Raw genomic sequence first — 113,625 nt, 5'->3', positions numbered from 1 at the left:
GCAAACTCGCGAAGGACACAGCACTCGCATGACCGCCACTCAAGAACGCACCCCTGAAGAGATAACGCAGCACCACGTGGAGAACACCGGCCGGGTCGGCGCGGGGATCTTCAGCCCGCGCCAGCTGCTGACCTCGCTCCCGGAGGCGCTGCGCAAGCTCAACCCCAAGCATCAGCTCGGGAACCCGGTCATGTTCGTGGTGTGGATCGGCTCGGCGCTGACCACGGTCTTCGCGATCACCGACCCGAGCGTGTTCACCATCCTCATCACGATCTGGCTGTGGTTCACCGTCCTGTTCGCGAACCTCGCCGAGGCCGTCGCGGAGGGCCGGGGCAAGGCGCAGGCGGAAACCCTGCGGCGCAGCAAGAAGGAGACCGTCGCGCGCCGTCTCACCGAGGACGGCGACGAGGAGACCGTGCCGGGCGCCGACCTGCGCGTCGGCGACCTCGTGGTCGTCGAGGCCGGACAGGTCATCCCGGGTGACGGCGACGTCGTCGAGGGCATCGCGACCGTCGACGAATCGGCCATCACCGGCGAGTCGGCCCCGGTCATCCGCGAATCGGGCGGCGACCGGTGCGCGGTCACCGGCGGCACCACGGTGCTCTCGGACCGCGTCGTCGTGAAGATCACCACCAAACCCGGTGAGTCCTTTGTGGACCGCATGATCGCTTTGGTGGAAGGCGCTTCCAGGCAGAAGACGCCGAACGAGATCGCGCTGACGATCCTGCTCTCGACGCTCACGATCATCTTCCTGCTCGCCGTGGTGGCCTTGCAGCCGATGGCGGGCTACTCCGGCAGTCAGCAGTCCGTGATCGTGCTGACCGCGTTGCTGGTCTGCCTGATCCCGACGACGATCGGCGCGCTGCTGTCCGCGATCGGCATCGCGGGGATGGACCGGCTGGTGCAGCGCAACGTGCTCGCCACGAGCGGTCGCGCGGTGGAGGCCGCCGGTGACGTCTCGACGCTGTTGCTGGACAAGACCGGCACGATCACCTTCGGCAACCGCAAGGCCACCGAGCTGATCCCGGTCGGTACCTCCACCGTGGGCGACATCGCCAAGGCGGCCAGGTTGTCCAGCCTCGCCGACGGCACGCCGGAAGGCCGCAGCATCGTCGAACTCGTCGCCAGGGAACACGGGCTCGCGGAAACGGCGTCCGACGACGAGAAGCTCGCGGACTTCGTCGAGTTCACCGCGCAGACCCGGATGAGCGGCATCGACATCGGCGAACGCCAGGTCCGCAAGGGCGCCACCGCGGCGGTGCGGGAGTGGGTCCGCGAACGCGGCGGCGAAATGCCGGACGAGACCGAACGCGTCGTCGACGAGATCAGCCAGCAGGGCGGGACCCCGCTGGTGGTCGCCGAGTACGACGGCGCGCAAGCGTTCGTGCGCGGCGTGATCCGGCTGTCCGATGTGGTCAAACCCGGGATGAAGGAGCGGTTCGTCCAGCTCCGCGCCATGGGCATCAAGACCGTCATGATCACCGGGGACAACCCGCTCACCGCGAAGGCCATCGCGCAGGACGCGGGCGTCGACGACTACCTCGCCGAAGCCAAGCCCGAAGACAAGATGGCGCTGATCAAGAAGGAACAGGAGGGCGGGCGGCTGGTCGCGATGACCGGCGACGGTACGAACGACGCCCCGGCGCTCGCGCAGTCCGACGTCGGCGTCGCGATGAACACCGGGACCTCCGCCGCCAAGGAGGCGGGGAACATGGTGGACCTCGACTCCGACCCGACGAAGCTGATCGAGATCGTGGAGATCGGCAAGCAGCTGCTGATCACCCGCGGCGCGCTGACCACCTTCAGCGTCGCCAACGACCTCGCGAAGTACTTCGCCATCCTGCCCGCGATGTTCACCGGTATCTTCGCCCAGCTCGGCGCGCTCAACGTCATGCAGCTGGCGACGCCGAAGTCGGCGATCCTCTCGGCGGTCATCTTCAACGCCCTGATCATCGTCGGGCTGATCCCGCTCGCCCTGCGCGGCGTCCGGTACAAGCCGTCGTCGGCCTCGGCGCTGCTGCGCCGGAACCTGCTGGTCTACGGCCTCGGCGGGATCGTCAGCCCGTTCCTCGGGATCTGGCTGATCGACCTGCTCGTCCGTCTCATCCCTGGAATCGGGTGACTCATGAACGCACTGCTGAAACAGACCCTCGCCGGGCTGCGTGTCCTGCTCGTCTTCACGGTCCTGCTGGGCGTGGTCTACCCGCTGGGTGTCTGGGCGATCTCCCGGATCCCCGGCCTCGAAGGCAACGCGGAAGGCTCGATCATCACCCAGGACGGGCAGGCCGTCGGCTCGGCCCTGATCGGCGTCGACCCGGTCGCCGCCGACCCGGCCAAGGACCCGTGGTTCCACAACCGCCCGTCCGCGGGCTCGAAGGACGTCCTCGGTCCCGGTGACCCGTCGTCGTCCGGCGCGTCGAACAAGGGCCCGTACAACGAGGACCTGGTCTCCGCGATCGGTGAGCGCAAGAAGCTCATCGCCGCCCGCGAGGGTGTCCAGGAGTCGCGGGTGCCCGCCGACGCGGTGACCGCGTCGAGTTCCGGGATGGACCCGGCGATCAGCGTCGCCTACGCCGACCTCCAGATCCCGCGAGTGGCCAGGAACACGGGCCTGTCCGAGGAGAAGGTCCGGCAGCTCGTGGCGGAGAACACGAGCGGCGCCGGGATCGGTGTGCCGGGCGTCAATGTGCTGAAGGTCAACTTGGCCGTGCGCGACGCGGCCGGAGGAGCACACTGACAGACGTGGACGAGAACACGACCAAGCCGCGCCGGGGTGAGCTGAGGATCTACCTCGGCGCGGCCCCGGGCGTCGGCAAGACCTACGCGATGCTCGGCGAGGCGCGGCGACGCCTCGATCGGGGCACCGACGTGGTCATCGGCCTGGTCGAGACGCACGGGCGGAAGAAGACCGCGGAACTCGTCGAAGGGCTGGAGACGGTGCCGCGCCGCCGGTCGGCGCACCGGGAGCACGAGTTCGAGGAGATGGACCTCGACGCGCTGCTCGCCCGCGCGCCCGAGGTCGCCGTGGTCGACGAACTCGCGCACACCAACGTGCCGGGTTCGCGCAACGAGAAGCGCTGGCAGGACATCGACGAACTCCTCGCCGCCGGGATCGACGTCCTCTCCACGGTGAACGTGCAGCATCTGCAGAGCCTCAACGACGTCGTCGAGCGGATCACCGGCGTCACCCAGCAGGAGACGGTGCCCGACGAGGTCGTGCGGCGGGCCGAACAGCTGGAGCTGGTGGACATCACGCCCGAAGCGCTGCGGCGGCGCCTGGCGCACGGCAACGTCTATCCGGCCGAGCGGATCGACGCCGCGCTGGGCAACTACTTCCGTCCCGGCAACCTCACCGCGCTGCGGGAACTCGCGCTGCTGTGGGTCGCCGACCAGGTGGACGTCGCGCTCCAGCGGTACCGGGCCGAGCAGAAGATCACCGACACGTGGGAAGCACGCGAACGGGTGGTCGTGTCCATCACCGGCGGACCGGAGAGCGAGACGCTCATCCGCCGCGCGAGCCGCATCGCGAACCGCGCGGGCGCCGAACTGCAGGTACTGCACATCCTGCGGGGTGACGGGCTCGCCGGGATGGGGCCGACGGCGGTCGGCAAGTACCGGAAGCTGGCCGAAGAGGTCGGCGCGACCTTCCACACCGTCGTCGGCGACGACGTGCCGACGGCGCTGCTCGACTTCGCGCGCGGGGTGAACGCGACCCAGCTGGTGGTCGGGACCTCGCGACGGTCACGCGTGGCGAGGCTGTTCGACGAGGGCATCGGCGCGGCCGTGGTCCAGCGGTCCGGCCCGATCGACGTCCACATGGTCACGCACGACGAAGCGGGCGGACGGCTGCGCGCCCGCTTCAACCGGAGCCCGCTTCCTTCCTCGCGGCGGCTGGCGGGCTGGGCGCTCGCCGTCGTCCTGCCCGTCTTGGCGACGTTGCTCGGCGTCATGCTGGAGGAGCAACTCGATTTTTCGACCGACGTGGTCGTCTACATGCTGGCGACGGTACTGGTCGCGCTCGCGGGCGGGCTCGGGCCCGCGCTGCTCGCGGCGGTGTTCTCGGCCGGTCTGCTGAACTTCTTCTTCACCCGGCCGCTGTACACCCTGACCGTCCACGAACCGCGGAACGTGATCACGCTGGTCGCGATGGTGCTGGTGGCGGTCCTCGTCGCGGCGGTCGTCGACACGGCCGCCCGGCGCGCGACACTGGCGGCGCGGGCGCGGACCGAGGCGGCGCTGCTCGCTTCCTATGCGCGGACGGTGCTCACGCACACCAACCCGATCGAGCGGCTGCTGGAGAAGGTCCGAGAGAACTTCGGCCTGACTTCGGTGACCCTGCTGGAAAAGCGGGACGGGAAGTGGAAACGGGTGGCGAACGCCGGCACGGACCCGTGCACCGACCCGGATCAGGCCGACGTCGACATCGCGGTCACCGCCGACGTCCACCTGACGCTGCGGGGCCGCGCGCTGCCCGCGTCGGACCGGGGAGTGCTGGAAGCCGTCGCCGGGCAGGCACTGCTCGCCCTGCGGCAGCAGCGGACGGCGAAGGCGGCCATCCGGGCCGAGCGCAAGGCCGAGGCGACCGAGCTCCGCACGGCCCTGCTGTCGGCCGTCGGACACGACCTCCGGACCCCGCTGACGTCCATCAAGGCGGCCAGCGGAAGCCTGCGAGCGACCGACATCTCACTGTCCGAAGAGGACACCGACGAGCTACTCGAAGCGATCGAGGAATCGGCGGACCGGCTGGCCGGGCTGATCGACAACCTGCTCGACTCATCCCGGCTGGCGACCGGCGCGGTGCGCCCGCACCTGCGCCCGGTCGGTTACGACGAGGTCGTCTCGCACGCCCTGTCCAATGTGGACAACTCGGCGTCGGTCGTCGTCGCGATCGACTCGCGGCTGCCGTCGGTCTGCGCCGATCCAGGCCTGCTGGAACGCGTGGTGGCGAACGTGATCGACAACGCGCTGCGGCACGGTGCTTCGGGCGAGCCGGTGTCGGCCCGCGCCAGCACGCATTCGAATCACGTCGAACTGCGCATCGTCGACCACGGGCGCGGGCTCAAGAAGGGCACCGCGGACTCGGCGTTCGCGCCGTTCCAGCGGCTCGGGGGAGACCGGGACAGCGTGCCCGGCGTGGGACTGGGGCTGTCGGTCGCCAAGGGGTTCACCGAGGCGATGGGCGGGCGGATCCGGGCGGAGGACACGCCAGGAGGCGGGCTCACCGTCGTCATCTCGCTGCCCGCATATGTTGGTCAGGATCCGGAAAAGAGCCTCCTCGCTTTCGACGACGAGGGCCTCGAGAACGAAGAGGAGGAGCGAGTGCGATGAGCGCAGACACCGCGTCGGCGACCGTGCTGGTCGTCGACGACGAACCGCAGATCGTGCGAGCCCTGCGGATCAACCTGTCCGCCCGCGGCTACAAGGTGATCACCGCGCACGACGGGACGGCCGCGCTGAAAGCCGTCGCCGAGACCAAACCCGACGTCGTCGTGCTCGACCTCGGCCTGCCCGATCTCGACGGCACCGAGGTGATCGCCGGGCTGCGCGGCTGGACGACCGTGCCGATCATCGTGCTGTCCGCGCGTGGCGACTCGGCCGACAAGGTGCAGGCCCTCGACGCCGGCGCCGACGACTACGTCACCAAACCCTTCGGCATGGACGAACTGCTGGCGCGGCTGCGGGCCGCCGTGCGCCGCTCGGCGTCGTCCGGTGTGGACGGTGCGGACGCGGTGGTGGACACGGGATCGTTCCGGATCGACCTCGCGGCGAAGAAGGTGCGCCGGGACGGCAAGGAAGTGCACCTCACCAAAACCGAATGGGGAGTGCTGGAGCTGCTGGTGCGCAACCGCGGCCGTCTGGTGGCGCAGAAGCAGCTGCTGCACGAGGTGTGGGGCCCGACCTACGAGACCGAGTCGCACTACCTGCGGGTGTATCTGGCGCAACTGCGGCGGAAACTGGAACCGGAACCCTCGCGGCCGCGGCACCTGCTGACGGAGCCGGGAATGGGGTACCGCTTCGAAGTGTGATCCCGTTCGAATGGCGGCTGACGCGTTGCGAACCCTGCCGCAAAGTAGTGAAGGCCTCCTTCCCTACCCTCAAGGTAGGCAAGGAGGCCTTCACGACCCAAGGCTTACCGGGCGCTGCTCGTGGACGTGTCGGTGCCCGACGTGCTGGACCGGCCCGGCGTCGACTCGCTGGGGGCGCCGCTGGTGCTGGATCCGCCACCCGGCGGGGCCGACGAGGTCTCCGGCGGGGTCGTCGTGGTCGGGGTCGTCTTCGGCGTCGTGGTCGTGGTGGTGGTCTTCGGCGGGGTCGTCGTGGTCGTGGTCGGCGGCAGGACCGTGGTGCCCGGGCCGGGACCAGGGCCGGGGCCCGGGTTCGGCGGGGGCGGGGTGACGACGCTCGTCGTCTCCTTGCCGTCCGCGCCGACCGAGGTCACCGTGGTCGGCGGCGCCGTCGAGCTGGAGGGCGCGCCCGGCGTCGGCGAGCCGCTGACGGTCATCGGGCCGCCGGGGACGGCGTTGCCCGGGACCAGCTGGACGCCGGCGGGGGCGATGCCCTGTCCGCCGCCGGGGACGCCGGTGCCGCCCGCGGTGGCGGAGACACCGGGGCCCGCGAGTTCGGCGATCGCGGCGAAGGCCGTCGCCACCACGAGGCCGCTGACGCCGAGTACGGCGTAGCCTGCGCGGTTGAGCTTGCCGGTGGCGCCGCGCGGCGGTGCCACGGACACGCGTGCGCTCGGATCAGACCCGTCGGGACGGGGCATGTGCTGGCTCCTCGGATGGGGGGCTTCGGGGAGTTCGGCTACCCGGGCGAGGTAGCCCGAAGTGGGGACCCGGCGCGGAGATTATCACCGCCGCTTCACCGTCTGCGAACTACAGCGAACGTTGTGTTCACCCTCCGCGTTCATCCGCATGGTGCACGATAGGGGACGTGAGTGAAGAAGTAACGCACACCAGGCTGACCGCGTGGGCGCACGGCCGGGTGCAGGGTGTCGGTTTCCGCTGGTGGACCCGCAGTAGGGCGCTTGAGCTGGGGTTGGTCGGCAGTGCGGCCAATCTGGCGGACGGGCGTGTCGAGGTGATAGCGGAGGGTGATCGTGAACACTGTGAGCGGCTTTTGGCCGCCTTGCGATCCGGGGAATCACCCGGAAGTGTGGATCACGTCGTCGAGCGGTGGTCGCCCGCGAAAGGCGGGCTTCGCGGGTTCGTGGAGCGCTGAAGCCCCGCGTCCCACGATCACCGTGAGCACACAGGTAGCCTGGGTCGATTGAAAGACCGGTTCCCGCAGCCAGAGGGGTCAGCACGACGTGCACCTGAAGAGCCTGACGCTCAAGGGCTTCAAGTCCTTCGCCTCGGCGACGACGTTGCGTTTCGAGCCGGGCATCACCTGTGTGGTCGGGCCGAACGGCTCCGGCAAGTCGAACGTCCTCGACGCGCTCCGCTGGGTCATGGGCACCCAGGGCGCGAAGGACCTGCGCGGCGGCAAGATGGAGGACGTCATCTTCGCCGGGACCGCCGGCCGTGCCCCGCTCGGGCGCGCCGAGGTCACCCTCACCATCGACAACGCCGACGGCGCGCTGCCCATCGAGTACTCCGAGGTCTCGATCACCCGCCGGATGTTCCGTGACGGCGCGAGCGAGTACGAAATCAATGGCGACCGCTGCCGCCTGATGGACGTGCAGGAACTGCTGTCGGACTCCGGTATCGGCCGCGAGATGCACGTCATCGTCGGGCAGGGGCAGCTTTCGGCGATCCTCGAATCGAAGCCCGAGGAGCGCCGCGCCTTCATCGAAGAGGCCGCCGGCGTCCTCAAGCACCGCAAGCGCAAGGAACAGACCCTGCGCAAGCTCGCGAACATGCAGGGCAACCTCGACCGCCTCGGCGACCTCACCACCGAGCTCCGCCGTCAGCTCAAACCACTGGGCAAGCAGGCCGAGATCGCCCGCAAGGCGCAGTGGGTGCAGTCCGAACTGCGCGACGCGCGGCTGCGGCTGTTCGCCCACGACCTGGTCACCCAGCGCGAAGGCATCGCCAAGGAAGAGGCGGACGAACGTGTCGCGCGTCAGCGGCGCTCCGAGGTCGAGCAGGCGCTGGAGATCGTCGCCGCCGAGGAGGCCGAGCTCGAAGCGTCGCTGGCCGAGGACGCGCCGAAGCTGGCCGCCGCACAGGAGACTTGGTACAAGCTTTCCGCCTTGACCGAGCGGTTGCGGGGCACCGTGCGGCTCGCGCTGGAGCGTCAGCGGCACCTGTCGTCCGACGTGCAGCAGGCGAGCACCGGCCGCGACCCCGACGAGCTGCTCGCCGAGGCCGAGCAGGTCGCCGAACGAGAGCAGGAGCTGAACGAGGCCGTCGCCGAGGCCCGGATGGTGCTTTCGGAGACCGTCCAGCGGCGCGAGCAGCTCGAACATCTCGTCCAGGCCGCCGAGCGCGCGCATATGGCCGCCGTCCGCGCGATCGCCGACCGCCGGGAAGGTCTCGCGAAGCTGTCCGGTCAGGTCGAGGCGCTGCGCAGCAAGAACGGCGCCACGTCCGACGAGATCGACCGGCTCACCGTGTCGCTCGAAGAGGCGGCCGAGCGGGCGGAGATCGCCGTCGAGGAGCTCGAAGAGGCCAAGGCCGCCGGTGGCGTCGAGGAATCCGACGACTCCGACCTGCAGGCCCATCACGACCGCGCCGTGGAGGCCAACAACGCCGCCAAGGCGCGGGTCGAGGAGCTGGTCAAGGCCGAGCGGGCCGCCGAACGTGAGATCGCGTCGGAGAAGGCCCGCGTAGAGGCGTTGTCGATGGGCCTGCGGCGCAAGGACGGTGCCGGGGCGCTGCTCGGCGCGCAGCACGAACTGCCGGGCCTGCTCGGTTCGGTCGCCGCGCTGCTCACCGTCGAAGCCGGCCACGAGGTCGCGCTGGCCGCGGCACTCGGCCCGGTCGCCGACGCGGTCGCGGTCAACGGTGGCGAAGACGCACTCGCCGCGCTGAAGTTCTTGAAGGACCACGACTCCGGGCGCGCGGGGATCCTGCTCGGCGGCCTGGAGTCCACTGTGGACACGAGCGGCTGGCCTTCGCTTCCCGAAGGCGCGCGCTGGGCGCGTGAAGTGGTCACCGCGCCGCCCGCGTTGCGGTCCGCCGTCGAGCACGCGCTCGATCGGGTGGCCATTGTGGACGGTCTGGAGTCGGCGCGCCGTCTCGTCGAGGTGTATCCCGAAGTCAGCACGGTCACGCCCGAAGGCGACGTCTTCGGCGCGCGCTGGGCGGTCGGTGGTTCCGCCCGCAGCGAGAGCGTCATCGAGGTGCAGGCCGCGGTCGACGAGGCGGGCGATCGGCTGAGCGCCGCCGAGCGCGCGCTGGAACGCACCGCCGCGGAACTCGAAGGCGCCCGCGCCGGACAGGCTGCCCGGCGCGAAGAGGTCGGCAGGGCCAAGGAAGCGCTCGGGGACGCGAAGGTCCGCAAGGCGCGCTCGTCCGAGCGGCTGAACCGGATGCAGCAGGCCGCGCGTGCCGCGCAGGCCGAAATGGACCGGCTGAGCAACCAGCGCGCCAAGGTCGAGCAGAGCCGCGAAGAGGCGCTGCGGCAGCTCGCCGAACTCGAAGAGCGGCTGGCCGCAGTCGCCGACCAGGAAGTCGACGAGGATCCGGACACCGCCGAGCGCGACCAGGCCGCCGAAGACCTCGGCACGGTCCGCCAGGAGGAGATGGAATCCCGGCTCGCGCTGCGTACCGCCGAGGAGCGCGCGCGGAGCATCCAGGGCAAGGCCGAATCGCTCCGCCGGGCCGCGCACGCCGAGCGGCAGGCACGCGAACGCGCCGAAAAGTCCAGGGCCGCGCGGAAACGCGGCGCCGAGATCGCCAACGCGGTGGTCAACGGCGGCGAGATCGCGCTGGAGCGCATCGAGGTCTCCGTGCAGCGCGCCGCCCACGAACGGGACGAGGCGCAGGCGCAGCGGCAGTCGCGGGAGACCGCGCTGACCCAGGTCCGCAGCAAGGTCCGCGAGCTGACCGGTGAACTCGAGAAGCTCACCGACGCCGTCCACCGCGACGAGGTGCTGCGCGCCGAGCAGCGGCTGCGGCTGGAACAGCTCGAAACCAAGATCGCCGAAGACTTCGGCATCGGCCTCGAGGACCTCGTCACCGAGTACGGCCCGGACGTTCCCGTGCCGCCGAGCGCGGGGGAGATGGCCGAGTACGAGGCCGCCAAGGAACGCGGCGAGGACGTCACCCCGCCGCCGCCCATGCCGTTCGACCGCGACACCCAGGCCCGCCGGGCGAAGCGCGCGGAGAAGGACCTGAGCCTGCTGGGCAAGGTCAACCCGCTGGCGCTGGAGGAGTTCGCGGCGCTGGAAGAGCGCTACAAGTTCCTCTCGACCCAGCTCGAAGACCTCAAGGACACCCGCAAGGACCTCGAAGCCGTCATCAAGCAGGTCGACGAAAAGATCCTCGAGGTCTTCGCGTCGGCGTACGAGGATGTCGCGCGCGAATTCGAGACCGTGTTCGGCGTGCTGTTCCCGGGTGGCGAGGGGCGCATGGTGCTCACGCAGCCCAACGACCTGCTTTCCACCGGTGTCGACGTCGAAGCGCGCCCGCCGGGCAAGAAGGTCAAGCGGCTCTCGCTGCTCTCCGGTGGCGAGAAGTCGCTCGTCGCCGTCGGCATGCTGGTGGCGATCTTCCGCGCCCGGCCTTCGCCCTTCTACGTCATGGACGAGGTAGAGGCCGCGCTCGACGACACCAACATGCGGCGGCTGATCGGGCTGCTGGAGCAGCTGCGGGACTCGTCGCAGCTGATCATCATCACCCACCAGAAGCCGACCATGGAGATCGCCGACGCGCTGTACGGCGTTTCGATGCAGGGCGACGGCATCACGAAGGTGATCTCGCAGCGGCTGCGTACCTCCGAAGAGGACCCGGTTCCCGCTTAGCGCGTGCTATGAAAGGCCCCTTCATCGCAAAATTTGCAATGAAGGGGCCTTTCATGTCGTCCGGGACCGGCTAAACCGGCGTGGACTCCTTCACGTCCGGCTCGGCCAGCGGGTCCACGCTCCCGTGCCGCAGCGACAGCAACCCGCCCACCACGAGCGTGATCACCACACCGCACAGCGTGTACCACGGCCACGCCAGCGCCACGGTGTTCCCGGACGCCTTGCTGAAGTCGACGCCGATCAGGCTGCCGTCCGGTTTGTTGAACTTGACACCCAGGATGAGGAAGGCCATCACGATCACCGTCGACACGAACGCCACGATCGCGTCCGCCTGCCTCGCCCGCTTGATCAGCAGGCCCAAGAGGAACGCGCCGAGCAGCGCGCCGTAGGTGTAGCCGGTGATGCCGAGCGCCTGCACCACGATCGGGTCGGCCGAGGTCTTGTTGGAGGAGGCGAAGAAACCCGCGCACAGGATCAGCGCGCCCGCCCAGACGATCGTCCAGATCCGGCCGTGCTTCAGCCGGTCGGCTTCCGGGAGCTCCCGGCCGATCACCCGTTCGTAGACGTCGGTCACCGTGGACGAGGCCAGCGCGCCGAGCGACGAACTCAGTGCGGCGGCGAGGATCCCCGCGATGACGAACCCGGACAGACCGCTCGGCAGGTCGTTCACGATGAAGTTCGCGAACAGTTCGTCCTTGTTGGCCAGCCCCAGTCCTTCCGGCTTCGGCTTCGTCGGGGCGAGACCGTTGTACAGCGCCCACAGCAGCACACCGATGAACAGGAACAGCGCGAACTGCAGGAACACCACGAAACCGCTGGCGACCAAGGCCTTCCGCGCGGCGCGCAGATCGTTGGTGGCCTGGAGGCGCTGCACGATCAGCTGGTCCGAACCGTGCGACGCCATCGAGAGCACCGCGCCACCGATCAACGCGGTGAAGAACGCGTACTGGCCGGTGAGCATGTTCGAGGAGAAGTCGAAGATCTGGAACTTGTTCGCGTCGACGGCCTTGCCGAACCAGCCGTCGGGCAGCCTGCCGGAGATCGCCCAGATCACCACGACCGCGCCGAGGACGTACCAGAGCATCTGGATCGCGTCGACCCAGACGACCGCGCGGACCCCGCCGAAGAAGCTGTAGAGCACCATCGCGATACCGAGTCCCACGACGATGGTCCAGTACGAGACGTTCAGGCCGTAGGCCGCCATCACCACCTTGATCGGGATCGCGGTGGCGAACAGCCGGATGCCGTCGGCCAGCGTGCGGGTGAGCAGGAAGGTCACCGACGCGGTGCCCTGCAGCCCGCTGCCGAAGCGCTTGCCGAGGAAGGCGTAGGCGGTGACCAGATTGCCCGCCACGTATCGCGGCAACAGCACCATCGACACCACGATCCGGCCCGCGATGTACCCGATCGCCAGTGCCAGGTACGTCATCCCGCCGTCGCCGGGGGTGGCGATGTAGGCCACCGTCGGCACGGAGAGCACGGTGAGGGTGGACGTCTCCGCGGAGACCACCGAGAGGCAGGCCACCCACCAGGAGATCTTGCCTTCGCCGACGAAGTAGTCGGAGCCGGATTTCTGTTTGCCGCCGATCCAGACGCCCAGCAAGGGCATGCCGACCAGAAAAAGCCCGATGATCGCGAGGTCAAGTGCGCGCATCCGTATCTCCTATCGCTCGCCGGTCTTCGCCGCTACCCGTAACCGGGTCACGGTTGAGCTGTGCGGCGCGGGAAGCCGCAGGGGACCCGCGCCCGGGGTGATGCTGCCGAGCAGCCGGTCGCCGCGGGCGCCGGTCGCCGACGGGAGATTCCCCGGGACGCCGGACCAGGTCAGCCAGCCGAGGAGAATGGTCAGGTATGCCTCTTTGCCCGCGCGGGGCAGCCCGTGGTCGTCGCTGGTCTTCAGCGCCGTATCCGGCAGGTTCCTGGCGAGCGCGGCCATCAGCGCCGGGTTGTCGGCGCCGCCGCCGGAGACGATCACCGTGGCGATGGAGTGGCGACGGCATTCCGCGGCGATGGTCACGGCGGTCAGTTCGGTCAGTGTCGCGAGGAGGTCTTCCGCGCCGATCGGCGGGAGCCCGTCGAGCGCCTTGTCGAGATACGTGGCGTGGAACAGTTCCTTGCCGGTGGACTTCGGCGGCGCGGCCGCGTAGTAGGGCTCGAGCAGGAGTTTCGCCAGCAGGTCGGGCCGCACCGTTCCGCGCAGGGCGAGCGCACCGTCGATGTCGGCGCGCAGCCCGGTGACGCGGTGCGCGGCGATGTCCATCAACGCGTTGCCCGGGCCGGTGTCGTAGGCGAGGACGGCGCCGGCAGTGCCGTTTTCGGGGACCACCGTGATGTTCGCGATCCCGCCGATGTTCAGCGCCGCGACCGGGCCGGAAGCGGCCATTTCCCGTAACCACAACGCGTCCAGCGTGCTGGCGAGCGGCGCGCCGTGCCCGCCGGCGGCGACGTCCCGGACGCGCAGGTCGGCCACCACCGGCAGTCCGGTGCGTTCGGCGATCCACGCGGGGTTCCCCAGTTGCAGCGTGCCGCGCGCGATGCCGTCTTCGACCCAGTGGAACACCGTCTGGCCCAGCGAGGCGACGACGTCCGCCGCGCCACCGGCCAGCTCCTCGACCCCGCGCACGGCGGCCTCGGCGAAGGCCTGGCCTACCAGGGTGTCGAGTTTCGTGAGCTGCCCGGCGTCGCAGGGATTCGGCGGCAGGGCGGCGAGCAAGGCCTCGCGGAGCTCTTCGGGATAAGGGACTTCCAGTCGGCCGAGCGGGGAGAGCACCACGGTGCCCCCGTCGGCGTGCAGTTCGGCGGCCGCCACGTCGATCCCGTCGATCGACGTGCCGGAGATGAGCCCGATCACCCGGACCCCAGTGCCGGAAGAAACCGTCATTCGGAGTGGTCTAGCCGTCGTTCCGGAGATCGCGCAAGCCGGACCGTTTCTTCTTGTCCGAAATGAGTCCTATCCAGTGGATGCTTGACAAGATCGGCTTCCTTCCCATGGGGCGTCTGAGCGCGATGGGGTGCGGATGCGAGGATGGCGCCGTGTCGAGTACCCCCTGGTTCTGGATCGTTGTCGTTGCCGTCGTGGTCCTGGTCGCCGTTCTGGTGGCCGGGCTGTTCATCGCGCGCCGCCGCCGGATCAGCCTGGACGAGTCCAAGGCTGCCGACGTCGTCGAGAAGCCGAAGGGCGGCGGTTATACCGCGACCGGCGGGATCGCTCTCGCCCCCGGCGGCGAGAAGACCGAGGAACCGGAGCACCCGGTCGAGGATCGTCCGGAGACCGACGGGCAGCCCGCCGTCGGGGACGACGCGGCGGTGCCGAGGGATTCCGCGCAGCGCACGGTGCGCGACGTCGAACTTCCCGAACCGGCCGAGGATGTGGCGCCCGCGCCGGCTCCCGCCCCCGCCGAGGAGATCGCCCCGGCGACCGGCCGCCTCGAGCGGCTGCGCGGCAGGCTGGGCAAGTCCCGTTCGGTATTCGGGCAGAGCCTGCTCGGCCTGCTGGGCGCCGGTGACCTGGACGAGGATTCCTGGCAGGACGTCGAAGACACGCTGCTCATGGCGGACCTGGGTGCCGCGACGACCACTGAGATCGTCGAGCGCCTTCGTGACGAGCTGAAGCGCCGCGCGGTGCGGACCTCCGAGGACGCGCGCGCGGTGCTGCAGGAGGTGCTGACCTCCGCCCTGTCGACCGACGCGGTCCGGGCCGTCCGCGCGCTGCCGCACACCGTCGACGGAGTGAAGCAGCCCGCCGTGGTGCTGGTCGCCGGGGTCAATGGCACCGGCAAGACCACCACCACCGGCAAACTCGCCCGGGTGCTCGTCGCGCAGGGGAGCACCGTGGTGCTCGGCGCGGCCGACACCTTCCGCGCCGCCGCGGCGGACCAGCTCCAGACGTGGGCCGAGCGGGTCGGCGCGGAGGTCGTACGCGGCAAGGAAGGCGCGGACCCGGCGGCGGTCGCCTTCGACGCCGTCAAACGCGGCACCGAGGCGGGCGTGGACGCGGTCCTGGTCGACACGGCAGGCCGTCTGCACACCAAGACCGGCTTGATGGACGAGCTGGGCAAGGTCAAGCGAGTCGTCGAGAAGCAGGCGAAGGTCGACGAGGTGCTGCTGGTGCTCGACGCCACCACCGGGCAGAACGGGCTGATGCAGGCTCGCGTGTTCTCGGAGGTCATCGACGTCACCGGCATCGTCCTGACCAAACTGGACGGCACCGCGAAGGGCGGCATCGTCTTCCAGGTGCAGCGCGAACTCGGGGTGCCGGTCAAGCTGGTCGGCCTCGGTGAAGGACCGGACGATCTGGCGCCGTTCGAGCCGGGCGCGTTCGTCGAGGCCCTGCTCAGCAGCTAGTCCAAATGCTATGAAAGGTCCTTTCCTTGCAAAATTTGCAAGGAAAGGACCTTTCATAGCGCGTGTCAGGCCGTGACTGGGACGTTCTCGCTGGCCGGAACCGGTGCGGTCTTCTTGTCCCGCATCACCAGGAACGCGACCACCGCCGCGGCCAGCACGCCCACCGCGCTCACCAGGAACGTGGTCGACATCGCCGAGGTGAACGACTCGCGGGCCGCGGTGATGAGGCCGCCGTCACCGATCGCGAAGGCGTCACCGATCGAAAGCCGTGCCTGCGCCGGGGCGGACTCGGGCATGTTCGCGGTGAACAGGCCCGACACGACGCTGCCCAGGATCGCGATGCCGAGCGCGGCGCCCAGCTGCTGGATGGTGTCGTTGAGCGCGGAGCCCACACCGGCCTGCTCCTCCGGGACCTCGCCCATCAGCGCCGCGATCGCCGCCGGCATCGCCAGCCCGCCGCCGGCGCCGAGCAGGAACAGCGCGATCGCGGGCAGCAGGAAACCTTCGCTCGCCGACATCGTCGCGAGCAGGCCGAAGCCGCCGGCCATCACGGTCATCCCGACGGTGGCCAGTGTGCGGTTGCCGATTTTCTGGCCCAGTGTGGCGCCGAGGGTGTTGAACAGCAGCGACGCGACGGCCATCGGGATGAACGCGAGACCCGCCTCGGTCGGGGTGTAGCCGAGCACGAACTGCAGGTACTGGGTCAGAAGCAGCAGCAGCCCGCCGTTGCCGATCTGCACCAGCGTGAGCGACAGGCTGCCGCCACTGAAGTTACGCTTGCGGAACAGCTTGAGCGGGACCATCGGCGACGGCGTGTGCCGCTCCCAGAACACGAAACCGGTCAGGCACACCACTGCGACCGCCAGCGGGATCACGGTCCCGGCTTCGGCGAGGCCGTGCTTGGGCAGTTCGATGATCGTCCAGACCAGCGCGACCATGCCGGCCGCGGACAGGATCGCGCCGAGCGGGTCGGGCTTCTGCCACGGGCCCTTGGACTCCGGCATCAGGGTGAGCGCGGCGAGCACGGCGATGACGACGATCGGCACGTTGATCAGGAACACCGCGCCCCACCAGAACCACGCGATCAGCACGCCGCCCAGTACCGGGCCGCCGATCAGGCCGATCATCGCGACCGCGCTCCAGGCCGCCATCGCCTTGCGGCGTTCTTCGTCGTCGAAGACGGTGATCAGGATCGACAGGGTGCTCGGCATGATCAGCGCGCCGCCGACGCCCATCACCGCGCGGGACACGATCAGTTCGAGCGGATTCGCGGCGAACGCCGCGACGAGTGAGGCCACTCCGAACAGGAGGAGGCCGATGAGCATCACCTTCCGGCGCCCGAACCGGTCTCCGAGGCTTCCCGACGTGAGCAGCAGGCCGGCGAACACGAGGATGTAGGAGTCCAGGATCCACTGCGTGTCCTGGGCGCTGGCCCCGAGATCTTCGGCCAGCGGCGGGATGGCGACCGTCAGCACCATGTTGTCGACGACCAGTACGAGCGTGCTCAGGCACAGCACGATCAGGATCCACCAGCGGCGTGGATCGCGGACGGGTTCGTTCATCGGGATACCCCCAGAGGTGTTTGCGTACGTTGTTCGACTGACGCGCACACTGTACGCAAAAAGAAACGGCGTACGCAAGGGGGTACCTCGTGCGCTAAGGTGGGGGCATGTCGATCGAGGAGCAGCCGATCCAGTCGGTATGGACCCGTCCTCGCCGGAAGCGGGACCAACCCGCGTTGAGCCAGGCGCAGATCGTGGCCGAGGCCGTCCGGCTCCTGGACGTCGAAGGTGTCGACGCGCTGAGCATGCGCAGGCTGGGCACCGCGCTGAACGCGGGCGCGACGTCGCTCTACCGGCACGTGGCGAACCGAGACGAGCTGATCGAACTCGTCGTCGACGAGGTCTACGGCGAGATCACCGTGCCGGACGGCGACGGCTCGGCAGGGTGGCGCGAAGCGGCCGTAGTGGGAGCGGAAAGCGTTCGCGCGATGATCCTGCGGCACCCGTGGGTCGCTTCACTGCTCGGCTCGGTCGGCCTGTCGTACCTGGGGCCGAACGTCATGCGGCTCAACGAGCGGCTGCTGGGTGTCTTCGCGGGCGCGGGCTTCCCCGGTGACGAGGCCGATCAGGCGATCAGCGCGGTCATCTCCTACGTCATCGGCATGGGGACGACCGAGGCGGCCTGGCTCACGACGGTCGCCAAGAGCGGCCGGAGCGAAAGCGACTGGGCGGAGCGCCTGCGGCCCGCCGTCGAGGAGGCGGTGCGAGGACATCCGCATCAGCGGGAAGCGCTCACCAGGGCCGCCGCCGGAACCGATCCGGTCCGGCTCCGTGACGAGAAGTTCCGCTATGGGCTGGACAGGATGCTCGACGGCTTGGAGGCCAGGCTCAAACGGTGACCCCGTCCTGCGAAAGGGTCGAACCGAGCGAGTTCGCGATCCGCTGGACGACGGGCGCGATCCGCTCGACGGCTTCCATCGTGAGCCGTCCCGAAGGCCCGGACACCGAGACGGCCGCCGGCACCGGCGCGCCCGGCACCGCGACGGCGACACAACGGACGCCCAGTTCCTGCTCCGCTTCGTCGAGCGCGTAACCCTGCTGGGCGATTTTCGCCAGCTCGCGCAGGAGCGCGTCCTGGTCGGTGAAGGTGTGCTCGGTGTAGGAGGGCATGCCCGTCCTGGCGAGCAGCGCCGTGACGTCGTCGGACGGCAGATGCGCCAGCATCGCCTTACCCACGCCGGTGCCGTGCGGCAGGAGACGCCGCCCGACCTCGGTGAACATCCGCATCGAGTGCTTCGAGGGCACCTGGGCGACGTATACGACCTCGTCGCGCTCCAGGACGGCGAGGTTCGCGGTCTCGCCGACCTCGTCGACCAGTTCCGCGAGCAGCGGCCGCGCCCACGAGCCGAACTGCATGCTGGCGTTCTCGCCCAGCCGGATGAGGCGGGCGCCCAGCGCGTACCGGCGGTTGGTGTTCTGCCGGACGTAACCCAGGTCCACCAGTGTCCTGATCAGCCGGTGGATGGTCGGCATCGGCAACCCGGACAGGGTCGCCAGCTCCGAAAGACTGGCCTCCCCGCCGGTGTCCGCGAGATGCTCGAGGAGCTCGAAGGCCCGCTGAAGGGACTGGACGCCGCCGTCGCGCCCGTTCTTCTCCGCTGCCACCGTGGTACTCCTTACGTCGGCGTTGATGTTCCGCTATGCAGAAACTATAGTCCGTCATGTAAAACCGTAGGGACGTTATCTTTCCGAACTCGGGGTGTTACTCATGTCTGAAGCTCAGGTGCTCGGCGATCCGGTCGAGCGCGGGGACGAAATCCTCACGCCGGAGGCCCTCGTCTTCCTCGCCGGCCTGCACGAGGCCTTCGCCGCCCGCCGCGACGAGCTGCTGCAGGCCAGGAGCAAGCGCCGCGAGGAGGCCAGGACCACCGGCAAACTCGACTTCCTGCCCGAGACCAAGGAGATCCGCGAGGGCGACTGGAAGGTCGCCGAGGCCCCGCCCGCGCTGCGCGACCGCCGCGTCGAGATCACCGGCCCTACCGACCGCAAGATGACCATCAACGCGCTGAACTCCGGCGCCAAGGTCTGGCTCGCCGACCTCGAGGACGCCAACACGCCGCACTGGGCGAACGTCGTCTCGGGCCAGGTCAACCTGTACGACGCGGTCCGCGAGACCATCACGCTGGAAAGCGGCGGCAAGAGCTACGCCCTGCGTGACGACGTCGAGCACGCGACCATCGTCGTCCGCCCGCGCGGCTGGCACCTCGACGAGCGTGGCCTGTCCTTCGGCGGGCGCCAGGCCGTCGGCGCGCTGGTCGACTTCGGCCTGCACTTCTTCCACAACGCGCAGGAACTGCTCAACCGCGGCAAGGGACCGTACTTCTACCTGCCGAAAATGGAGAGCCACCTCGAAGCCCGGCTCTGGAACGACGTCTTCACCCACGCGGAGAAGGCGCTCGGCATCGAGCACGGCACCGTCCGCGCGACCGTGCTGATCGAGACCATCCCGGCCGCGTTCGAGATGGAGGAGATCCTCTACGAACTGCGCGAGCACGCCTCCGGCCTCAACGCCGGCCGCTGGGACTACCTGTTCAGCGTCATCAAGTACTTCCGCGACGCGGGCGAGAAGTTCGTCCTGCCGGACCGCAACTCGGTCACCATGACCGCGCCGTTCATGCGCGCGTACACCGAGCTGCTGGTGCGCACCTGCCACAAGCGCGGCGCGTTCGCGATCGGCGGTATGGCCGCGTTCATCCCGAACCGCAAGGACCCGGAGGTCACCGCCGCGGCGCTCGACAAGGTCCGTGCCGACAAGAGCCGTGAGGCCGGCGACGGCTTCGACGGCTCCTGGGTCGCGCACCCCGGCATGGTGGACATCTGCCGCGAAGAGTTCGACAAGGTCCTCGGCGACAAGCCGAACCAGCTCGACCGCACCCGCGACGAGGTGTCCGTCACCGCCGACCAGCTGCTCGACGCGGCTTCGACGCCGGGCAGTGCCACCGCGGCCGGGCTGCGTGCCGCCGTCGACGTCGGCATCCGCTACATCGCCTCCTGGCTGGGCGGCAACGGCGCGGCGGCCATCCACAACCTGATGGAGGACGCCGCCACCGCGGAGATCTCGCGTTCGCAGGTGTGGCAGTGGGTGCGCAACGGCACGCAGCTCGACACCGGCGACAAGGTCACCGAGGAGCTGGTGCGCGGCGTGCTGGCCGAGGTCCGCGGCGAACTCGCCGCCGAGATCAAGCCGGAGCTGCTGGAGCCCGCCGTCGAACTGTTCGAGCAGGTCGCGCTCGCCGACGAGTTCCCGGACTTCCTGACCCTGCCCGCCTACGAACGGATCAAGTAGACAGATGGGGAACGGGCGGCTCACCGAGGACGTTTACACCGCCGCTGACGCGCGTCTGGCAGAAGCCGACGCGCGCGTCGTGGCCAAGTACCCCGGCGAGCCGCCCGGCCGCCAGCCCGTGCACACCGTGTACGTGCCCGCGTCGCGGTACAAGACGCGGCTCGTGGCGGACTGGGGCAAGCAGGCGCTGCGGGTCTTCGGTGAGCACGCCGATCAGCTGGGCCTGGACGCGGACATCGCCGACCGGGTCCGGACCAAACTGCTGACCGAGCCGATCGAGGATCTGCGGATCGACTTCGAGGACGGCCTCGGCAGGCCGCGCGATGACGAAGAGGACGCCATCGCGCTCGCCGCCGGGCGGACCCTCGCCGTCACGGGCGGCACACCGTTCGTCGGCATCCGGTTCAAGAGCTTCGAGCAGGCGACCCGCCGTCGCGGCATCCGCACGCTCGATCTCTTCCTGGCCGGGTTGCTGGAAAGCGGTCCGCTGCCGGATGGTTTCGTCGTCACGCTGCCGAAGGTGACCGCCGTCGAGCAGGTCGAAGTGGCGGCGGACGTCTTGGAGCGCCTCGAATCCGCGTACGGGCTGCCCGAGGGCGCGCTGCGGTTCGAAGTCCAGATCGAGACCGCCCAGTCCATTGTGGACATGGACGGGACGGTGGCGGTCCCGCGGATCATCGAAGCCGCGCGCGGCCGGTGTTCGGGTCTGCACTACGGAACCTACGACTACAGCGCCGGGCTCGGGATCGGCGCCGAGTACCAGAGCATGGAACATCCGGCCGCCGATTTCGCCAAGCAACTCATGCAGGTTTCGGCCGCGGGCACCGGCGTCCGGCTTTCCGACGGCTCGACGAACAAGCTGCCCGTCGGCGACGCGATCCTCCCGGCCTGGCGCGAACATCTGCGGCTGGTGCGGCGATCCCTCGAACGCGGCTTCTACCAGGGCTGGGATCTGCACCCGCATCAGCTGCCGACCCGGTTCGCCGCGACGTACGCGTTCTTCCGCGAGGGTTTCCCGGCGGCGCTGGGCCGGTTGCGGGACTACGCGGACCAGACCGGGCGCGGGGTGCTGGACGAACCGGCGACCGCTCAGGCGTTGGCGAGTTTCCTGGTGCGAGGCTTGGATTGCGGAGCCGTCGACGTGGGGGAGCTTTCGTTCTCCCGGGCGGAGTTGGACCGCTACGCGCGACGGACGGTGTGAGGAGCGGCTGAGCGAGCGCCTTTCGTGGCAGGCGTTCGCTCAGCCGCTCCTCGCCCGGGCGGCGTCAGACGGATGGACCGCGGCCGGGCGTCTCCTTCGGGTGCGCGGACTTCGCGACGAGCACCAGCATGGCGAGCTGGGCTGCGATCGTTCCCGCCGTCGCCCACACCGGAAAGGCGGCCGGAACCACCTGCAACGTGAGCGCCGGGCCGAGTACGGCTCCGAGCACCAACAACGTGTTCAGGATCGTCGCGAGGAGCCGACGGGTTTCGGTGGCGGGCACCGTCGCTTCGGCCTTCAGCTCGGTCGTTTCGATCCTGATCCTGGCGAGCGGGGTCGGTGTCTCGTCCCAGCCCGGTACTGCTTCCACGGGCGCGGCCTCTCCCGGGCCCTCGATTTCGGCAGCCATGCGCATGCCCTTTCCGGCCCAGTCAGGCGAGCCGGGATTGGCGCGTCAAGCTGGGGACCACTTTCACCCGGAGGCGACTCCCCAGCTGCCTCCGTTTCCCCTCACATCTGCGGCTCGCGAGCTTCCTCCCAGCTCGCGCGCCGCGTTTCTCCTGTCAGGCCGACGAAGTGAGTGGTCGCACTTGCCGTCCGTCGCATGGGACGGATGTCGGTCTGGCCCGGCCCCGGGGGGCCGACACCCACTGTAGGACCGCCCTGAGGTGAGTCGCAACCCATCTCGCACATTTTTAGTGTGGAAAATGTGGTTAAAGCGCACCTTCTGTGTCAGCATGGGCCAGGCGGCCCTTACGGTCGCAGGGGAAGGGAGCAGGTATGCCATCGGTCGAGGAGACCGCGACCGGCCGCCCCGCGGTGGTCGATCGCGTCAATGTCGCGCTGATCGCCGAGGCGGTCGACGCGCTGGGCAAACTGCAAGAGCGCACCGGGTTGAAGAAGGTCGACCTGGTCAACCGCGCGCTGCTGGTCTACGAGTTCGTCGACGCGGAACTCCGCGCGGGCAAGCAGGTCGTGCTGCGAGACCCGGACGGCCAGGACCAGCTGGTCAAGATCTTTCTCTGAATCAGCCGTGATAGGTCGCGAGTACCTCGTCGAGTGAGCCGCGCGCCCGGATCCGTCCTTCGTCCATCCAAAGGGCGGTGGTGCACAGTTCGCGCAGTAGTTCGTCGGAGTGGGAGGCGAACACCAGTACTCCGGAGCGGCGGGCGAGGTCGACCAGGCGTTCGCGGGCCTTGATGAGGAACGCGGCGTCGATCGCGCCGAGCCCCTCGTCGAGGATGAGGATCTCCGGGTCGATGGTGGTGACCACGCCGAGCGCGAGCCGCACCCGCATGCCCGCGGAGTAGGTGCGCAAGGGCAGGTGAAGGTAGTCGCCCAGTTCGGTGAACTCCGCGATGTCGTCGACCCGTTTCGTCAGCTGCTTGCGGCTCATGCCGAGGAACAGGCCTCGGATCAGGATGTTCTCGTGGCCGGAGACCTCGGGATCCAGCCCCACGCCGAGGTCGAACACCGGCGCGATCCGGCCGACCACCCGTGCGCTGCCTCTGGTCGGCTCGTAGATGCCGGACAGTAACCGCAGGAGCGTGGACTTCCCGGCGCCGTTGTGCCCGACCAGGCCGACGCGATCGCCCTCGCTCAGGGAGAGGGAGATGTCCCGCAACGCCTCGATGACCGGGACCTTCGCGTCGGTGCCGATCTTGCCGCCGACCTTGCCGAGCACCTGTTTCTTCAATGACCGGGTTTTGGCGTCGAAGATCGGGAAATCGACGTAGGCGCCCTGCACCTCGATGCTCACCATGATGCCGCCCTTCGCGCTCCGTAATATGCGAACAGAAATTATCATTCGCATCTGGGTGCGGTAACGTGCGGCCGGTGAGTCGATCCGTCGAGCAGGGCTTCCGGCCGCCGCAGCAGGCCCGCAGCCGGGAGTCGTTGCAGAAGGTGCTGGCCGCGGCCGAGCACGTTCTGGCAGGCCAGGGCTTCGAGGAGTTCACCGTCGCCGCGGTCGCCGAGCAGGCGGGCATGTCGGTGGGCGCGATCTACCGCCGGTTCGACGGCAAGAACCAGCTGCTGTACGCCGTGAAAGACCAGCTGCTAGGACAGTTGGAGGTCGGCGTCAACGAAGCGCTTCGTTCCGCTGAGCCAGGATTGAGCGCGGTCGTCGGCGCCTTCACCCAGGCTTTGGCGTTGACCTTCGCCCGTCACGACCGGATCTTCTCCGAACTGCTCGACAGTCAGCGCGCCGAAGGGCGCGACCGCGGCCTCCGGGCGCTGGACACGATTCAGCGCGATTTCGTGGAGGCTGCCCGGCCTTGCTTCGGCGAGATCCGCCGGGCGGACGAGGAGCGGGCGATCCGGATGACGAGCCGGACCATCATCGGATCCTGTGTGCACCGGGCCGCCAGCGGCCGGTTCTGGTCCGACGGCCTCGGCTGGGACGCTTGGGCGAGTGAGACGACCGAAATGTCCTTGGCCTATCTGGGTTCGGCTCCTCGAGATCCCGCTCAGTGAGCGGTTGGGGAGATCGCACGTGGGGGCCGCCGCCACCGGCTGCAAGTTCGGGCTGTGGGTTCCAGTGGATGATGTGGCTCATCGGCGGCAGGTCCTGACGGCTCAGGTTTTGAACGCGTGTACGTTCCAGTGTCAGGCGTGGCCGACGTGGATGGTGTGCCCTGTTACTTTCAGAGCGCGTACTTCGCGGGCGAGGATGAAGCCGATTCGGGCGAGCTCCTGATCTGGCCTATCACCCGCTCCGCGCTCGAGGCGGAGATCGAGCATTATCCGATCTTCGCGGAGTGGCTGGGTAACGGCCAGGTCGGATCCCATCCTGGTAGTCCACCGAAGAATGTTCGCTACGGCGAACTCGAGGAGGTTTTGGCGCCGCTGCGCCGAGTTCCGCGGACACGCCGGAAGAGGACCGCGTACTGGGCCTCCTTCGATGAGCATCGTCACCGTCTCGACGGGCCTGGGTATCTGGTCCGGTGGAGCCAGAAATCACCTTGAGCGATTCGTTGTTCCCGGATTCCTGGCGAGCCAGTGGAGTGTCGCGGCCGGCTTGTCAGACTTCTTCGCGATTCCGCGCCACTGCTTGAGTTTCGGGAAACGCCGCCTGCCCGGGAGTCGGACGAACGCCACCGTGCGGCCACGCTCAGCACAGGTCAGGTGGGTCTTGGATGTCAGATCACCACGGGACCGGCCGAACCCTCGGCGAGGGACTGCATCCTTGGCGCGCCGCGCTCCCTGTGCCTATCGCTTGAAGTTTGTTGCAGTTCCCGAATCACTCCGGCAGGTCCCGCCATGTCGTCGCCTCAACCGCTGCTCGCCGATCGACCTACGGCCCTTCGTTGACGGGAGCAACGGCCCGATTTCCGGGATCGCATCCCGCGACATCACCGGGACTCGCCCACGATTCGCCGAAACACATTGAGCCACAAGGCCTAGCTCGGTCCTGTGGTTCCAGTGGGCATGCCGAGGGGCCCGTCGCCGGTGTGGCTGGCGGGCTCCTCGGGGCTCAGCGGTGATGCAGGGTGTTACGCCGAGGCTTTCGGAGCGGATCTCGGTATTGGGGTGGGATGAACTCCGGTAACCCATCAGTGGCCATCCGGACTTCCCAGTCACCGTGGTGAATCAGCCGGTGATGGAACCCGCACAGCAGCACGAGATTTCGGAGGTCGGTGGGGCCACCGTTTGCCCAGTGCACGATGTGGTGGGCGTGGCAGTTCTTCGGTTTCCGATGACATCCGGGGAAGGCGCAGCCGCTGTCGCGGATGTTCAACGCACGTCGCTGCCCTGGGGTGACGAACCGCCGCAGCCGCCCCACATCCAGGGGTTCGCCCGTGGCGCTCATTACGACCGGCAGCATGAGGCAGTCGCAGGCCGCGAGGCGGGCTTCGCGGGAGGTCATCGTCCCCACGAAATCCAGGCACGCGGTCCCGAGACCCGACTTCAACTCGTCAAGGCCGATGGTGACATTCACCAACGTCCGGTAGCCGCTGGTGCCGGGCTGATCGGGACACGCGATCGCCAGGTCGAGGATGTCGGCCCAGGCGTCTCCCAGGCGTTCGCATTTCATCCGCAGATCCGCCTGCCCGAACTCGTCCACCGGCCGCGGCTGGGCATACGCCTCCAACGCGGCCGCGGTGCGGGCACCGGTCTCGTCATCGAGCAGACCAGTCAGCTTCCAGAACCCGTCCTTCCGGCGCTCCAGGGTGATTTCCCGGCGCGGCTCCTTGGGTTCGGGATCCTTCGGCTCGTTGCCGTCCGGGTCCAGCAACGCCAGCAGATTCGCTTCAGCGTCCGCCAACTGGCGGGGACCGGCGTCGCGGGCGAGGGTGGCGAGAATCTTCTCCGCACTCGCCCGATCCTCCGCGGAGGTGTCGGCAGGGAGCCTCTTCAAGAACTCCAGGATCTGATCGATCCGCTCGTCCCCGACCAAGCCTTCGGCGGCGACAGCGGCAGTAGCCGGTGCCACGGCAGGAACCTCGGTGCCGTCCAACGCACGCGTGGGATTCAGCGCGATGGCCCGGTTCACCACCGAACGGGCTTCACCGACCGACAACCCCGCGATATCGGCGAACCAGTTGGCCGTACGGCCATACCCGTACAAGTCCTTGACGCCCGAGACTCGATCTCCGCCAAATACCGCCCCAAACCGGCGGTAGCCATCCGAATCATCCACAGAGACTGCTGCACGCCATGGGCAAGCTCCAGCTTGCCAGCGCGCCACAACTCCTGCGGCAACTCGGGAAGATAGGTCTCGGGCACCCCTCAAGAATACCGCAAAACAATCGAACACGTGTTCGTAATTTTAAGTCACCGTGAACGAGTGCATTTACCACTGAAGGGTGATCCTCTCGTTGTGGTCTGAACACGCTGAGGCAATGAAACCGGAGGCTCAATTCCCGGGCCTCCCAGCGTCAACGCGCCTGCGGTGCCCGTCAGGTTGATTACGTAAGGGTGCAAGGCACCCGAACCCACCGCAATTAGTCGCCTAATTGCGAAGGTTCAAGCAATCGTCTTCACATAACGTCGGCAAGGCACCGAAACCATCCCCTCCGGACCGGTGACCCGATTATCGAACTCGCCATCGTCAACCCACCCGCACCGCTCGTAAAACCGCCGCGCCCGCGCGTTCCCCGGCGCAACGGCGAGCCAAGCGCGTGCATGCCCGCCTGCGCTCACCAGCCGTTCGGCCTCCGAGAGCAGCACGCCGGCCACGCCGCTTCCGCGATGATCCGAAGAAACGTAGACCTGTTCGACCTCATCGCCGACGACCATCACGAAACCCGCCACCTCGCCGTCCAGTACGGCGACTGTCGTGTCGCCGACGCGCTCCGCGGCTCGCTCCCAGAACGACTCGCGGGTGCGGATACGGACGAGCGAGTCGGGCACGTTGCCGAGATGGCCGTCCTGCCAGCCGTGGTACCAGATTTTCGCGATGGCATCTGCGTCCGCGGACGTCGCCGCCCGGACCACTGTGGAGGTAGGCATGACGCCAGCTTAAGTGGCGAGAGCCGACTTCGTGGTGCGCCCGGAATCGGGCGGTATCGGCTTATGGGAATCACCCGTGGCCTCGACCCCTTGGACCCCGACGCGGCGGCGGGTCCACTGCTCTTCCTCGAAGTGGACCTCGGCCCGGTGCCTACGCTGGAGGACTATCAGCGGAACGTTACCGCGCTGCTGATCCTGGCGGGCCACGCCAGTTTGCTCCCGCCCGTCGAGTCGCGATGGCTCGATTCCTCGGCGCGGGTTCTGCCGAGGTCTCCTGGAATCGTTCGGACCACCATGGCCAGTCCTTGGGTGAGCGTGTTGTCGGGGCTCGCCGAGCGTTCGGCGCCGGTCGCCTATGGCGCGGCAGCCCTGTACGGGTTGCACCGGCTGCTGGAGATGGTGATGACCTGGCAGCGTCATCGGCTGGAGATCGAGGAGGGAGAGGTGCGCCTGGAGCTGCTTCGGGGGCAACTGCGGGACACTGGCGTTCAGTTGCGCCAGGAGTTCGATCCGCGACCGGTGGCGCCCGGCGAAGACCGGGGCGAGCCGGGTCGGCAGGACGAACTGGCGGAGCGGGCGGCGAACCCGCCCGCCGAGGTCGTGCGGGCGGCCGACCAGATCGGCACGATCATCGGCGCGGAAATGATCGATCCGGGCGATCCTCGCGCCGGATAGAACGCAGTTCAGGAAACCAGCGCGCCGATCCGCCGCTCCACCTCGTCCGCGCTCGCGTTTCCGGAGACCAGCGTGACGACCCGTTCCCCGTCGTCCGCGGGAAAGGCGGCGAGCAGGGTCGGGTATCCGGTGACACCCAATTCCCGTGCTCGCCGGAAGTCGTCCGCGGCGGAAACCCGGTCCAGCGCGGCCTCGACGGCGTCCCCGTCCAGGCCTGCCCGCTGCGCGACCACACGATAGGTCGAGACCTCGGACAGGCTCAGCCCGTCGAGGTAGAAAGCCTCCTGCAGCAGTGCCGCGAGCCGTACCGCGCGGTCCGGCCCGACCTCGCGCAACGCCGCCATCCCGCAGGCGGCGGCTTCGGAGTCCATGACGAACTCCCCGTCCGAGATGAGCCGTTCGTAGCTCTCCCCGAACGGCGCGCCGGTCCGGCGGGTGATCTCGGCGTTGGCTCCCTGGACGTAGCCGAACTGCCGGATCGGGACCCGGCGCCCGCCGAGGAACAGGCCGCCGGACACCACTTCGACCGGCAGGTCCGGATGCCGGTGCGCGACGTCGGCCATGGTGCGGGCGAACCCGTACGACCAGCCACAGTACGCGTCGAAGACATAGATGAGCTTCATGACGGACCCAACGATGTCTGACTGGTCAGATATTCCTACCGGAGTTTGGGGAGTGCGTCACGTGCCGAGTGGGTCAGTGTCCGGAGGTCCTGCGCGAACCGGTCACGGTGGTCGGCGGGCAGCGGGTCGAGGAAGAGCCGCTGGATGTTCTCGACGTGCACCCGCGCGGCCCGCACGGTCGTCTCCTCGCCTTGTGCGGTCAGCCGTACGAGTTGCACGCGACGGTCCTGGGGGTCGGACGAGCGGACGACGAGGCCGAGCGTGGTCATCCGGTCGACCAGCCTGGTCGCGCCGCCGGTGGTCAGCACCTGCTCCTGCGCGATCGCGCGCATGCTCATCCCGGCTTCACCCGACCTGCCGACGATGAGCAGGACCTCGAACATCAGGTGCGATATCCCGCATTCGGCCTCCAGCGCGCGGCCGAGCAGGTATTCGAGCCGGTTCGCGGCGCCCATCATCCGGCCGAAAGCGACCACGCGCGGGTCGTAGGCGGCTTCTTTCGCCGTGGTGATGCCCATTTCAGCTCCCTGCCGACAAGGCCAAATAGACGTCGAGCTGTTCGGTGAACTCGGTCAGGTCGGTGCCGAGCAGTTCGCTCGCGCGCCCGATCCGGTAGCGCAAGGTGTTGACGTGGACGTGCAGCGCCCGTGCGGCCCGCGTCGGCGAGCCGGAACATTCGAGGTAGACGCGCAGGGTGTGCACCAGATCGGTGCCCTGTTCGGCGTCGTAGCTCAGCAGCGGGCCCAGCACCCGCCGTCGCAACGCGGCTCGCAGGTCGTCGGGTGCGCCCGCCAGCAGTAGCCGGTGCATGCCGATCTCGCCGCCGGGGACGACCTCGATCGTGCCGGGCCGTTCCTCCGCCACGGCCAGCGCGTAGCGCGCGACCTCTTTGGCGCCCCGCAGCACGGAGACCGGGGAGCGATCGCTGACGCCGATCAGCACCCGGCGGCACGGCAGCAAGGATTCCATACCGGTCAGTGTGTCGGTCACCGTGGCGGGCCAGTCCTCCGGCCATTCGCGGTCGTCCTCGGCCAGCGCCCAGGTGGTTTCGCCGGCGGGGCCGACGAGTGCGCCCGGCGGCATGAGTTCGGTCAAGATGCCGCGCGCCGCTTCGGAGCCCTCGGTGCGCGCGACGACGACCCGGAGATCGCCGCGCAGCCCGGTCGCGGTCAGCGCCGCGTGCGGATCGCTTCCCTCGTCGAGCGCGGCGAGCAACGGTTCGAGCACCCTGTCGGTGACGGCGCGGACCTCGTCCGCCCGCGTGCGCGCGAGTCCGATCAGACCGGCGAGTTCCTCGGCGATCTCCGCCTGCGCGGCGGTCAGCCTGCCGCCGATCACGAGCAGCCACGGCAGCGCGTGCCTGCCGCCGACCGGCCGGACCGAGACGTCGTCGGCTTCCAGTGAACGCCCGCCCGCGGCGACGAACCGGCGCACGAGATCCGACGGCGTGCCGACGGGCACCACCGAGCAGGGCAGGCCGATCTCGCCGCGCGCTCGCTCCAGGAGGGCCTCGACCGACGAGTCTTCCGTGGCCGCTGAAAGCAAACGTTTGCGAGCGCCTTCCGCGGCCGCGGCCAGCGCCAGGACGACGCGTTCGGTGACGACCGAGAACGACAGGTCCGCCGGCACCTCGAGCAACGGGATCCCATGGCGCGTACAGGCTTCGACGAGGTCTTCGGGAATCCCGTCGGAGTCGGCTCCGGACGCCGCCAGAGCCGCCGCCCCGGCCTTCGCGAGCGCCGCGACGAACGCCTCCGAATCACCCGGCCCGCGCCACCACAGCAACCCGCTCAGGACGAGTTCGCCCGCAGACACGTACCGCCCGGGATCGGACAGTTCCGTGACGTAGATCCGGGACACCGGACGGTCGAGCAAAGCCGCCCCGGCACGTACGCGCAAGCGCAGCCCGGGCAGCGCGAGCAGAGTTTTCACGGTCGTCATCAGGTTTGTAGGAAAGCACAAAACGACCCGGTCGTGCAGGGGAGATTTCATGCTTCGGCACCGTTGCCGCCATACGGGCACAGGGCGTCTACTGAGTCAGCCGTCACACATCACCGCCGAACCGAGGAGCCCGAGAGTGGATTTCCTGCGCCCCAGCTCGCTGACCGAGGCGCTCGCAGTCAAGGCCGAGCGGCCCGACGCGGTGCCCATCGCGGGCGGCACGGACGTCATGGTGGAGCTCAACTTCGACCACCGCCGCCCCGGTGCGCTGCTCGATCTCAACCGGGTCACCGAACTCGCCGAATGGACCGAGACCGACGGCAGGATCCGGCTCGGCGCCTCGGTGCCCTACGTCCGGGTGATCGCTGAGCTGGGTGAAGTTCTGCCCGCGCTGGCCATCGCCTCGCGCACCGTCGGGTCGCCGCAGATCCGCAACCGGGGCACCGTCGGCGGCAACCTCGGCGCAGCCTCACCCGCCGGGGACACGCATCCCGTCCTGCTCGTGCTCGGCGCCGAGGTGGAAGCCGCGTCCGTCCGCGGCACCCGGTTGATCCCGGCCGAGGAGTTCTACCTCGGCGTCAAACGCAACGCCCTCGAACCCGACGAGCTGATCACCGCGGTGCACCTGCCGGCCGAGGTCGGCCCGCAGCAGTTCGCCAAGGTCGGGACGCGCAACGCGATGGTCATCGCGGTCTGCTCGTTCGCGCTGGCGCTGCACCTGGACACTCGCGAGATCCGCGCGGCCGTCGGTTCGGCGGCGCCGACCCCGCGCCGCGCGACCGCCGCCGAAGAGTTCCTCGGCGACGAGCTTCCCTGGTCCACCAAGGCTTCGATCACGGATTCCGTCAAACGCCGGTTCGGCGAGCTGGTGTCGGAGGCGGCGTCGCCGATCGACGACGTCCGCGGCAGCGCCGACTACCGCAGGCACGCGCTGTCCGTCCTGGCGCGGCGAACGCTGACCTGGGCGTGGAACGACTTCCAGAAGGGTGAACGCGAGTGCGCGTGAACGTGACGATCAACGGCGAGTCCCGCCAGGCCGACGACGTCTGGGAGGGTGAAAGCCTGCTTTACGTCCTCCGCGAGCGGCTCGGCCTCCCGGGCTCCAAAAACGCCTGTGAACAGGGCGAATGCGGCTCCTGCACGGTGTACCTCGACGACGTCCCGGTGTGTTCGTGCCTGGTCGCGGCCGGCCAGGTCGAAGGCCGCGAGGTCCGCACGGTCGAAGGACTCGCCGAGGGCGACAAGCTGGATCGCGTCCAGCGGTCCTTTGTGGACGCAGGTGCCGTCCAATGTGGCTTCTGCACCCCCGGCCTCGTGGTCGCGGCGCACGACCTGCTCAACCGCGTCGAAAACCCCGCCGACGAGGAGATTCGGGAGGCTTTGGCGGGGAACCTCTGCCGGTGTACCGGATACGAGAAGATCCTCGACGCCGTCCGGCTGGCCGCGACCAGGGGAGAGACCACGTGAAGACCGTCATCGAGAACGCCGCGATCGCCACCGTCGACGGGGCGGGCACCGAACACGCTTCGGGCCACGTCGTCATCGAGAACGACCGGATCGCGGCGGTCGGCGCGGGGAAGGCGCCCGACGGCGAGTACGACGACCGCGTCGACGGCTCCGGCTGCCTGGTCACGCCCGGTCTGATCAACACCCACCACCACCTCTACCAGTGGGCCACGCGCGGCCTCGCCGCCGACCACACGCTTTTCGAATGGCTGGTCGCGCTGTACCCGATCTGGGGCAGGCTCGACGCCGAGATCACGCACGCGGCGGCCACGGCCGGGCTCACCCGGCTAGCGACCACCGGCTGCACCACGGTCGCCGACCACCACTACGTCTTCCCGCGTGACGGCGGCGACCAGGTCGAAGCCCTGGCCGCCGCCCGGATCCGCGTCGGTGTGCGGCTGCACGTCGTACGCGGCTCGATGGACCGGGGCGAGTCACAGGGCGGGCTGCCGCCGGACAACCTCGTCGAGGAGACCGAGGCCGCGCTGCTGGGCACCGAGGCCGCGATCGACCGGTTCCACGACGCGTCCGCCGGCGCGCATCTGCAGATCGCGGCCGGTCCGTGCTCGCCGTTCTCGGTGAGCGAGCGGTTGATGACCGGCGCGGCGGAATTGGCGCGCCGCAAGGGGATCCGGCTCCACACGCACCTCGCCGAGACGATCGACGAGGAGAAGCAGTGCCTCGCCGAAGTCGGCTGCACCCCGGCCGAGTACGCCGACAAACTCGGCTGGCTCGCCGACGACGTCTGGCTCGCGCACTCGATCCATCTCGCCCCGGAGGCGATCCGGCGGATGGGTGCCACGGGTACCGGCGCGGCGCACTGCCCGACGTCGAACGGGCGCATCGGCGCAGGGATCGCTCCGGTCCGGCAGCTGCTCGACGCCGGGGTGCCGGTCGGGCTCGGCGCCGACGGCGCCGCGTCCAACGAATCCGGTGGCCTCGGCGAGGAACTGCACCAGTCGTTGCTCCAGGCCCGACAGCGCGGCGGACCCCGTGCGCTGACCACACGCGAGGCGCTGTGGATGGGCACGATGGGCGGCGCGCGCTGCCTCGGCCGTCAGAAGAACCTGGGTTCGATCGAGGTGGGCAAGCTCGCCGACCTCGCGGTCTGGAACCTGAACGGCCTGAACTACGCCGGGATCACCGACCCGGTCGCCGCCTTGGTGCTCGGCACGACCCCGCCGGTCGAGCGGCTGTACGTCGGCGGCGCGACCGTCGTCGACGGTGGAACGCTGCGCGAGGAATCCGAAGACGAGATCGCCCGTGAGCTGGCCGTGGCCAGTGCGCGGCTGAGGGAGACGGTATGACCACCACTGAAGTCTCCAAGCAGACCACCGGGAACGGGGTGGGGACGAGCCCGCAGCGGCCCGACGGCACGGTCAAGGTCCGCGGCGAATTCGCCTACTCCTCGGATCTGTGGCACGAGGACATGCTGTGGGGCGCGACGTTGCGCAGCCCGCATCCCTACGCGCGGATCACCGGTATCGACATCACCGAAGCCCTTGCGGTGCAAGGGGTGTACGCGGTGCTGACCCACGAAGACGTGCCGGGGGTGAACAAGTACGGTCTGGAGCACGCGGATCAGCCGGTGCTCGCCGTCGACGTCGTGCGCTACCAGGGCGAGCCCGTCGCGCTCGTCGCCGCGGACCACCCCGAGACCGCGCGCCGCGCGATGAAGGGGATCAAGGTCTCCTACGAGGTCCTCGAACCGGTGACGGATTCCGAGAAGGCCGCCGCCGGCGAGGGAGCCGAGCTGCACCCCGGCGGGAACGTCGTGCGGTACGCGAAGATCCGGCACGGCGACCAGTCGGTGAAGGCCGACGTCGTGGTGTCCGGGGTCTACGAGGTCGGCATGCAGGACCAGGCCTTCCTCGGGCCGGAGTCGGGTATGGCGATCCCGGACACCGAAGGCGGTGTCGACCTTTACGTGGCCACGCAGTGGCTTCACGTCGACCAGCAGCAGATCGTGGCCGCGCTGGGGCTGCCCAAGGAGAAGGTGCGGCTGACGCTGGGTGGCGTCGGCGGCGCGTTCGGCGGCCGCGAGGACCTCTCGATCCAGGTCCACGCGTGTTTGCTGGCGCTGTACACCGGCAAGCCGGTCAAGATGGTCTACAACCGCGAGGAATCCTTCTACGGTCACGTGCACCGCCACCCGGCGAAGATGTACTACGAGCACGGGGCCGACAAGGACGGCCGGCTCGTTTATGTGAAGGCGAAGCTGTACCTGGACGGCGGCGCGTACGCCTCGTCCACCGGCGCGGTGGTCGCGAACGCCGCCACCCTGGGCGTCGGACCGTACAATGTGGACAGTGCTTCGGTCGACTGCTGGGGCGTGTACACCAACAACCCGCCTTGTGGCGCGATGCGCGGCTTCGGCGCGGTGCAGGCGGGCTTCGCCTACGAGTCCCAAATGGACAAGCTCGCCGAAGCCTGCGGCCTCGACCCGGTCGACATCCGGATCCGCAACGCGATGGCCGAAGGCAGCGTCATGCCGACCGGTCAGATCGTCGACTCGGCCGCCCCGGTCGCCGAGCTGCTGGAACGCCTGCGCGCCAAGCCGTTGCCGGTCACGCACGAGGAACTCGACCTGCGCCGCATGCCCGGCGGCGTCTCCAACACCACGCATGGTGAGGGCGTCGTCCGCGGTGTCGGGTACGCGGTCGGCATCAAGAACATCTGCTTCTCCGAGGGTTTCGACGACTACTCGACGGCCCGCGTGCGGCTGCAACTCGTCGGCGGCGAACCCGCGGCGACCGTGCACACCGCCGCCTGCGAGGTCGGCCAGGGGCTGGTCACGATCATGCAGCAGATCGTGCGGACCGAACTCGGCATCGAGCAGGTGACGATCCTGCCGATGGACACCAATATCGGCAACGGCGGTTCGACGTCGGCCTCCCGGCAGAGTTACGTCACCGGCGGCGCCGTGCAGGCCGCGTGCGTCGCGGTGCGTTCCGGGCTGCACAAGCACCTGGCGGGCAAACTCGCCGCGGACGGGAAGCTGAACGTCGTCGCGAACAAGGTCGTTTCGGCCGACGGCAGTGTGCTCGCGGACCTCGCCGACGTCCTCGGCGACGAGGTCTTCGACGAGACCGTCGAATGGCGGCACCGTCCGACGGTGCCCATCGATCCCGAGACGGGGCAAGGGAACGCGCACGTCCAGTACGGTTTCGCGGCACACCGCGCGGTCGTGGACGTCGACACCGAACTCGGTCTGATCAAGGTCGTCGCGCTCGACTGCGCGCAGGACGTCGGCAAGGCGCTGAACCCGCAGGCGGTGCTCGGGCAGATCCAGGGCGGTTCCGCGCAGGGGCTCGGGCTCGCGGTGATGGAGGAGATCCAGACCGACGGCGGGAAGATTCGCAACCCGTCGTTCACCGACTACCTGATCCCGACGGTACTGGACATGCCGCCGATGGACATCGACGTCCTGGAACGGCCCGATCCCAACGCCCCGTATGGTCTGCGAGGGGTCGGGGAGCCGCCGACGATCTCGTCCACCCCGGCGATCGTCGCGGCCATCCGCGCGGCCACCGGGCTCGCGCTGTCCCGCGTCCCGGTGCGTCCCGAACACCTCACCGGCACCTGAGAATCCGTACTTTTTCGAGCTAGGAGCACATCCGTGGGTACCCGTCTGTCCATTTCGGAGTCCGACGAGCAGAAATGGCTCGCCGAAGCCGTCCAGCTGGCCACCGCGAACGTCGAAAACGGCGGCGGCCCGTTCGGCGCGATGATCGTCCGCGACGGTTCGGTGCTGGCCACCGGGACCAACCAGGTGACCCCGACGCTGGACCCGACGGCGCACGCCGAGGTGGTCGCGATCCGCGCGGCCTGCCAGGCGATCGGCGACTACAAACTCGACGGCTGCGTCCTCGTGACCTCCTGCGAGCCTTGCCCGCTCTGCCTTTCCGCGGCGCTCTGGGCGCGTGTCGGCAAGGTCGTCTACGCCGCGGACCGCCACGACGCGGCCGAGGCGGGCTTCGACGACCGCGAGTTCTACGACCTCTTTTCCCGCCCGCGCGAGACCTGGTCACTACCCGTCGGCCAACTGTCCCTTCCGGACTCTTTCGCGCCTTTCCAGGCCTGGCTGTCGAAACCCGACAAGAAGGCTTACTGATCTCTTCCCGCCCCACAACGTTGTGGAGTAGGCATGACCCAATTAGGTACCGAGCGTCCCCACCTGCCCTCGCCCGAGCCGGGGCGGCTGTCCGGGCTCGACCGCTGGTTCAAGATCTCCCACCGCGGCAGCACGATCGGCCGCGAGGTGCGCGGCGGGATCACCACGTTCGTCGCGATGTGTTACATCGTGCTGCTCAACCCGCTCATCCTCGGGGCGTCGGCCGACATCACCGGAGCCCGGCTGAGCACCGAGGCGATCACCACCGCGACCGCGCTGGCGGCGGGGGTCACCACGATCCTGATGGGACTGGTCGGCAACGCGCCGCTGGCGCTCGCGGCCGGTCTCGGCGTCAACGGTGTCGTCGCCTTCCAGATGGCTCCGGCCATGACGTGGGCGCAGGCCTTCGGGCTCGTCGTCCTCGAAGGTTTCTGCATCGTGTTGATGGCCGTTTCCGGCATCCGCGAGCGGATCATCAACGCGATCCCGATGGCGCTCAAGGTCGCGATCACCGTCGGCATCGGGCTCTACATCGCGCTGGTCGGCCTGGTCAGCGCCGGATTCGTGACCAGGACACCGGACTCCGCCCAGTCGACGGTGCCGGTGCGGATGGGGATCGCCGGTCATCTCGAAGGCTGGCCGATCGCGATCTTCTGCCTCGGGCTGTTGCTGATGATCGTGCTCGTGAGCCGCGGGGTGCCGGGTGCGGTGCTGATCAGCATCGCGGTCGCGACCGGGCTCGCGGTGCTGGTCAACAGTGTGTTCCACGTCGAGGGCTGGGGGCTGGTGGAACCCAAGGTGCCCGACCAGGTCGTGGCGCATCCCGATTTCAGCCTGCTGGGCGACATCGATCTCTTCGGCGGATTCGGGTCGGCGGGCGCGGTGACGGCGGCGGTCTTCCTGTTCACACTGGTGCTGTCCGGGTTCTTCGACGCGATGGGCACGATCACGTCCGTCTCGGAGGAGGCGGGGCTGGTCAAGAACGGCAAGGTCGAGGGGATGGGCCGCATCCTGCTGGTCGACGGCGCGGGCGCGCTGGCGGGCGGCGTCACCGGATCGGCGCCGAACACCGTGTTCCTCGAATCGGCCGCCGGCGTCGGTGAGGGCGCGCGGACGGGGCTGGCGAGCATCGTCACCGGCGGGTTGTTCACCGCGACGCTGTTCCTGACGCCGATCGCGGCCATCGTCCCGGCGCAGGCCGCGGCGCCCGCGCTGGTGGTCATCGGCGGGATGATGATGGCGCAGTGCCGCCGGATCCCTTGGCAGGACCTGGATTTCGCGATCCCGGTATTCCTGACCATCGCGCTGATCCCGTTCACCTACTCGATCACCAACGGGATCGGCGCCGGGCTGGTCGCCTACGTGCTGATCAAGATCTGCAAGGGCAAGATCCGCGAGATCGGCTGGATCCTCGGGATCCTGGCCGCGGTGTTCGGGGTGTACTTCGGGATCGAAGGGATCATGTCGTGGTTCTGATGTTCCTCAACGGCGGCGGGATGCGCGGCGGACCGCTGCACGAACAGTTGCAGGGCACGCCGTTGTGCTGCGTGGCCCGCTCCGCGCCCAAGTATCACTACTTCTCCGTGGGCGACCGGTTCCCGGCGATGCGCGAGGGCGGTTCCGCGTCCGTCGTGGGCGAGGTCTACGACCTGCCGCTCACGGTGCTGCGAGACCATCTCGTTCCCGCCGAACCGCCGGAACTGGAGCTGGGCGTCATCGAACTCGAGGACGGCGCGGCCTGCCTCGCCACCGTCCTGCGTTCGTCCTATGTGGACACCCCGGAGCTGACGGACATCTCCTCGATAGGCGACTGGCGGGCGTACCTCGCGTCCCGCTAGCGGTCCGTGAAGGACTCCTTCCCTACCCTGAGAGTAGGGAAGGAGTCCTTCACGGAACGTCAGAGCACGAAGACGAGGTCGCTCGCCGCCGCGTGGAACATCTCGGGCGCGCCCGCGTAGAAGGCCCGCCAGGCGCCGGGCTTGCGGTGTTCGGCCGAAGCCGCGAAGGCCCAGGTGGTGCCGTTCCAGGTCGCGGTGACCGTCGCCGCCGTGGTCCAGCGGTAGGTGCTGAACGAGAAGTACTGGAGCTCGACCGGGATCGGGTTCGCGGTGTACCGGCCGGGGAACTCGATCGTCCCGGTGGCGGTCACGGCCTTGGCCGCGTTCCGGCCCGCCGCGAACGACGTGATCTCCGCCGGGTGGAGCACGACGATCTTCGCGGTGTCGGCGCCCGAGTTCGCGATCGACGGGTCGGCCGAGAAGAAGTCGGCGCGGTAGTGGCCGGTGCGGATCGGGGTCAGTGTCGCGCTGTACGCGCCGGCGGCGTCGGTGACCGGCTTGGCCTGGGCCTCACCGCAGAAGCCGTTGAAGCAGAACGAGATACCCACCTCGGCGCCCGCGATCGGCGTGGCGTCGGCCTTGGCGAGCTTCCCGGAGATCGTGACGCTCTGCCCGGCGTCGATCCGGGTGCTGCTGGTGGTCGTGGTGAGGGTGGACTGCTGGACCTCGGCGGCGGTCGCTGGTACCGCGCCCGCGGTGAGCAGCGCGGCCGCGGCGATGGTGCCGATCACGAGCTTCCTGATGATCATGGGCTCCCCAAAAGGATTTCGGTGTTGGCGACCGCTAGGTCGGCCGGAAGCCGTTGTCCGTTGCGGAGAAATCCCGGTGTTCAGAAGCCTGCCGTCGGTGCTTCACGCAGCAGGGAGCAATGTGCGCGCGAAAGCCACCGACGAGGCCCCCGCGACCTCGAGTGCTTCGGTGTTACGCAGCGAACGGCTCAACACGAACGCTCCTTCGAGACTGTTCACCAAAGCGATCGTGAGGCGCCGCGCGGATTCGGGGGCGAGGCCGTACTTGCCCAGCTTCTCGGAGCCGGTCTCGATCCACGCCGTGAACACGTCGGCGGTCGCGATCCGCAGCTTCTCGTTGGTGCTGGCGACCTCCAGCGCGACCGTGGCGATGGGACACGCGTCGGCGTAGTCGGTCGCCTTCAGCGTCTCGGCGGCGCTGGCGAAGCACGCCTCGATACCGTGGAGCAGGTCCGGCTCGTCGGCGAAGAAGATCTCGAACAACGCGAGGTACATCATCCCCGAGGTGCGGATGACCTCCTCGCCGAGCTGTTCCTTGCCACCGGGGAAGAAGTGGTACAGCGAGCCGAACGGCGCGTTCGCCGCCTCGACGATCTGCTTCACCCCGGTGCCGGTGTACCCGTTGCGCCGGAGCAGCTCGGCGCCGGCGTTCACGATGCGTTCCCGCGTTCCAGTCACTCCTCCATGATAGAGCGTTCTATCAAACGCGTCCGTGGATCTAGCCGCCCCTTGAACCTTGGTTCACCCTCCGGCGCTACCTGCGGTCGATGTCCGCGTGGTGTGCCCGGCCCTAGCGTCGTGAGCCGTTGGGAATCCAAGGAAGAAGGGGGAAATACATGAAGCGGCTCTTGGCAGCCGGGATGCTCCCGGTGATCGTGGGCGGGCTCCTCGCCGGAGCCACACCGGCTTCGGCGGGCGTCCCGGCCCACTACGCCGAGCAGAAGCTGGCGTGGCATCCCTGCGCCGAATCCGACCTGATCTCGTTGCCGCCGGGCACCGACATCAGCGGGCTCGAATGCGCGACGTTCCGTACTCCCCGTGACTGGGATCGGGCGGGGGAGCGGCAGGATCTGACCATCGCGATCAGCAGGCTGAAGTCCACCGGGCCGTCGAGGGCGTCGCTGCTCACCAACCCGGGCGGGCCGGGCGGTGCCGGCCGCTGGCAGCCGACGATGTTCCGCGGGCAGGAGAAACTGCGCGAGCACCAGGACATCATCGGTATCGACGTGCGCGGGACCGGCAAGAGCACCAACGTCACCTGCCGGGGAGCGGTCGACGGCATCCGGAAGCTGGATCCGCGCGACCGGGATCCGCGCAATCTGGACCAGATCCTGGCGAACGCCGAGTACGCGGCCAAGTCCTGCCAGAGCGCCGGCGGCGAACTCGGGCCGCTGATCACCACCTACCAGACGATCAGGGACTTCGACCTGCTCCGGGCCCTCCTCGGCCGGGAGAAGATCAACTGGGTGGGGTACTCGGGCGGCACCTGGCTGGGAGCGCACTACGCCCAGCAGTTCCCGCAGCGGACCGGGCGGTTCGTGCTGGACTCCTCGACGGAGTTCACCACCGACTGGCAGAAGACGTTCGACCGGCAGCCGGTCGGTTTCGAACGGCGCTGGAGGCAGGACTTTTTGCCGTGGATGGCGCGGTACGACGCCAAGTACCACTTCGGCACCAGCGGTGAGGAGGTCCGGCAGACCTACGAGCGGGCCCGCTACGCCTTGTCCCGCAACCCGATGGACGGGACCGGGCCGATGGAACTCGACACCGCGATCATCTACATGCTCTACAAGAAGGCGACCTTCCCGGCGCTGGCCGATCTGCTGGTCAAGGTCCGGGACGCGATGGAGAACCAGCAGGCCAAGCCCGAGGCCAAGGCCGCCGTCGAGGCCGCGGGTGACCACTCCGACGCGGCGGACGCCACCTTCTGGAACACCGTCTGCGGCGAAGGGCGCTTCACCGGCACCCGCGAGTCGCTGATCCGCGCTTCACAGCGGAACCTCGACCGCGGTCTGCTCCTGGCGGGCGGCGGCACGTTGAACGCCTCGGTCTGCCTGTTCTGGGACAAGGAACCGCGCCCGCTGCCGAAGCTGGACGGCAAAGGGGTCCCGCCGGTGCTGATCGTCCACTCCGAGCACGACCCGGCTACGACGATCGAGGGCGCCCGGAAGGCGCACGCGGGGTTCGCCAACTCGCGCATGCTGACCGTGACCGGTGAGGGCGACCACGGGCTCTACGCGGACGGGAACCCCGCCGTGGACAAGATCGTGAACGCCTTCCTGGTCGACGGGGTCGTCCCCGCCGACCAGAGCGTCCCCGGTATGCCGCTGCCGGTGCCTTAGAAGGCGGCGAGGGTGTGCCAGGCGAGACCGGCGTCTTCGGCGTCGTCGCGGAGGACCACACCCTCGATCAGGCCGTACGGACGGTCGGCGGCGTAGAAGACCTCGTTGTCGTTCTTCAGTCCGAACGGTGACAGATCCACCAGGAAGTGGTGCTTGTTCGGCAGTGAGAGCCGGACTTCGGCGACCTCTTCGCGTTCGTTGAGCACAGCCTCTCCCATGGCGTACAGCGTCTGCTGCAGGGAGAGGCTGTGCTTGTCCGCGAAGGTCTCCAGCAGGATCCGCCGGATCTCGGCGTGGCTCGTGGCCCAGTCGATCCCGTCGCCCTGGTAGCGCCAGCGCGCGGTCACGGCGGTCGCGAGGATCCGGTCGTTCGTCTCGGCCAGTGTCGTGTACTTGTCGCGAGGGAAGCCGTGGAACTCCGAGCCGGTCGACTTGAGCACCACGAGATCGTCCAAACCGGACACCACCCAGGCCTGGTCGCCCTGCACGGTCACGGCGGTCGTCCGCTTCTCGCTGCCCGCCTGCGAGAACGCGTGGTCGTGGCCCGAGATGCGGTTCCAGCCGTGTTCGTCGATCAGGATCCGGGCGCCGGTGATGTGCTCGGACGAGCCGACGAAATGGCGCCCGAGCCGCAGCGCGAAGTCCTCGATCTCGCCGACCGGGGCTTCCTTGGCGAAGGCGTAGACGGTGTTCTTCTGGGTGTCGGTCGCGACGACGTCGGCGTTGTCACCGGTGAGGTGCGTCGCCGCGAGGTCGCCACGAAGCGACGTCGAAACGGTGAGGTCCTTGAGGTGATGGACGGTGCCTTCGCGCTGGACGGTGACGAGCCGGACTTCGGCCTTGCCGTACTGGTTGGGGCCCAGAGTGATGGCCACGGCGATCAGCTCCCTCGATAGGTGGAATAGGCGAACGGGCTCAGCAGCAACGGCACGTGGTGGTGCTCGGTCCCGTCGGCGATGCGGAAGGTCAAGGTGACTTCGGGGAAGAAGGAGTCGGTGCCGAGGTAGGTGCCGGTGTCGAAGACCAGCCGGTAGACCCCGGGTTCCAAGGTGTCCGGGCCGAGGTCGCGGATCCGGCCGTCGGTGTCGGTCCGCCCGTCGGCGACGGGTTCGCCCGCGCCGGTTTCGAGCCGGACCCCGACGCCGGCCGCCGGCCGTCCCGCGGCGGTGTCGAGGATGTGCGTGGTCACGAGGCTCATGCCGTCACCGCCTTCTCCAGCCGCAACGCGGCGATCCTGGCCAGCTCTTGACCGGCCACTTCGAGTTCCTTCTCGGGGTCGTTCGAGAGCCTTGAACGCAGGTTTTCCAGCAGTTCGGCGCCGCTCCGGCCGCTCGCGCAGACCAGGAAGACGTGCCCGAACGTCGCTTCGTACTCGGCGTTGGCCGCGGCGAACTCACGTGCCGCGTCACCGTCCACACCGGACTGTTCCGAGCGGGACCAGCCCGCTTCGGTGCTTTTCCCTTCCGCTTTCTCCCCGATCCGGGGATGGGCGGCCATGGCGCGCCGGATCTCTTCGGGACGCAACGGGGTGAGCGCCTCGGACGCGGCGAGCAGCGCGGCGAGATCGGCGTACGGGCGCCTGGCCAGCAGGGTCTCCACCCAGCGCGGGACGTCGAGACAGGCGGTCAGCGCCGGCCGGATGTCCTGCGCGGGGGCCTCGTTGAACTCTCGGATGGTGAGCGGCACGGGAACTGACGGTACGGCGACGATTCCGCCGTCGTCAACATTTTGTTGAAACAGCTCTTCAGTCTTGGTCGCGGTTGAGGTAGTTGTAGACCGTGAACCTCGTGACCCCCAGCGCCTCGGCGACGGTCGACACCGACTTGCGGAGGCCGAACGCGCCGCGTTCCTTGAGCAGCCGTACCGCGCGCTGCTTGGCGGCGCGGTCGAGGGTGTCGAGTTTGCCGCCGAGTTCGCGTTCGACGTCGCCGATGAGGCGGGCGAGGGCACTGTGCAGTTCGACGGCGGGTTCGCCCGCGTCGTCGCCGACCTGGCGGAGCTGGAGGGTCACGCGGGTGGCGCCGCCGTCCAGTGCCGCCCTGGCGATGGCGGGAAGCGCGTCGAGGAGAGTGTCGGCGTCGCCGCGGACGAGGGTGCCGAGCGGGCCGAAGTCGGCGGACAGGCCCGCGCCCTCCGCGGTGTCGCGGGCTTTGACGGCGTGTTCGGGTGGCGGACCTTCGCCGTGGAACGGTTCGCTGGTGAACTCGGCTTCTAACTGCACGAAGCGAAGGTAGCGCCGTCCGGGCTCGTTGACGAGCAGGGCGGCCGGAGTTAATGTCGGAGTGCGAAACCTCGATTCCACTCAGTGGAAGTTGGAGGCTTGTGGATGGACTTGGTGATCAAAGCCGCCCGGGCCGTGACGGCCGCCGGAGAGGTACCCGCGACCATCGGTGTCGACGGCGGCCGCATCGTCGCGGTGGAGCCCGCCGGAGCCGATCTGGGCGGCGATCGGCTGCTCGAACTCGGTGAGGACGTCGTCCTGCTGCCGGGCCTGGTGGACACGCACGTGCACGTCAACGACCCCGGTCGCACGGAGTGGGAGGGTTTCGCTTCGGCGACCCGCGCGGCCGCGGCAGGCGGGGTCACCACGATCGTGGACATGCCGCTGAACAGCCTCCCGCCGACGGTCGACGTCGCGTCGCTGGAGGTGAAACGCGAGACCGCCGAGGGACGGGTGCACGTCGACGTCGGCTTCTGGGGCGGGGCGATTCCCGGCAACCTCGCGGACCTGCGCGGCCTTCACGAGGCCGGAGTGTTCGGTTTCAAGTCGTTCCTGCTGCATTCCGGTGTCGACGAGTTCCCGCCGCTGGACGCGCGCGGGCTCGAAGAGGCGATGACCGAACTGCGGACCTTCGACGGCATGATCATCGTGCACGCGGAGGACTCCGACGCGATCGACCACGCGCCCGACCCGCACGGCGAGAAGTACGAAGACTTCCTGCACTCGCGGCCGCGCGGCGCGGAGAACGTGGCGATCGCGCAGGTCATCGAGCTGGCCAGGAAGACCGGCGTCCGCGCGCACATCCTGCATCTGTCCTCTTCGGACGCGTTGCCGATGGTCGAGAGCGCGCGGCGCGACGGCGTTCGGCTGACCGCCGAGACCTGCCCGCACTACCTGAGCTTCACCGCCGAGGAGATCGGCGACGGCGCCACGCAGTTCAAATGCTGCCCGCCGATCCGCGAGGCCGGGAACCGCGAGCTGCTGTGGAAAGGCCTCGCGGACGGGGTCATCGACTGTGTGGTGACCGATCATTCGCCGTGCACCCCCGAGCTGAAACGTTTCGACAGCGGCGATTTCGGGCTCGCGTGGGGTGGGATCGCCGGCCTGCAACTCGGCCTGCCCGCTGTCTGGACCCAGGCACGACAGCGCGGGTTCGCCCTCACCGACGTCGTCCGCTGGATGGCCGAACATCCGGCCGCGCAGGCGGGGATGCGGCGCAAGGGGCATCTCGCGCCGGGTTACGACGCCGACTTCAGCGTGTTCGCGCCCGACGAGGCCTTCGTCGTCGACGTCGCGAAATTGAAGCACCGCAACCCGGTCAGCGCCTACCACGGACGGCCGCTGGCCGGTGTCGTCCGGAGCACGTGGTTGCGGGGCGAGGAGATCACCGGTGAAGACCCGGCAGGCGTTCTGCTGACCCGGGGTGACTGCTGAGATGGAGGATGCCGTGAACGACCGTCCTGAGTGGACAGCCCTGCCCGATCTGGCCTCGCGCAAGTTCGGCGGGACCGTGATGTGGGCGACGGACGAGTTGTTCGCCGAGAAGGAGAACCTGGTCAACCCCTGGGTCCCCGCGCATCAGACGGAGACCTTCGGCCCCAAGGGCCAGGTCTACGACGGCTGGGAGACCCGGCGGCACCGCGAGCCCGGTGACGACCAGGCCGTCGTCCGGCTCGGCCTGGCCGGCGCGATCACCGGTGTCATCGTCGACACCGCGTTCTTCAAGGGGAACTACCCGCCGTTCGTCTCGGTCGAGGCGTGTGCCGCCGACGGCTATCCCAACGCCGCCGAACTGGCCGAAGCGGACTGGGACGTGCTGGTGAAACGCGGCGCGGCGGCGGGGCACACGGAGAACTCCTTCGAGGTCGGCGGGAGCAAGCGCTACACGCACGTCCGGCTGACCATGCACCCGGACGGCGGCGTGGCCCGGCTGCGGGTGCACGGCACGCCGATCCCCGATCCGCGGCTGCTCGACCTCGGCGCGCTCGATCTCGCCGCGCTGGAGAACGGCGCGGTGGTCACCGGCTGCAGCAACATGTTCTATTCCTCGCCCAACAACCTCTTCTCGCCAGGGCTCGCCGCGCATCAGGCCGAGGGCTGGGAGACCGCGCGGCGCCGGGACGGCGGGAACGACTGGGTCACGGTGCGCCTCGCCGGCGCGGGCGTCGTCCGGTTCGCCGAACTGGACAACAGCAACCTCAAGGGCAACGCGCCGGGCTGGGCGTCGCTGAGCGGCCGGGACGGCGACGGCGAATGGGTCGAACTGCTGCCGAAGACCCGCTTGCAGCCCGATACACGGCACCGCTTCGCCCTCGCCGAGGGGCCCGAGGTGACCGAGGTCCGTCTCGACATCTATCCCGACGGCGGGATGGCGCGCCTACGGCTCTTCGGGGCGCTTTCGGAGCGCGGCCGCGCGGATCTCGCTTCGCGTTTCGAGGCCGCTCAGGGCTGAGCGCCGGGCCGGTTCAGATACGCGGAGAACAACGAGAGGACGGTGCCGATCGAGAAGATCGCGGTGAGCCACCAAGCGCCGCCGATGGACAGGTTCCACACCAGGGCACCCACCATCAGCACCGCCATGACGATGTTCCTGATCTGCAGCGGCGTCGGTTTGGCCATGCCGCCACCCTCTCACGGGCGGCGGTCGCGCTGGTCAGGGGGCGGACTGGCGACGGGAGCTGATCACACCGGTGTCGAATCCGGCGAGGTGGAGCCCGCCCGCGAACCGGGCGTGCTCGATCTTGACGCAGCGGTTCATCACCACGTCCAGGCCGGCCTCCTTCGCGCGGTCGGCGACGGGCTCGTGCCACAGGCCCAATTGCAGCCAGAGCGTGCGCGCTCCTGCCTTGACGACCTCCTCGGCGACGCCGGGGAGGTCGTCGTGCTTGCGGAAGACGCTGACCAGGTCGACCTCGCCGGGCACATCGGCCAGTGACGGGTACACCGGGCGCCCGAGGAGCTCGTCCAGCCTCGGGTTCACGAAGTTGACTTCGTACTTGCTGGTAGCTCGGCCGCGCCGGGTTGTTCGAGGCGCCGACGATGCGGCGGCGTTCGACCGCGCCGACGTCGTAGGTCATCCCGCCACCGCCTTGCCGAGTGCCTGATCGAGATCCCACAGGATGTCGTCGACGTCCTCCAGCCCGACCGACAGGCGGATCAGATCCGCTCCCACCCCCGCCACGCGCAACTGGTCTTCGGAGAGCTGCTGGTGGGTGGTGGACGCCGGATGGATGACCAGGGTCCGCGCGTCCCCGACGTTCGCCAGATGCGACAGCAGCTCGACGGAGTTCACGAAGGTTTCCCCGGCCGCGCGCCCGCCGTCGACGCCGAAGGACAACACGGCGCCCGGCCCGGCGGGCAAGTACTTCTTCGCGCGGTCGGGCGTCCATCCGTTGCGGCAGGGTCTCGACCCCCTGCAGCAGGAGGAAGGCCGAATGCGGGGAGAGGACCGCGCCGATGTCGCGCAACTGCTCGGCGCGGAGCCGCGTGCAGAAGGCGTACTCGCCGAAGTTCTCCCAGTACCTCAGGCCGCCGTAGCTCTCGACGACCTCGGTCATCCGCGGGAACTTCCCGTTGCCCCAGTCGAACTTCCCGGACTCGACGACCACGCCGCCCAACGTGGTCCCGTGCCCGACACCAACACCAAGCCAAAACCAGCCACTACCAGCGACGACACCCAGATCACGAACTACAGCTGGAGTATTGGAACCCGAATCGCCACTCACGACCAACCCGACCGATCGCCAGGCCCGCTCGCCTTGTCGCGCAAGGAAACCGCGCACTAGCCGAGCGCGGCGCGCAGCCGCCGGTCCCGTTCCTCCGGGGTCTGCCGGGGGCAACTGGTGCACTTCGGGTTGCCCGCTTCGTAGATCAGGCAACAGGAAGCACGGCGCACCACGGTGTTCCGCCCGATCCGGGAGAATCGCGGCTCCGGCATCCCGAGCCCGATCGCGGCCACGAGCGGTGCCGCCAGCTCGATCGCTCGCGCGGTGGCGCCGGTCCACAGCAGGCGGTTGCCGATCGAATCCGTCGCGATCGCGCCCAGCGCGCGCGGATTCGCCCCCGTGACGGCCGAAATGGTGCCGATCGCCGTGCTCAGCGTCCCGGCGAACGCGGCGCCGAGTTCGGCCAGCCCACCGTCGAGGAGCCGTGCCGACCGGGCGCCGGTGAAACGGCCGTCCGGGACGAGGTCGATCGTGACGGCGTCGAGTGACGGGTCCAGCGGCTCACCACGTACGAGCGACTCGACAGAGGGCGCGACGAGGACGGAGGACAGCGAGTACCACCAGATCGTGCCGAGCACTTCGGGTCGCGAGCAGCCGTAGAGTTTCGCGGCCCCGCCGATGCGGGCGCTGACCCAGGTTGCGTCGGCGAGCAGCGTCGCGGATACGTCCATCAGGGCACCGGCCGGTACAGCGTGACGCTGAACGAGGTGGTGACGTCCACCGGCGCGGTGATCGCGTCGAGGCGTTCACGGCGGCCGTCGCGGTGCAGGTGGTGTGCGCTCGGCCCCATCTCGACCACCTGGCGGATCCGGGCGGGCCCCAGCGTCACTCGCTGGGTGACCTCGTGCCGGTCCACCCGGGTGAAGCGTTCGCCGAGGGTGTCCTCCAGCCGCGCGTCCTTGCCGCCGTCGACGGAGATCACCAGGTCGCCCAGTTCCCGGAGGTGTCCCGGGTTCGGTGTCGCGACGACCAGCAGCCCGTCCGCGGTCAAGACGCGGTGGAACTGCGGGGCGTTGCGGGGCGCGAAGACGTTGAGGATGAGTGACGCGCTCGAGTCGGCCACCGGCCAGGGTTCCCACAGATTCCACACGGCCGCGCCCGCGCGCGCGTGTGCGCGAGCGGCCCGGCGCAGGGCGACGGCGGAGACGTCGAGCGCCAGTCCGTACGCGGCGGGGACGGCGTCGAGCACGTGCGCGAGGTAGTACCCCGTGCCCGCGCCGGCGTCGATGACCATCCCGTCCTCGACGTGGTCCGCGGCCACCTTCGCGAGGGCGTCGGCGAGAGGCAGATAAGCACCGGAAGAAAGGAGGTCGACGCGGGCCGCGACCATCGGCGCGGTGTCCGCCGTGCCCGCCGGGATGCGCGCGTGCAGAAGATTGACGTAGCCCTGCTTCGCTACGTCGAACGAGTGGCCTCTCCCGCAACGCACCGTGCGATCGGTTACCCCGACCGGGTCACCGCAGACCGAACACCGCAGCGACCGGACGATCTCCGGTGGCAGTGGGTCATGGCCGGATACACGTGCGTTCATGGACCTATTCGACCATGAGGTTTCGCAACCGGACAGAACGCACCAGGTCTCCGGAAACCTGGCCGTAACAACGCCGCACCGACAGTTCACGCGGGTGAAACCTGAATCGCCGCCCGAGGAAACACCGCGGTCCAAAGATTCCTGCGCAGTACACCCCAGGCACGGGAGGAAGATTGTGCTGAACGCAGGAGACACCGCATGGGTGTTGATCAGCGCCGCGCTGGTCATGCTCATGACACCGGGATTGGCGTTCTTCTACGGCGGCATGGTCCGCGCGAAGAGCGTCCTGAACATGTTGATGATGAACTTCATCGCGCTCGCCGTAGTCGGTGTCCTCTGGACGCTGTACGGCTTCACGATGGCGTTCGGCAACGATATCGGCGGAGGATTGCTCGGTAACTTCGACTTCGCCGGTCTCTCGAACATCTCCGGCAAACTCGCCGGGTTCGCGACCGCCGCCACCGACACCGCGCCCGAGGTCGCCTGGCCCGGTGCGGACGCGCTGCCGTTGTTCGCCTTCGTGATGTTCCAGCTGATGTTCGCGATCATCACGCCCGCGCTGATCTCCGGTGCCATCGCCGACCGCGCCAAGTTCTGGGGCTGGACGCTGTTCGTCGCGGTGTGGGTGACCGTCGTGTACTTCCCGGTCGCGCACTGGGTGTTCTCGTTCAACGGCTTCATCAGCGCCGATTCGGTCGGCGGCTGGATCGCCAACCAGCTCAAGGCGCTCGACTTCGCGGGCGGTACCGCGGTCCACATCAACGCCGGTGCGGCGGGACTGGCGCTCGCGATCGTGCTCGGCAAGCGCAAGGGCTGGCCGAAGGGCACCGGACGTCCGCACAACGTCCCGTTCGTGCTGCTGGGTGCCGCGCTCCTGTGGTTCGGCTGGTACGGCTTCAACGCCGGTTCGTCGCTGGCCGCCAACGACCTCGCCGCCGTCGCGTTCACCAACACCACCGTCGCGACCGCCGCCGCCATCCTCGGCTGGCTGATCATCGAGCAGATCAAGGTCGGCAAGCCGACCACCCTCGGCGCCGCCTCCGGTGCCGTCGCGGGTCTCGTCGCGATCACCCCGGCGGCCGGTTTCGTCAGCCCGCTGGGTGCCATCGCCATCGGCCTCATCGCCGGTGCCCTGTGCGCGCTGGCGATCAGCCTCAAGTTCCGCTTCGGATTCGACGACTCCCTCGACGTCGTCGGTGTCCACCTCGTGGGTGGTCTCGTCGGCACGCTGCTCATCGGTTTCTTCGGCACCACCAGCGTCAACTCGCTCGGCGTCGACGGCCTGTTCTACGGCGGCGGCCTCGGCCAGCTGGGCAAGCAGGCGCTCGCGGCGGCCGTCGTCCTCGGCTACTCGTTCGTGCTCACCTTCGTCATCGGCTGGGTGATCAAGAAGCTCGGCGGGTTCCGCGTCAGCGCGGAGGACGAGGTCAGTGGTATCGATGAAGCCCAGCACGCGGAGAGCGCGTACGACTTCACCGGATCGGGCGGCGGCCTCGGCCAGCCGAGCTCCATCCCGGTCAAGTCGTCCACCGGAAACGCGGCCACGAAACTCGAGGAGAGCAAGGCATGAAGCTGATCACCGCGATCGTGAAGCCGTTCACGCTCGACGACGTCCGCTCCGCGCTGGAGCAGCTGGGCGTGCTCGGCATGACGGTCAGCGAGGTGCAGGGCTACGGCAGGCAGAAGGGCCACACCGAGGTCTACCGGGGTGCCGAGTACTCCGTGGACTTCGTGGCGAAGCTGCGGGTCGAGGTCGTCACCGACGATTCCAACGTCGAGAAGGTGCTCGACGCGATCACCACGGCCGCCCACACCGGCAAGATCGGTGACGGCAAGATCTGGGTGACGCCGGTGGAGACGGTCATCCGGGTACGCACCGGCGAGCGCGGCTCGGACGCCCTATAGGCGTCACGGATGGCCGACGGGGGTGAACTGGTCAAGGCCACCGAGCGGTTGCTCGAGGGCAGGCACGGGAGGCTGGGGGCGACCGCGTTGCGGGCGGCCCTGGTCGACCTCTACGAATTCTGGTTGGGCAAGGGCGCTGCGGCGGCCGGCGTCGACACCGCTGAACCCGGTGTCGCGCTGGCCGCCGTCGGCGGCCTGGGGCGCAGCGAGCTGGTGCCCTTCTCCGATCTCGATCTTTTGTTGCTGCACAACGGGAACTCGCGGGTCGGCGAGATCGCCGACGCGATCTGGTACCCGTTGTGGGACGCCAAGATCGGTCTCGATCACTCGGTGCGCACTCCGGGTGAGGCGCTGAAGGTGGCGTCCGAGGACCTGCGGACCGCGGTGGGGCTGCTCGACATCCGCCACATCTCCGGGGACGCCGAGATCACCGCCAGGCTGGCGGCCGCGGCACGGGACCAGTGGCGGCGGACCGCGAGGAAACGGATGGGCGAGCTGGCTGACGCGGTGCGTCAGCGCTGGGCCCGCAGTGGCGAGATCGCGCAGTCCGCCGAGCCGGATCTCAAGCACGGCAGGGGTGGGCTTCGCGACTTCGCCGTCTTGGAAGCGCTGGCGGCGGCACAGCTGACGGCGAGACCCGGCGAGGAACTACTGGCCGCGAAGAGCCTGCTGCTCGACGTCCGGACGGAACTGCGCCGGGAACTGCGCCGTGAGCGGGACATCCTCAGCGCGCCGGAGGCCGAGACGGTCGCGGGCGAGCTCGGGTTCGGCGACCGGTTCACCTTGGCGCGCAAGCTTTCCGGTGTCGGCAGGACGATCGCGTACGCGGTGGACGTCGCGCTCCGGTCCACTGTGGAACCGCCAAGGGCGCGGTTCGGGCGGCGGCCGGTGCGGACGCCGCTCGACGAGGGTGTCGTCCTGCACGGGAACGAAGTCGCGCTGGCGCGGGACGCGGTGCCCGCCAAGGATCCGGCCCTGCTGCTGCGGGTCGCCGCGGCGTCGGCCCGGATCCGGAAGCCCATCGCGCACGGGACCCTGCGGGCCCTCGCCGAAACCGCGCCGGAACTGCGCGCACCGTGGCCCGCCGACGCCCTCAAAGCGCTGGTGGAATTGCTCGGCGCGGGCGAGGGACTCGTCGACGCCGTGGAGGCGCTGGACCGCACCGGCCTGTGGGCGCGCCTGTTCCCCGAATGGGGGGCGGTGCGGGATCTCCCGCCGAGATCGCCGGTGCACTCCTGGACCGTCGACAGGCATCTCGTGCGTGCCGCGGTCGAGGCGTCGAAACTGACGACCACCGTTTCGCGGCCGGATCTGCTGCTGATCGGCGCGCTGCTGCACGACATCGGCAAGGGCCGCGACGCGGACCACTCCGAACTCGGCGCGAAGATCAGCGCCCAGGTCGCGGCCCGGCTCGGGCTGACGGACGCCGATTCGGCGCTGGTCGCGGCGATGGTCCGGCATCACCTGCTGCTGCCGCACACCGCGACGCGGCGGGACATCAGCGATCCCGCGACGATCCAGCGGGTGACGAAGACGCTCGACGAGAACCTCGTCCTGCTGGAACTGCTGCACGCCCTGACGACGGCCGATTCGCTGGCCACCGGGCCTGGCGTGTGGACCGACTGGAAGGCACGCCTGCTCGCCGAACTCGTCTCCGGTTGCGAAGAAGCCTTGCACGGAAAGGGTTTCGTGCCGCCGGAGCCGATGGGTGCCGAACAGCGGGAGCTCGTCGCCGAAGCCGTCGCGTCCGGCCGTGGCGAGGTGCGCATCACCGCCGCCGGCAAGGTCGTGACCGTGGTGCTGGCGGTCCCGGCCCGCGCGGAACTGCTGGCTCCCGCGGCCGGGGTGCTCGCGCTGAACTCGCTCGAAGTCCACGCGGCGGTGCTGCGCGGGCACGACGGGGGACGGGCCGGCGTGTTCACGGCGTCGCCGAAGTTCGGCTCGCTGCCCGACGTCACCCTGCTGCGTGAGCAGTTCGCGCGGGCGGTGGCCGGGACGCTGCCGCTCACCCAGCGGCTCGCGGCCAAGGAACGGGACTACGGCGGAGGGGAGACGCCGGCGGCAGAAGCGAAGGTGATCTGGTTCGACGACGAGACCAGCGGGCACGACACGGTCGTGGTCGAACTACGGGCCGCGAACCGGATCGGGCTGCTGTACCGGGTCGCGGGCGCGCTGCGCCGGTGCGAGGCCGAGGTGCGCTGGGCGAAGGTGGCCACGCTCGGTGGCGCCGTCGTCGACTCGTTCGCCGTCGCGCCGCGGGCGGGCCGCGTCGACCAGGAGTGGCGGTCGAAGATCGAAGCCGCGCTGCTGGCCGCCGCTTCCTGACCCCCGCTGATCGTTTGAACCCACGGCCGCCGGGTAGGCCAGTGGCATGCCGGACCCCACCTTGCTCGCCTTGGGGTCCGCGTTGTCCTACGGGGTGGTCGACTTCGCGGGCGGCCTGCTCGCGCGGAAGGCGGCCCCCGTCGCCGTCGCGTTCGCGGGGCAGGCGGCGGGTTTCGTCTTCATGCTCGGCGCGGCTTCCCTGCTGACGCCGGAAGCTCCGTCCCTCCCGGACCTCGGCTGGGGTGCGGCGTCCGGGGTGGGCACGGGCATCGGCATGGTCTTCCTGTTCCGGGCGATGGCCAGTGGCGCGTTGAGCATCGTGGTACCGCTCAGCGCGGTGGGGAGCGTGACACTGCCGGTGATCGCCGGTGTGGCGTTACTCGGCGAACGCCCCTCGGCGCCGGCCTGGTCCGGAACCGGACTGGCGATCTGCGCGCTGTGGGCGGTGTCGCGTTCCGGCCACGGCGAGGAGCCGGGGACGACGCCCGCCGCTCGCGTCGCGCTCATCGCGAGCGTGGGTTTCGCCGTCCAATACCTCGCCCTCGCGCAGGCGGCGCCGCAAGCCGGTCTCTGGCCGTTGGTGGCGAGCAGGCTCGCCGCGACGCTGACGGTCGTGCCCATGGCACTGCCCTCGGGGAGCGGCCTGTGCCTTCCTCCACGCCTGGCGGCACTTTCCGCGCTGAACGGGTGTTTCGCCGCGTTGTCGCTGATGCTCTACCTGTTCGCCACCCGGGAGGGACTGACCACGATCGCCGTCGTCCTCGCGTCGTTCTACCCGGTCGTTCCGGTGGTGCTCGGCGTCGTGGCGTTGCGTGAGCGGCCGTCACGGATCCAGGCGGCCGGTCTCGCCGGAGCGGCGGCCGCGGTGGTTCTGCTCGGCGTCGGCTGACCTCGATCGGGGTGTCGTGCGAATCGCGGAGGGTAGCGGTGGCAGGATGTGCGCGGTCGAGACCCGAAGGAGCCGGAGGGGCGGTGAGCACGTGCTCGACCACGAGCAGGACTCGCCCGGACCGCAGCGGATCACGCTTCCGCCGACGGTCGTGGCCTCCCATCTCCGTGCGTGCGCGGACGACCTCGCCGTCTCCCTCACCGCGTCCGGTACCGCCGCGACCGTGCCCGAACTGCTCAAAGTGGTCCGGCACCTCGTCGCGGGGCAGCAGGCCCTCGCCATCGCGCTCGAAGGCATGGCCGGCCGGGTCGAAGGGGGAGGGGAAGGCGCGTTGGCCACCGCCCCGATGATCGACGTCGAGGTCGTCGCCGAAGTGCTCCGTGCGGCGGCCACCGCTGTCGACTGTTCGGCCGAGGCACTCGCCGAATCCCGACCGTCCTTCGAATGTGTGAGCGAATCGGTCGCCCCTGACACCCGTTTGTAGCTGTCCCGCTCCTTCGGCGCGTGGATACGCTGACCAGCGGAGGTGGGCCATGCGTGCGGTGTGGAAAGGCACGATCGGATTCGGGACCTACGCCATCCAGGTGAAGGCGTACAGCGCGACCGAGGAGCACAACGTCCCCCTCCACCAGGTGCACGAGCCAGACGGTGGCCGGGTGCGGGTGAAGTGGGTCTGCGAGGTCGACGGCGCCGAGGTGCCCGCGGCCGAGATCGCCAAGGGATACCCCGTCCCCAACGGTGACGTCGTCCTGCTGACCGCCGGGGATTTCGCGTCGCTGCTCCCGCCGACCACCCAGTCGATGGATGTCGTCGCCTTCACCCCCGCCGAGCAGGTCGACCCGATGTACTTCGCGCGCAGCTATTACCTCGAACCGGAACCGGCCGGCACCAAGCCGTACGTGTTGTTGAGCGAGGCGCTGCAGCAGTCCGGGCGGATCGCGATCGTGAAGGTGACCCTGCGGCAGCGCGAAACACTGGGCGCGCTGCGCGTGCGGGACCAGGTGATCCTGCTCGAGACGATGCTGTGGCCCGACGAGATCCGGCGGCCCGACTTCCCGTTCCTGCACGAGGACGTCGACCTGCGGCGCGGTGAACTGCGGAACGCGGTCTCGCTGATCGAGGACCTCACGCGGGATTTCGATCCTGGCCGGTACACCGATCACTACCGCGAAGCGCTCGAAGCGCTCATCCAGGCCAAGCTGGACGGCGACGACGTCCTCCAGCCGACCGCCGCCGAACAGGCCGAAGGCGTGACGCGGCTGCTGGCGGCATTGCAGCAGGGCCCGGTCGAGAAAGCCAAGGAAGCGGCGGGCAAGGCACGCCAGGCGCGGACGCGGGCGAAGCGGGCTTCGTCGTCGGCCAAGACCAGTTGAGTAGATCTACTCAGGGGGAGTTGGGGGTCTTCACGCTGCCGTGACCCCAGGGTGACCGGGCAAGGTTATGCCATCGCGCGGAGAGAGCGCGGGCAGCGAATCGCCTGGTACTGGGGGTCCGGCGATACCGAGTCCCGCGAAGCTCGCCAAGTGTGCTTACGGTCGGCTCGCGGGGAGGCGAGCCTTCCGTAGGGGCTCCGGTACCGGTCTGCGAGGGGCGATCGGTCCCGGAGCCCTGTTTTGCGCTAGAAAGGCGAGTGTGGTGAATCCCTGGGGCGATTGTCAGATCGATGAGTGTGCTGCTGTCCGCTTCGGCGACTTCGATCGTTGCCTTGCTCATCTGGAACCAGGCGATCTGGATACAGCTCTGGCTGGACTCAAGCCTGGCGACGACGTCGATCTGCGCGCGACCGTGCTGTCGAAGGAACTGGTCGGTCGCTTGCTGCGCGCCGTGCGAAACGCAGATGCACGACCGAGCTTCGGCCGTGCCGATTTCACTCTCGCTCGCTTTCCCGATAAGCGCACGCATTTCAAGGACGCCGTCTTCGATTCGGTCACCTTCAATGACGTGATCTTCAGTGACCACGTCAGCTTCGAGGGAACCGACTTCGGACAGTTTTGTTCCTTCGTGGGAGCACGTTTCTCCGCGAACACGAGCTTTGCGCAGGCCCGGTTCGGCGAACTTCTCGTTCGCCATGCGAAGTTCGGCCCGGTTCAATTTCGAGATGTGGTTTTCGACGGCCCAGCTCTCTTCGCCGAGGAAACAGAATTCGCCGGCCCGGCCAATTTTGCGGGCGCCACTTTCGCCGGGCCGGTCGAGTTTCGGCGGACGAAGTTCGCCGGTGGCGCCTGGTTCGCCGAGGCGAGATTCCATATTGATCCGGGTTTCGACACCGTGCGTTTCGAGGGAGATTCCAGCTTTGCGGGGGCGGAGTTCGAGCGAACGGAACGAATCGGACCTCTGCTGGCTCGCGACTTGAGCTTCTCGCACGCCGTTTTCCAGAGGCGGGTGATTGTCGAAGTGGTGGCCACCACGTTGAACTGTGCCGAGGCCACTTTTCACGAAGGGAGCACCCTGGCGCTGCGCGGTGGCGAGATCGATCTCGAGCGGGCGGTGTTCGGCAAGCCTTCAACAGTCAGTGCCGCCGACCGGCCGTTCTTTGAGGATGAGCCGTCTGCGGCGATGCTCAAGCCGAGCCTGTTGTCGATCCGCGGCGTCGATGTCGCGGATCTCGTGCTCACCGACATCGACCTCGCGAGCTGTCTTTTCGCCGGCGCGCACCATCTGGACAAGCTCCGTATCGAAGGCGACTGCGAGTTCGGCACCTTTCGGCGGCGGCAGGCCCTCGCCGAGGAACGCGCCTGGTGGCGGAAGAGTCCCGAGGCCATCGGCCCGCGCCGCATCGCCGACCTCTACCGCCAGCTCCGCAAGGCACAGGAAGACGGCAAGAACGAACCCGGTGCCGCCGACTTCTACTACGGCGAGATGGAGATGCGCCGCCACAGCCGGGCGACCCCGTGGTCCGAGCGCGTCATCCTCCATCTCTACTGGCTCGTCTCCGGCTACGGCCTTCGCGCCCTCAGGGCCCTCGCCACCCTGGCCGTTCTCATAGCCGTCGTAAGCACGAGCATGTGGATAGGCGGTTTCAAGACCACGCCCGCTTTGGGCGACACCTTGATCTACGTCGCCCAAAGCACCGTTTCGCTGGAAACGAAACTGGCGTCGCTGCCGAAGGACCTGACGCCGCTCGGAGAGGTCTTGCGGCTGGTCACGCGCGTCCTCGGGCCGCTGCTGCTCGGCCTGGCCCTGCTGGCCGTGCGCAACCGCGTCAAACGCTGACCTCCGACACCGACTACCCTGGGAAGCCGCCGGTTGGTACCGGCGAGCCACAACGACCCAGCTGGAGCGTGCACACCCGTGTTCGACACCCTCTCCGATCGGCTCACGTCCGCCCTGCAGACGCTGTCTCGCAAGGGCAGGCTCTCCGACGCCGACATCGACGCCACCGCGCGCGAGATCCGTATCGCGCTGCTCGAGGCGGATGTCGCGCTGTCTGTGGTCAAGGACTTCATCGCCCGGATCAAGGAGCGCGCCAAGGGCGCCGAGGTGCACGGCGCGCTGAACCCGGCGCAGCAGGTCATCAAGATCGTCAACGAGGAACTCGTCACCATCCTCGGCGGCGAGACCAGGCGGCTCACGTTCGCGAAGAACCCGCCGACGGTCATCATGCTCGCGGGTCTGCAGGGTGCCGGTAAGACGACGCTCGCTGGCAAGCTCGCGATGTGGCTGAAGAAGCAGGGTCACGCGCCGATGCTGGTCGCGTGTGACCTCCAGCGTCCCAACGCGGTCACGCAGCTGCAGGTCGTCGGCGAGCGGGCCGGGGTCGCGGTCTTCGCGCCCGAGCCCGGGAACGGCGTCGGCGACCCGGTCGACGTCGCCCGCCGCGCCATCGACGAGGCCAAGCGCGCCCAGCACGACATCGTCCTGGTCGACACCGCCGGCCGTCTCGGCGTCGACGAAGAGCTGATGAAGCAGGCCGCGGACATCCGCGACGCCGTTTCGCCGGACGAGACGCTGTTCGTCGTCGACGCGATGATCGGTCAGGACGCGGTCACCACGGCCGAGGCGTTCCGCGACGGCGTCGGCTTCACCGGTGTCGTGCTCACCAAGCTCGACGGTGACGCCCGCGGTGGTGCCGCGCTGTCCGTCCGCCAGGTCACCGGCCAGCCGATCCTGTTCGCCTCCAACGGTGAGAAGCTCGAGGACTTCGACCTCTTCCACCCGGACCGGATGGCCAGCCGCATCCTCGGCATGGGCGACGTGCTCAGCCTCATCGAACAGGCCGAGCAGCACTTCGACCAGGAGAAGGCCGAGCAGACGGCGGCCAAACTCGGCAGCGGCCAGCTCACCCTCGAAGACTTCCTCGAGCAGATGCTCGCGGTCCGCAAGATGGGCCCGATCGGCAACCTGCTCGGCATGCTGCCCGGCGCCGGGCAGATGAAGGACCAGCTCGCGCAGGTCGACGACAAGCAGCTCGACAAGCTGCAGGCGATCATCCGCGGCATGACCCCCGCCGAGCGGGCCGACCCGAAGATCATCAACGCCTCGCGCCGCGTCCGGATCTCGAAGGGCTCCGGTGTCGCCGTCCGCGACGTCAACGACCTGGTCAACCGGTTCTTCGAAGCGCGCAAGATGATGGCGCAGATGGCGGGCCGGTTCGGCTTCGGCGGCGGAGGCGGCGGCAGCAAGAACCGCAAGGGCAAGAAGGGGAAGAAGGGCAAGGGGCGCGGCCCGACGCAGCCCAAGGTCCGTGGCGGCTTCCCCGGCGGCATGCCGATGCTCCCCCCGGGCGGCGGTATGCCCGGTGGAATGCCCGACCTCTCGCAGCTCGGCGGCATGAACGACGTACCAGGGTTCGACCCGAAGAAGTTCAAGCTGCCGAAGGACAAGTAGCCCCGTGAAAGCGCTGCACCTGGCCGGCGTCGTCCTGCCGGACGGCGAGCACCGCGAGCTGTGGGTCACCGGCGGCCGGATCACCACCGAACCGGTCGCCGGAGCGGAAACCGTGGTCCGGGAAGGCTTTCTGGTTCCCGGGCTGGTCGACGCGCATTGTCACCCCGGGATCGGCGTCGGCGGCGCGACCACGCTGGAAGAGGCCGCCGAACAGGCGATCACCGATCGCGACGCCGGGACGCTGCTGATCCGCGACTGCGGGCTGCCGATCGACGTCCGGCCGTTGCAGGAGCGGGCCGATCTGCCGCGGATCATCCGCGCCGGACGGCATCTCGCCCTGCGCAAGCTCTACATCCCCGGCCTGGGCATCGAACTCGAAGACCCTTCCGAACTGCCGAAGGCGGTCGCCGAACAAGCGCGTGACGGTGACGGCTGGGTCAAACTCGTCGGCGACTGGATCGACCGCGGTGTAGGCGATCTCGCGCCGCTCTGGCCCGACGACGTCCTCGCCGAGGCCATCGCCGCCGCGCACGCAGAGGGCGCCAAGGTGACGGCGCACGTGTTCGGCCAGGCCGCGTTGCCGGGCCTGATCGACGCGGGGATCGATTGCCTCGAACACGGCACTGAGCTTTCTACGGACCAGCTGGACGTCCTCGCCGAACGCGGGATCGCGCTCGTGCCGACTCTGATCAACATCGAGAATTTCCCGGGTATCGCGGACAAGGCAGGCAAATACCCGGTGTACGCCGACCACATGCGGGCACTGCACGCCGGCGTGGGGGAGATGGTCTCGACGGCGATCGAGGCGGGCGTCGCGGTGTACGCCGGAAGCGACGCGGGCGGCATGGTCGAGCACGGCAGGCTCGTCGACGAGATCGAGGCGCTGCACAAGGCGGGCATGTCCGCGGAGAAGGCGCTGGCTTCGGCTTCGTGGGCGGCCCGCGAATGGCTCGGCGTACCGGGAATCGTCGACGGCGCGCCGGCCGATCTGCTCGTCTACCCGTCCGATCCGCGCGAGGATCTCGCGGTGCTGCGGCATCCGAGCCACATCGTCCTGCGTGGCAAGATCTACGCCTGACCCGACTCCATCCGTGACCGGAGCGGCACTGGGCCGTGTCCTGTGAGTCTTGTCCGCGGTCTCCGTGCCGCCAGGAACCACCTGGATCACGAATCCCATCGAACAAGACTCACAGGACACGGCCTAGCGTGGAGGCGTGGTGGACGACGGGCAGGCTCGCGAGCGGTTGGTGCTCGGAGCGCACTGGGGCTTTGTAGCGTTCTTCGCGGGCATCGCCGGATACCACCTCGTCACGCTCGTCATGAGCTTCCTGATGTCAGGCCGCTTCGGCGGCTACGACCCGCTCGAACTCCGTGACGTCGGCCCGCTGCTGATCCTCGCGTTCCTGCCGACCCTCGTGCTCGGTCTCGGCCCGGCGGTCGGCTCACGCGTTTGGGGGCAGGGGCTCCGCACGGACTTCGGGCTCAAACCCACCTGGCGCGACGTCCGGATCGGGCTCGCTTGCGGGGCCGCCGCGCTCGCCGCCGGCTACCTCCTCAACCTGCTCCTGCTCGCCGTGTACGGGACCGACAGCGACGACAGGACCTTCTCCGACGTCTCGCCCGGCCCGATCACCGAGCTGTCGGGCACCACCGACGGCGACACGATCTGGCTGGTGCTGGCCGCGGTCATCGTCGTCCTCGCCGCTCCGGTCACCGAAGAACTGCTGTTCCGCGGCACGCTGTGGAACGCCATGGGCTTCCACCGCCTGCCCTCGTGGGTGATCCTGCTGGTCACCGCACTGGTGTTCGCCCAGTTGCACGGCGAGGCCGCGCGCACGATCGCGTTGTTCGGCCAGGGCATCGCCATCGGTCTCGCCCGCTACCTCTCCGGCAGGGTGAGCGCGTCCGTCATCGCGCACGCCGCCAACAACCTCCCACCGGCTGTATTGCTCTTCGCGGCGAGGTGATCGCCGGTCCAGGCGGTTAGAGTCTTTGAGTAACCGAACGATCACCGGAGGATCGGCGTGACCGTATCTCAGCCCAGGGAGCCGATCCCCGAGGCCGCGCCGCCGGATGAGCTCATTGCCGGAGGTGAGGTGGCCGCGCCCGACACGCCACCGCCGCATCGCTGGGGATTCGGGGCCTTCCTCCTGGTGGAAGCCGTCCTGCTGGCGTCGGCGGCGTTCATCAGCGTCCTGCTCGGCGACGTCCAGCCCGGTCAGCCCCTGCCGATGCGCATGGTGCTGCTGGGCACCATGCTGCCGACGATGATCGCCGCCGGGGTCGCGCTGCTGATCACCCGCCTGCGTGGCAATGGTCCATTCACCGACCTGCGGATCGGCTGGAGCTGGGCCGACGTCAAGGTCGGGCTCAAGCTCGGTGTGCTCGGGCTCGGGTTCACCTCGCTCGCCGCCTACATCTGGACGCAGGTCGTCGGCGACGAGAACGCGACCTCGGCGATCAGCGCGCTCGTGGAGGACCGGCGGATGTCGGTCTCGGCGGCCGTGGTCATGTTCATCTACCTGTGGCTGGTCGGGCCGATCTGCGAGGAGATCATCTACCGCGGCCTCTTGTGGGGCGCGGTGGAACGGTTGACGTGGCGCACCGAACGCTGGGGGAGGATCGCGGCGTTCCTGGTCTCCACGGCCGTTTTCGCGGCGAGCCACCTGGAACCGCTGCGCACTACGTTGCTGCTGGTGATCGCGATCCCGATCGGGCTGGCCAGGGTGTTCACCGGGCGGCTGCTCGGCAGCGTGGTCGCCCATCAGGTGAACAACTTCCTCCCGGCCGTGACGATCCTGCTGGCCTCGCTCGGGATAGCCGCGTTCTGACAGCCGATCAGCGTCTGGCAGAATGTACGCTTGCCTGCTTTGGCCGGACCCTCTCACCGCGCCCGAGCTCACCCTTCGGGTGTGCGCAGCCGTGTCCCCACTCGGCTGGCGTGCGCCTTCCACATGCATCAGAGAGAACTGAGGAGTACCCACACCCGTGGCCGTCAAGATCAAGCTGCAGCGTCTCGGCAAGATCCGTGCGCCGTACTACCGCATCATCGTCGCCGACGCGCGCACCCGCCGTGATGGCAAGGCCATCGAGACGATCGGCAAGTACCACCCCAAGGAAGAGCCGAGCTTCATCGAGGTCGACACCGAGCGGGCCCAGCACTGGCTGTCCGTCGGTGCCCAGCCGACCGAGCCGGTCCAGCGCATCCTCGAGATCACCGGTGACTGGCAGAAGTTCAAGGGCCTGCCGGGCGCCGAGGGCACCCTGAAGGTCGCCGAGCCGAAGCCGTCGAAGCAGGACCTGTTCAACGCCGCGCTCGCCGCCGCCGGTGACTCGGCCTCCGCCGAGGCCACCACGCCGAAGAAGAAGTCCGCTCCGAAGAAGGCCGAAGCCGACAAGGCCGAAGCCGCCGAGGGTGACAAGGCCGAGGCGTGAGCTTCCTCGCTGACTCCCTCGAGCACCTGGTGCGCGGGATCGTCGACAACCCGGACGAGGTCCGGGTCGAGCTGCTGACCACGCGTCGTGGCCGCACGCTCGAGGTGCACGTGCACCCCGACGATCTCGGCAAGGTGATCGGCCGGGGCGGTCGTACCGCGACCGCCCTGCGCACCGTCATGGGCGGCATCGGTGGCCGCGGCGTCCGCGTGGACGTCGTCGACACCGATCGCTGACCAAGGACACAACGGGATGGACGTCGTAGTCGGCCGGATCGCCAAGGCGCACGGAATCCGCGGGGAGCTCGCGGTGGACGTGCGCACGGACTCGCCGGAACAGCGGTTCGCGGTCGGTTCGGCCGTCACGACGAAGCTGCGTGACGGCAGCAGCAGGGACCTCACCATCGCAGCCGCCCGCGAGCACAGCGGGCGGCTGCTGGTGCGTTTCGAAGAGGTGCTGACCAGGGACGTCGCGGAGACCCTCCGCGGCGCGCTGCTGATCGCCGACACCTCGACGCTGCCGCCGACCGAAGACCCCGATGAGTTCTACGACCACGAACTCGAAGGCCTGCGGGCCGAACTCGCCGACGGCACGGTCGTCGGCAAGGTGCTCGAAATCGTGCACTCGCCCGCCGGTGAGCTGCTGTCGATCGAGCACGACGGACGCGAGGTGCTGGTGCCGTTCGTGAAGGCGATCGTCCCGGCGGTCGACGTCCCGGGCGGCCGCGTGGTCATCGACCCGCCGGAAGGCCTGCTGGACGCCTGATGCGCCTCGACGTGGTCACGATCTTCCCCGAATACCTCGATCCGCTCCGCGCCGCGCTGCTCGGGCGTGCGATCGACCGCGGCCTCATCGAGGTCGGCGTCCACGACCTGCGGGACTGGACGCACGACGTCCACCGCGCCGTCGACGACGCGCCGTACGGCGGCGGGCCCGGCATGGTGATGAAACCGCAGATCTGGGGCCCCGCCCTGGACGACGTCTGCGGCGAGAACACCCGCCTCGTGGTCCCGACCCCCGCCGGTCGGCCGTTCACCCAGGCCATGGCCCACCAGTACGCCGCCGAAGAGCACCTGGTGTTCGCGTGCGGCCGCTACGAGGGCATCGACCAGCGGGTGATCGACGACGCCGCGAGGCGGATGCCCGTCGACGAGGTCTCCATCGGCGACTACGTGCTGGTCGGCGGCGAGGCCGCGGTACTGGTGATGGTCGAGGCCGTCGTCCGGCTGCTGCCCGGAGTCCTCGGCAACGCCCGCTCCGCCGAGGAGGACTCGTTCTCCGACGGGCTGCTCGAAGGCCCCAGCTACACCCGGCCGGAGGTCTGGCGCGACCTGGCCGTACCGGACGTCCTGCGTTCGGGAAACCACGCGCTGATCGACCGCTGGCGCCGCGACCAGGCGCTGGAACGCACCGTGCGGCGCAGGCCCGAACTGATCGGGCAACTGCCGGAAGGTAGTCTCGACAAGCACGATCTCGCCGTCCTCGAGCGGTTGCACGAGGACGGCGGCCAGGCCGGGTCAAACGCCTGAGACCTGGTCTGCAATACTTGACAGGTTGGCGTGAGTGGACGCGCGGCTTCGCAGCCGGCGCCGTACACCGGAACGCCATCAGCCCCCGGGTAGGTCGCAGTGCCCGACACTGCGCGCCCAAGCTGCACGTAAGCCATACGAAGACGAGGACGGACCACCGATGAACACCCTGGACGCGCTGGACGCGCAGTCACTGCGTTCCGACATCCCGGACTTCCGACCGGGCGACACGCTCAAGGTTCACGTCCGCGTCATCGAGGGCAACCGCGAGCGCAACCAGATCTTCCAGGGCGTCGTGCTGCGTCGCCAGGGCGGCGGCATCCGCGAGACCTTCACGGTCCGCAAGGTGTCGTTCGGCATCGGCGTGGAGCGCACCTTCCCGGTGCACTCGCCGAACATCGCCGAGGTCGAGGTCTTCAAGCGCGGTGACGTCCGCCGGGCGAAGCTGTACTACCTCCGCGAGCTGCGCGGCAAGGCCGCCAAGATCAAGGAACGCCGCGAAAACCGCGAGACGACCTCCGCCAAGTAGGTAGCCGCACGGTTACAGGTAACCTGGCGTCGTGGTCGAACCCGTGTCCCAGAACACCTCCGAAGACGAGCCCGATCGCCCCGAAGAGGAGCGCCCCACCAGGGCCTCCCGGCGGGGCCGGTCCGGCTCCAAGAAATTCGGCAAGGTCAACAAGAAGCGGTCGTTCTGGAAGGAACTGCCGATCCTGATCGTCGTGGCACTCGTGCTGACGATCTTGATCCAGCAGTTCCTCGCCAAGGTCTACATGATCCCCTCGGGGTCGATGGAGACCACGCTGCACGGCTGCGCGGGGTGCACGGGCGACCGGATCCTGGTCGACCGGATCACGTACGACTTCACCGATCCCGGCCCCGGCGACGTGGTCGTCTTCAAGGGACCGCCCGCCTGGGTCGGCGAGATCGACACGCCGGAGTCCAGCAACATCTTCGTCACCGGATTCCGCACGCTGGGTTCCCTGATCGGGTTCGCGCCGCCGGACGAGCGTGACTTCGTCAAGCGGATCATCGCGACCGCCGGGCAGACTGTGCAGTGCTGCGATCCGCAGAACCGGGTGATCGTGGACGGCAAGGCGCTCGACGAGCCGTACATCCACTGGGAACCGGGTTCCAATGTGGACGAGAGCGGCAAGCCCGTCCAGGACACGTTCGCTCCGGTCAAGGTGCCTGCCGGCTATGTCTGGGTGATGGGCGACAACCGCAACAATTCGAGCGACTCACGGCGCCAGGGCGGCGGCGGGGTCAACGGCGCGATTCCGGTCGAGAACATCATCGGGAAGGCGCGGATCATCGTGCTCCCGCCGGGCCGCTGGGGCGGCGTTTCGGACCACAACCCGCAGGCGAACGCCCAGCCGCTGGCGCTCAGTGCGCCCGCCTGGCAGCAGGGGCTTCCCCTCGGCGTCGGTGTCGCCGCGGCGTGGCCCGTGCTCTTCCTCGGCAGGCGGATGTCGGCCGGAGTGCGCAAGGCGGTCGACCGGAGGCGGTAAGGCCTTGAGATTTCCTGTACCGCTCACACCGGCCGAGCCGCTTCGGCCGCCGCGGGCAGTGGTGCGTGGTGACCTCTTCTGGGGGTTGCAGGGTGCGCTGGACCGGCGGGGCCTCGGGCCCGTCGCCGGAGTCGACGAGGCAGGGCGCGGCGCTTGCGCCGGCCCGCTCGTCGTGGCCGCCTGTGTCCTGCGCCCGGGGGACGCTGCCCGCCTGCCCGAGCTCACCGACTCGAAGGTGCTCACGGCCAAGGCTCGCGACCGGGTGTACGACCGGGTCGTCCAGCGTGCCGTCGACTACTCGGTCATCGTCATCCCGGCCGCCGAGATCGACCTGTTCGGCATCCATGTCATGAACCTCGAAGGCATGCGGCGCGCCGTCTCGGCGCTGCGGAACACACCTGGCTACGTCCTGACCGACGGATTCCGCGTGTCCGGGCTGCCCGCCCCGAGCGTCCCGGTGCTCAAAGGGGACAAGGCCGTCGCGTGCGTGGCGGCGGCGTCCGTGCTGGCCAAGGTCACCCGGGACCGCATCATGGGCGACCTGCACGACGTCCACCCGCATTACGGTTTCGACGTGCACAAGGGGTACAGCACCACCGACCACAGCGCGGCGCTGGACACTCACGGTCCGAGCCCGGTCCATCGCTGGTCGTACACGAACGTGGCCACCGCGGCCGCCGCGCACCGCGTGCCACCACCTCACCCGGTGGTGCTGACCGTCGCGGCACTGGAAAACCCGAGCGTGCCGATACGTGCCCTCGGCCCGTACGTGGGTGACAATGAACGCTCCGCCGCTGGAACAGCAGCAAAATCGCGAGGAGGGGCGCGGATTTCATGAGCGCAGAGGATCTCGAGAAGTACGAGACCGAGATGGAGCTCTCGCTTTACCGCGAGTATCGCGACATAGTCGGCCAGTTCTCGTACGTGGTGGAGACCGAGCGGCGGTTCTATCTGGCCAACGCCGTCGACGTGCAGGTGCGCGACGGCGGCGGTGAGGTGTACTTCGAGGTCCGCATGTCCGACGCGTGGGTCTGGGACATGTACCGGCCAGCACGGTTCGTCAAGCACGTCCGGGTCATCACGTTCAAGGACGTCAACGTCGAGGAACTCGACAAACCGGATCTCCGGTTGCCGGAGGACGGGCCGTTCTCCGGCTGATCTTTCGGAACGTCCATGAAGGCCCCCTTCATCGTGTGAAGGGGGCCTTCACGTATCTCCGGGGCGCCTAGCACAGCCCACCGACGATTCCGCCCGGCGAGCTTCCGCGACGGCCGAACCATCCACAACACCCCGGTTGTCCACAGGCGACGAAATCAGACCTGTCCGCCGCCCCCTCACCCTGGCAGCGTTGATCGCACACGCACCGTGACGATCGCTGAGGGGGATCGAGATGACGAGCACGGCCGAACAGCCGTCCGCTGGGGCACCACATATCGAACTGGGCCGATGGGGCGAGGAGCTCGCGGTCCGGCATCTGGAAAAGACGGGCTATGTCGTCTTGTGCCGCAATTGGCGTTGCCGTGACGGCGAACTGGATCTCATAGCGACCGACACCAAACGCCTCGTCTTCTGCGAGGTGAAGACGAGGACCGGGGTGGGTTTCGGCACGCCCGCCGAGGCGGTGACCCCGGACAAGGCGGACCGCATCCGCCGCCTCGCGTACCAGTGGCAGCGCCAGTTCATGCTCCGCTGGTGCCCCGTCCGCTACGACATCATCGCGATCGTCGCCCGGCCAGACGCCCAGCCCAAGGTGCGGCATATCAAGGCGGCGTTCTGAATGGCACTGGCGAGAGCCTGGTCCGTCGCGTTGCTCGGTGTCGAAGGCAGGATGATCGAGATCGAGGCCGACATCGGTGGTGGTTCGCCGAAGGTCACGATGGTCGGGCTGCCCGACACCGGGCTGAAGGAGGCCAAGGACAGGGTCCGCTCCGCCGTCCGCAATTCGGGGCGGACCTGGCCGGACGAGCGGGTGATCCTCGGCCTCTCACCGGCGAATCTGCCGAAGGTGGGGTCCGGCTACGACCTGGGGATCGCGGCGGCGGTCATGGCCGCGACCGGATCGGTTCCCGCCACGAAACTGCTGAACACCGTGCTGCTCGGCGAACTCGCCCTGGACGGCCGGGTGCGGGCGGTCCGCGGGGTCCTGCCGGGACTGCTGGCGGCACGCAACGCGGGGTACCGGAGGGCCGTCGTACCCGCCGAGTCGCTGTTCGAAGCCGCACTCGTGGACGGCTTGGAAGTCCGCGGGGTAGCGCGGCTGAGCGAATTCGTGGATTGGCTCAAGGGCGAAGGGGAACTCACCCGTCCCGAGCCGTCCGTCGTCCAGGAGCCGCCGCGGGTACCCGACCTCGCCGACGTCGTGGGACAGCCGGAAGCGCGGTGGGCACTGGAGGTGGCCGCGGCGGGCGGGCATCACCTGCTCATGACCGGACCGCCCGGGGTGGGGAAGACAATGCTCGCTCGGCGCCTCCCAGGCCTTCTTCCGCGACTGACCGCTGAAGAGTCGTTGCAGGTGACAGCGGTTCATTCGATCGACGGTTCGCTTTCGCGGTCCGCGCCGCTCGTCACCGTGCCGCCGTTCGTCGCGCCTCATCACTCGATCAGCGTGCCCGCCCTGATCGGCGGTGGAAGCGGCCTTGCCGTGCCCGGCGCGATCAGCCGGGCGCACCGGGGAATCCTGTTCCTCGACGAGGTGTGCGAATTCGGCCCGGAGCGGCTGGAGTCGCTGCGTACGGTGCTCGAAGAGGGCGAAGTGCGGATCGCGAGGGTCAAGGGTGCCGTGCGGTACCCGGCACGGTTCCAACTGGTACTGGCGACCAATCCCTGCCCTTGCGCTCCGGCGAAGGACGCCGACTGCACGTGCTCCGCGACCGTGCGGAGGCGCTACTTGAGCCGACTCTCCGGGCCATTACTCGATCGGGTGGATTTGCGGGTTCGGTTGCGCCCGCTTTCCGCGCTCAGCGCACACCTGAGTGAGCCGCCCGAAGCGTCGGCGGCCGTCCGGGAGCGAGTGCTGGAGGCGCGCGAACGGGCCGGAAAACGCTGGGCGGAGCAGGGCTGGCTCACGAACGCGGAGGTGCCCGGCCCGGCGCTGCGCCGTGAGTTCGCGCTGCCGCCGCAGGTCACGGCGTTGCTGGACCGAGCGTTGGAGCGGGGCGCGATCACCGCGCGCGGCGCCGACCGCTGCCTTCGCATCGCTTGGACGCTCGCCGATTTGAAGGGCGCCGACAAGCCGGAGGCGGACGAGGTCGCGGCTGCCCTGAATTTCCGAGAGAGGTCATCCGGATGAGTGAACTCGACGCCGAGCGCATCGCCCGGTCGTATCTCCTGCGCGTGGCCGAGCCGCCGGCACCCGCCTTGGCCGATTTCGTCGGTGAGTTCGGCCCCGTCGCCGCCGCGGAACGAGTGCGAAATGCCGAATGCCCGCCGAAGGTGCGCGACGAGACCGCCGCGCGGCGAGCACACGACTACGCCGAGCGGGATCTGGAGCGAGCCGAGGCGGGCGAGGCCCGTCTCGTCATCCCGGAAGACGACGAATGGCCGGCCTGGCCGTTGCTTTCGCTGGCCGTGGCCCAAAGCAGGGGCGTTTCCGGCGTGGCGCCACCGCTGGCGCTGTGGGTACGCGGCCCCGCGAGGCTCGACGAGGCCGTGGACCAGGCGATCGCGATCGTCGGTGCCCGCGCGGCGACCGGGTGCGGCGAGCACAACGCGGCCGAGGTGGGCTACCACCTCGCGAGCCGTGGGATCCCGGTGTTCTCGGGGGCGGCGTACGGCATCGACGGCGCGGCCCACCGGGGCGCGTTGAGCGCGGACGGTACGACGGTCGCCTTGCTCGGCTGCGGTGTCGACGTCGGCTATCCGGCCCAGCACGCGACCTTGTTGCGCTCCATCGGTAAGACCGGCGCGGTGGTCAGCGAGTACCCGCCGGGCACCACACCCGCGAGGCATCGCTTCCTCGTCCGGAACAGGCTCATCGCGGCGCTCACGGAAGGGACCGTCGTGGTCGAGGCGGGCAGGCGAAGCGGCGCGCGGAACACCGCGGGGACGGCCGGAGCGCTCGGCAAGGTCGTGATGGCCATGCCGGGACCGGTGTCTTCGGCGATGTCCGCCGGCTGTCACGCGCTGATCCGCGAAGGCGAGGCCACGCTGGTGACCTCGGTCGACGAGATCCTCGAAACGGCGGGACGGTTCGGATCGACGGGAGCGGATCCGTCGAAACCGCGCCGTCGCACCGATCGGCTCGGTCCGGATGCGCTGCGAGTGCACGACGCGCTCTCCGATCGGTCGGCGAGGCAGGTGGAACGGATCGCCGCCGAGTCCGGCATCCCGGTCGAACGTGTCCGTTCGCTGCTTCCGGCGCTCGAACTCGACGGCTTCGCGGAAAGGGGTGACGCAGGGTGGCGAAGACGGACCGCCAAGACCTGACTGGCCTACACGTGAGGCGCCATCCCGGCACGATCCGACCACGGACACCGCAACAGGGTGCGGCGATACTTGACCATCCGCCCTACATCGCGCAGCGTGATCGGCATGCCGTCGACCGAAGGTCCCCACGGCACGGGGAAACGCGCCCGCAGACCCGATCTGCGCGCCGCCCGTGCCGCGCTGCCGGAGCCTGTCCGGAAGCTGATCGACGACTACGAGCGGCACCTTTCCCTCGAACGCGGGCTGTCCGCGCATACGGTGCGTGCCTACCTCGGCGACGTGGTGTCGCTGATGGGTTTCGTGGACGGGAACGGTGGCCGGTTCTCCGACCTCGACATCGGGACGCTGCGCGGCTGGCTCGCCCGGCAACGCGAGGAAGGGGCGAGCCGGACGACGTTGGCCAGGCGAGCCGCGGCGGCCCGCACCTTCACCGCGTGGGCCCACCGAGGCGGGGCGCTCGCGTCGGATCCGGGTGGGCGGCTGGTGGCGCCGCGCGCGCATCGCAAGCTTCCCGGGGTCCTCCGCGCGGAGCAGGCCAGTGACGTCATGCGCTTCTCAGCCGCCGGTGCCGAACAGCGCGACCCGGTGGCTTTGAGGGACAGTGCCATCGTGGAACTGCTCTACGCGACCGGTGTGCGGGTCTCGGAACTGTGCGGGCTGGATATGGGCGACGTCGATTTTTCCCGCCGGGTCGTGCTCGTGCTGGGCAAGGGCGGCAAGGAACGTGTCGTGCCGTTCGGCGTCCCCGCCGAAGCGGCCTTGCGGGCGTGGCTGGACGAGGGCAGGGGAAGGCTCGCCGTCGAAGCGAAGGGGCCCGCGGAGGCGGCGCTCTTTTTGGGAGCGCGGGGAGGCAGGCTCGATCCGCGGGCGGCCCGCCGGGTCGTCCACGAAGCCGTCGGTTCGGTGCCGGGCGCGAACGACATGGGACCGCACGGCTTGAGGCATTCCGCGGCCACCCATCTGCTCGAAGGGGGTGCTGATCTTCGAAGCGTTCAGGAACTGCTTGGTCACGCTACGCTGGCCACAACGCAGCTCTACACTCATGTGACCGTCGATCGGCTGAAGGCGATCCACGACCGCGCGCACCCCCGGGCCCGATGATGCCGGGGAGGACTCGGCAGGTGACCCGGCGGCCCGAACCGGCGGCGCACGCGCATCCGCACGAGCACGGAGAACACGCTGAGTCGCATGCTGAGAACGGCGGTCCGATGACCGCCGACCCACATGTCACCGAAGCCGCCGGGAAACACCGCCCCGGCGGGGACGGTCCTGCCGTCGCGCCCGAAGCGCGGACCGGCTACGAAGTGGACGCCGGGATCCAGGCGCTGTGGCGTGAGTTCACTGAGTCTCCCGACCAGATCGTGCGCGACCGGCTCGTGCTGCACTACGCCCCGCTCGTCAAGTACGTCGCGGGCCGGGTCGGCACCGGGCTGCCGACCCATGTCGACGTCGGTGACCTGATCCAGTCCGGGATCTTCGGCCTGGTCGACGCGATCGAGAAGTTCGAACCCGCCAGGGGCCTGCGCTTCGAGACCTACGCCATGCAGCGCATCCGGGGCGCGATCCTCGACGACCTCCGCTCCCAGGACTGGGTCCCCAGAGCGGTACGCAGCAAGGCCCGCGAAGCCGAGCGCGCGCTGGAACGCCTCGGCGCCCGGCTGAACCGCACCCCGACCGACGCCGAGCTCGCGGCCGAGCTCGAAATCAGCGTCGACGACCTTCGTGAGTTCTACGGCCAGATGCAGCTGACCAGCATCATCGCGCTGGAAGACCTGGTCGCCGCCGGCAAGGACAGCGGCTCGCTGGTCGACACCCTGCCCGACGACGGCGCCGTCGACCCGGTGGCCGTCCTGGTCGACCAGGACAACCGCCGTCAGCTCGCGCAGGCGATCGCCCAGCTCACCGAACGCGACCGGATCGTGGTCGGTCTCTACTACTTCGAAAGCCTGACGCTCGCCGAGATCGGCAAGGTCCTCGGCGTCACCGAGTCTCGGGTCAGCCAGCTGCACACCCGCGCCGTCATGCGGTTGCGCGCCAAACTGGTCGAGCAGGCCTAGCCACCGTCCTGTTCCGCGACGATCAGCCGAGTTGCTTCGGGTGGGCCGCGAAAACTTGAGGTCTGCGTCGCAACCTCGCTGCGCTACCGGAGCCCCTTTCCCTGCGTGTGTGCGTCGCATGCTCCGGGGGCGGCGGTGACGACGCGTGTGCTTGGACGGACGACACGTGTCTCCAGCCGGAAGACACGTGTGTGGAGCCGGATCATGCGTGTCTCGCGCCGGATCACCTGGTGCGGAGTCCGGTCCCGGCGTGTTCGCTCCCCAAATCACGCGCGTCCCGTGCCTGGACACGCGAATCGCGCCATCCACCGAAACAGCAGCAAGGGCGAGCAGGACCACGCCAGGAACCAAAGCCAGGACCACGCGACCCACCCTGCGGCTCCGCGGGCAACGCCTGCGACCCATCCGTCCTCGAGACCCGCAGGCCATGGGCACCGGCCTTCCGAAGCGCTCACTCAGTCTCCTTCCCAGGGTTTGAGGCGGATCTCGGACGGCTCACCGATCACCGTGAGCGGATCGACGTACTCTTCGCCCCGCCGCACACCGAAATGCAGACACGCCGGCTCCGGGCAGCCCGGGTGGCCCGCCGCGAGCGTTCCGAGCACCTGGCCGCGGTAGACCTGATCACCCGCGGTGACCGTCGGGGCGAGCGGTTGGTAGGTGGTGCGCAGGCCTCCGTCGTGATCGATCGACACCACTCCGCGGCCCGCCACCTGCCCGGCGAACATCACCACTCCCTCGGCGGCCGCGAGCACGTTCGCACCCGGTGGCGCGGCGAGGTCGACGCCCCGATGACCGGGGCCGTACGGCGTCGAGGGCGGCTCGAAGTACCTGGTGACGCTCGGTGCCGGCGAGAGCGGCCAGGAGAGGCGCCCCTGCGGGGAAGGCGCCCCTCTCGCCGTCCCGGGCATCGCCGCGGACGTGAGGATCGCGAGCACGGTAGCGAGGATCGCGAGGCGGGGAAGGCGCCGGGCGTGCCCTGGGCGGCGGTGCCTGCCGCCGGTGCGGTCGATCGCGAAGGAATGCCTGGTGACAGGGCGGGAAGAGGTCGTCGAGGTCATGTGTTCCAGGTTGGGGGTACGGCGTGGCGTGCGGGGCGCGCCGGTGGAATCTGTGGATAACCGAGGTGGTTGTGGACAACCCCTCTCATCCGGGGCTGCCGGTGCGGTACCCGGTGGCGACAGGGAGTAGACTCTTTTGCGCGGTCCGCGGCAGCGGACTGACTTCGCGTGCACGTGCGCGCTCCCGATGGCCGATCTCCTCACGGAGGGTCAGGACAGCCGGGGGCACACGGCCCGGCGGTCCCTGGGGTACTTCGCTCCCGGGTCCGGGCCCGAGCATCGGCACCAGGGCGATCGGCCACCCGGCCGAGAGCGACGAACCGAGCAAGCGCGTTCCGGCGGAGCCGGGCGCGCACGACACAGAAGAGGTTGATTCCGGCAATGGCCGTCGTCACCATGAAGCAGCTGCTCGACAGCGGCGTGCACTTCGGGCACCAGACCCGTCGGTGGAACCCGAAGATGAAGCGCTACATCTTCACCGAGCGCAACGGCATCTACATCATCGACCTGCAGCAGACGCTGACCTACATCGACCGTGCGTACGAGTTCATCAAGGAAACCGTCGCGCACGGCGGCACCATCATGTTCGTCGGCACGAAGAAGCAGGCTCAGGAAGCGATCGCCGCCGAGGCTTCGCGAGTGGGCATGCCCTACGTGAACCAGCGCTGGCTCGGTGGCATGCTGACCAACTTCCAGACGGTGCACAAGCGTCTCCTCCGCCTGAAGGAGCTCGAGTCGCAGGAGCAGACCGGTGGTTTCGCCGGCCTGACCAAGCGCGAAATCCTCACGCTCACCCGTGAGAAGGACAAGCTCGAGAAGACCCTCGGCGGTATCCGCGACATGGCCAAGGTGCCGAGCATCGTGTGGATCGTCGACACGAAGAAGGAGCACATCGCCGTCGGCGAGGCTCGCAAGCTGAACATCCCGGTCGTCGCGATCCTGGACACCAACTGCGACCCGGACGAGGTCGACTACCCGATCCCGGGTAACGACGACGCCATCCGTTCGGCCGCGCTGCTGACCAAGGTCGTGGCCGAGGCCGCCGCCGCCGGTCTGATGGCCCGCTCCAGCCGCAACGGTTCCTCCGCCGACGCCAAGCCCGAGGCGGGCGTCGCCACGGACGAGCCGCTGGCCGAGTGGGAGAAGGAGCTGCTCGCCGGCTCCGAGACCGCCGCCGCGGACGCCAAGGAAGCCGCCGCCGCGACCGAGGCCGCCACCGAGGCTCCGGCCGAGCAGGCCACCGCCTCCTCCTGATCCACCCCGCTCGTGGGGCCGCCTCCGGGCGGCCCCACGGGTGACTTCCCCAAAAGACTTTCTCGTACCTGAAAAAGGACGGACACACCCACGATGGCGAACTACACCGCCGCAGACGTGAAGCGTCTCCGGGAGCTGACCGGCTCCGGAATGATGAACTGCAAGAAGGCGCTGGAGGAGAACGACGGCGACTTCGACAAGGCCGTCGAGTTCCTGCGCATCAAGGGCGCCAAGGACGTCGGCAAGCGCGCCGAGCGCGCCACCGCCGAGGGCCTCGTCGCCGGTGACGGCGGCGTGCTGATCGAGCTCGACTCCGAGACCGACTTCGTCGCGAAGAACGAGGACTTCCAGGCCCTCGCCGCGAAGATCGTCGAGGTCGCGAAGGCCGAGAAGACCAGCGACGTCGAGAAGCTGAAGGCCGCCTCGCTCGACGGCAAGACCGTCGAGGAGCAGGTCCAGGAGCTCGCCGCTCGCATCGGCGAGAAGCTCGAGCTGCGCCGTGTCGCCGCTTACGAGGGCACCACCACCACGTACCTGCACCGTCGCGGTGCGGACCTCCCGCCCGCCGTCGGCGTGCTCATCGAGTACACCGGTGAGGGCGAGGCCGCCGCGGAGGCCGCTCGTGGCGCCGCCATGCAGGTCGCCGCGCTCAAGGCCAAGTACCTCACCCGCGAAGAGGTCCCGGCCGAGATCGTCGAGAACGAGCGTCGCGTCGCCGAGGCCACCGCCCGCGAAGAGGGCAAGCCGGAGCAGGCCATGCCCAAGATCATCGAGGGCAAGGTCAACGCGTACTACAAGGACAACGTCCTGCTCGAGCAGCCGTCGGTCAAGGACAACAAGAAGACCGTCAAGGCCCTGCTCGACGAGGCCGGCGTGTCCGTGAGCCGGTTCGCCCGGTTCGAGGTCGGCCAGGCCTGATCCAGGCGCGGAACACAAGAATCCCCACTGTGCCCCGTCTCCGTCCATCGGGGACGGGGCACAGTCGGGTTCAGAGCACTAGGGAGGGCGACATGGGTGTCCGTGTCGAAGGCGGATACCGGCGGGTGCTGCTGAAGCTGGGCGGCGAGATGTTCGGCGGCGGTTCCATCGGGGTTGATCCGGATGTGGTGCACTCGGTCGCTCAGCAGATCGCCGACGTCGCGCGGACGGGCGTGCAGATCGCCGTCGTGATCGGCGGTGGCAACTACTTCCGCGGCGCGGAACTGTCGCAGCGCGGCATGGACCGCGACCGCGCGGACTACATGGCGATGCTCGGCACCGTCATGAACTGCCTGGCGTTGCAGGACTTCCTGGAGAAGGAGGGCCTGCCGACCCGCGTGCAGACCGCCATCACCATGGGGCAGGTCGCCGAGCCGTACATCCCGCGCCGCGCCGAGCGTCACCTGGAGAAGGGGCGCGTCGTCATCTTCGGCGCCGGGGTCGGCATGCCGTACTTCTCGACCGACACCGCCGCCGCGCAGCGCGCGCTCGAACTCGGCTGCGAGGCCGTCTTGATGGCGAAGGCCGTCGACGGCGTCTACACCGCGGACCCGAAGAGCGACCCGACCGCCGAGATGTTCCACGAGATCAGCCACCGCGAGGTGCTGGAACGGGATCTCAAGGTCGCCGACGCCACCGCGTTCAGCCTGTGCATGGACAACAACATGCCGATCATCGTGTTCAATCTGCTCACCGAGGGGAACATCGCCCGCGCGGTCAGTGGTGAGAGGATCGGCACCCTGGTCGACACCCCCGCCGACGGGGTGCCCGCGTAGGCCTGCTCTGATCTTCGCAATCGGTACGCATACACAACTACGGGAGTTGCCGTGATCGACGAGACCCTCCTCGACGCCGAGGAGAAGATGGAAAAAGCGGTGTCCGTCGCCAAGGAGGACCTGTCGTCGGTACGCACCGGCCGGGCCCACCCCGGGATGTTCTCGCGCATTGTCGTCGAGTACTACGGCGCGCCGACCCCGCTGAACCAGATGGCGAGCGTCAACATCCCCGAAGCCCGGATGGCGTTGATCAAGCCTTACGACCAGACCTCGCTCAACGCCATCGAGAAGGCGATCCGCGAGTCGGACCTCGGTGTGAACCCGAGCAACGACGGCAACGTGATCCGCATCGTCATTCCGCAGCTCACCGAAGAGCGCCGCAAGGAGATGGTCAAGGTCGCCAAGGCCAAGGGCGAGGACGCCCGCGTTTCGATCCGCAGCGTCCGCCGCAAGGCCAAGGAAGAGCTCGACCGGATCAAGAAGGACGGCGAGGCGGGCGAGGACGAGGTCGTCCACGCCGAGAAGGAACTCCAGAACCTCACCGACACCTACAGTCACAAGGTCGACGAGCTGGTGAAACACAAGGAAGCCGAGCTACTCGAGGTCTGATGAGCCAGGTGAGCGAGGAACGCGAGGACCGGGTGGAGAACCCGGAACCGGTTCCGGCCAAGAAGCCGGAACCGGCGAAGAAGGTTTCCCGCGCCGGCCGCAACCTGCCCGCCGCGATCGGGGTCGGGCTGCTGCTGGGGGCGGCGATCGTCACGTCCCTGCTCACCGTCCGCTTTCTGTTCATCGGCATCATCGCGATCGCCATCGCGGTCGGCACGATCGAGCTGGCCGGGGCACTGAAGCGCGCGGCGGGCATCCGGGTCGCGCTGGTCCCGGTGCTCGTCGGCGGTCAGGCGATGGTCTGGCTGGCGTGGCCGTACGGCCGTGAAGGCGCGCTGACGGCGTTCGTGCTGACGGTGCTTGTCTGCCTGCTGTGGCGGTTGCCCGGCGGCGCGGACGGCTACCTGCGCGACATCAGCGCGTCGGTCTTCGCCGCCGCGTACATCCCGCTTTTCGGCGCCTTCGCCGCCATGCTCGTCCCGCCGGAGGACGGCGTCGGCCGGGTGCTGGCGTTCATGATCGGCGTCGTCGCTTCGGACACGGGCGGCTACATCGCCGGTGTCCTGGGCGGCAAACATCCGATGGCACCCAGTATCAGCCCGAAGAAGACCTGGGAAGGGTTCGCCGGTTCGCTCGTGGCCGGTGTGGTCGCCGGCGCGCTGACCCTGAGCCTTCTCCTCGACGGCCACGCCTGGCAGGGTGTGCTGTTCGGCGCGGCGATCGTCTGCACGGCGACCCTGGGCGATCTCGTCGAGTCGCTGATCAAGCGCGACCTCGGCGTCAAGGACATGGGGAACATGCTGCCGGGCCACGGCGGGCTGATGGACCGGCTCGATTCGTTGCTCCCTTCGGCCGTCGTCTCCTGGCTGCTGCTCTCCGCATTCGTCCCCGTTTAGACCAAACCCAGGTGACAAAGTCCGGGGCGCCGGGCCAAGGTCGGGGTATGCGAACTCGACAGATGAGTAAGCGACTTCTGGCCATGGCACTGGGCGTGGTGACGCTCGGCGCCCTGACGACGACCGTGGCGGAGGCGGGCGGAAGCCCCGTAGTCCGCACGGATTCCGGCCCCGTTCGCGGGGTGAGTACTGCCGAATATCGGAGTTTCCAAGGCATTCCGTTCGCCGCGCCACCGGTCGGCGATCTGCGCTGGGCCCCGCCGCGGAGACCCGAGCCGTGGACCGCGGTGCGGGACGCGAGCAAACCGGGACCTCGATGCGCGCAGGGAGCCGGCCTCGGTTCGGCAGCGAGCGAGGCCGAGGATTGCCTGTACCTCAACGTGATCAGCCCGGCCAAGCCCGCGCGTAAGCCGCGTCCGGTGATGGTCTGGGTGCACGGTGGCGGCTTCACCTCCGGCGCGGGCAGCGACTATGACTTCGAGCGCATGGCCCTCGGCGGGGACGTCGTCGTGGTGACCGTGAACTACCGGCTGGGTGTGTTCGGCTTCTTCGGGCATCCGGAACTCGGCCGCGACTCCGGTTCTTTCGGCTTCCAGGACCAGCAGGCCGCCCTGCGCTGGGTGCAGCGCAATGCGCATGCGTTCGGCGGGGATCCCCGGAACGTCACGTTGTTCGGCGAATCCGCCGGAGCGATGAGCACTTGTGTCCAGTTGGCCTCCCCTTGGGCCGCGGGGCTGTTCCACCGCGCGATCATCCAGAGCGGGCCTTGCACGCTGACCTGGCCCGACGGCGGGTTCTTCCCCGGCGTCCCCGCGGGCTCGCCGTATCTGCCCCGCGCCGACGCCGAAGCGATGGGTGCTGCAGGGGCCGAGAAACTCGGCTGCGCCGACATCGCCTGCATGCGGCGGCTTCCGGCCAAGGATTTGGTGAACCAGCCGCTCGGGACGCCCGCGTTCGGCACCGGCCTGCTGCCCGAGCATCCGGCAGACGCGCTGAAAGCGGGGCGCTTCGCCCGCGTCCCGGTGCTGACGGGGGTCACCAGGGACGAGGCGAGGCTGTTCGTGGCCCTGTTCCCCGGACATCCGTTCACCGAGGAGCACTACCAGGGACTGTTGCGGACCGCGTTCGGGGAGAAGGCTCTGCTCGTCGCCGCCCGATACCCGTCGGCGAAGCACGGCGGCCCGGCGATGGCGTTCGCGGACGCGATGACCGACCGGATCTGGGGTTGCCCGCAGGTGGGTACCGAGCGATTGCTGCGCGAGCGCACGCGGACCTTCGGTTACGAGTTCGCCGATCGGGCGGCTCCCCCGCTTGTTCCCGCGCCACCAGGCATGAATCTCGGCGCCGCCCATGGAACCGAATTGGCTTATTTGTCTGATTTAACCGGGTTCCCGGCGAAATTGACGCCCGCGCAGCAGGAACTGGCGGGGCAAATGATTCGGTACTGGACCGCGTTCGCGCGCACCGGCGATCCGAATGGCGGCGAACTGCCGAAATGGCGTCCTTCGCCGCGGACGCAATCGCTGGCGCCGGGCGTGATCGGCCCGGTCGACCTCGCGGCAGTGCACGACTGCCGGTTCTGGGCGGGTATCTGACCGAAGAGCCGGGGCGGCCTCGTCGCCCCGGCTCAGTCGTCGTAGGGGTCGTCGACTTCGGCGGTGCCCCAGCCCTCGACGGCCCGCGAGTGGTCGATCACGGCGAACACCGAACCGTCCGGGTCGGCGAGGATCGCCATCCGGCCGTACGGGGTGTCGTAGGGCTGGACCACGACGGTGCCGCCGAGCATCAGGGCCTGTCCCGCCGCGGCGTCGGCGCCGCGGGCAGGGTCGAGTTCGAAGTAGACCATCCAGTGCGGGGGAGTGTCCGGCCGGTACTCCGAACCCATCACGTATCGGTACACCACGGGTTCATGCTCGATGAGCCATTCGGCGTAGTCGAGCGAGGCGCCGTCGCCGATCTGGTGGCTGGTGTAGTTGAAGAGGCGGCAGTAGAAGTGATCCGCCGCCGCGCCGTCGTGGGTGTTGAGATCCGCGCCGCTGAAGGTGTTCGGCACCCCTGTCGCGAACTCCCAGGTGGCGGGCGGCTCCCAGAAGACGACGTGCGCGCCGCACGCGTCGACGGCGTGGATGATGGTGCCGCGATGGGGGATCGCCACCGGCCCGAGCGTGACCCGGCCACCGAGACTGTCCACCCACTCGGCGGCCGCGGCCGCCTGGGGCACCGAGATGTGGACGCTCCAGCCGGACGGCCCGCCCGAACCCGCGCGGTACAGACCACCGGCCGGGACGCCGTTCAGCGTCGCTATCGAGTAGCGGCCGGTCGGCGTCGCCGGATCACGCTGGACGACGTACTCCCAGTCGAAAAGCCCGCTGTAGAAGGTTTGCGCGGCCGTTTCGTCTCTGCACGCGAGCTCGATCCAGCACGGGATTCCCGAAGGTATGACGGAAGTGTGGGCGGCCGAGCCGAGCGACATGCGGTTCTCCCTTACCGGTGGGAGTAAAGTCTAGTCGCTGACCGCATTGTTTCCGTCAAAGATTTCGACCGGATGACCCCGGAACCCGGCCCGGTGTCCCTTCGTTGGAGCTTCCGTGCGCTGGTTTCCCCGAGCCCTCTCCTCCTTCCGCCGCGGCGGTGAGGAGGTGCTGCCGAGCCCGAACATCTGGTATTACCAAAAGGCCTACGAGGTCGAGAACCGCGCGCAGGACGTCGACGACGAGATCTGGCGCGCGCTCGCCGGGTATCGCGATTGGTCCGGTGCGGACGTGCTCGACATCGGCTGCGGTGACGGTTTCCATCTGCCGCGGTTCGCCGAGACGGCGCGGTCGGTGGTCGGGATCGAACCCCATGAGCCGCTCGTCCGCGACGCGCGGAAACGGGTGGGGCGGCTGGAGAACGTCGAGGTGCGGCAAGGGCGTGCGCAGCGGCTTCCCTTACCGGACGCGGCTTTCGACGTCGTCCACGCGCGCACCGCGTACTTCTTCGGCCCCGGTTGTGAACCCGGCCTTCGCGAAGCGGAGCGGGTGCTGCGTCCGGGTGGGCTGATGATGATCGTGGATCTCGATGTGGCGAGTGAGCCCTACGGACGCTGGATGCGGCTGGATCTTCCGCACTACGATCCGCCCGGGGTGGAGAAGTTCTTCGCCCGTCAGGGATTCGGCTGCCGCAAGGTGATGACGCGGTGGCTGTTCGAGGACGACGCCGCGATGGAAGCCGTGCTGAAGATCGAGTTCAGCGCTCCGGTCGCGGCGAAGGCGATCGCGGAGGTCCGGCGCCTGAACGAGGTTTCGTCAGGCTCCGGGGAGAAACGGATGACGCTGCCGGTGGGCTATCGCGTGCATGCGCGCGTCAAGCCCACCGGCCTCGTCGTGCCAGGTCACTCCGTGTCCTCGTCCGGAGTCGAGTCCTCGGCCTCGCCGAGGATGCCGTAGATCGTCCGGCGTGCCTCGTTGAGCACGTCGACGGTGCGGGCTTGCTGGCTTTCGGTGCCGGCGTGCATCACCTGCGCGACCGCAGCGGCCAGGGTCGCGCCCGCTTTGCGCAGGTTGACCTCGACCGGGTCGACGTCGTGGGCGATCTGCTCCCACGGCGGGACCGCGTCCTGCTGCTCGGCCGCGGCGCGGCCGGATTCGGTGAGTTCGAACAGCTTCTTGCCGTTCTCGTCCTTGCTGATCACCAGGCCTTCGTCGGCCAGCAACTGCAAGGTCGGGTAGACCGAGCCGGGGCTCGGCTTCCAGAAGCCGCCGCTGCGCTCGCCGATCTCCCGGATGATCTCGTAGCCGTGCCTCGGCTGCTCGGAAAGCAGCGCCAGGATCGCGGCGCGGACGTCACCGCGTTTGCCGCGCCGCCCGGGGCCACCGCGGCGGCCGTGCCGGTGCCGATGGCCCGGTCCGCCCGGACCCGGCGGGAAATCGCCGAAGCCGCCGCGGGCCCAAGGGCCGAAGGCCGGTCGGCCGTGTTCTGGAGGGAAGGGTCGTCGTCGCATGATGTGAATCCTTTCTACGTACTGTTCCGACATGTTCACGATATATCGGAAACAGTCGTACGACAACCCGTTCTCGGTGATCTGGGTCTCAGGAGAGGTCGAGCGCGAGCAAATCGATGCCACCGGAGTCGAACTCGCCGACCTCCCGCCAGCCCCAGCGGCAGTACAGCCGCCGAGCGGGCGCCTCGACGCGGGACGCGAGTACGGCGAACCGCTCGGGGCGCTCTTTCAGCAGGTCATCGAGCAGAGCGCGGCCAAGCCCGCGACCGCGGAGCTCGGGGAGGAGCGCCAGCTCGTACACGTAGAACAGTTCTTCGCCGTCGAGCCACGAAGGCGCCGGAGCCGTCGCGCGTTCGGGCCACCAGCCGGCTTCTTGCCGGACCCCGTAGGCGAAGCCGCCGAGTGCTCCGCCTTCGCGCACTGTCGTCATGGCGAACCCCGGGAGCGCGGCGTGTTCGGCGAACAGCACGCCGAACCGGGCGACGTCGTCCAGTTCAGAGCGCACGGTTCAGTCTGCCCAGTACCAGGATCGCCACGCCACAGCGCGTCGACGCTTTGCGCCGCGATGAGCGGGAACCGGCCGCGAGTGCTCGGCAGACCGAGCAGGTCGGCGGCGGCCATCATGCGTGGGGGAGCGGGAAGACGTTGAGTTCGTGCTCGGCGAGCGGTTCGTCCCGCCAGCCGAGGCCCACCGCCGCGTCGGCGATCCTCCCGTTGCCCCACATCGGCGATCCGGCGGGGAAGTTCGAGACGAGCCCTGGGACCAGCGTATGCGCGGCGTGGAATCCGGCGGCCGCGACGTCGCAGGTCGTCAGGTCGACGCTGATCACCTCGAATCCCTGGGCTTCGACGCGGGCTTGGTAGGCCTTGAGCCGCCGTTCCCCGAGGGCGGGAAGGTCGTCCCAGCCGCGGCTCGGCAGGTCCATGACCCAGGGGGCCACTCGCTTCACGGCCCGGGGATCGAGGTAGATCTGTTGCTGGCAAAGGAGATCCGCGACATCGGCGAAGTCTTCGCGGTACGAGTCCAGGTAGCGCCGATCGGCCCGATACGGCTTGAGGTTGCCCAGATGCGGCAGGTCCCGGCGCATGCCGGACAGCTCGCGTTCGTCGTCGAGGGCACGGCAGGTGTGCTGGAGCGTGAATCCTTCGGCGAGCGCCTTCTTCGCGGCCTCCAGCGCGTCCGGCCGGGTGGCGAAGCCGATCGACAACCAGCGTTTCACACGGTCGAGTACCACCGCGGCGACCACTGGGACGTCGAACTCGTTGTCCAGGTGGATGAGCGTGACTTCGTAGTCGTCGGTGGCGTCGGCGATGAGTGACCGGATCTCGTCCGGGATCGTGAGCCTGCCGAGGCGTGGCGTGTTCGCCCACCAGAGCATGGTCGTGTCGCGCTCGAGTACCTCTTCGAGGCCGGAGGTGACGGCGTGCTCCTCGGTGGTCCCGCTCGCGAGGCCGGCGATCAGCGGATCGGCGAAATGCGCTTCCCCCTGTTGGCGTTCGTTCGAGAACAAGAACGCCGGAACCCAGACGGGTTCGTCGGTGGTGTGGGAGAAGCCTTCTACCCACGAGCATTCCGTGTCCTGGGTCAGTGGCGCGAACGGGAAACCCGGGGATCGGTACTGCGTGGCGGAGTAGAGGTTCAGCCGTTGCGGGTCGAGTGCGGGGATTCCGTAGCGGGCGAATTGCTTGTAGCTGCCGAAGCACACTTCGTGCTCCGGAGCGAGCCAGCTTCCGCAGTAGCGCTCCACCGCTTCGCCGATGGCCGACTGACGCGCGAGGTCGAAATCGTGCCACGACGTGCCGAAGGCCTGACGGTCGTTGGGCCAGTTCGTCACCCGGCGCATGTCCGCGACATCGACCGCGCAGACCCGCAGCCGGGCGGGCATCCCCGGTGCGGGCGGGATTTCGCCGACGCCGGTCACGATCCCGGTCTGGTCGTCCACCAGCAGTTCGGGGTCGGTCGTGGCGGGAACGGGCCGGGCCCGGTCGGGTACGGGGAGGATCGGGCGGCGGATCTCGGTGAGGTCCGCCGGGTTCAGTTCGATCTCGCCGGTGGTCATGGCGGATCGTCCGCCGGCGAGCCAGCGTTCGAGATGGACGGCGAGAGTGGTCAGCGCCCAGCGGGCGTCGCCCGGCCGAAGCGGGGTGGAGTCCGAGGGGGCCGAAAGGAACGCCTCGACGACACGCGGGTCCTGCGCGGCGGAGCGGCGCCGCGCGACGACGTCGGCGAAATCGATGCCGTCGGGCGCGATCGCGGGTCCGGCGATCACCCGGCCGCGTTCCCGGCGCAACGGCAGCCAGCGCACCCCGCTGCCGGCGCACAACGCGTCAAGCGCGATCAACTCGGTATAGGCGGGGTGATCGAAGGCCGCGACCACGACCACGTTCTCTATGTCCATTTCGGACAGATCGTGGAAGTAGGGGACCGCCTCGACGCTCGCGTACCCGCTGCCGTCGAGGATCTCCGCCAAGGGCTCGACGAGCGCGGGCGAGCCGGTGAGAAGGATCGAGGTGGCCGCGACGTCGTCCGCCCCGGTGTCCCGATCGTGGCGGAGGCAGCCGTCCGCTTCGAGGATCTCCATCATTTCCTCGTAGTCCGGGGTCATGCCGGCCAGCAGTTCGGCGCGGGTCCGGGTGCCGTCGCAGCGGCTCGCCCAGGCGCGGAACTCCCGGGTGGGCGCGGCGATGTAGAACTGCCCCCCACTGGGTGTGACGAGAAAGCAGAGCTCCGGTTCGAGATCGGTGATCTCGATTCCGTCGAGCCGCGGTCTCAACTCTTCGTACCCCATGGCAACCCCATCGTTTCCAGGACGCCCGCCTCGCCGCCGCGGACCAGGTGCGGGACCGCGGCGGCGGCGGGGCGCTCGTAGGTCCGTGGCGCGACATGACCAAGTCTCGGTCCTGACGTGACCTCCCGACGTCTCCTGAAATGCGATCCGCACGACTCCGCGGGAAGAACACACGGTCCGGCCCGGGTGCGGTTCACGTGACCTGGGAAACAGCGATCCGGGGCGGCTCAGGCGCGTCAAAGGTGGACATGGGACACTGAGTGAGCTATGACTGCCCTCCCTCTTGTCTTCGACGCGCCCAAGCGCGGCCTCCCGCCGCGCCACCTCGCCGACCTCTCCGCCGCCGAGCGGGCCGCTGCCGTCGCCGAGCTGGGGGAGAAGCCGTTCCGCGCGAAGCAGCTTTCGAACCATTACTTCTCGCGGCTCACGGTGAACCCGGAGGAGATGACCGACATCCCGGCGGCGTCGCGGGAGAAGCTCGTCGGCGATCTGATGCCGACGCTGCTCACCGAGATCAAGGCGCTCGCGTGCGACGACGGCACCACGCGCAAGACGCTGTGGCGCGCGCACGACGGGACGCTGCTGGAGAGCGTGCTGATGCGCTACCCGGACCGCGCGACCCTGTGCATTTCGAGCCAGGCGGGCTGCGGCATGGCCTGCCCGTTCTGCGCGACCGGTCAGGGCGGTCTCGACCGGAACCTGTCGACCGCGGAGATCGTCGACCAGGTCCGCGCGGCCGCCGCGGTGATGCGCGACGGAGCGATGCCCGGCGGCCCCGGCCGTCTGTCGAACATCGTCTTCATGGGCATGGGCGAGCCGCTGGCGAACTACAAGCGCGTCGTGGCGGCGGTCCGGCGGATCACGGATCCCTCGCCGGACGGGCTCGGTATCGGTCAGCGTTCGGTGACGGTGTCGACGGTGGGTCTCGCGCCGGCGATCCGCAAGCTGGCGGACGAGAAGATGCAGGTGCGGCTGGCGGTTTCGCTGCACACGCCGGACGACGAGCTGCGCGACACGCTGGTGCCGGTGAACGAGCGCTGGTCGGTGGACGAGGTCCTGTCCGCGGCCCGGTACTACGCGGACACTTCCGGCCGCCGGGTGTCGATCGAGTACGCCCTGATCCGGGACGTCAACGATCAGCCTTGGCGTGCCGAGCTGCTGGCGAAGCGGCTTCGGCAGCACCTTGGCCAGCTGGTGCACGTGAACGTGATCCCGCTGAACCCGACGCCGGGCAGCAAGTGGGACGCCTCGCCGAAGCCGGTGGAGCGGGAGTTCGTCCGTCTGGTGAACGCGGGCGGAGTGGCGTGCACGGTCCGTGACACGCGTGGTCAGGAGATCGCGGCGGCGTGCGGTCAGCTCGCCGCCGAGAACTGAGTTCTTCCTTTCAGTGATGGAGATTTTGTCGTGATGTATGCCCCCAGCCTGCTGGACCCGGCTGCGGAGGAGCTGAAGCTCACAGACGTGATCGGCCACGGCGCGACAGGTGTCGCGCGCGAGGCCAGGACGCTGCTCGGTGACCGGTTCAGCTCGGTGACCTTCATGTACGTCCTGATGCGGGCGTTCGAGGTGGAGTACATGGCGGCGCGGGACGCCTCGCGGTGGCACGAGTTCCACGGCGGGCCGTACGCGTTGTCGGACGCCGACCTCGAAGCCCTGCTGGCGCCCTGGCTCGGTTCTCACCGCCGTCCGGCGGTCGCGTCGAGCACCGTCTAGGCAGGCTCGACGCGATCGTCCTTTGTGGATGGTCAGCTCGATTCGTGCCGGGGCCACAGGGAAGACCGTCACCTGGACGCGATCCACGAGGCCGGCGGCCATCAGCGCCCGGTTCATCGCCAGGCTGCCGTGCGAGCGCAGCGGCACGTCGGACTCCTCCTTGAACCGGGCGACGACGTCGACCGCGTCTCCGTTCACGACGGTCGCGTCCGGCCAGTCGAGCGGCCCCCGCGGCGTGGCCGACACCACCGTCGCGGGCAGGTGCTTCAGCCGGACACCCACGGGTCCAGAGCCTCGCGCTCCACGATCTCCGCGTTCAGCATCTCCATGTTCGCGCGGAACTTGGTGGCGCCGAAGACCATCCGCTGTTCCTCGGAGTACAGGGCGAGGCGGTGCTTCGGCGGCTCGGCGTGGTCAAGGGTGACCACTTCGACGAGTTCGACGCCGTCGGGCTCGGCAGGCACCGCGACACGCGCGACTGGCTCCTCGCTTAGGCGACACACCACCTCCTTCCCCGCTGGGCCGGACGGACCAGTCGCGCGGCGGTCATGGCCGTCGGCCGTGACACTCGATTAAGACTCACGAGGAGGTGGACCGGATGTCCGCGACCAAGGCGAGACAGGTGCGGCACAACACGGCCGTCCAGGTGCTCGGACGGATCGGGATGGGGTGCTACGGCCTGGTGTACCTGCTCATCGGGTACCTGGCGGTGCGCGTCGCCGTCGGCGGTGGCGGCCAGGAGGCCGACGGACGTGGCGCGATCGCGGAGGTCGGCTCGACCGCGATGGGCGGTGTGCTGTTGTGGGTGCTGGCGGCGGGACTGGTGGCCTACGGCCTGTGGCAGGCGTTGCTGGCCGCGGTCGGCTACACCTGGATCGACGAACGCAGGACCCGGACCGTCAAGCGGGTGACGTCCGGAGTGCGCTGCGTGGTCGGGGTTTCCCTGGGCGTCTACGCGGCCAGGGTCGCCGCGGGCGCGGGACAGCAGGGCAGCGGCGACCAGAAGCAGCAGGAGTTCACCGCGCGGCTGCTTGAGTTGCCCGCCGGACCGTTCCTGGTGACCGTGGTGGCCGTCATCGTGTTCGGCGTCGCGGTGGGTTCGGTGGTGAAGGGCTCACGCCGGACCTTCGAACAGGATATCGACCTTTCGCGGCTCCCGTCGGGGACCCGGCGGTGGGTGGAGCGGCTCGGCAGGATCGGTTATGTGGCAAGGGGTGTCGTGTTCGGTGTGGTCGCGGTACTCGTCGGCTATGCGGCGCTGACGCACGACCCGGCCCGCTCCGGTGGGCTCGACGCCGCCCTGCGGACCTTGGCCGCTCAGCCGTTCGGCACGGTACTGCTCATCGTGGTGGCCCTCGGCGTCGCGGCCTTCGGCGTGTACTGCGTCGGGGCGGCACGGGCCCAGCGTGGCTGATGAAGCCGTCCCTTCCGGATCCCTTCCGATTCCGCCAGTTTCTCGTCGATGAGGTCCCGCCTGGCCGTCCCGACGATGCCAGGGCAGTACGCGTTGACGGTGATTCCGTGGCGGGCCCATTCCATCGCGGCGGCCTGGGTCAGCCCGCGCACCGCCCATTTGGACGCGGAATAGTGGCCGAGCGACGCGAACGGCCGATGGGCGACGGTGGAGGCCGCGCCGATGATCTTGACGCCGTTCCCCTGATGGATCATCTGCTTGGCCGCGGCCTGGTAGCAGAGGAACATGCCGCGCGCGTTGACGGCCATCATCCGGTCCCAGTCCTCCGGGGTCACTTCGAGCAGCGGCAGGACCTGCGCGATCCCCGCGTTCGCCACCATGACGTCCAGGGAACCCAACGCGGCGGCGGTTTCGGCGACCATGACGGTGACCGACTCCGGATCCGAAACGTCCGCCGTGATCGCCGCGGAGCGCCGTCCCGTTTCGCGGATCTCCTTGGCGACCGCCTCGAGTTCCGCTTCGTTGGCGGCGACGTCGTTGACCGCGACGTCGTGCCCGTCCGCGGCGAGCCGGAGCGCGATCCCCTTTCCGACGATGACTCCCTTGTTCGCCTGGGCTTGAACGGAAGGTAGGGGCGACGGCGGCACCGTGGGAGGGGCCTCGTGTCTCACTGTGAGACACCGGCGATCAGAGCGACGACGCTGCGCGATAGTCCTTCGGCGAGGTGCCGAGAAGCCGGGTGAACATAGTGGAGAACGCGGCGGGGCTCTCGTAGCCGAGTGAGGCGGCGATCCCGGCGATGGGACGACCCTCCGACAGCAGCGAGAGGGAATGCAGGACGCAGGCCCGCTGCCGCCAGCGGGCGAAACTCAGTCCGGTTTCGGTGGTGAAGAGCCGGTTCAGCGTCCGCTCGCTCACGTGCAGCCGGGCGGCCCAGCCGGCGACCGGATCGTGGATGTCCGGATCGTCCAAAAAGGACTCGCAGAGGGTTCGCAGCCGGTCGTGCTTCGGCAGCGGGAGATCGAGCCGGACCGGGGCGGCCCGGCGGATTTCGTGCAGGGTCAGGCCGATGACCGCGGCGTCCCGCCCACGCGGGGTGTACAGATCGGGCACGCCGACGGCCTCGTTCAGGAGTTCCCGGAGCAGCGCGGAGACTTCGACGACCTGGCAGCGGCGCGGGAACCACGGCACGGCCTTCGGCTCGATGTACAGGCTCCGGGTGCTCACGGTCGTGGTGAAGACCTGATGGACGGTCTCCGGCGGCACGAGCACCGCCCGCCGCGTCGGGATGGTCCACGTGCCGTCGGCCGTTTCGACCCGCATCGATCCCGTCGCGCTGTAGAGGAACTGCGCCCGCCGGTGCCGATGCGGGAGGATCCGGTGCCCCGGCGGGTAATCGGTGCGGATCGCCACCACCGCGCGGTCGAGGTGGTCGACCTCGTCGATGGGGATGTCACGCACCTCACCGAGCCTACGCCGGGTGTCCGGTCCGCGAAAGAAATTGGCGCTCTTTCGAATGCCCGCCGCGCCGCGGGCGCCTACCGTCGCAGGAGTGCTGATCGAGATCTCGGTGCTCCTCGGGTTCGGCTGCCTGAGCGGGGTCACCACCGTCCTTTTCGGATTCGGCGGCGGATTCATCACCGTTCCCGTCGTCTACGCCTTCGCGCTCGCCGAGCCGGAGCACGCGCTGGGCGCGATGCACGTGGCGGTGGCCACGTCGACCGCGGTGATGGTGGTCAACGCCGGGAGCGCGACCCTCGCGCAACTGCGGACAGGACGGCTTCGCCGCGACTACCTGTGGCCGCTCATCGCGTTCATCGGCCTGGGTGCCGTGCTCGGGTCCTTCGCGGCCACCATGGCCGACGAGAGTGTCCTGCGCTGGCTCTTCGTCGCCTACCTCGCGCTGACCATAGCCGACAGCGTGGTCCGGAAGGGATTCGTGAGCAGGCGGGAGGACAGCCGGCCGCGTGCGCTCGGCGGGATCACCACCACCGCGGGCGGGACCGGGATCGGTGCCGTGGCGAGCTTCCTCGGGGTCGGGGGCAGTGTCCTCACCGTCCCGCTCATGCGGCGCAAGGGCCTGCCGATGGCCGACGCGGCCGCGCTGGCGAACCCGCTGAGCCTGCCGGTGGCGGTGATCGGCACGGCCGTCTACGCCTTCGCGGCGACGGGCATGGTTCCGGGCGCCGCCCACCTCGGTTACATCGATCTGGTGGCCGCGGGCGCGCTGCTGTGCGGATCGCTGCCGACCATCGCCGTGACGCGCCGGGTGGTCGGCCGGATCCCGGATCGCGCCCACGCCATCGCGTACCTCGCCCTGCTCGTCACCGCGCTGGTCGCGATCGTCGTGCGGTAGTGATCGGATGAGTTTGGCGGATATCAACCCTTGACAAGGCTACGGCAAGCTGGCAAGGGGTTATCGCCAGGCAAAGATCCGACGAATCCTCTATCTCTTTTCGGGAACTTGCGCCAAGATCTCCCGCATGAAACTGAGATCGATCACCAAACGCATGTTCGTTCTCGGACTGCTGACGGCTCTCGGGACCACCGGGGCGACGTCGGTGGCCACCGCCGAACCCCAGCTTCCGCCCGCCGAGGCCAACGCGACCGGGCTGCCGCACGGCGCCTGGGACCCGGTCGGCCCGAACAGCGTCGGCGGGCTGCTGGCGGTTTCGCCCGCCGGGCTCGCGATGATGGTGCCCAGCCCGCCCGCCCTGTGGCTCTCCGGCGACCGCGGCGCCTCGTGGACCGTGCGCAGGGGGCTGCCGGCGGACACCGCCATCCAGGGAATCTTCGCCGATCCGGTGAACCCGGACCGGATGCTCGCGGTGGGCAACTCGCCCGGCGGGATGCCCGGCGAGTGGCACGGGATGCTGCTGCGGACCACCGACCGTGGTCAGAGCTGGGAGACCCTGCGCGAGTGGTACCCCGACGGCGCGTTCGGGATGGCCACGGACCCGACGGGCCGGGTCGTCGTGGTGCAGAACCTCGACTCGCTGAGCGTCAGCATCGACGGCGGCGAGCACTGGAACGACGTGCCGAGGACCTGGCCGCGCGAGGGGATCGCCTCGCCGGTCGGCGCGCTCAAGCTCACGATGGTCGGCGACGACGCCTACTTCACGACGGTCTACCCCGAATACGCGCTCTGGGTGGTCCGCGGGGTCAGCGGCAAGGAACGGCGGGCGGAACTCGTCTACCGGACCAACGGCGAGGTCAATCAGGTCGCCGCGGACGGCGAGCGGCTCGTGGTCACGGTCGGCCCCGAACTTCACGGTTCCGCCGACGGCGGCAAGACCTGGACGGTGCTGCGCCGCGAGCCCGGTGGGCAGACCCTGCGCGAACCGCGTTTCGTCGGCGGACGCCTGTACGTCTCGACGTATAACGACATAGACGCCAGCACGGACTTCGGCCGTACCTGGACCCGCAAACCGGCGCCCGCTCCCGGCGAGGGTGTCAGCGACATGATCGATCTTCCCGCCGTGCCGGGCAAACCCGCCACCACGCTGATCTCCTCGCTGTACCGCGGCGTGTACGCCGACGGCGGCAAGAGCGGATACCAGCAGATCGGCGTGCCCGGGGAGACCATTCGCGACCTCGTGACCACCGGGAACCTCCTGCGGGAGAGCGTCGTCGCGGCCGGTGTGCAGGAGATCTACAACACCCCGCTCCCGCGCGGCAAGGTCTCCGCGACGGACCGGGTCTGGCAGTCCCACCCCACCGACCGGCTGCACGAGGACGCGAGCCTGTCCGTCTCGCCGAGCCGCCCGGACGTCGTCTGGCAGGTGACCAGGAACGGGTTCTCGCTCGACGTGCTGCGCAGCGGTGACGGCGGGCGGACCTGGCAGTTCGCGGCGAAGGCGAAGGAAGGACTCCCCAGGGCGATCTTCGCTCACCCCGCCGACCCGGACCGGCTCCTCGTATCGGCCTTCGCACCCGGCGGCTACGTGCTCTACCGCAGCGACGACGCGGGCAAGACCTGGGAAAAGCTCGCGACCGACAGCGGCTTCCTCACGTTCGCCGGTGATCCGTGGAACCCGAACCGCGTCTGGGGCGGGGACTCCGGCGGTCTGTCCCGCTCGGACGACGGCGGCAAGACCTGGACCCACGTCACGAGCGAACCGGTCAGTTCGATCTCGGTCAGCCGGTGGGGTGGCGGTCGCGTGCTCATCGGCGGCGCGGGCATCCACCTGAGCGAGGACGGCGGCCGGACGTTCCGCCGGGTTCGCGACGGCGAAGACCCCCGTGAGATCAGCCGGATCCTCCCGCATCCGTTCGATTTCCGGGTGTGGTTCGCGAGTGATTCGACCGGGGGAGGCGTGCTGCGCAGCACGGACTTCGGCCGCACCTGGTCGCCCGTGCCCGGCGCGCTGCCCGATCCCAGGGTGCTCTCCCTGGCGATCAGCGCGGACGGCCGGTATCTGTTCGCCGGCACCGCGCAGTCCGGCGCGTACCGGTTGAAGCTGTACTGAGTCCTGGCGCTTCGTGGCCGGAGAAAGTTCCGGCCACGAAGCGTTTACTCGGTCCTCGCCGAATGTCAGAGTCGAGGGCATGGCCATCGACGTCGCCGCCCTCCGGCTCCATTTCCCTTCCCTCGCCGACGGAACCGCCTTCTTCGACGGACCAGCGGGTACCCAGACACCCCGGCCCGTCGCCGACGCCATCGCCCGGACACTCACCGGGCCACTGTCGAACCGGGGCGAGGTCTGTCCGTCCGAACTCAACGCGGAGAACTCCGTCGCCGCGTTCCGAGCCGCCTACGCCGACTTCCTCGGTGTGCCCGCCGAAGGTGTCGTCCACGGCCGCAGCGCCACCCAGCTGACGTACGACTTTTCCCGGCACCTGGCCAAAAGCTGGCGTGAGGGCGACGAGATCGTCGTCAGCAGGCTCGATCACGACGCCAACGTCCGGCCGTGGGTGCAGGCCGCGGAGCGAGCCGGGATGACCGTCCGCTGGCTCGACATCGATCCTCTGACCACCGAACTGGACCTCGATTCCCTGGTCCTCACCGAAAGGACGAAACTGGTCGCGGTCACGGCGGCTTCGAACGTCCTCGGCACGAAACCGCCGATCCGCCGGATCGCCGATCTCGCCCACGACGCCGGGGCGCTGGTGTTCGTGGACGGAGTGCACTACGCCGCCCACGACCTGGTGGACGTTCCCGCGCTGGGAGCGGATTTCTTCGTCTGCTCGCCGTACAAGTTCCTCGGCCCGCACTGCGGGGTGCTCGGCGCGTCGCCGTCCCTCCTCGAAACCGTCGAGCCGGACAAGCTCATGCCGTCGCCCGACACCGTGCCCGAACGGTTCGAATTCGGAACGCTGCCCTACGAAATCCTCGCGGGCGCGACGGCGGCCGTGGACTTCCTCGCCGCACTCGACCCGGGGCCGGCCGGATCGCGACGCGACCGGCTGACGAACTCGATGAACTCGTTGCACGAGCACGAAAGCCTGCTGCACACCAGGCTGGAGAAGGGATTGGGCGACGCCGTCACCGTCCACGGCAAGGCCGCCGACCGGACGCCGACCGTCCTGATGAGTCTCGGCGGGCGCGAGCGCGAGGCGCAAAAGTCTCTCGCCGAGAGGAATGTCGTCGCGCCGGCGGGGTCCTTCTACGCCTACGAAGTCTTCGCGGCCCTGAAGCTCGAGGACCCCGCGCTCCGCGTCGGGCTGGCACCGTACACCAGCACGGAGGACGTCGACAGGCTGCTGGACGGGCTTTCGGCGTTCGGGTGACGGCCACAGTGGACAGTTCGGCGTGCCGAATGCCCGGTTTCGCGTGCCTGTCCATCCCATCACGTGTGTCGTCCGTCCAGACACGCGAAACCCCAGCCGCCGCGAAGTACATGAAGGACCCCTTCACTGCGCCAGGCGCAAGGAAGGAGTCCTTCATGTACTTGGGAACGCGTGAAGGCCCATTGGGTCAGCCGCGTGAAGGGGGCCTTCACGCGCATCGCCGTGAGGCCCTCACGGACCGGGCCCGCGACGCACCCAAGACGCTTAACTCGAACAGGTTGGATTTCCGCGCCGCCGCCGGAGCCGTATTACCGTTCGATCATGATCGACAACGGGAGGTTCGCGATGCGTTTCCGGTCGGTGGCCGCTGCTGTCCTTCTCGGTTGCGCCTTGTGCGTGGCGCCCGCGGCTCTCGGGGCCGGGGCCCGGTCGCTCGCGATCCAGCCTTGCCCCGAGGTCAACGATCCGCCCGACTACAAGATCTCGAACGGCGCCAAGGCCTGGATGAAGACGAACCTGCGCAGCGACTACCTGCGCGGGCCGGGGACGATCACCTACAACAAGACCACGACCTCCTCGGTCAACGCGTCCATCACCGGTACGACCAGTGCCGAGGCGGGCGTCATCTTCGCCAAGGCGAGTGTTTCGCTGGCGGTGAGCGTCGGCGCGAGCTACTCGAAGTCCGATTCCTGGTCGTATGCCGCGACGGTGCCCGCGGGGAAGACGTTGCGGTTGCAGCAGTACAAGGAAGCGCGCTCGTTCACCGTGCAGAAGTACCGGATCGTTCCGCCGTGCAAGGTCAAGTACCTCTGGAAGAAGAACGCCGTCGCACCGGTCAAGAGCCCCAGTTACCTGTGGCAGCTCATCGGCTGACCCGGTTTGGGGTCGATCACAAGACTCGTTCGCCCGATCTTGTGAGCGGCCCCATGGACGAACGGTGACCGTGCCGACACGCTGGGGGAGGGGCGCGGGCAACGAGGCCCGGACGGAACGGGACGGTGGCCACGATGGGGAAACTTCGCGCACGGATACTGATCGCCGGGATGGTCGCGCTCGCGACCGTGGGTATCACGCCCGCCGCGACGGCCGAGTCCGGCATCGCGAGCCGGTGGAGTGAACCGGGGCCGTACGCGGTGACCGTCGAAGCCCTCGACGGCGCCCACACCGTGTACCGGCCTTCGCGGCTGAAGAAGCACCCGGTGATCTTGTGGGGCAACGGGACCGGCGCGAACCCGAAAACCTATGACGGCCTGTTGCGGCATCTGGCTTCCCACGGTTTCGTGGTCGCGGCGGCGGACACGCCGAACGCGGGTTCCGGTCAGGAGATGCTGGCCGGGGCCACGACCTTGATCGCCGAGAACTCCCGTCCCGGCAGTCCGTACCACGGGAAGATCGACACGGCGCACATCGGCGCCACCGGCCACTCCCAGGGCGGCGGCGGGGCGATCGCCGCCGGCGCGGACTCCCGTGTCACCACGACGATCCCGATCGAACCGGGACCGCAGGGCTCGGCCGCGGCGCTGAAGGGGCCTGCGTTCTTCCTGGGTGGGCAGTTCGACACCATCGTCGTTCCCGGGCTGCTGGTCATCCCGCGCTACCGCCTCGCGGACCAGGTCCCCGCGGTCTACGGCGAACTCGGGGGAGCGACCCATTTCACGCCCGTCGGGGACGGAGGCGGGTTCCGCGGCGCGATCACGGCGTGGTTCCGGTTCTGGCTTTCCGGCGACGAGCGGGCACACGCGGAATTCTTCGGCGCTTCCTGCGGATTGTGCAGCGACCGGGCGTGGTCCGACGTTCAGCGCAACGCGAAGGCGCTGGCCGTTCCGGGAGCTTGATCGGCGGATCTTGTCGGTGGTCCGGGTTAAGGTCTGCCACAGCAGCCTGACCTGGAGGGATCCCGCAATGACCACACTCGCCAACCGGCCGAACACCGCGCTCCTCGTCGTCGACGTCCAGAACGGCGTCGTCGACGAGGCCCACGAGCGTGACTCCGTGGTCGCGAACATCGGCGCTCTCGTCGGCAAGGCGCGACGGGAAGGCGTGCCGGTCGTGTGGGTGCAGCATTCCGACGACGGACTCGTGCGAGGCAGCGAAGAGTGGCGCATCGTCGGCGAGCTGGACCGTGACGAGTCCGAGCCGCTCGTAGAAAAGTCCTACGGGGACTCGTTCGAGGACACCGATCTGGAGAAGGTGCTCGCCGAGCGCGGTGTCGGGCGGCTCGTGGTCGCAGGGGCGGAGACCGACGCCTGCATCCGTTCGACACTGCACGGCGCGCTGGTCCGCGGGTACGACGCGACGCTGGTCGGTGACGCGCACACGACCTTCGACAAATCGGAGTGGGGTGCGCCCAAGCCGGAACAGGTCATCGCGCACACGAATCTGTACTGGCGGCACCAGGTCGCGCCGGGCCGGAAGGGAGGGACGGTCAAGACCGAAGACGTCGATTTCCGCGGCTGAGCCGCTTCACCGCGTGCCCGGCCAGCGAGCGACCAGCAGTCCGGCGTCGCCCGCGAAACCGCCGCGGCAGTGGGAGTTCGCCGCCGCGAGCACACGACGGACGATTTCCGGCGGTACGTGCCCGGCGCCGGCGGCCAGGCTGTCGGCGAGCGCGAACCGTCCGCCGTCGGCGACGCGTGTTCCCGCGAGGCCTTCGGTGTGCAGGACAAGGAGATCTCCGGCCCGGAGGTGGGCGGTCGTGATGCGCCCGGGGCCTCCGTCGCCGAACGGTGGCCGCCGTTCACTGTCCACTGTGGTCGGTTCGTACCCGGTGCCGAGTACGAGCGGTGGTTCCCCGCCCGCTTCGAGATGGCGCAGGGCTCCATGGGTGAGGTCCACTTCGGCCAGTGTGCCGCGGACCGTGGTGCCGTCACCGAATTGCGTCGAAAGCGCTTTGTCGACAGAGTGCTCCTGACCACGTAGATCCTGGCCCTCGCGGCGAGCGGATCGGTAGGCGGCGAGCGCCGCCGACACCACCAGGCCCGAGGACACGGTGTCCCGGCCCGCGTCGAAGATCGCCAGCCACGCCGTCGTTTCGGAAAGGGCGTAGTCGAAGCTCACTCCGCGAACGTCGTAAGCCGGTTCGACGCCGCCCGCCACCACGAAGTCGCCCGTCGCCGCCGTCGACGGGGGCAGGTTCTGCCAAAGCAGCTCGGCGGTGGGGCCGCGCCGTCTTCGACGCCGGGTCATGTCGAGGCCGTCGCCGTAGCGCATCGCGGCGGCGATGAGGTGGCCGGACAGCGAGGCGAGCCACTGGCACTGGGTGCGCAGGGTGGGGTCGTGCAGGTCCGCGTCCGTGGTGGCTTCGATCTCGAGCACGCCCATCCGCTCGTCGCCGTCCAGCAGGATGGCCCACAACCGCGGTCCGCTCGGCTCCTCGGTCAGCGTGGTGCCGGCGTTCCGGTAGGCCCGGCCGGCGGTGCTGGCCTCGATGGGCAGCGGCATTCGGCCGGGCGCCCGCTCGCCGGGCAGGGGGAAGAGCAGCCGCTGCTCATAGTCGGCGAGATAGACCGTCAGCTCCAGGTCCAGCGCCCGGCCCGATGCGGTGACGATCTCGGGCAGCCGCTCGGGTGAGACCCGCTGGGCGCCATCGAGAAGTCCCACCAGCGCGGCCAGGAGACCGCGGGGGCGGCTGTCCTCCCCGACGTTGCGGCTGTACGGTGCCCGTCGCGCGCCGGAGAGCTCGTCGAGTCGCTCGTTGACCGCGTGGGCCACCATGTCCCGCTGGATTCTGGGCAAGGGGAGCACTCCCCGCAGGTAGGCCTCCAAGTCGACTTCGCTGACATCGCCGCCCAGTGCGAAGTACCTCAGCCACAGTTGTTCCAAAGTCAGCCCTGTGCGCGTGAAGCAATCGGCGATGATCCGGCGCTGCTCCGCGGCCTGGAGCGAGGACACAGTGATCACCCCCCGGGGTTCTCGGCGACACCGGCCCGGGTACCACCACGGCCCGAGGTGAAACATGAGCCGGACCCGGCGGGCCGGTGCGGAATTACGCCAGGTGGCCGAACCCGTCATCGCCGGTGTGGCCGGAGGAGGCGATCCGGGACGGGCCGAACGTGGGGCGCGGTAGGCCGGGTGATCGCATTCGGCTAAAGTCGGCTTCCGAAAGCGGTTCTGAGCGTTGAGAAGTTAGCGCCGATCCGCCGGTAACCGGGTTGGTTGCGGCGGTTGATGGTGCGCGCTCGGCGCCGGTTCCCGCCGGTGACTCCCGTGGTGCATCACGCCGATGTGCAGAAGTGGGAGAGGCGGGCTTTGGCCGATGAATTCGACTGGCAGCAGGATAAGAACCGATTCGTCGAGGATGTCGGCGACGGCGACCTGCCGGTGATCTCCGAAAGCGGCGTCCGGCTCATCGCCGGGCCACTTGTCACCCAGTTCGTAGCCCTGACCAGGGCGTTGCTGGATTCCGGTTCGATAGCGGCGGTCCTCGAACGGGTGGTCTTCGCGACGCGAGACCTGGTGCCGGGCGCGGATCTGGTCAGCGTCACCCTCCTCGATCCCGACGGAGGGTTCCACACGCCGGTGCGGACCGACGAGATCGCCGGCGAGCTGGATCAGCTGCAGTATCAGTACGGCGAGGGTGCGTGCGTCGAAGCGGCGCGGGTTTCGGGGCCGGCGGCGGCGTTCAGCGACAATCTCGCGGAAGACGCCCGATGGCCGCGTTTCGGTCCCGCCGCCGCGGCGCTCGGGTTCCACTCGCTGGTCTCGACGGCCCTCCTGCCCGAAGCGTCGAGTTCGCAGCCTTCCGGCGCGCTGAACGTCTATTCGCGCAGTCCGCACGGCATCGCCAAGGCCGACCGTGACGTGCTGCTGCTTCTGGCGACGCACGCGTCGCTGGCCTTGGCGACGACCCACGCGGTCACGCGCGGTCAGCTCCAGGAGGAGCAGCTCCAGCAGGCGCTGGACAGCCGCGACGCGATCGGGCAGGCCAAGGGCATCCTGATGGCGCGGCGCGGGATCGACGCCGCGGAGGCGTTCGAGGTGCTGCGGCACACGTCGCAGAACATGAACGTCAAACTCCGGGAGCTGGCGGAGATGCTGTCCAAACGGCATACGGAACTGCAACTGCCGGACTGAGCCGGCGGCCGCCACTACGATCGCGATCATGGGTTTCGGTGAGCTGGAGTTGTCGCGGACGTTCGAGTGGCGTGGCCGTTCGGTGGCGTGGGAACGCCTCGGCGAAGGCGTCCCGGTGGTGCTGTGCCACGGGACACCGTGGTCGGCGCAACTGTGGGCGCCGTTCGCGCGAGCGCTCAGCGCGGAGTTCGCCGTCCACGTCTGGGACATGCCGGGGTACGGCCGTTCGTCGAAGGACCCCGGCCACGCCGTCGATCTCGGGACGCAGGGCGAGCTTTTCGCCGACCTGCTCGAGTACTGGGGGTTGACGGCACCGCACGTGATCGCCCACGACTACGGCGGGGCCGTATCTCTGCGCGCGAAGCTGCTGCACGGCGCGGAGTACGCCTCGCTCGCCCTTGTGGACGTCGTCGCGCTGCGGCCGTGGGGTTCGGAGTTCTTCCGGCTCGTCGCGGAGAACGCAGAGGTCTTCCAGGCGCAGCCCCCGGCGGTGCACAGGGGAGCGCTGGAGTCCTACATCGGGACGGCCTCCCATCGCGGTCTCACCGGCGCGCAGCTGGCCACGCTCACCGGGCCCTGGCTGGACGCGGACGGGCAACGTGCCTTCTACCGGCAGATCGCCGAGGCGGACGTCCGCTACACCGACGAGATCCAGGACCGCTATCCGGAACTGGCGTTGCCGGTGAAGGTGATCTGGGGTGCGGACGACACGTGGATCCCGGTGGACCGGGCGAAGCGTCTCGCCGACGCGATTCCCGATGCGCTACTGGACGTCATTCCCGAGGCCGGGCATCTGATCCAGTACGACGCGCCGGTCGAACTGGCCTTTTCCCTGCATCGGTGGCTCACCGCGGAAGTGGGCCGGTGGGGACCTGCCGGGAGCGGACGCTGAACCGCGCCGTCAAGATCGACATCAAGTCATTCGGATATTAGAAGTCGTCTACGTGATATCCGGCCACGTATGCGCTCGAAAGCAGTGCGCCGTGACATTCCGCCGTCGACGGGCCGAAACCGACCGGAACCCAATGTCCGACGGTGTACCAATAGGAGGATCCGGACGCGCAGTGGGCGACCACCCGGTAGGTCTCCGAGTGTCCCGGCAGGCCGAAACAGGTCAGGGAAATACCCTCGCCGAAGAGGATTCCATAGCGATCGCTGCCGCATCCGTAGGGTGGGAACCTGCCCTCGGTCGCCGCGGAGGCCGGTGAAGCGGCCAGGATTCCGGCCGCCGAAAAGGCGGCCATGACTAAAGCGGCGATTTTCTTCTTCATTGCTTTCTCCCGCGGCTCGTTCCCAATGGAATGCCCAGATTAGCCGCACGGAAGAATTGTCGTGAATTCATCGGGCAGGTGAAACGAGAACGCGTGCGGTGAACCACGCTGCTCCGAAAGGGCGTCGCTCGCCCCTCTTCTGAGTTCCCGGCTCCCCTTTTGGCCTAGCGCCTCCGGTACTGCGCCGGAGACGTGATGGTGGACCTGTCCTCGTACGACCCGGGCCTGCCGCGGTCGACGTGGAACGTCGTCAGGGTGCTGACCGGGGAGCGCGGGTCGCGCCGGTCGCCGATCACCCGCATGTGCGTGCTCCAGCGGTGCGGGGTGACCTCGTAGACGTCGTAGCCGTACCGGTCGCCCTCGAAGTACTTGAGGTGCGGGTTCGCCGCACCCATCTTCGGTCCGTTCGTGGCGTTCCATTCGGGGGAGTAGGCCCCGGAGGTGACCGAATGCGCGGTGAACTCCGTGCCGATCACCGGGGTGGCCGGATCCGCGAAGTCCGGGCGGATGTCGTCGACGAACGCGGAGTGCCAGTCGCCGGTGATCACCACGAGGTCTTCGAGACCGCTCTGGGCCACGTGGGTCAGCACTTCCTTGCGTTCGGCGAGGAAGCCGTCCCATTGGTCCGTGAACATGTAGCCGCCGCCGGGCTTCGCGAGCTGGCTCAGCATGATCGAGTTCACCCAGCAGTGCCACGCCTCGCCCGCACCGGTCACCTGGTCCTTGAGCCATGCCTTCTGGTCCGCGCCGAGGATCGTGCCGTCGGGCAGGTTCTGCGCCGACCGGTACTGCCTGAGGTCCAAAATGGACAGATCGAGGAGGTCGCCCCAGCGGCGCTGCCGGTGGATCCTCGGTGACGAGGGGTGGTCGGGGCGCACCGGCATGTGCTCGAACCAGGCCTGGTACGCCGCCGAGCGCCGCGCCCGCAACGACGGGGTGGTACCGCTGTAGTCGTTGACGACCTCGTGATCGTCCCAGGTGATGAACCAGGGGTGGGCGGCGTGGGCGTCCCGCAGCGAGGGATCGGATTTGTAGAGCGCGTGCCGCCGCCGGTACGCCGGCAGGGTGAGCACTTCGGGTCCTTCGTGATCGCGCAGCGGATTCCCGCCGACCTGACCGTGCTCGTAGACGTAGTCACCGAGGTGGACGACGAAATCCAGGTCCTCCCGCGCGATCCCGGCGTGCGCCGCGTAGAACCCGTCGTGGAACGCCTGGCAGTTCGCCGAGGCGAACCGCACCCGCCGGACCGGCCCGACCGGCGCGGTTCGGGTGCGGCCGATCCGGCTGACCTTGCCGAGCGCGTGGAACCGGTAGTAGTACTGAGAGCCCGGCTCCAGCCCGGACACCGGGACGTGCACGCTGTGCCCGAGCCCGGCGGTGGCGGCCGTCGTCCCGTGTGCCACGCGACGGCGGAACGCGCGGTCGGTGGCGACCTCCCAGGCGACCTCGACGGTGTCGTCCAGCGGCTGCTCGAACTCCATCGGTTTCGGCGCGAGCCTGGTCCAGAGCGCGACGCCGTACGGGACCGGGTCACCGGACGCGACGCCCAGGGTGAACGGCGCTTCGTCCCAGGTCGCGCCCAGCGCCGCCGCGGCCTCCTCGGCCTGCGCGACCGTCATCCGCGAACTCAACGGCCAGGCCAGCCCCAGCGCACCGGCGGTGGCGGCGCCTCGCAACAGGTCGCGGCGGTTGACGGACATCGGTGGTCTCCTCGGCACTCGGCGGATCGCTCTCCGACACCGAACACTGCCAAGATGGCCGGAGTCCGACGTGGGGGAGAACATCAGACGGTGATGACGACCTTGCCGCGTGCGTGTCCTTCGCGGACGTACCGGATGGCTTCGGGCACCTCGGCCAGCGAGTAGGCCCGATCGATGACCGGCGCCAGTTTCTCCGCTTCGATGAGCGCCCGCAGTGTCTGGAGATCGTCGTGGTCCTCCGTGGAGAACAGGCCACGGAGCTTCTGCTTCACGAACGGCCCGAGGAGCAGCGCCTGCACATTGCGTCCTACCGCGCCGATCCACTTCCCCTCGCTCTCGCCGCCGACGAGGACGAGAGTGCCTTGCGGGGTAAGGGCCTTCCGCAGCGAGGACAGCGGCCGGTTGCCCGCGGTGTCGAGGATGAGGTCGTAGCCGCCGCCGAAGTTCTCGCGTGTGTAGTCGAAAACGCGGTTCGCGCCGAGTGAGCGGACGAGGTCGACCTTGCCCGTTCCGCACACGCCGTCCACCTCGGCACCGAACGCCTTGGCGATCTGCACCGCGAAGGTGCCCACGCCACCGCCGGCACCGATGACCAGGACCTTCTGCCGGGGCGCGACCCGGCCTTTGTCCCGAAGGGCTTGGAGCGCGGTGAAAGCGGAGATGGGGACCGCCGCGGCTTCTTCACAACTGAGTCGTTCGGGCTTCCGGGTGATCTTGTCCACCGTGGTCAGTGCGTACTCGGCGAAGGACCCTTGGCAGGTGCCGAAAACCTCGTCGCCCGGCCGGAATCGGGTCACCCGGTCGCCGACGGCGTGCACTACGCCGGCGAAGTCCAGCCCGCGGACGCGGGCCTTCGGTCTCCGTACGCCGAAACCCATCAAGCGCACCAAGTACGGCGTGCCCTCCATGAGGTGCCAGACTCCGGGATCGACCGCCGCCGCCCGGATCCGCACGACCACGCCGTCCGGTCCGGCTTCGGGTTCGGGCAGGTCGGTCAGTGTCAGGACGTCAGTGTTGCCATACTCGTTCTGGGCGATCGCCTTCACGGCGGCCTCATTCCTGGTCTGGGTACTGGAAAACGTCGTCGAGCCCGACGCCGAACACCCTGGCGATCCGGAAGGCCATCTCCAAGGACGGCGAGTAGCGGCCCTGTTCGATGGCGATCACCGTCTGGCGGGTGGCGCCGATCCGGTCCGCGAGTTCCGCTTGGGTCATCTCACCCTTCGCGAACCGCAGGGCACGGATGGAGTTCGTGACCTTGGTCGGTTTCACCATGCCTGGAATCCCCGGCGGTAGGCGGCGATCTTCGCGATCGAGCCGAGCACGGAGGACAGGACGAAGGCGAGGTACACGGTGTTGGCGATCCAGAAGTGGTCCAGCTCCGCCATCGCCATGACGAGTGCCGCGACACCACCGATCACGACGAACGACTGTCCGATGTGCTCGCCGAACCGGCCGATCTCGCGGTCGCGCTGGTCCTTGCGGCCCGCGTCGCGCGGTGAGGCGATCGCCGCGGCGATGTGCAGCACGATCGAAGCCGCGATGGCCGCGCCGATCGTCCACACCAGTGCCGCCACGTAAGGGACATCGACGAGCGGGCCGGAGCCCGCCCGGTGGAGGACGACGATCAGGTACGCGGCGTAGCCGAAGACCGTGACCACCACCATGATCCACGCGCGTTTCTCTTCCATAGCCACGAGACCAAAGGTAAAGAGTTCTAGACATGATGTCAAACATTCTTTACTTCGACGCGGGCAGCTAGTTCGTGATGCAAATAGTGCGTAGTGCGAACTTAAGGAGTGGTGATGACACTGTTCGGATTCGGGCTCGAAACCGGCGTCGGCGAGGTGGAGGACCTCCTGCGGCACGCCGAACAGGCCGACCGCGCGGGACTCGACCTGGTCAGCCTGTCCGATCACCCGTACTTCGCCGACCGGCTCGACGCGTACGCGGCACTGGGCGTGATCCTCGGCCGGACGTCGCAGGTCACGGCCGCGGTCAACGTGACCAACCTGCCGAGCTGTCCCGCGCCGATGCTGGCGAGGACGATCACCTCGCTTTCGGCGCTCTCCGGCGGCCGGGTCACGCTCGGCATCGGTGCGGGCGGCCTCTGGCGGGAGAACGCCAAACTCGGTGTCGAGCATCGGACGCCCGCCGAAGCGGTCCGGGCGATGGGCGAGGCGATCACCCTGATCAAGGCGCTTTCCGGCGGCGGGGCGCCGTTGGCGTTCGAGGGGGAGTTCTACTCCGTCGACGGGTTGGTGCCGGCGGCCGCGCCCGCGCCCCCGGTCTGGACGGGCGCTGTCGGGCCCAAATCCCTGGCAGTGACCGAAAACTCGCCGATGGCTGGATCCCCGGGCATGCCGAGGACTGGCTCAGCCCGCGGTTCGCCGAATCCCGTCCGGTGATCGACCAGGCCGCCGCCGACGCGGGCCGCGACCCTGGCGAGATCGCCACCATCTACAATTTCCCGGGCCGCATAACGGAAAAGCCCCTGCCGTCGCCGCGTGACGACGAGGGACGATGGGGCGGTGGTTCGCCGGAGCGGTGGGTCGAGGAACTGGTTCCGGCGGTGCGCGACCACGGCGCCGCGGGGTTCATCTACTTCCCGGTCGAAGACGCGACCACGACTGACAGTGCGCTCGGCCGTTGGGGGAACGAGGTCGTCCCGGCGATCCGCGAGGAGCTCGCCCGGAACTGACCCGGCTGCCGAGATTCAGGCGTCGACGGTGAGGGTCTCTTCGAGGGTCGCCCGGTGCGTCGGCTTCGCCTCTTCGTAGCGACGGCGGCCCTCGTCGGTCACAACGACGAAGATCCCGCGCCGGTCCGACTCGCAGAGCGCGCGCTGGACGAGTCCTTCACGTTCGAGGCGGGCGACTAGTCGTGAGGTGGCGCTCTGGCTCAGGTGGACGACCTCGGTCAGGTCGGCCGCGCGGCATTTGCCGACGACGCAGGTCACCAGTCGTTCGAGAGCTTCGAACTCGGTGACGCCGAGGCCGTGGCGCTCCTGGAGGCGGCACTCGAGCCGTCCGAAGACCGCCGCGTGCCGGGCGGACAGTTCGTGCCACTCCCGCAGCAGGTCTTGTTCGGCGACGTCGCTCACGCGGCCCAAGATAGCATGCACATGAATTTTATGCAAAGTCATTAAATGCACTTGCATTAGATGCGCGTGCATGTACTGTACGGGTCATGAGTTCTTCCGTGCAGCTGTCCACCAGCTCGACAAGGTGGGACGCGCGCCTCTGGGGTGTCCTGCTCACTGTGTCCGTCGTCGTGGGCCTCGACGCGCTCGACGTGTCGATGGTCGCCGTCGCCCTCCCGTCCATCCAGGCCGAACTCGGTCTCTCCACCGGTGCCCTGCAATGGATCATCAGCGCCTACGTGCTCGGCTACGGCGGCCTGCTGCTCCTCGGCGGGCGCACCGCCGACCTGCTCGGCAGGCGCCGGGTCTTCCTCGTCGCCGTCGCGGTCTTCGCGCTCGCTTCCCTGCTCGGCGGCCTCGTCGACGACGGCGCGCTGCTGATCGCCACCCGCTTCATCAAGGGACTCGCCGCCGCGTTCACCGCACCGGCCGCGTTGTCCATCATCACCACGACCTTCCACGAAGGCCCCGCCCGCAACCGGGCGATCAGCATCTTCGCCGTCTTCGGTGCCAGCGGTTACTCCGCGGGCCTCGTCTTCTCCGGTCTGCTCACCCAGGTGGGCTGGCGCTGGACGTTCCTGCTGCCGGTGCCGATCGCGCTCGCCGCGCTGGTCGCCGCGATCAAGCTGATCCCGTCCTACCGGCCGCAGACCGGTGGCGGCTATGACTTCCCGGGCGCGATCACCGGTGCCGCCGGTTCGCTTCTGCTGGTCTTCGCCGTGGTCGAGGCACCGGAGATCGGCTGGGCCGCGCCGCGGACGCTGATCTCGTTCGCCCTCGCGCTCGCCCTGCTCGTCACCTTCGTGTTCATCGAGAAGCGCAGCAAGCACCCGCTGCTCCGCCTCGGCATCCTGCGCTCCGGCCCGCTGGCCCGCGCCAACCTCGGCGGTGCGACGTTCTTCGGCGCCTACATCGGTTTCCAGTTCGTCGTCATGCTGTACCTGCAGACCGTGCTGGGCTGGTCCGCGCTGCAGACCGCGCTCGGTTTCCTGCCCGCCGCGCTGATCGTGGCCTTCGGTTCGCCCAGGATCGAGCCGCTGATCGACCGGCTCGGTACCCCGCGCACGATCCTCGCCGGTGTCGTCGCCCACGTCATCGGGTACGCGCTGTTCCTGCGGATCGACGAGAGTTCCAGCTACGCCGGTTCGGTGCTGCCGAGCATGATCCTGCTGGGTATCGGCTTCATGCTGGCGTTCTCCTCGCTGAACATCCAGGCGACCAACGGCATCTCCGACGACGAGCAGGGGCTCGCCGGCGGGCTGCTGAACACGTCGATCCAGGTCGGCGGCGCGATCGGCCTCGCCGTGGTGACCGCGGTCCTGACCGGTAACTCCGGTGGTGCCACCGGTCCTGCCGCATTGCTGAACGGGCTGGCGCCCGCGCTCACCGTCGTCACCGGCATCGCCGTGATCAGTGTCCTGGTGGCGCTGTCCGGAGTCGTCGGCCTGCGCAAGGCCGAAGTCCGCTCCACCGTCGCCGAACCGGAGTTCGCCGCGGCCGAATGACCAGGGGGTGATGGCCCCTTCCCGCGCTCGGGGGCGGGAAGGGGCCCGTCGCTACCAGCGGATCGGCAGCGATTTCAGCCCGTTCTGGAAGTTCGACCGCAACCTCACCGGTTCCCCGGCGGGTTCGACCTCGCCGAGCAGGTCCAGGACCGCTCCGAACATCGCGCGCAGCTGCACCCTGGCGAGCTGGGCGCCGAGGCAGAAATGCGGGCCGTGCCCGAAGGTCAGGTGATCGTTGGGGGTGCGGCCGATGTCAAAGCGGTCCGGGTCCTCGAAAACGGTCTCGTCGCGGTTCGCGGCGGAGAACCAGACGACCACCTTGTCACCCGCCCGGATGTCCACATCGGACAGGACGACGTCCTCGGTCGCGGTCCGGCGGAAGTGCATGACCGGCGTCCACCAGCGCAGCATCTCTTCCACCGCACCGGGAAGCAGGGAACGGTCGGCGAGCAGCCGCCGGTACTGGTCCGGATGCGACAGCAGCGCCTGCATGCCGCCGGGGATGCCGTTGCGCAACGTTTCGTTGCCCGCCACGGAAAACAGCCAGAACAGGTTCTCGAACTCGGCGATGGACACCCGGCCGCCGTCTTCGACGTGACTCATCAGGTTGCTCATCACGTCTTCGCCGGGATGCCGGCGTTTGTACTCGCCGAGCTCGTTGGCGTACGCGTAGAGATCCGGCATCCCCGAGCGGGTGCGCGGATCGGGCATCGACCCGTCCGGCCCCGGAACCGGCCGGACGGCCAGCGCCGCCCGCGCGAGATCGGTGACCTCGTCCGCCTCGACGGTCGCGCTCACCGCGTAGTCGGCGTCCTGATAGCCGATCACGCGATTGCTCCAGTCGTACATCAGCCGCCGGTCCTGCTCGGGGATCCCGAAGACCTCGGCGAGCGTCAGCAGCGGGAGATCGGCGGCGACCGCGGCGAAGTCGCACCCACCGTCCGCGCGGACTCCGGCGATCAGATCCCTCGCCCAGCCCTGGATCCGTTCGGTCAGCCTGCCGACCGCGCGCGGCGTGAACGCCTTGGTGAGCAGGCCCCGCAGCCGGGCGTGCTCGGGCGGATCCATGTTGAGCATCATCCGGCGGACGTACCCGAGGTCCTGCTCGGTCGCCGGATCCCGGATCTGCGTCCCGCCCAGCCGCGACGAGAACAGCTTCGGGTTCCTGAGCACGTGTTTGACGTCCGAATGCCGCAGCACGGCCCAGAAATCGTCGACGCGCACGACCGGTGACCCCCGGCGCAGCGACGCGAGGTGCTCGTACGGCACGCCCCGGGTGTATACGTCCGGATCGGTGATCACGCCTCCGACCCTAGCCCGCGGACGGGGGACTGCGGAAAGATCCGTCCGGTGGACACGCTGAAGATGCGCACCGCCGGAACCGAAGGCCCCGCCGTGCTCCTGCTGCACGGCCTCGGCGCGACAGGAGCGGTCTGGGACGGCCTCATGGCGCAGCCGGGATATCGCTGGCTGGCACCGGATCTGCCTGGTCACGGAGGATCGCCCCGGTTGCCGCACTACTCGTTCGGCGGCCTGGCCGCGGCGGTCGCCGACGCGCTCCCGGAACGCGGTCCGGTACTGGTGGTCGGCCATTCACTGGGTGGTGTGGTCGGGCTCGCGCTGGCCTCCGGCTGGTTCGGGGTGAAGGTCGCCGGGCTGCTCGCGGTCGGCGTCAAGGTCGAATGGAGCGAGGAGGACCTCGCGCGGGCGGCCGCCATGGCCGCCAAGCCGCCCAGGGTGTTCCCGTCCCGTGAGGACGCCGAACGCGGCTTCCTCAAGATCGCCGGCCTGGTCGGTATCGCCGACGCGGATCCCGACGGGGTGGCCGAAACCGAAGGTGGCTGGCGGCTGGCGCTGGACCCCCGGGCGTTCGCCGTCGGGGCTCCGGACATGCGTGGACTGCTCGGCGCGGCACGCTGCCCGGTCGTCCTCGCGGCAGGGGAGCACGACCCCATGAGCCGTCCCGAGCAGCTTCGCGCGCTCAGCTCTTTCACCGTCGAGTTCCCCGGACTGGGCCACAACGCCCACGTCGAAGACCCGTCCGCGCTCCTGCCCTTCCCCCGGCAGTTCGTCCTCTGAATGCGGTAGTTCGCCATCGAACCACCGCATTCAGAGGACGAAATGCGATGGTGGCTAGCGCCTGAGCCTGCCCAGGACGGCGATGCCCTCGGCGATGTCGCTCGCCGGGCTGGCCCCATAACCGAGGACCAGCCCCGGATTCATCGGCCGCTGACAGTGCCACGACAGCGGCTGCACCTTCACCCCCTGATCCAGCGCGGCGGCGGCGAAGTCGAGATCGGAGAACTCCGCGTCGAAGGTGATCGTCAGGTGCAGCCCGGCGGCGGCGCCGTGCACCACGGCGTCCGGGAGATGCGTCCGGAGCGCGTCGATCATCGCGTCCCGGCGGCGGCGGTGCCGCTTGCGCACGAACCGCAGCTGCCGCTCCATCTCGCCGGACTCCATCAGATGCGCGAGTACCAGCTGCGGGAGGACGGCGTTGCCCAGGTCGGCGAACCGCTTGGCCGCGACCACCTCGTCCCGGTACCGCGGCGGAACCAGCATCCAGCCCACCCGGAGCGCGGGGGCGAGCCACTTCGACACACTGCCCGCGTAACAGACCTGCTCGGCGAGCATCGAGCGCAGCGCGGGGACCGGCGGACGGTCGTAGCGGTGCTCGGCGTCGTAGTCGTCCTCGATGATCAGCCCGCCGTCCGCGGCCCAGCGCATGAGCTCGCGACGGCGTTCCCCGCCGAGCACGACCCCGGTCGGGAACTGGTGCGCCGGCGTGAGCAGTACGGCGGGCGCGCCGCTGCGCACGAGCTCCTCGACGTCGATCCCGTCTTCGTCGACGCGGATCGGCGGCGTCGCCAGCCGCCGGTCGTGCAGATGCTGCCGGGCGCCCAGCGAGCTCGGATCCTCGACCGCGATCTCGGAGATCCCGGTGTCGCACAGCACCTGGGCCAGCAGGCCGAGGCCCTGCGCGACACCGGCGACGATCAGCACGTCGTCGGCGTCGGCGGTGATCCCCCGGGTGCGGGCGATCCAGTGCGCGATCGCGAGCCGCAACGCGGGCGCGCCCCGCGGGTCGCCGTAGCCGAAGTCCGCCGCCGAAAGATTGTTGAGCACGGCGCGTTCGGCGCGGAGCCAGGCCGTTCGCGGGAACGCCGTCAGATCCGGCACGCCGGGGGACAGGTCGATCCTCGCCGGGGTCGACCGCAGTGAGTCGAAGACACCGATCCCGGGCGCGGGCCGGAAGATCGTGCCCGCGGACGGGGGACCGGGCGCCGTCTGCTCCTTCGTCCGCGCCGGCGCCGCGACGACCACCGTGCCCGCGCGGCCGCGTCCGGCGACATGACCATCCTCGACCAGCCGCTGGTAGGCCTCGGTGACCACACCGCGGGAGACCCGCAGGTCCGCGGCCAGTGCCCTGGTCGCGGGCAGCCTGCTGCCGACCGGCAGGCGGCCGTCGGAGATGGCGTGCCGCAACCGCGACGCCAGCCAGTCCGACCGGCGTCCCGGCGGGGCGTCCCCGATGTCCAGCTGCAGGAAGTCCGAGCCTTCGGCGGTCACCTGATCATTGTGTCATTCGGGCTCGTAGGCGAGGTTCGGACGCAGCCACTGCTCCACAGTGGACAGTTCGAGGCCGCGACGGACGGCGTAGTCCTCGATCTGGTCCTTGCCCAGCCGTCCGACGGTGAAGTACCGCGAATCGGGGTGGGCGAAGATCAGCCCGCTGACGCTCGCCGCCGGCGTCATCGCGAACGACTCGGTCAACCCCATCCCGAGCCGGTCGGAATCGAGCAGTTCGAACAGCTCCCGCTTCTCGCTGTGATCCGGGCTCGCCGGGTAGCCCAGCGCCGGGCGGATGCCGCGGAACCTTTCGGCGTGCAGGTCCTCCAGCTTCGGATCGGCGTCGGGCTCGAACCAGTCCCGCCGCGCCTGGAGGTGGAGGTGCTCGGCGAACGCCTCGGCGAGCCGGTCCGCGAGCGCCTTCACCATGATGGCGCGGTAGTCGTCCTGCTTCGCCTCGAACTCGGCCGCGAAGTCCTCGGCGCCGAGGATGGTGACCGCGAAACCGCCGAGGTGATCGCCCGCGCCGGCCGGGGCGATGTAGTCCGCCAGGCAGCGGTTGGGGCGCGACAGCGGCTTCTTGGTCTGCTGGCGCAGCATCGGGAACTTGACGCCCGACTCCAGGATGATGTCGTCACCCTCGGAGTGCGCCGGCCAGAACGCGTACGCGCCCTTGGCCTGGAACCGCTCTTCGGCGATGATCTGGTCCATCAGGGTGTTCGCGTCGTCGAACAGTTCCCGCGCCACCGGGTTCTCCAGGATCGCCGGGTACTTGCCCTTCAGCTCCCAGGCCAGGAACAGGAAGGTCCAGTCGATCATCTCGCGCAGCTCGGTGAGGGACGGCGAGACGTACCGGACGCCGGTGAACGCGGGCGTCGGGATGTCGTCGAAGGAGACCTTCTCCGGGTTGGCCCGCGCCTGCTCGACCGTCAGCAACGGCGTCCGCTGCTTGTTCGCGTGCTGCACGCGCAGCTCTTCCTGATCCTCGCGGTTCTTCTTGTCGAGGATCTCGGCGCGGTCGGCGTCGAGCAGGTCGCCGACGACGCCGACGACGCGGGAGGCGTCGAGGACGTGCACGGTCGTGTGCTCGTACGCGGGCGCGATGCGGACCGCGGTGTGCTGGCGCGACGTGGTCGCACCGCCGATCAGCAGCGGCAGCTTCAGGCCGCGCCGCTCCATTTCGGCGGCGACGTTGACCATCTCGTCGAGCGACGGCGTGATCAGGCCGGAAAGCCCGATGGCGTCGGCGCCTTCGGAGACGGCGGTGTCCAGGATGACCGAGGCCGGGACCATCACGCCGAGGTCGATCACCTCGTAGTTGTTGCAGCCCAGGACGACGCCGACGATGTTCTTGCCGATGTCGTGCACGTCGCCCTTGACCGTCGCCAGGACGACCTTCCCGTTGCCCTGGCGGGTCTCGATCCGGCCTTCGAGGCGCGCCTTCTCCTTCTCGGCCTCCATGAACGGTTCGAGGTAGGCCACCGACCGCTTCATCACGCGCGCGCTCTTGACCACCTGCGGCAGGAACATCTTGCCCGAGCCGAACAGGTCGCCGACGATCTTCATGCCGTCCATGAGGGGGCCTTCGATGACCTCCAGCGGCCTCGGCAGCTTCTGGCGCGCTTCCTCGGTGTCCTCTTCGATGTAGTCGACGATGCCGTGCACCAGCGCGTGGCTCAGCCGTGCCTCGACCGTGTTCTCGCGCCAGGAGAGGTCGACCGTGCGCCGGGTCCCCTTGCCGTTGACCGTTTCCGCGAACGTGACCAGCCTGTCGGTGGCGTCCTCGCGGCGGTCGAAGAGCACGTCCTCGACCAGCTCCAGCAGATCCTTGGGGATGTCTTCGTAGACCGCGAGCTGTCCGGCGTTGACGATGCCCATGTCCAGCCCGGCGCGCACCGCGTGCAGCAGGAAGGCCGAGTGCATCGCCTCACGCACGACGTTGTTGCCGCGGAAGGAAAAGGAAAGGTTCGAGATACCGCCGCTGATATGCACGCCGGGGCAGCGTTCCTTGATCCGCGGCAGCGCGTCGATGAACGCCTTGGCGTACCCGTTGTGCTCGGAGATACCGGTCGCGACCGCGAGCACGTTCGGGTCGAAGATGATGTCCTCGGCGACGAAACCGGCTTGCTGGGTGAGCAGGTCGTAGGCGCGGGCGCAGATTTCGACCTTCCGGTCGGCGGTGTCGGCCTGGCCCTGTTCGTCGAAGGCCATCACGACCACGCCCGCGCCGTAGTCGCGGATGCGCCGGGCCTGCTGGAGGAACTGCTCCTCGCCCTCCTTGAGGCTGATGGAGTTGACGACTCCCTTGCCCTGCACGCATTTCAGCCCGGCCTCGAGCACTGTCCAGCGCGAGCTGTCGATCATGATCGGCAGCCGGGCGACCTCGGGTTCGGTGGCGATGAGGTTCAGGAACGTGGTCATCGCCTTTTCGCTGTCGAGCAGGTCTGCGTCCATGTTGACGTCCAGCAGGTTCGCCCCGCCACGGACCTGCTCCAGCGCGACGTCGACGGCGGCCTGGTGGTCGTCGGCCTCGATCAGCTTGCGGAACTTGGCGGATCCGGTGACGTTGGTCCGCTCGCCGATCATTACGAACCCGGTGTCCTTGCCGATCTCGAACGGCTCGAGCCCGCTGAACCGGGTGTGCGGCTTCGGGGCCGGGACGTTCCGCGGCGCCATCCCGCGGACGGCGTCGGCGATCTCCTTGATATGCGCGGGGGTCGTGCCGCAGCAGCCGCCGACGACGTTGACCATCCCGGCCGTGGCGAAGTCGCCGAGCAGGCCGCCGGTCTCGTCGGGCGTCTGGTCGTACCCGCCGAACGCGTTCGGCAGGCCGGCGTTGGGGTGGCAGGCGGTGTACGTGCCCGCGAGGCGGGACAGTTCGGCGATGTGCGGGCGCATTTCCTCGGCGCCCAGCGAACAGTTGACGCCGACGAGCAGCGGATCCGCATGCTCGATGGAGCTCCAGAACGCCTCGACCGTCTGCCCGGACAGCGTCCGGCCGCTGAGGTCGACGATCGTCACCGAGATCCACAGCGGTAGATGCGGTGCGACGTCGCGCGCGGCGGCGATCGCGGCCTTGCAGTTGAGCGTGTCGAAGATCGTCTCGATGAGGAGCAGGTCCACGCCGCCCTCGGCGAGCGCCTTGATCTGGTCGGCGTACGCGGCGTACACCTCGTCGAAGGTGACCGCCCGGAACGCCGGATCCTCGACCTTGGGCGACAGCGACAAGGTGACGTTCAGCGGCCCGACCGACCCGGCGACGAACTTCCCGCCCGCCGCGTCCGCCGCCTCGCGGGCGATCTGGGCGCCGCGGAGATTCATCTCGTACGCGAGGTGCTCGAGCCCGTAGTCCGCCTGGCCGATCGTGGTGGCGGTGAACGTGTTCGTGGTCGTGATGTCCGCGCCGGCGTCCAGATACTGGCGGTGGATGTCGCGCACGACGTCCGGCCTGGTGATGTTCAGCAGGTCGGGGTCGCCGGTGATGTCACGGGGGTGGTCCTGGAACCGCTCGGTGCGGTAGTCCTCCGGCTTGAGGCCGGCGTTCTGGAGCATCGACCCCCACGCCCCGTCAAGCACGACGATGCGCTCATCCAGCAGCTTTCGCAGGGCGGTCGTTTTCATCCAGCGCTCCTCCCATGTCGTGGGAGGCGCCCTTGCGGTGAAGTCCGGGGCCGAGCGTGGCGGACCCGGCGGTCCGTTGCAGCGCCTCTCGACCTTGGTGGCCAAGACTACCGGATCAAGACAAGGGCACTTCGCCCGAATTGCTCACCCGCTGGCCAACGCGGGTTCGGCTTCCCGCACTGTGAGACGGGGTCATGTCCAGCGCTCGCGTCCCTGCGGCCTTGAGCTGGTCGCGCGCTACGTCGCCGCATGGCGCGCGGTCGATGGTCGGTACCGACAACGAACTTTCCACTTTATTAGGGCGAAGTAACGTGGTGTTGCAAGACGCGTTCGAGGCTGCTCAACGTTTTCTCGATGAGAGGATTCGGCCCGAACATGCGACGGAAATCGTCATCGCCAGGTGCGTCGAGGAGGATGAGGGCTGGGCATTCGGCTATAACAGCCGGGCGTTCTTGGAGCGCGGGGAGATGATGTCGTCGTTGACCGTACTGACTCGTGAAACCGCTCATCGATGGGGTGCGAATATCTCCATCCGCGCACCGTCGATGAGCGGCGCGCAGCATCTTCTCCTCTAGCTCGGACGAGAAGATCGTGTCCGAGGCTTGCCGCTCTCAGAAACCGACGGTCGCCTTCTGGATCTTCACCGGTTTCGCGGGCAACCCGTCCTGCGGGCCGTTCGGATCGGTCGGGACGATGCCGTTCGCCACGATCCGGTCCAGCACCTCCATACCCCGCACGACCTCGCCCATCACCGAGTAGTTCTTCGGGATGTTCGCGAACGAGTGCACGATGAAGAACTCGCTGCCGTTGGTGCCGGGACCCTGGTTGCCCATGGCGATGGTGCCGCGTTCGTAGGTCTCGGTGCCGTCGACCTCGTCCGGGAATTTGTAGCCCGGCCCGCCCTTCTCGGCTTCGTAGATGTCGCCGCACTGCAGGACGCCGAGGCGCGACGAGTTCGTCAGGCGCCAGCACTGGCTGTGGTCGTAGAACCGCTGCAGCGCCAGGCTCGCCAGGTTGTGGACGGCGCACGGAGCGGCGCCGGCGCGGTTCAGCCGGACGGTCACCGGGCCGTAGTTGAAGCGGAAGGTGACGTCGACGGTGCCGCGGGTGAACGCGAAGGGGAGCGGGCGCAGCACCGGGCGGGCCGCGGGGTTCTCCGGCGTCGGCGTGAACTCGCAGCGCACGATCGGCACCGAAGACGCGGGCGCGGCGGTGGCGACACCGGGCAGGAGCACGGCGGCGAGAGCGGAAACGACAGCGGTGACACCCCAGCGCAGCTTCATGAGGGGGAACCTAACCCAAAAGGGTGGTCGTCGGGTAGCGCTTCACGCGGGCGCGCTGGACCTGCCGCGGTCCACGCGCTCGTGAGTAGCGGTCTGGCTGCGGGGCCGATCCGTGAAGGCCTCCTTGCCTACCCTGAAGGTAGTGAAAAGAGGCCTTCGCTACCCCGGTGATCGCCACAACCACCCCAGGCGCGAGTAAGGGGCTTCCATGTCCATCGGGCAGGTGAGGGTGGCCGTGAGTCATCGGTCCAGGTGGTCGTGGGGGGGGGGTTGGGGTGGAAAACGAAGCGCCACCCACGAACACCGGTACCGAACGGTCAACACACCCGCTGAG

At 69.0% G+C, this 113,625-nt stretch carries 110 protein-coding genes and 3 pseudogenes; 72 read left to right on the top strand and 41 right to left on the bottom strand.

What is annotated here, in order from left to right; genetic code table 11:
* The first annotated feature begins 28 nt into the window (after positions 1-28).
* The 7 genes from kdpB to smc all read left to right on the top strand — a co-directional run bounded on the left by kdpB (position 29) and on the right by smc (position 10,909).
* Positions 29-2,122, top strand: a complete 2,094-nt coding sequence (gene kdpB, locus AC0685_RS12710) for a potassium-transporting ATPase subunit KdpB (RefSeq protein WP_478225642.1) — start codon at positions 29-31, stop codon at positions 2,120-2,122.
* 3 nt (positions 2,123-2,125) lie between these two features.
* Entirely contained in the window at positions 2,126-2,737 is a 612-nt protein-coding gene (locus AC0685_RS12705) for a potassium-transporting ATPase subunit C (protein ID WP_478225641.1), read from the top strand.
* A gap of 5 nt (positions 2,738-2,742) precedes the next feature.
* Positions 2,743-5,328: a DUF4118 domain-containing protein gene (locus AC0685_RS12700; RefSeq protein WP_478225640.1), complete on the top strand. Its 2,586-nt coding sequence runs from the start codon at positions 2,743-2,745 to the stop codon at positions 5,326-5,328.
* A complete protein-coding gene (locus tag AC0685_RS12695) occupies positions 5,325-6,026 on the top strand; it encodes a response regulator (RefSeq protein ID WP_126733454.1) in 702 nt (233 codons plus the stop codon). Before AC0685_RS12700 ends, AC0685_RS12695 begins: the two co-directional genes overlap by 4 nt.
* A 132-nt stretch (positions 6,027-6,158) precedes the next feature.
* On the top strand, positions 6,159-6,680 hold the full coding sequence (locus AC0685_RS12690) for a hypothetical protein (protein WP_478225639.1): 522 nt from the start codon (positions 6,159-6,161) through the stop codon (positions 6,678-6,680).
* A gap of 253 nt (positions 6,681-6,933) precedes the next feature.
* On the top strand, positions 6,934-7,221 hold the full coding sequence (locus tag AC0685_RS12685) for an acylphosphatase (RefSeq protein WP_478225638.1): 288 nt from the start codon (positions 6,934-6,936) through the stop codon (positions 7,219-7,221).
* An 88-nt stretch (positions 7,222-7,309) separates the two neighbouring features.
* Positions 7,310-10,909, top strand: a complete 3,600-nt coding sequence (smc, locus tag AC0685_RS12680; protein WP_478225637.1) for a chromosome segregation protein SMC — start codon at positions 7,310-7,312, stop codon at positions 10,907-10,909.
* 70 nt (positions 10,910-10,979) lie between these two features.
* Here the strand turns inward: smc and AC0685_RS12675 are convergent, their stop codons facing one another.
* Positions 10,980-12,563 (bottom strand): sodium:solute symporter, encoded by a 1,584-nt coding sequence (locus AC0685_RS12675; RefSeq protein WP_478225636.1) that lies wholly within the window; start codon positions 12,561-12,563, stop codon positions 10,980-10,982.
* Positions 12,564-12,572: 9 nt separating this feature from the next.
* A complete protein-coding gene (locus AC0685_RS12670; protein WP_478225635.1) occupies positions 12,573-13,790 on the bottom strand; it encodes an anhydro-N-acetylmuramic acid kinase in 1,218 nt (405 codons plus the stop codon).
* A 152-nt stretch (positions 13,791-13,942) separates the two neighbouring features.
* Here AC0685_RS12670 and ftsY point away from each other — a divergent pair, with 152 nt between their 5' ends.
* Positions 13,943-15,253 carry a signal recognition particle-docking protein FtsY gene (gene ftsY, locus AC0685_RS12665; RefSeq protein WP_478225634.1) on the top strand — a complete coding sequence of 437 codons (1,311 nt, stop codon included), beginning with the start codon at positions 13,943-13,945 and terminating at the stop codon, positions 15,251-15,253.
* A 65-nt stretch (positions 15,254-15,318) separates the two neighbouring features.
* Here the strand turns inward: ftsY and AC0685_RS12660 are convergent, their stop codons facing one another.
* Entirely contained in the window at positions 15,319-16,815 is a 1,497-nt protein-coding gene (locus AC0685_RS12660) for an MFS transporter (protein WP_478225633.1), read from the bottom strand.
* A gap of 107 nt (positions 16,816-16,922) precedes the next feature.
* Here AC0685_RS12660 and AC0685_RS12655 point away from each other — a divergent pair, with 107 nt between their 5' ends.
* Positions 16,923-17,654 (top strand): TetR/AcrR family transcriptional regulator, encoded by a 732-nt coding sequence (locus tag AC0685_RS12655; protein WP_478225632.1) that lies wholly within the window; start codon positions 16,923-16,925, stop codon positions 17,652-17,654.
* On the opposite strand, the gene AC0685_RS12650 is transcribed toward AC0685_RS12655, so the two are convergent.
* A complete protein-coding gene (locus tag AC0685_RS12650; protein ID WP_125673234.1) occupies positions 17,644-18,420 on the bottom strand; it encodes an IclR family transcriptional regulator in 777 nt (258 codons plus the stop codon). The genes AC0685_RS12655 and AC0685_RS12650 overlap by 11 nt on opposite strands.
* A gap of 103 nt (positions 18,421-18,523) precedes the next feature.
* Between AC0685_RS12650 and aceB the strand changes: the two genes are divergently transcribed.
* Together aceB and AC0685_RS12640 are read left to right on the top strand one after the other, a co-directional pair.
* Positions 18,524-20,101 (top strand): malate synthase A, encoded by a 1,578-nt coding sequence (aceB, locus tag AC0685_RS12645; RefSeq protein ID WP_478225631.1) that lies wholly within the window; start codon positions 18,524-18,526, stop codon positions 20,099-20,101.
* A 4-nt stretch (positions 20,102-20,105) separates the two neighbouring features.
* A complete protein-coding gene (locus AC0685_RS12640; RefSeq protein WP_478225630.1) occupies positions 20,106-21,302 on the top strand; it encodes a DUF6986 family protein in 1,197 nt (398 codons plus the stop codon).
* 64 nt (positions 21,303-21,366) lie between these two features.
* Here AC0685_RS12640 and AC0685_RS12635 read toward each other — a convergent pair whose 3' ends face one another.
* Positions 21,367-21,711, bottom strand: a complete 345-nt coding sequence (locus tag AC0685_RS12635; protein WP_478225629.1) for a hypothetical protein — start codon at positions 21,709-21,711, stop codon at positions 21,367-21,369.
* 371 nt (positions 21,712-22,082) lie between these two features.
* Between AC0685_RS12635 and AC0685_RS12630 the strand changes: the two genes are divergently transcribed.
* Positions 22,083-22,328, top strand: coding sequence for a hypothetical protein (locus tag AC0685_RS12630; RefSeq protein WP_340687303.1), 246 nt, complete (start codon positions 22,083-22,085; stop codon positions 22,326-22,328).
* A 1-nt stretch (position 22,329) separates the two neighbouring features.
* Here AC0685_RS12630 and wzt read toward each other — a convergent pair whose 3' ends face one another.
* Positions 22,330-23,064, bottom strand: a complete 735-nt coding sequence (gene wzt / locus AC0685_RS12625) for a galactan export ABC transporter ATP-binding subunit Wzt/RfbE (RefSeq protein ID WP_478225628.1) — start codon at positions 23,062-23,064, stop codon at positions 22,330-22,332.
* A 74-nt stretch (positions 23,065-23,138) separates the two neighbouring features.
* On the opposite strand from wzt, the gene AC0685_RS12620 reads away from it, so the two are divergent.
* Positions 23,139-23,777, top strand: coding sequence for a TetR/AcrR family transcriptional regulator (locus tag AC0685_RS12620; RefSeq protein ID WP_478225627.1), 639 nt, complete (start codon positions 23,139-23,141; stop codon positions 23,775-23,777).
* Between the two features lie 138 nt (positions 23,778-23,915).
* A complete protein-coding gene (locus tag AC0685_RS12615) occupies positions 23,916-24,269 on the top strand; it encodes a hypothetical protein (protein WP_478225626.1) in 354 nt (117 codons plus the stop codon).
* Positions 24,270-24,777: 508 nt separating this feature from the next.
* Here the strand turns inward: AC0685_RS12615 and AC0685_RS12610 are convergent.
* Together AC0685_RS12610 and AC0685_RS12605 are read right to left on the bottom strand one after the other, a co-directional pair.
* Positions 24,778-26,030, bottom strand: a pseudogene (locus AC0685_RS12610) (HNH endonuclease signature motif containing protein).
* A 240-nt stretch (positions 26,031-26,270) separates the two neighbouring features.
* A complete protein-coding gene (locus AC0685_RS12605) occupies positions 26,271-26,756 on the bottom strand; it encodes an N-acetyltransferase family protein (protein ID WP_478225625.1) in 486 nt (161 codons plus the stop codon).
* 63 nt (positions 26,757-26,819) lie between these two features.
* On the opposite strand from AC0685_RS12605, the gene AC0685_RS12600 reads away from it, so the two are divergent.
* Positions 26,820-27,431 (top strand): hypothetical protein, encoded by a 612-nt coding sequence (locus AC0685_RS12600; RefSeq protein WP_478225624.1) that lies wholly within the window; start codon positions 26,820-26,822, stop codon positions 27,429-27,431.
* A gap of 8 nt (positions 27,432-27,439) precedes the next feature.
* Here AC0685_RS12600 and AC0685_RS12595 read toward each other — a convergent pair whose 3' ends face one another.
* From AC0685_RS12595 to AC0685_RS12585, 3 genes are read right to left on the bottom strand one after another with little or no spacing between them, the layout of a single operon-like run.
* On the bottom strand, positions 27,440-28,054 hold the full coding sequence (locus tag AC0685_RS12595) for a DsbA family protein (RefSeq protein ID WP_478225623.1): 615 nt from the start codon (positions 28,052-28,054) through the stop codon (positions 27,440-27,442).
* A 35-nt stretch (positions 28,055-28,089) separates the two neighbouring features.
* Entirely contained in the window at positions 28,090-28,572 is a 483-nt protein-coding gene (locus AC0685_RS12590) for a MarR family winged helix-turn-helix transcriptional regulator (protein WP_478225622.1), read from the bottom strand.
* Between the two features lies 1 nt (position 28,573).
* Complete coding sequence (locus AC0685_RS12585; RefSeq protein ID WP_478225621.1) at positions 28,574-29,995, bottom strand: PucR family transcriptional regulator; 1,422 nt, start codon at positions 29,993-29,995, stop codon at positions 28,574-28,576.
* A 136-nt stretch (positions 29,996-30,131) separates the two neighbouring features.
* On the opposite strand from AC0685_RS12585, the gene AC0685_RS12580 reads away from it, so the two are divergent.
* The 7 genes from AC0685_RS12580 to AC0685_RS12550 are packed head-to-tail and all read left to right on the top strand — an operon-like array spanning position 30,132 to position 37,453.
* Positions 30,132-31,001, top strand: coding sequence for an FAD binding domain-containing protein (locus tag AC0685_RS12580; protein WP_478225620.1), 870 nt, complete (start codon positions 30,132-30,134; stop codon positions 30,999-31,001).
* Positions 30,992-31,462, top strand: a complete 471-nt coding sequence (locus tag AC0685_RS12575; RefSeq protein WP_478225619.1) for a (2Fe-2S)-binding protein — start codon at positions 30,992-30,994, stop codon at positions 31,460-31,462. The genes AC0685_RS12580 and AC0685_RS12575 overlap by 10 nt, the downstream gene beginning before the upstream one ends.
* Positions 31,459-32,808 (top strand): 8-oxoguanine deaminase, encoded by a 1,350-nt coding sequence (locus AC0685_RS12570; RefSeq protein WP_478225618.1) that lies wholly within the window; start codon positions 31,459-31,461, stop codon positions 32,806-32,808. The genes AC0685_RS12575 and AC0685_RS12570 overlap by 4 nt, the downstream gene beginning before the upstream one ends.
* On the top strand, positions 32,805-35,087 hold the full coding sequence (gene pucD, locus AC0685_RS12565) for a xanthine dehydrogenase subunit D (protein ID WP_478225617.1): 2,283 nt from the start codon (positions 32,805-32,807) through the stop codon (positions 35,085-35,087). The genes AC0685_RS12570 and pucD overlap by 4 nt, the downstream gene beginning before the upstream one ends.
* Positions 35,088-35,120: 33 nt before the next feature.
* Positions 35,121-35,615, top strand: a complete 495-nt coding sequence (locus AC0685_RS12560; RefSeq protein WP_016336263.1) for a nucleoside deaminase — start codon at positions 35,121-35,123, stop codon at positions 35,613-35,615.
* Positions 35,616-35,648: 33 nt separating this feature from the next.
* Positions 35,649-37,091, top strand: a complete 1,443-nt coding sequence (locus AC0685_RS12555) for an NCS2 family permease (RefSeq protein WP_478225615.1) — start codon at positions 35,649-35,651, stop codon at positions 37,089-37,091.
* Entirely contained in the window at positions 37,082-37,453 is a 372-nt protein-coding gene (locus AC0685_RS12550; protein ID WP_478225614.1) for an allophanate hydrolase-related protein, read from the top strand. Before AC0685_RS12555 ends, AC0685_RS12550 begins: the two co-directional genes overlap by 10 nt.
* A gap of 59 nt (positions 37,454-37,512) precedes the next feature.
* On the opposite strand, the gene AC0685_RS12545 is transcribed toward AC0685_RS12550, so the two are convergent.
* Together AC0685_RS12545 and AC0685_RS12540 are read right to left on the bottom strand one after the other, a co-directional pair.
* Positions 37,513-38,202: a hypothetical protein gene (locus AC0685_RS12545; protein ID WP_478225613.1), complete on the bottom strand. Its 690-nt coding sequence runs from the start codon at positions 38,200-38,202 to the stop codon at positions 37,513-37,515.
* Positions 38,203-38,304: 102 nt separating this feature from the next.
* On the bottom strand, positions 38,305-38,880 hold the full coding sequence (locus AC0685_RS12540; protein WP_478225612.1) for a TetR/AcrR family transcriptional regulator: 576 nt from the start codon (positions 38,878-38,880) through the stop codon (positions 38,305-38,307).
* Between the two features lie 158 nt (positions 38,881-39,038).
* Here AC0685_RS12540 and AC0685_RS12535 point away from each other — a divergent pair, with 158 nt between their 5' ends.
* Entirely contained in the window at positions 39,039-40,544 is a 1,506-nt protein-coding gene (locus tag AC0685_RS12535; protein ID WP_478225611.1) for an alpha/beta hydrolase, read from the top strand.
* Here AC0685_RS12535 and pucL read toward each other — a convergent pair.
* Genes pucL through AC0685_RS12515 form a run of 4 tightly spaced genes read right to left on the bottom strand, consistent with a single transcriptional unit; the run spans position 40,541 to position 42,765 of the window.
* Entirely contained in the window at positions 40,541-41,419 is an 879-nt protein-coding gene (pucL, locus tag AC0685_RS12530; RefSeq protein ID WP_478225610.1) for a factor-independent urate hydroxylase, read from the bottom strand. The genes AC0685_RS12535 and pucL overlap by 4 nt on opposite strands.
* A 5-nt stretch (positions 41,420-41,424) precedes the next feature.
* A complete protein-coding gene (gene uraH / locus AC0685_RS12525) occupies positions 41,425-41,742 on the bottom strand; it encodes a hydroxyisourate hydrolase (RefSeq protein WP_478225609.1) in 318 nt (105 codons plus the stop codon).
* Positions 41,739-42,230, bottom strand: a complete 492-nt coding sequence (gene uraD / locus AC0685_RS12520) for a 2-oxo-4-hydroxy-4-carboxy-5-ureidoimidazoline decarboxylase (protein WP_478225608.1) — start codon at positions 42,228-42,230, stop codon at positions 41,739-41,741. Before uraD ends, uraH begins: the two co-directional genes overlap by 4 nt.
* A 58-nt stretch (positions 42,231-42,288) precedes the next feature.
* Positions 42,289-42,765 (bottom strand): helix-turn-helix domain-containing protein, encoded by a 477-nt coding sequence (locus tag AC0685_RS12515; RefSeq protein WP_378413866.1) that lies wholly within the window; start codon positions 42,763-42,765, stop codon positions 42,289-42,291.
* Positions 42,766-42,870: 105 nt separating this feature from the next.
* Between AC0685_RS12515 and allB the strand changes: the two genes are divergently transcribed.
* Together allB and alc are read left to right on the top strand one after the other, a co-directional pair.
* A complete protein-coding gene (gene allB, locus AC0685_RS12510) occupies positions 42,871-44,199 on the top strand; it encodes an allantoinase AllB (RefSeq protein WP_478225607.1) in 1,329 nt (442 codons plus the stop codon).
* 1 nt (position 44,200) lies between these two features.
* Complete coding sequence (alc, locus tag AC0685_RS12505; RefSeq protein ID WP_478225606.1) at positions 44,201-45,217, top strand: allantoicase; 1,017 nt, start codon at positions 44,201-44,203, stop codon at positions 45,215-45,217.
* Here the strand turns inward: alc and AC0685_RS12500 are convergent.
* The 5 genes and pseudogenes from AC0685_RS12500 to AC0685_RS12480 form a co-directional block, all read right to left on the bottom strand.
* Positions 45,208-45,384, bottom strand: a complete 177-nt coding sequence (locus tag AC0685_RS12500; protein ID WP_340687324.1) for a hypothetical protein — start codon at positions 45,382-45,384, stop codon at positions 45,208-45,210. The two genes, alc and AC0685_RS12500, sit on opposite strands and share 10 nt — an antisense overlap.
* 34 nt (positions 45,385-45,418) lie before the next feature.
* Positions 45,419-45,842: pseudogene (locus AC0685_RS12495) on the bottom strand (CoA-binding protein).
* Positions 45,839-46,481: pseudogene (locus AC0685_RS12490) on the bottom strand (PLP-dependent transferase); the annotation flags it as partial. The pseudogenes AC0685_RS12495 and AC0685_RS12490, both read right to left, overlap by 4 nt.
* Before the next feature lie 65 nt (positions 46,482-46,546).
* Positions 46,547-47,161 (bottom strand): (2Fe-2S)-binding protein, encoded by a 615-nt coding sequence (locus tag AC0685_RS12485; RefSeq protein ID WP_478225605.1) that lies wholly within the window; start codon positions 47,159-47,161, stop codon positions 46,547-46,549.
* Complete coding sequence (locus AC0685_RS12480) at positions 47,161-48,021, bottom strand: putative RNA methyltransferase (RefSeq protein ID WP_478225604.1); 861 nt, start codon at positions 48,019-48,021, stop codon at positions 47,161-47,163. The genes AC0685_RS12485 and AC0685_RS12480 overlap by 1 nt, the downstream gene beginning before the upstream one ends.
* A 175-nt stretch (positions 48,022-48,196) precedes the next feature.
* On the opposite strand from AC0685_RS12480, the gene AC0685_RS12475 reads away from it, so the two are divergent.
* From AC0685_RS12475 to AC0685_RS12360, 24 genes are all read left to right on the top strand, one after another.
* Complete coding sequence (locus tag AC0685_RS12475) at positions 48,197-49,591, top strand: ammonium transporter (RefSeq protein ID WP_478225603.1); 1,395 nt, start codon at positions 48,197-48,199, stop codon at positions 49,589-49,591.
* Complete coding sequence (locus AC0685_RS12470) at positions 49,588-49,926, top strand: P-II family nitrogen regulator (RefSeq protein WP_020630602.1); 339 nt, start codon at positions 49,588-49,590, stop codon at positions 49,924-49,926. The genes AC0685_RS12475 and AC0685_RS12470 overlap by 4 nt, the downstream gene beginning before the upstream one ends.
* A gap of 9 nt (positions 49,927-49,935) precedes the next feature.
* On the top strand, positions 49,936-52,251 hold the full coding sequence (locus AC0685_RS12465) for a [protein-PII] uridylyltransferase (protein WP_478225602.1): 2,316 nt from the start codon (positions 49,936-49,938) through the stop codon (positions 52,249-52,251).
* 46 nt (positions 52,252-52,297) lie between these two features.
* Positions 52,298-53,140, top strand: a complete 843-nt coding sequence (locus tag AC0685_RS12460; protein WP_478225601.1) for an EamA family transporter — start codon at positions 52,298-52,300, stop codon at positions 53,138-53,140.
* Positions 53,141-53,231: 91 nt separating this feature from the next.
* On the top strand, positions 53,232-53,624 hold the full coding sequence (locus AC0685_RS12455) for a hypothetical protein (protein WP_478225600.1): 393 nt from the start codon (positions 53,232-53,234) through the stop codon (positions 53,622-53,624).
* 49 nt (positions 53,625-53,673) lie between these two features.
* Positions 53,674-54,513 (top strand): non-homologous end joining protein Ku, encoded by an 840-nt coding sequence (gene ku, locus AC0685_RS12450; protein WP_478225599.1) that lies wholly within the window; start codon positions 53,674-53,676, stop codon positions 54,511-54,513.
* Positions 54,514-54,772: 259 nt separating this feature from the next.
* On the top strand, positions 54,773-56,353 hold the full coding sequence (locus AC0685_RS12445; protein ID WP_478225598.1) for a pentapeptide repeat-containing protein: 1,581 nt from the start codon (positions 54,773-54,775) through the stop codon (positions 56,351-56,353).
* Between the two features lie 78 nt (positions 56,354-56,431).
* Entirely contained in the window at positions 56,432-57,967 is a 1,536-nt protein-coding gene (gene ffh, locus AC0685_RS12440; RefSeq protein WP_007032900.1) for a signal recognition particle protein, read from the top strand.
* A 4-nt stretch (positions 57,968-57,971) separates the two neighbouring features.
* Positions 57,972-59,045: an amidohydrolase family protein gene (locus AC0685_RS12435; RefSeq protein WP_478225597.1), complete on the top strand. Its 1,074-nt coding sequence runs from the start codon at positions 57,972-57,974 to the stop codon at positions 59,043-59,045.
* Between the two features lie 139 nt (positions 59,046-59,184).
* Entirely contained in the window at positions 59,185-59,934 is a 750-nt protein-coding gene (locus tag AC0685_RS12430; protein WP_350579133.1) for a CPBP family intramembrane glutamic endopeptidase, read from the top strand.
* Between the two features lie 57 nt (positions 59,935-59,991).
* Positions 59,992-60,798, top strand: coding sequence for a lysostaphin resistance A-like protein (locus AC0685_RS12425; protein WP_478225596.1), 807 nt, complete (start codon positions 59,992-59,994; stop codon positions 60,796-60,798).
* 157 nt (positions 60,799-60,955) lie between these two features.
* Positions 60,956-61,402 (top strand): 30S ribosomal protein S16, encoded by a 447-nt coding sequence (gene rpsP / locus AC0685_RS12420; protein ID WP_005154724.1) that lies wholly within the window; start codon positions 60,956-60,958, stop codon positions 61,400-61,402.
* Complete coding sequence (locus AC0685_RS12415; RefSeq protein ID WP_003103110.1) at positions 61,399-61,638, top strand: RNA-binding protein; 240 nt, start codon at positions 61,399-61,401, stop codon at positions 61,636-61,638. Before rpsP ends, AC0685_RS12415 begins: the two co-directional genes overlap by 4 nt.
* Before the next feature lie 16 nt (positions 61,639-61,654).
* The gene (gene rimM / locus AC0685_RS12410; protein WP_340687343.1) at positions 61,655-62,167 is read left to right on the top strand and encodes a ribosome maturation factor RimM; all 513 of its coding nucleotides are present in this window, start codon (positions 61,655-61,657) and stop codon (positions 62,165-62,167) included.
* Entirely contained in the window at positions 62,167-62,931 is a 765-nt protein-coding gene (trmD, locus tag AC0685_RS12405) for a tRNA (guanosine(37)-N1)-methyltransferase TrmD (protein ID WP_478225595.1), read from the top strand. The genes rimM and trmD overlap by 1 nt, the downstream gene beginning before the upstream one ends.
* A 160-nt stretch (positions 62,932-63,091) precedes the next feature.
* Positions 63,092-63,460 (top strand): 50S ribosomal protein L19, encoded by a 369-nt coding sequence (gene rplS / locus AC0685_RS12400; RefSeq protein WP_005154717.1) that lies wholly within the window; start codon positions 63,092-63,094, stop codon positions 63,458-63,460.
* Positions 63,461-63,491: 31 nt separating this feature from the next.
* Entirely contained in the window at positions 63,492-64,442 is a 951-nt protein-coding gene (gene lepB / locus AC0685_RS12395; protein ID WP_478225594.1) for a signal peptidase I, read from the top strand.
* Positions 64,443-64,500: 58 nt separating this feature from the next.
* Complete coding sequence (locus tag AC0685_RS12390; protein WP_478225856.1) at positions 64,501-65,280, top strand: ribonuclease HII; 780 nt, start codon at positions 64,501-64,503, stop codon at positions 65,278-65,280.
* Positions 65,277-65,600 carry a DUF2469 domain-containing protein gene (locus AC0685_RS12385; protein WP_003096226.1) on the top strand — a complete coding sequence of 108 codons (324 nt, stop codon included), beginning with the start codon at positions 65,277-65,279 and terminating at the stop codon, positions 65,598-65,600. Before AC0685_RS12390 ends, AC0685_RS12385 begins: the two co-directional genes overlap by 4 nt.
* Before the next feature lie 232 nt (positions 65,601-65,832).
* Positions 65,833-66,219, top strand: a complete 387-nt coding sequence (locus tag AC0685_RS12380) for a YraN family protein (RefSeq protein ID WP_340687346.1) — start codon at positions 65,833-65,835, stop codon at positions 66,217-66,219.
* Positions 66,220-67,731, top strand: a complete 1,512-nt coding sequence (locus AC0685_RS12375) for a YifB family Mg chelatase-like AAA ATPase (protein WP_478225593.1) — start codon at positions 66,220-66,222, stop codon at positions 67,729-67,731. It begins immediately after the preceding gene.
* Complete coding sequence (gene dprA / locus AC0685_RS12370; RefSeq protein ID WP_478225592.1) at positions 67,728-68,867, top strand: DNA-processing protein DprA; 1,140 nt, start codon at positions 67,728-67,730, stop codon at positions 68,865-68,867. Before AC0685_RS12375 ends, dprA begins: the two co-directional genes overlap by 4 nt.
* 105 nt (positions 68,868-68,972) lie before the next feature.
* The gene (locus AC0685_RS12365) at positions 68,973-69,968 is read left to right on the top strand and encodes a tyrosine recombinase XerC (RefSeq protein WP_478225591.1); all 996 of its coding nucleotides are present in this window, start codon (positions 68,973-68,975) and stop codon (positions 69,966-69,968) included.
* 107 nt (positions 69,969-70,075) lie between these two features.
* Positions 70,076-70,924 carry a FliA/WhiG family RNA polymerase sigma factor gene (locus AC0685_RS12360; protein ID WP_478225590.1) on the top strand — a complete coding sequence of 283 codons (849 nt, stop codon included), beginning with the start codon at positions 70,076-70,078 and terminating at the stop codon, positions 70,922-70,924.
* Between the two features lie 455 nt (positions 70,925-71,379).
* Here AC0685_RS12360 and AC0685_RS12355 read toward each other — a convergent pair whose 3' ends face one another.
* Entirely contained in the window at positions 71,380-71,985 is a 606-nt protein-coding gene (locus AC0685_RS12355; RefSeq protein ID WP_478225589.1) for a murein hydrolase activator EnvC family protein, read from the bottom strand.
* Positions 71,986-72,366: 381 nt separating this feature from the next.
* On the opposite strand from AC0685_RS12355, the gene rpsB reads away from it, so the two are divergent.
* The 6 genes from rpsB (at position 72,367) to AC0685_RS12325 (ending at position 78,093) form a co-directional block, all read left to right on the top strand.
* The gene (rpsB, locus tag AC0685_RS12350) at positions 72,367-73,239 is read left to right on the top strand and encodes a 30S ribosomal protein S2 (protein WP_034310929.1); all 873 of its coding nucleotides are present in this window, start codon (positions 72,367-72,369) and stop codon (positions 73,237-73,239) included.
* Positions 73,240-73,332: 93 nt separating this feature from the next.
* Positions 73,333-74,157, top strand: coding sequence for a translation elongation factor Ts (gene tsf, locus AC0685_RS12345; protein ID WP_340687351.1), 825 nt, complete (start codon positions 73,333-73,335; stop codon positions 74,155-74,157).
* 92 nt (positions 74,158-74,249) lie between these two features.
* On the top strand, positions 74,250-74,993 hold the full coding sequence (gene pyrH, locus AC0685_RS12340) for a UMP kinase (RefSeq protein WP_005154669.1): 744 nt from the start codon (positions 74,250-74,252) through the stop codon (positions 74,991-74,993).
* A 51-nt stretch (positions 74,994-75,044) separates the two neighbouring features.
* Complete coding sequence (frr, locus tag AC0685_RS12335; RefSeq protein ID WP_034310934.1) at positions 75,045-75,602, top strand: ribosome recycling factor; 558 nt, start codon at positions 75,045-75,047, stop codon at positions 75,600-75,602.
* On the top strand, positions 75,602-76,498 hold the full coding sequence (locus AC0685_RS12330) for a phosphatidate cytidylyltransferase (RefSeq protein WP_478225588.1): 897 nt from the start codon (positions 75,602-75,604) through the stop codon (positions 76,496-76,498). The genes frr and AC0685_RS12330 overlap by 1 nt, the downstream gene beginning before the upstream one ends.
* 83 nt (positions 76,499-76,581) lie before the next feature.
* Positions 76,582-78,093 carry a carboxylesterase/lipase family protein gene (locus AC0685_RS12325; RefSeq protein ID WP_478225855.1) on the top strand — a complete coding sequence of 504 codons (1,512 nt, stop codon included), beginning with the start codon at positions 76,582-76,584 and terminating at the stop codon, positions 78,091-78,093.
* Positions 78,094-78,125: 32 nt separating this feature from the next.
* Here the strand turns inward: AC0685_RS12325 and AC0685_RS12320 are convergent, their stop codons facing one another.
* Positions 78,126-78,971: a VOC family protein gene (locus AC0685_RS12320; protein WP_478225587.1), complete on the bottom strand. Its 846-nt coding sequence runs from the start codon at positions 78,969-78,971 to the stop codon at positions 78,126-78,128.
* 115 nt (positions 78,972-79,086) lie between these two features.
* Here AC0685_RS12320 and AC0685_RS12315 point away from each other — a divergent pair, with 115 nt between their 5' ends.
* Positions 79,087-79,926 (top strand): class I SAM-dependent methyltransferase, encoded by an 840-nt coding sequence (locus AC0685_RS12315; RefSeq protein WP_478225586.1) that lies wholly within the window; start codon positions 79,087-79,089, stop codon positions 79,924-79,926.
* Here the strand turns inward: AC0685_RS12315 and AC0685_RS12310 are convergent.
* From AC0685_RS12310 to AC0685_RS12300, 3 genes are all read right to left on the bottom strand, one after another.
* Positions 79,872-80,480 carry a PadR family transcriptional regulator gene (locus AC0685_RS12310; RefSeq protein WP_340687356.1) on the bottom strand — a complete coding sequence of 203 codons (609 nt, stop codon included), beginning with the start codon at positions 80,478-80,480 and terminating at the stop codon, positions 79,872-79,874. The genes AC0685_RS12315 and AC0685_RS12310 overlap by 55 nt on opposite strands.
* 88 nt (positions 80,481-80,568) lie before the next feature.
* The gene (locus tag AC0685_RS12305; RefSeq protein ID WP_478225585.1) at positions 80,569-80,985 is read right to left on the bottom strand and encodes a GNAT family N-acetyltransferase; all 417 of its coding nucleotides are present in this window, start codon (positions 80,983-80,985) and stop codon (positions 80,569-80,571) included.
* 115 nt (positions 80,986-81,100) lie between these two features.
* Complete coding sequence (locus AC0685_RS12300; protein WP_478225584.1) at positions 81,101-83,269, bottom strand: YcaO-like family protein; 2,169 nt, start codon at positions 83,267-83,269, stop codon at positions 81,101-81,103.
* Between the two features lie 267 nt (positions 83,270-83,536).
* Here AC0685_RS12300 and rlmN point away from each other — a divergent pair, with 267 nt between their 5' ends.
* Positions 83,537-84,643 carry a dual-specificity RNA methyltransferase RlmN gene (gene rlmN, locus AC0685_RS12295; protein WP_340687360.1) on the top strand — a complete coding sequence of 369 codons (1,107 nt, stop codon included), beginning with the start codon at positions 83,537-83,539 and terminating at the stop codon, positions 84,641-84,643.
* A 33-nt stretch (positions 84,644-84,676) separates the two neighbouring features.
* On the top strand, positions 84,677-84,982 hold the full coding sequence (locus AC0685_RS12290; protein ID WP_478225854.1) for a hypothetical protein: 306 nt from the start codon (positions 84,677-84,679) through the stop codon (positions 84,980-84,982).
* A gap of 266 nt (positions 84,983-85,248) precedes the next feature.
* Here AC0685_RS12290 and AC0685_RS12285 read toward each other — a convergent pair whose 3' ends face one another.
* Positions 85,249-85,446: a hypothetical protein gene (locus tag AC0685_RS12285; RefSeq protein ID WP_478225583.1), complete on the bottom strand. Its 198-nt coding sequence runs from the start codon at positions 85,444-85,446 to the stop codon at positions 85,249-85,251.
* Between the two features lie 134 nt (positions 85,447-85,580).
* Between AC0685_RS12285 and AC0685_RS12280 the strand changes: the two genes are divergently transcribed.
* On the top strand, positions 85,581-86,396 hold the full coding sequence (locus AC0685_RS12280) for a DUF1206 domain-containing protein (RefSeq protein WP_478225582.1): 816 nt from the start codon (positions 85,581-85,583) through the stop codon (positions 86,394-86,396).
* Here AC0685_RS12280 and AC0685_RS12275 read toward each other — a convergent pair.
* The gene (locus tag AC0685_RS12275; protein ID WP_478225581.1) at positions 86,300-87,043 is read right to left on the bottom strand and encodes an SDR family NAD(P)-dependent oxidoreductase; all 744 of its coding nucleotides are present in this window, start codon (positions 87,041-87,043) and stop codon (positions 86,300-86,302) included. The two genes, AC0685_RS12280 and AC0685_RS12275, sit on opposite strands and share 97 nt — an antisense overlap.
* Before the next feature lie 40 nt (positions 87,044-87,083).
* Positions 87,084-87,857 (bottom strand): AraC family transcriptional regulator, encoded by a 774-nt coding sequence (locus AC0685_RS12270; protein ID WP_478225580.1) that lies wholly within the window; start codon positions 87,855-87,857, stop codon positions 87,084-87,086.
* A 91-nt stretch (positions 87,858-87,948) separates the two neighbouring features.
* On the opposite strand from AC0685_RS12270, the gene AC0685_RS12265 reads away from it, so the two are divergent.
* From AC0685_RS12265 to AC0685_RS12240, 6 genes are all read left to right on the top strand, one after another.
* Positions 87,949-88,752: a sulfite exporter TauE/SafE family protein gene (locus tag AC0685_RS12265; RefSeq protein ID WP_478225579.1), complete on the top strand. Its 804-nt coding sequence runs from the start codon at positions 87,949-87,951 to the stop codon at positions 88,750-88,752.
* 127 nt (positions 88,753-88,879) lie between these two features.
* Complete coding sequence (locus AC0685_RS12260) at positions 88,880-90,865, top strand: peptidase S8/S53 subtilisin kexin sedolisin (protein WP_478225578.1); 1,986 nt, start codon at positions 88,880-88,882, stop codon at positions 90,863-90,865.
* Between the two features lie 79 nt (positions 90,866-90,944).
* Entirely contained in the window at positions 90,945-92,126 is a 1,182-nt protein-coding gene (locus tag AC0685_RS12255) for a cysteine desulfurase-like protein (RefSeq protein WP_478225577.1), read from the top strand.
* A 321-nt stretch (positions 92,127-92,447) separates the two neighbouring features.
* Positions 92,448-92,999: a hypothetical protein gene (locus tag AC0685_RS12250; protein WP_478225576.1), complete on the top strand. Its 552-nt coding sequence runs from the start codon at positions 92,448-92,450 to the stop codon at positions 92,997-92,999.
* A gap of 134 nt (positions 93,000-93,133) precedes the next feature.
* Complete coding sequence (locus tag AC0685_RS12245; RefSeq protein WP_478225575.1) at positions 93,134-93,961, top strand: poly(ethylene terephthalate) hydrolase family protein; 828 nt, start codon at positions 93,134-93,136, stop codon at positions 93,959-93,961.
* Positions 93,962-94,028: 67 nt separating this feature from the next.
* A complete protein-coding gene (locus AC0685_RS12240) occupies positions 94,029-94,583 on the top strand; it encodes a cysteine hydrolase family protein (RefSeq protein WP_478225574.1) in 555 nt (184 codons plus the stop codon).
* 6 nt (positions 94,584-94,589) lie between these two features.
* Here the strand turns inward: AC0685_RS12240 and AC0685_RS12235 are convergent, their stop codons facing one another.
* Positions 94,590-96,017 carry a PP2C family protein-serine/threonine phosphatase gene (locus AC0685_RS12235; RefSeq protein WP_478225573.1) on the bottom strand — a complete coding sequence of 476 codons (1,428 nt, stop codon included), beginning with the start codon at positions 96,015-96,017 and terminating at the stop codon, positions 94,590-94,592.
* Between the two features lie 357 nt (positions 96,018-96,374).
* Between AC0685_RS12235 and AC0685_RS12230 the strand changes: the two genes are divergently transcribed.
* Both AC0685_RS12230 and AC0685_RS12225 read left to right on the top strand, forming a co-directional pair.
* On the top strand, positions 96,375-97,199 hold the full coding sequence (locus AC0685_RS12230) for a GAF and ANTAR domain-containing protein (RefSeq protein ID WP_478225572.1): 825 nt from the start codon (positions 96,375-96,377) through the stop codon (positions 97,197-97,199).
* Positions 97,200-97,227: 28 nt separating this feature from the next.
* Positions 97,228-98,091 (top strand): alpha/beta fold hydrolase, encoded by an 864-nt coding sequence (locus AC0685_RS12225; RefSeq protein WP_478225571.1) that lies wholly within the window; start codon positions 97,228-97,230, stop codon positions 98,089-98,091.
* Positions 98,092-98,128: 37 nt separating this feature from the next.
* Here AC0685_RS12225 and AC0685_RS12220 read toward each other — a convergent pair whose 3' ends face one another.
* The 5 genes from AC0685_RS12220 to AC0685_RS12200 form a co-directional block, all read right to left on the bottom strand.
* Positions 98,129-98,470, bottom strand: a complete 342-nt coding sequence (locus AC0685_RS12220) for a hypothetical protein (RefSeq protein WP_478225570.1) — start codon at positions 98,468-98,470, stop codon at positions 98,129-98,131.
* Positions 98,471-98,634: 164 nt separating this feature from the next.
* Positions 98,635-100,170, bottom strand: a complete 1,536-nt coding sequence (locus AC0685_RS12215; protein ID WP_478225569.1) for an alkaline phosphatase D family protein — start codon at positions 100,168-100,170, stop codon at positions 98,635-98,637.
* Between the two features lie 83 nt (positions 100,171-100,253).
* The gene (locus tag AC0685_RS12210; RefSeq protein ID WP_478225568.1) at positions 100,254-101,216 is read right to left on the bottom strand and encodes an NAD(P)-dependent alcohol dehydrogenase; all 963 of its coding nucleotides are present in this window, start codon (positions 101,214-101,216) and stop codon (positions 100,254-100,256) included.
* A 7-nt stretch (positions 101,217-101,223) separates the two neighbouring features.
* The gene (locus tag AC0685_RS12205; protein ID WP_478225567.1) at positions 101,224-101,445 is read right to left on the bottom strand and encodes a helix-turn-helix transcriptional regulator; all 222 of its coding nucleotides are present in this window, start codon (positions 101,443-101,445) and stop codon (positions 101,224-101,226) included.
* On the bottom strand, positions 101,439-101,867 hold the full coding sequence (locus AC0685_RS12200; RefSeq protein ID WP_478225566.1) for a hypothetical protein: 429 nt from the start codon (positions 101,865-101,867) through the stop codon (positions 101,439-101,441). Before AC0685_RS12200 ends, AC0685_RS12205 begins: the two co-directional genes overlap by 7 nt.
* Before the next feature lie 108 nt (positions 101,868-101,975).
* On the opposite strand from AC0685_RS12200, the gene AC0685_RS12195 reads away from it, so the two are divergent.
* Together AC0685_RS12195 and AC0685_RS12190 are read left to right on the top strand one after the other, a co-directional pair.
* The gene (locus AC0685_RS12195) at positions 101,976-102,578 is read left to right on the top strand and encodes an LLM class flavin-dependent oxidoreductase (protein ID WP_478225565.1); all 603 of its coding nucleotides are present in this window, start codon (positions 101,976-101,978) and stop codon (positions 102,576-102,578) included.
* A complete protein-coding gene (locus AC0685_RS12190) occupies positions 102,575-102,871 on the top strand; it encodes a hypothetical protein (RefSeq protein WP_478225564.1) in 297 nt (98 codons plus the stop codon). Before AC0685_RS12195 ends, AC0685_RS12190 begins: the two co-directional genes overlap by 4 nt.
* A 15-nt stretch (positions 102,872-102,886) precedes the next feature.
* Here AC0685_RS12190 and AC0685_RS12185 read toward each other — a convergent pair whose 3' ends face one another.
* Entirely contained in the window at positions 102,887-103,273 is a 387-nt protein-coding gene (locus AC0685_RS12185) for a MarR family winged helix-turn-helix transcriptional regulator (protein ID WP_478225563.1), read from the bottom strand.
* Positions 103,274-103,359: 86 nt separating this feature from the next.
* On the opposite strand from AC0685_RS12185, the gene AC0685_RS12180 reads away from it, so the two are divergent.
* Entirely contained in the window at positions 103,360-104,817 is a 1,458-nt protein-coding gene (locus AC0685_RS12180; protein WP_478225562.1) for an MFS transporter, read from the top strand.
* Positions 104,818-104,868: 51 nt separating this feature from the next.
* On the opposite strand, the gene AC0685_RS12175 is transcribed toward AC0685_RS12180, so the two are convergent.
* Positions 104,869-106,119 (bottom strand): cytochrome P450, encoded by a 1,251-nt coding sequence (locus AC0685_RS12175; protein WP_478225561.1) that lies wholly within the window; start codon positions 106,117-106,119, stop codon positions 104,869-104,871.
* Between the two features lie 48 nt (positions 106,120-106,167).
* Here AC0685_RS12175 and AC0685_RS12170 point away from each other — a divergent pair, with 48 nt between their 5' ends.
* Positions 106,168-106,896 (top strand): alpha/beta fold hydrolase, encoded by a 729-nt coding sequence (locus tag AC0685_RS12170; protein WP_478225560.1) that lies wholly within the window; start codon positions 106,168-106,170, stop codon positions 106,894-106,896.
* A 54-nt stretch (positions 106,897-106,950) separates the two neighbouring features.
* On the opposite strand, the gene pdxR is transcribed toward AC0685_RS12170, so the two are convergent.
* Positions 106,951-108,387 (bottom strand): MocR-like pyridoxine biosynthesis transcription factor PdxR, encoded by a 1,437-nt coding sequence (gene pdxR, locus AC0685_RS12165; protein ID WP_478225559.1) that lies wholly within the window; start codon positions 108,385-108,387, stop codon positions 106,951-106,953.
* A gap of 12 nt (positions 108,388-108,399) precedes the next feature.
* Positions 108,400-112,008, bottom strand: a complete 3,609-nt coding sequence (metH, locus tag AC0685_RS12160; RefSeq protein ID WP_478225558.1) for a methionine synthase — start codon at positions 112,006-112,008, stop codon at positions 108,400-108,402.
* A 263-nt stretch (positions 112,009-112,271) separates the two neighbouring features.
* On the opposite strand from metH, the gene AC0685_RS12155 reads away from it, so the two are divergent.
* Positions 112,272-112,583, top strand: a complete 312-nt coding sequence (locus tag AC0685_RS12155; RefSeq protein ID WP_478225557.1) for a YrhB domain-containing protein — start codon at positions 112,272-112,274, stop codon at positions 112,581-112,583.
* A 36-nt stretch (positions 112,584-112,619) separates the two neighbouring features.
* Here the strand turns inward: AC0685_RS12155 and AC0685_RS12150 are convergent, their stop codons facing one another.
* Positions 112,620-113,291 (bottom strand): peptidylprolyl isomerase, encoded by a 672-nt coding sequence (locus tag AC0685_RS12150; protein ID WP_478225556.1) that lies wholly within the window; start codon positions 113,289-113,291, stop codon positions 112,620-112,622.
* Positions 113,292-113,625 lie beyond the last annotated feature (334 nt).

Source organism: Amycolatopsis sp. NPDC043889 (genome assembly GCF_056435645.1).
Note: the sequence above shows the minus strand (reverse complement) of the source record. Positions and strands in the feature narration are given on the sequence as shown.

What these genes read in the sequence shown, in the direction of transcription:
- AC0685_RS12500 (WP_340687324.1), bottom strand. Translation starts at nt 45,384, where the DNA reads ATGGCCAAACCGACGCCGCTGCAGATCAGGAACATCGTCATGGCGGTG.
- AC0685_RS12655 (WP_478225632.1), top strand. Translation starts at nt 16,923, where the DNA reads ATGTCGATCGAGGAGCAGCCGATCCAGTCGGTATGGACCCGTCCTCGC.
- AC0685_RS12180 (WP_478225562.1), top strand. Translation starts at nt 103,360, where the DNA reads ATGAGTTCTTCCGTGCAGCTGTCCACCAGCTCGACAAGGTGGGACGCG.
- rpsB (WP_034310929.1), top strand. Translation starts at nt 72,367, where the DNA reads ATGGCCGTCGTCACCATGAAGCAGCTGCTCGACAGCGGCGTGCACTTC.
- dprA (WP_478225592.1), top strand. Translation starts at nt 67,728, where the DNA reads ATGAGTGAACTCGACGCCGAGCGCATCGCCCGGTCGTATCTCCTGCGC.
- AC0685_RS12255 (WP_478225577.1), top strand. Translation starts at nt 90,945, where the DNA reads ATGGCCATCGACGTCGCCGCCCTCCGGCTCCATTTCCCTTCCCTCGCC.
- AC0685_RS12585 (WP_478225621.1), bottom strand. Translation starts at nt 29,995, where the DNA reads ATGACGACCGTGAAAACTCTGCTCGCGCTGCCCGGGCTGCGCTTGCGC.
- uraH (WP_478225609.1), bottom strand. Translation starts at nt 41,742, where the DNA reads ATGAGCCTCGTGACCACGCACATCCTCGACACCGCCGCGGGACGGCCG.
- AC0685_RS12155 (WP_478225557.1), top strand. Translation starts at nt 112,272, where the DNA reads ATGGTCGGTACCGACAACGAACTTTCCACTTTATTAGGGCGAAGTAAC.
- AC0685_RS12705 (WP_478225641.1), top strand. Translation starts at nt 2,126, where the DNA reads ATGAACGCACTGCTGAAACAGACCCTCGCCGGGCTGCGTGTCCTGCTC.
- AC0685_RS12290 (WP_478225854.1), top strand. Translation starts at nt 84,677, where the DNA reads ATGTATGCCCCCAGCCTGCTGGACCCGGCTGCGGAGGAGCTGAAGCTC.
- AC0685_RS12635 (WP_478225629.1), bottom strand. Translation starts at nt 21,711, where the DNA reads ATGGCTGCCGAAATCGAGGGCCCGGGAGAGGCCGCGCCCGTGGAAGCA.
- metH (WP_478225558.1), bottom strand. Translation starts at nt 112,008, where the DNA reads ATGAAAACGACCGCCCTGCGAAAGCTGCTGGATGAGCGCATCGTCGTG.
- AC0685_RS12675 (WP_478225636.1), bottom strand. Translation starts at nt 12,563, where the DNA reads ATGCGCGCACTTGACCTCGCGATCATCGGGCTTTTTCTGGTCGGCATG.
- AC0685_RS12260 (WP_478225578.1), top strand. Translation starts at nt 88,880, where the DNA reads ATGAAACTGAGATCGATCACCAAACGCATGTTCGTTCTCGGACTGCTG.
- AC0685_RS12480 (WP_478225604.1), bottom strand. Translation starts at nt 48,021, where the DNA reads ATGAACGCACGTGTATCCGGCCATGACCCACTGCCACCGGAGATCGTC.
- AC0685_RS12485 (WP_478225605.1), bottom strand. Translation starts at nt 47,161, where the DNA reads ATGGACGTATCCGCGACGCTGCTCGCCGACGCAACCTGGGTCAGCGCC.
- AC0685_RS12555 (WP_478225615.1), top strand. Translation starts at nt 35,649, where the DNA reads ATGACCCAATTAGGTACCGAGCGTCCCCACCTGCCCTCGCCCGAGCCG.
- pucD (WP_478225617.1), top strand. Translation starts at nt 32,805, where the DNA reads ATGACCACCACTGAAGTCTCCAAGCAGACCACCGGGAACGGGGTGGGG.
- AC0685_RS12545 (WP_478225613.1), bottom strand. Translation starts at nt 38,202, where the DNA reads ATGATCATCAGGAAGCTCGTGATCGGCACCATCGCCGCGGCCGCGCTG.
- AC0685_RS12365 (WP_478225591.1), top strand. Translation starts at nt 68,973, where the DNA reads ATGCCGTCGACCGAAGGTCCCCACGGCACGGGGAAACGCGCCCGCAGA.
- kdpB (WP_478225642.1), top strand. Translation starts at nt 29, where the DNA reads ATGACCGCCACTCAAGAACGCACCCCTGAAGAGATAACGCAGCACCAC.
- rlmN (WP_340687360.1), top strand. Translation starts at nt 83,537, where the DNA reads ATGACTGCCCTCCCTCTTGTCTTCGACGCGCCCAAGCGCGGCCTCCCG.
- AC0685_RS12380 (WP_340687346.1), top strand. Translation starts at nt 65,833, where the DNA reads ATGACGAGCACGGCCGAACAGCCGTCCGCTGGGGCACCACATATCGAA.
- AC0685_RS12460 (WP_478225601.1), top strand. Translation starts at nt 52,298, where the DNA reads ATGCCGGACCCCACCTTGCTCGCCTTGGGGTCCGCGTTGTCCTACGGG.
- AC0685_RS12600 (WP_478225624.1), top strand. Translation starts at nt 26,820, where the DNA reads ATGGGAATCACCCGTGGCCTCGACCCCTTGGACCCCGACGCGGCGGCG.
- allB (WP_478225607.1), top strand. Translation starts at nt 42,871, where the DNA reads ATGGACTTGGTGATCAAAGCCGCCCGGGCCGTGACGGCCGCCGGAGAG.
- AC0685_RS12195 (WP_478225565.1), top strand. Translation starts at nt 101,976, where the DNA reads ATGACACTGTTCGGATTCGGGCTCGAAACCGGCGTCGGCGAGGTGGAG.
- AC0685_RS12325 (WP_478225855.1), top strand. Translation starts at nt 76,582, where the DNA reads ATGGCACTGGGCGTGGTGACGCTCGGCGCCCTGACGACGACCGTGGCG.
- wzt (WP_478225628.1), bottom strand. Translation starts at nt 23,064, where the DNA reads ATGGTGAGCATCGAGGTGCAGGGCGCCTACGTCGATTTCCCGATCTTC.
- AC0685_RS12280 (WP_478225582.1), top strand. Translation starts at nt 85,581, where the DNA reads ATGTCCGCGACCAAGGCGAGACAGGTGCGGCACAACACGGCCGTCCAG.
- AC0685_RS12320 (WP_478225587.1), bottom strand. Translation starts at nt 78,971, where the DNA reads ATGTCGCTCGGCTCGGCCGCCCACACTTCCGTCATACCTTCGGGAATC.
- AC0685_RS12595 (WP_478225623.1), bottom strand. Translation starts at nt 28,054, where the DNA reads ATGAAGCTCATCTATGTCTTCGACGCGTACTGTGGCTGGTCGTACGGG.
- AC0685_RS12465 (WP_478225602.1), top strand. Translation starts at nt 49,936, where the DNA reads ATGGCCGACGGGGGTGAACTGGTCAAGGCCACCGAGCGGTTGCTCGAG.
- AC0685_RS12640 (WP_478225630.1), top strand. Translation starts at nt 20,106, where the DNA reads ATGGGGAACGGGCGGCTCACCGAGGACGTTTACACCGCCGCTGACGCG.
- tsf (WP_340687351.1), top strand. Translation starts at nt 73,333, where the DNA reads ATGGCGAACTACACCGCCGCAGACGTGAAGCGTCTCCGGGAGCTGACC.
- rplS (WP_005154717.1), top strand. Translation starts at nt 63,092, where the DNA reads ATGAACACCCTGGACGCGCTGGACGCGCAGTCACTGCGTTCCGACATC.
- rimM (WP_340687343.1), top strand. Translation starts at nt 61,655, where the DNA reads ATGGACGTCGTAGTCGGCCGGATCGCCAAGGCGCACGGAATCCGCGGG.
- AC0685_RS12310 (WP_340687356.1), bottom strand. Translation starts at nt 80,480, where the DNA reads ATGCGACGACGACCCTTCCCTCCAGAACACGGCCGACCGGCCTTCGGC.
- AC0685_RS12300 (WP_478225584.1), bottom strand. Translation starts at nt 83,269, where the DNA reads ATGGGGTACGAAGAGTTGAGACCGCGGCTCGACGGAATCGAGATCACC.
- AC0685_RS12220 (WP_478225570.1), bottom strand. Translation starts at nt 98,470, where the DNA reads ATGAAGAAGAAAATCGCCGCTTTAGTCATGGCCGCCTTTTCGGCGGCC.
- trmD (WP_478225595.1), top strand. Translation starts at nt 62,167, where the DNA reads ATGCGCCTCGACGTGGTCACGATCTTCCCCGAATACCTCGATCCGCTC.
- AC0685_RS12385 (WP_003096226.1), top strand. Translation starts at nt 65,277, where the DNA reads ATGAGCGCAGAGGATCTCGAGAAGTACGAGACCGAGATGGAGCTCTCG.
- AC0685_RS12250 (WP_478225576.1), top strand. Translation starts at nt 92,448, where the DNA reads ATGATCGACAACGGGAGGTTCGCGATGCGTTTCCGGTCGGTGGCCGCT.
- AC0685_RS12360 (WP_478225590.1), top strand. Translation starts at nt 70,076, where the DNA reads ATGACCGCCGACCCACATGTCACCGAAGCCGCCGGGAAACACCGCCCC.
- AC0685_RS12695 (WP_126733454.1), top strand. Translation starts at nt 5,325, where the DNA reads ATGAGCGCAGACACCGCGTCGGCGACCGTGCTGGTCGTCGACGACGAA.
- AC0685_RS12535 (WP_478225611.1), top strand. Translation starts at nt 39,039, where the DNA reads ATGAAGCGGCTCTTGGCAGCCGGGATGCTCCCGGTGATCGTGGGCGGG.
- ku (WP_478225599.1), top strand. Translation starts at nt 53,674, where the DNA reads ATGCGTGCGGTGTGGAAAGGCACGATCGGATTCGGGACCTACGCCATC.
- AC0685_RS12375 (WP_478225593.1), top strand. Translation starts at nt 66,220, where the DNA reads ATGGCACTGGCGAGAGCCTGGTCCGTCGCGTTGCTCGGTGTCGAAGGC.
- AC0685_RS12330 (WP_478225588.1), top strand. Translation starts at nt 75,602, where the DNA reads ATGAGCCAGGTGAGCGAGGAACGCGAGGACCGGGTGGAGAACCCGGAA.
- AC0685_RS12240 (WP_478225574.1), top strand. Translation starts at nt 94,029, where the DNA reads ATGACCACACTCGCCAACCGGCCGAACACCGCGCTCCTCGTCGTCGAC.
- AC0685_RS12205 (WP_478225567.1), bottom strand. Translation starts at nt 101,445, where the DNA reads ATGGTGAAACCGACCAAGGTCACGAACTCCATCCGTGCCCTGCGGTTC.
- aceB (WP_478225631.1), top strand. Translation starts at nt 18,524, where the DNA reads ATGTCTGAAGCTCAGGTGCTCGGCGATCCGGTCGAGCGCGGGGACGAA.
- AC0685_RS12670 (WP_478225635.1), bottom strand. Translation starts at nt 13,790, where the DNA reads ATGACGGTTTCTTCCGGCACTGGGGTCCGGGTGATCGGGCTCATCTCC.
- AC0685_RS12660 (WP_478225633.1), bottom strand. Translation starts at nt 16,815, where the DNA reads ATGAACGAACCCGTCCGCGATCCACGCCGCTGGTGGATCCTGATCGTG.
- AC0685_RS12590 (WP_478225622.1), bottom strand. Translation starts at nt 28,572, where the DNA reads ATGGGCATCACCACGGCGAAAGAAGCCGCCTACGACCCGCGCGTGGTC.
- AC0685_RS12215 (WP_478225569.1), bottom strand. Translation starts at nt 100,170, where the DNA reads ATGTCCGTCAACCGCCGCGACCTGTTGCGAGGCGCCGCCACCGCCGGT.
- AC0685_RS12605 (WP_478225625.1), bottom strand. Translation starts at nt 26,756, where the DNA reads ATGCCTACCTCCACAGTGGTCCGGGCGGCGACGTCCGCGGACGCAGAT.
- AC0685_RS12630 (WP_340687303.1), top strand. Translation starts at nt 22,083, where the DNA reads ATGCCATCGGTCGAGGAGACCGCGACCGGCCGCCCCGCGGTGGTCGAT.
- AC0685_RS12470 (WP_020630602.1), top strand. Translation starts at nt 49,588, where the DNA reads ATGAAGCTGATCACCGCGATCGTGAAGCCGTTCACGCTCGACGACGTC.
- alc (WP_478225606.1), top strand. Translation starts at nt 44,201, where the DNA reads ATGGAGGATGCCGTGAACGACCGTCCTGAGTGGACAGCCCTGCCCGAT.
- AC0685_RS12225 (WP_478225571.1), top strand. Translation starts at nt 97,228, where the DNA reads ATGGGTTTCGGTGAGCTGGAGTTGTCGCGGACGTTCGAGTGGCGTGGC.
- pyrH (WP_005154669.1), top strand. Translation starts at nt 74,250, where the DNA reads ATGGGTGTCCGTGTCGAAGGCGGATACCGGCGGGTGCTGCTGAAGCTG.
- AC0685_RS12150 (WP_478225556.1), bottom strand. Translation starts at nt 113,291, where the DNA reads ATGAAGCTGCGCTGGGGTGTCACCGCTGTCGTTTCCGCTCTCGCCGCC.
- AC0685_RS12245 (WP_478225575.1), top strand. Translation starts at nt 93,134, where the DNA reads ATGGGGAAACTTCGCGCACGGATACTGATCGCCGGGATGGTCGCGCTC.
- AC0685_RS12355 (WP_478225589.1), bottom strand. Translation starts at nt 71,985, where the DNA reads ATGACCTCGACGACCTCTTCCCGCCCTGTCACCAGGCATTCCTTCGCG.